This is a genomic window from Pseudoalteromonas sp. NEC-BIFX-2020_002 (assembly GCF_013002825.1).
Lineage (GTDB): Bacteria > Pseudomonadota > Gammaproteobacteria > Enterobacterales > Alteromonadaceae > Pseudoalteromonas > Pseudoalteromonas neustonica.
The window spans coordinates 1-104,426 of sequence record NZ_JABEPJ010000015.1; the positions used below are offsets into that span (position 1 = coordinate 1).

Sequence of the window (104,426 nt, forward strand, 5' to 3'; positions counted from 1 at the left end):
GTGACTACCCGGTAAAAAGGCTCGCTCAGTTTCAACATCAGGACGGATATCTATTTCGCAGGGTTGTTCATTAAATAGGTCATAAGTAACATGCAACTCAATTGCGGCAGGACTTATAGCAGTAAAACGACCAGCAAAAACCTGAGCTAGTTCATCATGTAGAGCAAATGAAGAGCCATCTTGTAATAACACGCGTTGTATTCCACGCTGGATAAAAAAGGGTTTATCCAGCGTGTTTAGAGTTAATTTAGACATCGCTTGAATAACGAGTTCACGGAGTAATTCAGTCAAGGCTGGTTTCGGATTTGGTTATGAAAAGGTTTATAACTGATTGTGCAATCAGTCTGCGTTTTAAGGTTTTGATGGATATCTGACAAGTTAGCATCTTGCAAGCAAGATAAGCTTTTAAATACGGCTTTGAGTAAAGAAACAATCGACAAACATCGATGGCGGACTTGAAACCCAGAGGTTTTTGCAAGCGCGATTAGGTGCTTTTCTGAGATGAGGGCTTTTAATTGATTTGAAACTTGGTTAATCTGCATGTGAACTCTGTTTTTAGTCATTTTTTTATTGGCGTAACTATTTGATCATTAAAAGAGTTCAACTTCAAGTTTCTTAAGATCCAACCTATGTTCTTAAGTTATCTAAAGCAGCAAGTATCAGTTGGGATTAAAAACGATTTAGACAAACGCACTATCTAAAAATAATCTCTGGTTATAAAATCCCACTAACAGCTAGATTTTAATTAAACGTCAAATGCTTACCCTCACTATCCCTTCCATTAATACGCGTGCGCTGCGGCTCATGCTGGCTTTAGTAACCTGCCAGTTACCATTATTGAGCGTGGCTTTTGCGCCCACTTTTAAGGTGCCTGAAGGGTGACCAAAGTTGACTTCACTTAATTGTCCGCCACCAGCGGCTAAATTAACTAACGTGCCTTTAATTGCGGCGGCTGTGCCAATAGCTACGGCTGCGGTGCCCATCATGGCATGATGCAGTTTACCCATCGACATAGCACGTACTAATAAATCTATATCATTGCTGTTAATTTCTTTGCTGCTTGATGCAATATACGTGAGTGGTTTATTTACAAATGCCACTTTTGGAGTGTGCTGACGTGCTGCCGCTTCACTAATATGGCTGATCAAGCCCATTTTTACTGCACCATGAGCGCGAATGGATTCAAGCTTTGCCAGTGCTTGGTCATCATTGTTAATATCCTCTTGCAGCTCGGTGCCGGTGTAACCGATATCTGTTGCGTTGACAAAAATAGTTGGGATGCCAGCGTTGATCATAGTCGCTTTAAGTACACCAAATTCAGGTACTTCAAGCTCATCAACCACATTGCCCGTTGGGAATAACGCACCGTCACCATCGGCAGGATCCATAAATTCTAGCTTTACTTCTGCGGCGGGAAACGTCACGCCATCAAGTTCAAAATCGCCAGTCTCTTGTACTTCACTGTTAGTTATTGGCACATGGACTAAAATGGTTTTTTTAATATTCGCTTGCCAAACACGTACTATGGCAACGCCATTGTCAGGAATACGACTTTTATCAACAAGACCATTACTAATTGCAAATGCACCTACGGCTGAAGTTAAATTACCGCAATTGCCGCTGAAATCAACAAAAGGCTTATCAATAGCTACTTGGCCAAATAAGTAATCAACATCGTGATCAGGCTGCTCACTTTTGCTTAAAATTACCGTTTTACTAGTGCTTGACGTTGCCCCGCCCATACCATCGGTTTGCTTAGCATAGGGATCGGGACTGCCGATAACGCGCAGTAATAAATCATCTCGCGCAGAGCCTGCCACTTGGGCAGCCTCCGGTAAGTCTGTAAGGTTAAAAAACACACCTTTACTGGTGCCACCGCGCATATAGGTAGCTGGCACTTTAATTTGTGGTTTGAATGTCATTACTGTTCCTTATGCGCTTTGTGTTGATTCTAAAAAGTCTTGCGCAAAGCGTTGTAACACACCCCCTGCGGCATAAATTGATAGCTCTTCTTGGGTGTCAATTCGGCACTTTGTTGGCACGTTGAGCACTTCGCCATCTGCGCGAGTTATGGTTAAATTAACCGTTGTACCAGGGGTTAGTTCACCTGTTACATCATAACTTTCACTGCCATCTAGTTTGAGGGTTTTACGAGTCGTGCCTGCTTTAAATTCAAGTGGTAATACGCCCATCCCTATTAAGTTAGTACGGTGAATGCGCTCAAAGCCTTCTGCAGCTATGACTTCAACACCCGCTAAGCGTACACCTTTTGCTGCCCAATCACGCGATGAACCTTGACCATAATCAGCCCCTGCAACGATGATCAACGGCTGTTTACGCGCCATGTACGTTTCGATTGCTTCCCACATACGAGTAACCGTGCCTTCTGGCTCAACACGAGCGAATGAACCTTGCTTTATCTCACCGTTTTCAATCACCATCTCGTTAAGCAATTTAGGGTTGGCAAAGGTCGCGCGCTGCGCTGTTAAGTGATCGCCTCGGTGTGTTGCGTACGAGTTAAAATCTTCTTCTGGTACGCCCATATGAGTGAGATATTCACCCGCCGCGCTGCGGGCCATAATTGCATTTGATGGTGATAAATGGTCCGTTGTTATGTTATCGCCAAGCACTGCTAAAGCGCGCATCCCTTTCATAGTCCGCTCACCTGCTAATGCACCTTCCCAATAAGGTGGGCGGCGAATATACGTACTTTGTGCGCGCCAGTCGTAAAGTGGGTCGTTATCTTCACCGTAATCAACGGTTAAATTAAACATGGGCTCGTACACTTTTTTAAACTGTTCTGGTTTTACACTCTGCTTAATAACGGCATCTATTTCTTCATCTGATGGCCAAATATCTTTAAGGGTAACGTCGTTACCGTGTTGATCTAGACCAAGTACATCTTTTTCAATATCAAAACGAATAGTTCCAGCAATGGCATAGGCCACCACTAACGGAGGAGACGCTAAAAATGCTTGTTTTGCATAAGGATGAATACGACCATCAAAATTACGATTACCCGAAAGTACTGCCGTGGCGTATAAATCACGGTCAATCACTTCTTGTTGAATAACCGGATCAAGCGCGCCACTCATGCCATTACACGTCGTACATGCAAAGCCAACAATACCAAAACCAAGCTGCTCAAGTTCTGACAATAATTTGGCGTCTTCAAGGTATGATTGCACCGCCTTTGAACCCGGCGCGAGTGAGGTTTTAACCCACGGTTTACGACTTAAACCTTTCGCGTTTGCGTTACGGGCAATTAAACCTGCGGCAATCACGTTACGTGGATTACTGGTATTAGTACAACTGGTGATAGCTGCAATAATACAGGCACCATCGGGCATTAAACCGACTTCGTTCTCGACTACACCTGAAATACCTTTTGCAGCCAAATCACGGGTAGAAACACGGCGATGTGGATTTGAAGGACCTGCAATATTACGCCCTACACTTGATAAATCAAAGGTTAGTACACGTTCGTACTGCGCTGTTTTTAGACTATCGCTCCAAAGCCCGGTAGTTTTAGCATAATTTTCAACAAGCGCAATTTGCTCTTCTTCACGCCCTGTTAAGCGCAAATAATCAATGGTCATTTGATCGATATAAAACATCGCAGCAGTGGCACCAAATTCTGGTGTCATATTTGAAATGGTTGCACGATCGCCTAATGTTAATGCGTCAGCACCTTCGCCATAAAACTCTAAATAAGTTGATACAACGCGTTGTTCGCGTAAAAATTCGGTGATAGCAAGTACGATATCCGTTGCAGTAATACCCGGTTGGCGCTTACCAGTGAGCTCAACACCTACGATGTCTGGCAGGCGCATATAAGAGGCGCGACCAAGCATCACACTTTCAGCTTCGAGACCACCAACACCGACTGCAATTACGCCAAGTGCATCGACATGTGGTGTGTGGCTATCTGTACCAACAAGGGTATCTGGAAAAGCAATACCATCGCGGTTTTGGATCACTGGCGACATTTTTTCAAGGTTGATTTGATGCATGATGCCGTTACCCGGTGGGATCACATCAATATTTTTAAAGGCCGTTTTTGTCCAGTTAATAAAATGGAAACGGTCATCGTTTCGTCTGTCTTCTATGGCGCGGTTTTTTTCAAATGCATCAGGATCAAAGCCTGCGTGTTCCACTGCCAATGAGTGATCTACAATTAACTGTGTTGGTACGACTGGATTTACTTTCGCCGGATCGCCGCCTTTTGCTGCAATGGCATCACGCAAGCCTGCTAAATCAACCAATGCGGTTTGCCCTAAAATATCGTGACATACTACGCGTGCTGGGTACCACGGAAAATCTAAATCTTGTTTACGCTCAATCAGCTGCGACAATGCTCCGGTTAGCATGTCTGGATCACAGCGGCGCACTAAATTCTCTGCTAATACACGTGATGTGTAAGGCAAGGTAGCGTATGCACCTGGCTTAATGTCATCAACGGCGGTTTCGACATCAAAGTAATCTACATTACTGTTTGGTAACGGTTTTCGATATTTGGTGTTATTAATAATGGTCATAATAAAAGTTCGCTAATAGGTGACGGTGGTTGCACACGTATAGTGTGTTTAAGGAAAGTGTGAAAAAGAAGAAGCCTTAAAAACTATGTACAATTAAAATGTGCAAAAAGAAAAGGTGAGCGCTTTAACACTCACCCTTTTGGTCTTAACGTGATTCGATTGGTGTATAACTGCGCGCATCTGGCCCAGTGTAATCGGCACTTGGGCGGATAATACGGTTGTTAGCACGTTGCTCTTTTACATGAGCAGTCCAACCAGTTACACGACTCATCACAAAAATAGGGGTAAATAACTTAGTTGGAATACCCATAAAGTGATAGGTCGATGCATGGAAAAAATCAGCGTTACAGAATAACTTTTTCTCACGCCACATGACTTCTTCACAGCGTACTGATACTGGATAAAGTACATTGTCGCCGACTTCAGCAGCTAGTTTTTCAGACCATTTTTTAATGATCACATTACGTGGATCAGACTCACGATAAATGGCATGACCAAAGCCCATGATTTTATCTTTACGCGCAAGCATGCCCATAATTTCTTGCTCTGCGTGATCGGCATCAGTAAGGCCTTCAATTAAATCCATTGCCGCTTCATTTGCGCCGCCGTGTAATGGACCGCGTAACGTACCAATTGCACCAGTTACACATGAATGAATATCAGATAGTGTTGATGCACAAACGCGACCGGTAAAGGTTGAGGCATTAAACTCATGCTCTGCATATAAAATCAGTGACACATTCATCACTTGTGCAAACAGTTCTGACGGTGCTTTATCATGTAGTAGTGTTAAAAAATGTGCGCCAACTGAGTCATCATCAGTGTGTGTTTCAATACGAACGCCATCATGGGTAAAGCGATACCAGTAGCAAATAATACTTGGGAATACGGCAACCATGCGATCAATTGCATCATTTGCTTCGTTAAAATCATTTTCCATTTCAAGATTACCCAGCATAGAGCAACCTGTACGCATTACATCCATTGGGTGAGCATCTTTTGGAATGTTTTCAAGCACGGTTTTAAGTGCCGCTGGCAAACCACGTAAGCTTTTTAATTTAGCTTTATATTCAGCAAGTTCTGAAGACGTTGGCAATTCGCCACGTGAAAGTAAAAACGACACTTCTTCAAATTGCGCTTTTTCAGCCAGCTCTGCGATATCGTAACCACAATACGTTAAACCTGATCCTGTTTGTCCTACTGTGCACAATGCTGTTTGACCTGCTACTTGACCACGTAAACCTGCACCACCTAATGCTTTATCGACCATGAGTATTCTCCTAAATTTTGTTGTTCTTATAATTGGGATTATTTATTTGCTGAAAAAAGATTATCAAGGGTATTTTCATACGTGTGATAATCTAAAAAGTCATAAAGTTCAGCACGGGTTTGCATGTTTTCAATTTGGCTTTGTTGCGAGCCTTCATTTAAAATAGCAGAGTACACATTAAGCGCCGCTTTATTCATCGCTCTAAATGCACTTAGTGGGTAAAGCACCATTTGAACGCCAACATCTGATAACTGCTCTTTAGTGTAAATAGGCGTTTGACCAAATTCAGTAATATTTGCCAAAACGGGTACGTTAATCGCTTTAGAAAATGCTTGATAATCAGCAAGGTCGTGGACTGCTTCAGCAAAAATTGCATCAGCACCCGCTTCAACACAGGCGGCTGCACGGTCAATTGCGGCATTTAAGCCTTCTTTTTGGAATGCATCGGTGCGCGCCATAATGTAAAAATCGCTGTCAGTTTTTGCATCAACGGCCGCTTTAATACGGTCAACCATTTCACCTTGAGAAACAATTTCTTTATTTGGGCGATGGCCGCAACGCTTTTGCGCAACTTGGTCTTCAATATGAAAACCTGCCGCACCTGCTTTGGTCATTTCTTTGACTGTGCGTGCAATATTAAATGCCCCGCCCCAACCGGTATCAGCATCAACAAGTAGCGGTAAATCGCTTGCACCAGTGATACGACGAATATCTTCAAGTACATTATCAAGGCTGGTCATACCTAAATCTGGCATACCATATGAGGCATTGGCAACACCTGCACCTGATAAGTAAATTGCTTGGTGGCCCATTTTTTCAGCCATCATTGCTGTGTACGCGTTAATTGTTCCTACCACTTGCAGTGGGTGGTTATTCGCTATCGCCTGTTTAAACTTTGATCCTGCTGACATTGCTGTCTCCTTTGAACGGTAGCTGCTCGAGGCAGACTCTATTTTTAAATTTTAACTATGACAATTTTGCTATTAGTTATTTATTGACTGCACTTTTTTGTGCAGCCAATAAATCAAATTTGTTTTGAACATTTGCTTGCGATGCACTGATGTGGCGTTTCATTAATAGCTCAGCTAATTCACCATCGTGGCTTTCAATCGCATTAATGATTGCTAAGTGCTCATCAAACGCTTTTGATACTCGCGGGCCAACCATGCCCATTTGCACACGATACATACGAATTAGCTGATAAAGCCCATTACTCAGTAGATGAATAAGATGCTCGTTTTTACTACCTTTAATAATGCGATAATGAAAATCCAAATCACCCGCTTCTTGATAGTACGACTCGCCCTCTTTTACTCGCTGAGTTTGTAGATGTTGATTAAGTAATTGTTTTAAGCTTTGCACTTCATCTGCTGCCATATTGTCGGCAGCTAATCGACAAGCTAAGCCTTCAAGGGCACTGCGCACTTCGTATACTTCTATCAAACGCTCTGCAGTAAGGGCCACCACGCGACAACCCACATTGGCTTTGCGCTCAACTAAATAGCAACTTTCAAGGCGGTTTAATGCTTCGCGTAATGTCGCACGACTTACCCCATAGCGCTTTGCCAGTTCAGGCTCTGAGATTTTGCTGCCTTGCTCTATCGTACCTTCGACAATTTCACGACGCATATCCACAAACACTTGATCGGAAGCTGTGGTAATAGGTGTTTTGCTAAAAGCGTCTTGCGTCATTTAATACTTCTCTAAGATTGTCGACAATTAATGACTACACTATGGTCTTTTGCTGAAAATGTGTCAAGCCTAAATCACCAAAAAGAGTGTTTAAAACCGACTATTGTCGACATAAAAATAGATAACTATATTTAAAAGCTCAAAATGCAAATAAAAAACCAGTAAATGTCGACAGGAATAACAACCATAAAATTTTATTTAAGGCGACCCTCAGTGCCAGTAATAATGATAGAATACACCTTTAAAATTCTCTGTGAGCTTAGTCTTGGACGCCAATACCTATATCCCCCAGCCTTTTATAGATGACGTAAACACCTATTTACCAGCGCACCTAACACTCGATGACTTTCTCAGTGCCTGTCGCAGACCCCTGCGCAAATCTGTACGCGTTAATACTCTAAAAATGTCAGTTGAGGATTTTAAGCTGGCAGCCAAAGAAAAAGGCTGGCAATTAACGGCGATCCCATGGTGTAGCGAAGGTTTTTGGTTAGTACGCCCTGAAAAAGAAGAGCAAGCATTAGCCCTAGGGAACACTGACTTACACCTAAGTGGTGCCATGTATGTTCAAGAAGCCAGCTCAATGCTGCCACCAATGGCACTCAAAGAGTCATTAATTGATGCAACACATGTGCTTGATATGGCATCAGCCCCAGGCTCTAAAACCTCACAACTTGCCGCACTAATGAATAACCAAGGTGTTTTGGTTGCTAATGAATTGTCGTCATCTCGCTTAAAAGTACTCAGCGCGACATTAAAACGCATGGGAGTGGGCAATTGTGCACTCTCACATTTTGATGGTGCTATTTTTGGTGATTACATGTATGAGTGCTTTGATAGTATTTTGCTTGATGCTCCCTGCTCAGGTGAAGGTACCGTTCGTAAAGATGCTGATGCACTAAAAAACTGGTCAATTGAATCAAATATTGATATTGCTAAAGTACAAAAAAACTTAATTAAAAGCGCCTTTTATGCGTTAAAACCCGGCGGCACTTTAGTGTACTCAACCTGTACTTTAACACCGCTAGAAAATCAGCAAGTGTGTGACTACTTGCTAAGCGAATTTCCAGAGCAGCTAGAAGTACACCCATTAGATGATTTATTTACCGGCGCAGAGCTCGCTACAACGTCTGAGGGTTACTTACACGTTTGGCCACAAACTTTCGACAGCGAAGGTTTTTTTATTGCCAAATTTAAAAAGCTGGGTAGCTGCGATAACCCTAATCAAAAAGTTAAAAAAGGCGCTTTCCCTTTTCAACCTTATGATAAAAAAGCAGCCTTGGCATTTAATAGCGAACTTAAAAAACAATTTGCTGTGCAACCTCTTTCTGGCAGCTTAATGCAACGCGATAAAGAATTGTGGTTATTTCCTGAGGAATTTGATGCCATTGAAAATAAAATAAAATACGCTCGCTTAGGTATACACCTTGGCATGATCCACAAAAATGGGGTTCGTCTTAATCATGAATTTGCCACTGTGTTTGGCGGACAATGTTCAAAAAACGTCTATGCGCTAACTAACGAACAAGCCAATGATTACTTTCAAGGTAAAGATATTCGTTTAACTGAACCAACGAGTACATTAGGAGAAGTAATACTAACGTTGTGCGGCTGCCCAATAGGATTAGGTAAATGGCAAAAGAATAAAATCAAAAATTCATTGCCACGAGATTTAGTGCAAAATACGCAATTAATTGTTTGGTAAGAAAAAATGTTAATAACAAAAACATAAAGTTTTATTTTTTACTTTATTTTAATACAAACCATTGTTTTAAAAGCAGTATAAAAATCACTCATTTTATTGTGTCTTTTTACATATGTTAACTACACTTAATATTACTTTCTACTTCTCCCTTAATGAATTTAGAAGGTGTTCCCAAGTTAGCGCAGGCTCGTCAAGAGCCACCCCTAAGCCCAGAACAATGCAGATTCGTTCTGGGCATTTTTTATCTAAAAGCAATAAAAGCGTAAAACTTTTTTAAACATGTAGTTTTCTATTGCCTTATGTGTGCTTTGTTGTTTTTATAGGTAAAAAGCTAACTCAAAGGAATTACTATGCCTAAGCCATTCACTTTCATCTCTATTGCTTATTTATTAACAAGCGCCTCCTGTTTTGCACAAGACTCAACAAAATACCTAGGTTTTACCTATCCAGACAAAGCACAAAATGCGGTGAGTATTACCTTCGATGATGCAAGAGAAAGTCAAGTCGATGTAGGCACTACCATACTCAATAAGCACAATGTAAAAGCGACTTTTTACGTATCCCCATTTAATGTTGAAAAGCGCCTTAAGAAATGGCAAAAAGCAGCTAAAGCTGGCCATGAAATCGCTAATCACACTAGCAGCCACGTTTGCACAGGTAATTTTGAGTGGCTTAGAAAACAAGGTTTATCACTTGAACAAACGACACTTGAGTGGTTAGAAAACGATATACTAAGTGCGCAACAATACCTCGCGAAGCTTTTAGACGTTACCCCGCGAGCATTTGCCTACCCTTGCGGGAACACCTTTGTTGGTCGCGGCATAAAGACCAAAAGCTACGTACCTTTAATTGCCAAACATTTTGATAGTGGCCGAACCTGGTTAGACGAGTCTGCTAATAATCCTAACTTTACTGACTTTGCACAACTAACGGGTCTGCGAATTGATGGTATGAGCTTTGATGAAGTCATTACTATGACTGAGCAATTACGTAACAATAATGCGTGGTTAATTTTAGCAGGCCACGATATTGGCGAAAAAAGCCAGTATTCAACGGATGCGAAAGTTTTAGAGCAGCTTATTATCTACTTTAAAGACCCAAAAAATGGCTACTGGCTCGATACGGTAAGTAATGTTGGCGATTATGTAAAAAAACAGCGTAAATCAATCGACTAATCATTCGTTAAATCAAATTCTGTGGTGCGATTATCGGGATGAAGTAACTGATAACGCGCCAACTTCCCTTGCTTTAAATCAATTAAGCTAATAGCAGAGTCGCTCACAAGGTACTTTTGTCCATCACCTATTGTTTGGTGTTTATCAACTTCCATATGCCAACGTTTCGTAAAGAAATTTAATGGGCTTTTCGGTGAATATAAAATTGAATCGAGCTTATCGAGTATATTAATTAATTTTCGCGGAAATTCATTTTTAATGCCACTGGCGGTAAGTTGCCAGATCCGATTCGGATGTTTGCCAAAGCGTTTTTGCACTGAAAAGCAAAACGAATAATGTACATCGCCTGATAATATCAGCGTTTCTTTTGGAGTGTCGTCGCGGCGAAAGGTATCGAGTAATTTTTTAGCTGAGCCTTCATGGGCCATCCAGTTTTCAACATCAACTAATAATGGCTGCCCACACATATTAAATAATGCTTGAATTGCCTCTATTGATTTAACCCCAAACACCGGCGCAGGTGAAACGATAATCACTTGCTCATACGTAAGTAAGCTTGCTTCAAGCTCCATGAGTCGTTCCCAATCAAGTAAGCCTGAGGGTTCATTAAAGTTTTGTTCATTACGCCAACGATGAGTACGAGTATCTAACACCACCACCTTTGGTACAGTGTTAAGCTCATAATGCCAATGGTTAAATTCCAGTATGGTTTTATCAAATGCTTTAAAGTGCCACTGTTTTTGCTCAGTCAAACTTGCTTTAAATTCATCGAGTAAAACAGCTGTTTTCTTACCTGCATCATTACCAAAGCCCTGGATTAACCAGTAACTGATCAAACCATTATTAATAATACGCCGACTTACTGGGTGTTGATAAATCAACTGCTCCCACCCTGCTGTTAAATTCCAATCATCGGTCACGTCGTGATCATCAAACATCATTAAAGTGGATACGTTTGCAAATAACACCTGCACATCTTTTAAACCTTCACTAAAGCCGACTAAGGCCTGCTTTTCGCTTTCAAATATCTGTTGGCATTTATTGCTTGATGCTTGATAAGTAATGGTATCTATACTGATATGCGCCCATACAATCGAACTAAAATTAAGCAGGTATAGCGCTATAAACTCTTCAAACGCAATTAAGTGATTGGCTGCTTTTAAACTTGAAAAATGCGGCTCATCTTTTTTGAGCCAATACCCTACGCCTATTTTACTGCGTTGCTGCCAAGGCACTTTAGGCAAAAATAGGTGCCGCTGATAGAGTTGGTCGGTTAATTTTTCAGGCAGTGCTATATCAAGGGGTTGTTCTTTATAAATACCGAGTAAATCAATCAGCCTATATATCGCAATTAGCATGGCGCCGGCAACGTCATCTGCGTAAACCTGATCGCCTGAGAGTAATAAAATATCAGCCCCCGCTTTGCTATTACTGCGATTTTGCTGTTGAAAATCATTCGCTGCAACTAAGCTGTCTTTTGCTGGATGATGCGGATTACGACATGAACCATGTAATATCTGCTCGAGTGTATGTGGAATTACAAACTCAGGGGTTGCCTTACCTTGGTAGCAAAAAACACTTAAATCCACCTCTGCAGAGTCGTTAAATAAGCGATAGCTTATCAATTTATCAATGGGGAGTGTGGCAACCACAGGCTTTATTATTACAAAATGCAAATAAAGATGAGCACCTAAAGCAACGCTATGATGCTCGCTGAAGGTGTCTATTTTATCAAACTCTATACGATACTGTGATGCCACAGACGTGGCAAATTGTATGCAAACTTCAGCAGCATCTGCGCGGCGCACCATCGGCCCCATTAATAAAAGAGGAAGTGATGCATCACTCATGCTTAATTATCCTTTGTTCACTAAATTAAATAATGAATAAAAATTATTTGTAGTGGCAGTCGCTAACTCTTTGTAGCTAATACCTTTTAAATCGGCAATGTAATAAGCAACATCTTGCACATAAGCAGGCTGATTGGTTTTGCCACGATAAGGCACTGGCGCTAAATACGGCGAATCTGTTTCAATCAACAATCTATCTAACGGTATTTGTTTAACTACGTCTTTAAGTTCTACTGCATTTTTAAATGTCACAATGCCAGAGATGGAAATATAAAAACCTAAATCAATGGCTTTTTTTGCCATATCCCAATCTTCTGTAAAGCAGTGTAATACGCCACCACATTTTTCTGCATTGTGTGCGCGCATCAGGTTGATAGTGTCTTCTCGGGCATCACGAGTGTGAATAATCAGCGGTTTTTGCAGCTCATTCGCTACTTCAATATGACCGACAAAACTTGCTTGTTGTACAGCATGCGTATCTTTCGCGTAATAATAATCAAGGCCGGTTTCACCAATAGCCACTACTTTTTCATGGCTCGCTAAATCTATTAAACGTTGTTTATCTAACGCATCTTTTTGATCTAGCGGGTGTACACCGCATGACGCTGATACATCACTGTAACCTTGAATTTTTTCCAACATAGATGGAAATTGATCAAGCGTTACACTGACACACAAAAAGTGTTCTACCTGTTTAGCCCTTGCACTATCAAGCACTTGGTCTAAGTTTAAATCGAGTTTATCAAAATCGAGACGGTCTAAATGGCAATGAGAATCTACAATCACGTTACTGCTTACTACATGGTATAAGTTGGATTACCAGAGTTTAACATAGTCCCTAGTAGTTTTTCGATCTTCGCATTAAGATTGGTTTTATCATCGATAAAACTAATCCCTATTCCTGGTGGGTTAGAACTTTGCGCGCCTTGGGGTGTGATCCACGCAACTTTCCCCGTAATGACATCATCTTCTAATGCATCAGGTAAGGTCACTTTTAATGCCAGTGAATGGCCCATTTCATAACGCATATTAGTGCGTACAAATAGCCCGCCGGTTTTTAAATACGGCATATAGCAACGGTATAATTCATCTAGATCATCTAAATCGACTAATAATTCTTGCACAATCAATCCTATTTATAGCTTTGGCGTAAACGATACGCTAATCGAGAAACAGCCAAAGGCAAATTCAATCCAAGTATCTGTGTGCTGTTTTGGACAAACTCCGCTAATGCGCTCTGCGCATTTTGATACGAGTCAAAATCCATTCCAGCAATGAGTTGTTGTTTTAATTGTTCACTTAAAAATAAACAAAATACCCGAACACGCTCTGTATCTTTACTAATGATATCAACCAACGCGGTGAAATTATGGCCTTGTTTAAGCTCAGTTGCAAACTTATAAAGTTTATCAATCATTTCCAGCTGTTCGTCTTGTTGCCAACGTTCAATGAGTAACGGCTGTTGAGTAAATAAAGAAAGCCATTCATAGGCAGGAATTTGTAACTGCGAAATCCACATTTTTGCTGCATTTACATCACTAACTTTTACTTGCGTTAGCGCACAGCGGCTTAAAATAGTCGCTGGCAGTTGTGTTGTCGCACTCGTGGTCAATAATAAAAACCGACGCGGACTTGGCTCTTCTAAGGTTTTTAACAGGGCATTTGCTGCTGCGGTGGTCATTTTATGACAGTCGTTAATAACAACCACTTTATTTGCATTTTGCGCCGCTGACTGATTCATAAAATCACTGACACTGCGAATATCATCTACACCAATACTTTGCCCATCAGCTTGCACTACATACTTGTCCGGGTGAGTCACAGCTTGATTGAGATGGCAGCTTTTGCAGTTTCCACAAGGCACTAAGTTATTAGCCGATGAACACAATAATGCATTCGCTAATTGTTCAACTAAGGCACGCTTACCCACACCTTGCTGGCCATTCAATAATTGTCCATGATGAAAGCGTCCTGCGTTAAAACTTGCTGCTAATTGTTGTTCAACATGACTAAGCCAAGGATAAATCATTTTAATGGTTACTTTTAATAAACTGATCTAGCACAGTGATAATATCTTGATGTACTAGTTCGATACTTTGCTGTGCATTTACGGTCTCAATGCTGTCGTCACACTTTGCTAATTCTAAATAGCGTGTGCGTGTACGTTCAAAAAAACTTAAGGCTTGTTGTTCTATACGGTCAAGCTCACCACGCCCTTTAGCACGAGCAAGGCCAATAGCAGGGTCAATATCCAAATAAATGGTTAAATCAGGTTTTAAACCTTTTAATACAATACTAGCAAGGGAATCCAAAGTGTTTGAAGCAATTTCACGCCCACCGCCCTGATACGCTTGCGATGATAAATCATGACGATCACCTAGTACCCATTGTCCTTTTGCCATCGCTGGACGTATAACATTGTGCAACAGTTGAGAACGAGCAGCATACATGAGCAAAAGCTCCGTCTCGCTGGCAATCTCTTCGTCGTGATTGTCTTTTACGATACTACGCAGTGCTTCAGCAATGGGGGTACCACCGGGCTCTCTTACATTGATAAAATCAACGCCATGCTGCGCTAAAAACTGTTGGCAAATTGCTATAGCGGTTGATTTTCCGGCGCCTTCTAAGCCTTCAATCACAATAAATTTTGCTGCTGTCATGGTTTCTCTTTTTTGTTTGAAAAAGCATTAGTAGGCTTTCTCGTTTTATATTTTTTAATCTATTTGTTTAACTGCTTTTGATAACGCAAGTAATCTTGTACCGCTTTATTATGCTCTTTTAGCGTTTTTGAAAATTGGTGGCTGCCATCACCTTTTGCCACAAAATACACAAACTCAGATTTTGGTGGATTAACCGCAGCAAAAATTGCAGGTTTTGATGGCATTGCAATAGGCGTTGGCGGTAAACCATTTATTTTATAGGTATTATACGGCGTATAAGTCGTTAAATCTTTGCGTTTAATATCGCCATCAAAATCAGCGCCTATGCCATAAATCACAGTGGGGTCCGTTTGCAAGCGCATTTTTGTGTTTAATCGGTTAGTAAACACAGATGCGATTAATGGCCGTTCGCTAGCAAGACCTGTTTCTTTTTCAATAATGGACGCCATGATTAATACTTCGTAAGCAGACTTTAAAGGTAAGTTAGGAGCTTTATTTTGCCACGCTTCATCAAGCACACTTTGCATTATCTTATGCGCACGCTTAAGCACCGAGCTGGCAGTATCATTAGCATGATAATGATAGGTATCAGGAAACAGCCACCCTTCTAAATGTTTATCTGAGCCTAAAACTTGCTGAGATAGCTCATCAAGTATTAAGTCATTACGAAGGTACTCTGCGTGGCTAATTGCTGCTAACACTTCGCGCAATGATTGCCCTTCAATAATTGTAAAACTAAAGCTGGCCTGCTTACCTTGGTTAATACGGCGAATATTATCTAAAACGGTGCCTGTATCAAGTTGATATAAGCCCGCTTTTAAATCAGTTAATGTTGGGTCCAATTTAGCGAGTACTTGATAACGAAAGCAATCTTTTAACCACTGTTTGGCCTGCCATTGTTGACATAGCTGGTTAAAACCCGTGCCTTTTTTCACTTCAAATAGCGTGTTTTGAGGCGTTTTTAATGGACTATTAATTGTCGTTTGCAACTGTTGGTAGCCAATACCAGTGACAAATAATGCCAATAATACGACCGTGATAATCACTTTTAACACGCTGACTCCTTGAGTAATAAATCTTCCAGTAAGGCTACACTGGTAGATAATTCATATTTTATATTATTGATCGCTGTCACAGGCACAATACCCATTAGGCTATTACAAATAAAAACAGCTTCCATTTGCTGTAATTCCTCAAGTGTCATATCAATAAATTGCACGGGTAATTTATCACACAGAGATTGCAGATAAACCCCCCGAATACCGCAGTTTTTCAAATTAGGACTAAAGACGCAGCCTTTATTAATGGCAACTATGTTTGCTGCGGAGGTTTCTATCACAAAATTATTATAATCTAACACGATCACATCATCACATGTTTGATGCGCCATGGCCTGTTTTATCATCACCTGCTCTAAGCGATTTAAGGTTTTTAAACCTGCAAATAAAGGTTGCAATGCTAATTGCACCGTGCTGATAGCTAATTTAATGCCTTGTTGTGCAAGCAAAGGATAACTGGCAGGAAAAGGTAGCTGCGATAGTATAATAAGTGACTGTGGTAGCTCAGGCAAACCATATCCTCGGCCACCACTGCCTCGCGTTACGACAATTTTTAGTACGCCCAGTGCTGTTGTGGCGATATAATCAGTAATCTCTGATTCCAGCTGCACAAAGTCTAATTCGCTAAAGCCTAATCGCATTGCGCATTCAATTAAACGCATTCGATGAAGTGGCCAATGGACCACTTGACCATCCTGCACTTTAGCGGTGGTAAAAAAGCCATCCCCATAATTAAAGCCGCGGTCTTGACTGCTTATCGTGGCTGATTGCTCTTTGGAGGCTTTTTTTATTATTTGAATTATTTTTTTAGGCATATTTTGCATATAAAAAAACCCAGTAACAACTGGGCTCTTCTTGGATATCGTTGTTAAAAAAGATTATACCTTTTTAAATAGCAACGAGCCATTAGTACCACCAAAACCAAATGAGTTACATAGCGCGTAATCAAGTTTCGCGTCACGAGCGGTGTGAGGAACATAGTCCAAATCACATCCTTCATCAGGGTTATCAAGGTTAATTGTTGGTGTTACTTTTTGATCTTGTAATGACAAAATTGTAATGATTGACTCAACAGACCCTGCTGCACCTAATAAATGGCCCATCATTGATTTAGATGAACTCACCATCACATCTTTTGCTGCGTTACCGAAGATTGATTTAACCGCTGAAGTCTCAGCTTTGTCGCCAGCATTAGTCGATGTGCCATGTGCGTTAATGTAACCCACTTGGTCAGCATTAATTTGCGCATCATTTAGCGCATTTTCCATCGCAAGAGCTGCACCTGCACCGTCTTCTGGTGGTGATGTCATATGGAATGCATCGCCGCTCATACCAAAACCAACTAACTCTGAGTAGATTTTAGCACCACGCGCTTTTGCATGTTCGTACTCTTCAAGTACGATCACACCTGCGCCATCGGAAAGTACAAAACCATCACGATCTTTATCCCACGGGCGCGATGCCGCTTGCGGATCGTCGTTACGGGTAGATAAAGCGCGTGCAGCATTAAAGCCACCCATACCAATTGGTGTTGACGCCTTCTCAGCGCCACCGGCTACCATGGCATCTGCATCGCCGTAGGCAATCATACGCGCCGCGTGACCGATGTTATGCAAACCCGTTGTACAGGCAGTAACAATTGAAATATTTGGACCACGTAGACCGTGCATAATCGATAAATGACCTGAGATCATATTGATGATGGTCGATGGTACGTAAAAAGGAGAAAGCTTACGTGGGCCACTGTTTAATAATTTTATGTGGTTCTCTTCAATCAGCGTTAAACCACCAATGCCTGAACCAACAGCAACACCAACGCGCGGTGCGTTCTGCTCTGTGATCACAAGGCCAGAATCTTGTATTGCTTGTACACCTGCCGCTATGCCGTACTGAATGAATAAATCCATTTTTTTAGCATCTTTCTTTGGCATGTAAGCCGATGCATCAAAATTATTCAGCAAACCTGCGAATTTGGTGCCAAAACTTGAAGTATCAAAATGCGTAATAGTTTGAATACCACTTTTGCCGTTTAACAAGTTTTGCCACGTTGACTCAACATCGTTACCTAGCGGTGTCAACATTCCTAAGCCAGTTACGACTACTCGACGTTTAGCCACGGTTTGCCTCCAATATGGGAATTATTATTTTTCTGGTGGGTGTAATAGATTAAGGGTAGCGAATGCTACCCTTAATTTGCGATTGATTACTCAGCGTGAGCTGTAACGTAATCGATTGCAGATTGTACTGTAGTGATCTTTTCAGCTTCTTCGTCTGGGATCTCAGTGTCAAACTCTTCTTCAAGAGCCATTACTAATTCAACAGTATCAAGTGAATCTGCGCCTAAGTCATCAACGAAAGAAGCTTCGTGCTTTACTTCTTCTTCTTTAACACCTAGTTGCTCAATGATGATTTTCTTTACGCGTTCTTGGATGTCGCTCATTCTTCTTTCCTTTATTAAAAACGCCAATGCGTTATTTTCAGATTGCGGCGTAGTTTACGGCGCATAATTCTGTGATTCAAGGATTTGCTGATAATTATTTATCTGGTCAAACCTCTTGAAGGTTATTTGGCTCTTTTATCGCTTATTTTCACAACGAATTCAAGTATGTTTAAAGCAAGTTCACAAAAAATTCAACATTTTTCGACAAACTCACCAAAAACTAAATAGGAACAAAGTTCCTTATACCATGTACATGGCACCATTTACATGCAAAGTTTCGCCTGAAACATAAGCAGCTGCATCAGATGCTAAATAACAGACTGCGGCTGCAATCTCATCTGGTTGACCTAATCGTCCAGCTGGAACATTAGCAAGCGTAGCTGCTTTTTGTTCATCTGTAAGCTCGTCTGTCATATCAGTTTGAATAAAACCAGGTGCAACAACGTTAACTGTAATACCACGAGAGGCCACTTCACGCGCTAATGACTTAGAAAAACCAATTACACCCGCTTTTGCTGCGGCATAATTAGCTTGCCCTGCATTACCCATCGTACCTACTACCGAGCCGATGTTAATAATACGACCATTCTTTTTCTTCATCATCGGACGTAATACCGCTTTTGACAAGCGAAAGATAGAGCTTAGATTAGTATCAATGATATCGTCCCACTCTGACTCTTTCATGCGCATAAGCAAATTATCGCGAGTAATACCGGCATTATTAACTAATACATCAATATCACCCAAATCCGCTTTTATCGCAGCAAGTGTCGCCTCAATCGATGCAGGATCAGTTACGTTTAATGCATAACCTTTACCGTTATCGCCTAAGTACTCGCTTATATTTGCAGCGCCCGACTCACTCGTTGCAGTACCCGCTACTTTAGCACCTTGCGCAATTAAAGTCGTTGCTATTGCTTTACCGATACCACGACTTGCGCCAGTAACTAGGACAACTTTGCCCTCTAGTGAAAATAAATTTGCCATTGTTATCCTACTCTTATTTTGCTTCGTCAATGGCTGATTGGCTATTAACCGAACCACATACCATTGCTTTATCAATACGCTTTGCAAGGCCTGTTAATACTTTACCAGGACCAAATTCGTAACTTTGGGTAATACCTTGCGCTACTAACGCTTGTACTGTCTCAGTCCAACGTACTGGGCTGTATAATTGACGCACCAATGCGTCTTTAATCGCATCTGCTGCGCTTGCAGCGGTTACATCAACGTTATTAATTACATCACACTTAGGTGTATTAAATGTTAAAGCCGCTAAATCCGTCGCTAATTTTTCTGCTGCAGGCTTCATAAGTTCACAATGTGATGGCACGCTTACAGATAAAGGCAATGCACGTTTGGCACCGGCTTCTTTACACGCCTGTGACGCTCTATCAACTGCGGCTTTATGGCCTGCAATCACAACTTGACCTGGTGAATTATAATTTACTGGCGATACAACCTCACCTTGTGCAGATGCTTCGCACGCAGTTTGGATTTCATCATCACCTAAACCAATAATTGCAGCCATAGAGCCGACGCCTGCAGGCACAGCTTCTTGCATGTATAAACCACGGTTTTCAACGAGCTTTACAGCTTCCCCTAAACTTAATACATCGGCACACACCAATGCTGAATATTCACCTAAGCTGTGACCAGCCATTGTTACTTCTGCATCTGAATTTGCTGATAACCATTGACGGTAAATAGCCACTGAGGCTGTTAATAGTGCAGGTTGAGTACGATGGGTTTGATTTAGTTCTTGTTCTGGTCCATTAAGTACTAATGCAGCCAAATCATAACCTAGTGCGTGTGATGCTTCTGCAAACGTTGCTTTTACTATATCCGATTGCTCTAAAAGTTCACTTAACATACCCACTGATTGTGAGCCTTGACCTGGAAAAACAAGTGCAATTTTTTGTGCCATACTTTGCTCTTTAAATTAAACAAATAAATAATTGTTTAAGTAAACGCCTGACAACAACATCTACTCGTCAGTCGCTACTTTTTAGTTGAATGTGTTTGCTCGAAAATAGCTGCAATTTTTTCAGGAAGTTGACGCTCAACTTCTTTAGCAGCTTCGTCGATAGCAGCATGAAATGCTTTAGCGGAGGCATTTCCATGGCTTTTTACGACAATACCGCGCAATCCTACCAGAGAAGCGCCGTTATACTGGTCGGGGTTCACCCTTTTATAGAGTTTTTTTATTACTGGGCGTAGCAAAAAGGCTAAGCATTTATAGAAAAAGTGCTTGCGCAGTGCTTTAGTAAGCTTAAACATAATGAGTTTTGCAATCCCTTCGCACGTTTTTAAAGCGACATTGCCCACAAAACCTTCGCAAACTATAACGTCTGATTTACCAGTAAATATATCACTGCCTTCGCTATAACCGGTATAATTTATATACTTACATTGCTGCATAAGCTCTGCAGCTTGCTTAATATCTTCATGGCCTTTAATCGCTTCAGAGCCAATATTTAATAAACTGACTTTAGGATTATCACAACCAAGCGCTTGCCCTGCGACCACCGACCCCATAATGCCAAACTGATACAAGGTTTGCGCATCACAATGCACATTGGCGCCTAAATCAAGTAAGTAAACAGGGTTTTTACGCTCCGTTGGTACTGCTGAAATTAATGCTGGGCGCTTTACACCTGGAAGCATTTTCAGTACATAGTGAGCCATGAATAATAGTGCACCGGTGTTTCCGGCACTCACACACGCCTGTGCTTCACCTGATTTAACTAAATCAAGGGCAACGCGCATTGAGGAATCTTTTTTTGCTCGCACAGCAGAAGACGGTTCACAGCTATTGGTGACAACTTCAGTGCAATGACGAATAATTAAACGAGGATGGGAAAGAGAATCAAGCGATTCGAGTTCTTTAGATATTACTTGTTCGTTACCACATAAGATTAAACTTAAGTTGGCATTGGCATTTACCGCGTTAACGGCTGCGGGGATAGATGAACGGGGGCCATAATCGCCCCCCATCATATCTAACGCAATGGTTAGATTGGTCAGCATAAAAGCAATCTCTTATTTAGAAATTACTTGAACGCCTTTGTAGTAACCATCTGCAGTCACATGGTGACGACGATGAGTCTCACCAGATGTTTGGTCTACAGTTAAAGTTGGACCACTGATCGCATCGTGTGAACGGCGCATGCCGCGTCTTGCACGAGACTTTTTGCTTTTTTGTACAGCCATAGTCTTCTCCTAAGAATCTTTCTTAAGTTGTTTCAAAATATCAAATGGATTAGGTTTATCATCTTCCGCCTTTAAAACACCAAAGCTGGCAGGCTTTGCTGAATAACTGCATGAAGCTTCGTTGTGGGTAGCAACTAATGGAACTGCTAAAATTAGTTCGTCTTCGATTAACTCAAAAACGTTAATTTCACCATTTTCATCAAGCGCTACTTCATCGTAGTCTTCTGGAAAAATATCTGACTCTGTATCCTCTCCAATTGGGGAATAAACAAAGTCTTGAACCAAATCCAACCCTAAATTACCATTACAACGTTGACAAGTGACAGTAACGTGTGTGGACAAATTGCCTCTAATCACAGCGAAACCTTGATCGTCGTTTTTGCAATGAATTTTTACCGCTATTTCACCTACTTCTTCCTGCACAACTTCCCGTAAACGGGTAAGTTTTTCAAGCGGTACAATGCCGTCATACTTTAAACGGTGTTGAGCTGCTTTGCCTGGATGAAGAGTGATGGGAATTTTCACCTTTTGCATAGGGGCTGCATCATATAGATAGTTACTTGGTTAGTCAAAGTAAAAAACCATTTTTAACTGGTTTTTCGTGATTCATTTCTTTGTTTTACTTACGGATCTGATTTATCCTAACTCAATCTGATTTTCATTAGGAAAACAATCCATGAAGCACCCTCTCATTTTAGCCTCAAGTTCACCCTTTCGTCAGTCTTTATTGCAAAAATTTAATCTACCATTTGATACTTTTTCACCTGATGTTGACGAAACCCCTCACGTAAACGAAACACCGATTGCGCTTGTTTCTCGATTAAGTGAGCTCAAAGCCCGCGCTGCAACAGGCCTTTTTAAAGCGGGTTTAGTCATTGGTTCTGATCAAGTTGCAATATTTGACCAGCAAATTTTGGGTAAACCCCACAATAAAGAAAACGCAATAAAGCAACTGAGCCTATTTAGCGGTAATACAGTCACTTTTTTAACTGGCTTGTGCGTATACGACATTCTTTCAAACACAACAAAAACACGCGTCGAACCCTTTGATGTCACGTTCAAAAGCCTTTCGCATGAGCAAATAAGCGCTTATTGCGATGCTGAACAACCTTACAATTGTGCTGGCAGCTTTAAAAGTGAAGGCTTAGGTATTTGTTTATTTGAGAAACTCAATGGCGATGATCCAAACAGTTTGATTGGGTTACCATTGATCAAACTCAGCCAATTATTGACTGAGTTTGGGGTTGATGTATTAAGTAATCAAGCCTAACGATCAAGTAAGAGCGCACCTAATTGCTGATACGAATCAACCGTAGCAATTGGCGCAAACTCTTGCAGCTGTTGGGCGTTGTGTACGCCCATCGTCACACCTAGGCGGTCAATATTGGCTGCTTTCGCCATGGCCATGTCGATTTTAGTGTCACCAACCATTAACGCATCAAGAGCACTCATATTGAGCTCATCAAGTAATTGTAATAGCATATCAGGCGCTGGTTTTGACAATGCATCATCGCTGGTGCGCGTTGCAACAAAATAATTCCTAAGCTTTGTTTCATCGAGTAAACGCTCAAGCCCAGCACGGCTTTTCCCGGTTGCAACAGCTAACAACACACCACTATTTTTTAATGCAGCTAAAGTTTGCTCAACACCTTCGAATAAAGGGGTTGGCGTTACATCTACATATTTATATTGATGTTTATAGCCTGCGATCAAGTCAGCATATAAATCTGCATCGTTAGGAAATAAAGTAGCCACAGCCTGTTCAAGTGATAAGCCTATAATATTGGCGGTTGCTTCGTCACTCGGAGCAACTAAGCCACATAATATCGCAGATTGATGCATGCAGTTTACTATTTTTGTCACTGAATCCATCACTGTGCCATCCCAATCAAATATCACTAATTTATAGGATTTCACGATTTGGCTGCACGTAATGTTTTAATACAATTAACAAGTGCTTTATCAAGTGGTGCTTCAACACGCATGGTGGTTTCGTTTTTAGGGTGATAAAAACTCAAGTCATGTGCATGCAAAAATAACCGCCCTAAACCAATTTTACGCATCGCTGCATCAAATGCTTGGTTACCGTATTTGTCATCGCAAGCAATAGCATGCCCACGGCACTGAGTGTGAACACGAATTTGGTGCGTACGACCAGTAACGGGTGATGCCTGCACCAGTGAGCATTCATCAAAACGTTCTAATACTTTAAAGCGTGTATGAGATGGCTTACCTTCGGTGTTATTAACACGAACAACACGCTCACCCGATTGCAAGGTGTTCTTCAACAGCCCTTCGGTAACGTTTTTATCTTTTGAATCCCATTGCCCATCAACCAATGCCCAATAGTTTTTTTCCATGGTTTTTTCACGTAACTGTTCATGAAGACTGGTCAGGACAGAGCGACGTTTAGAAATCAATAAGCAACCTGATGTATCCCGATCTAACCGATGCACAAGCTCTAAGCTTCGCTCTTCAGGGCGTAGAACACGCAACGCTTCAATAAGCCCATAACTTAAACCGCTGCCACCGTGCACAGCCATGCCTGAAGGTTTATTAATTACAATAAGATACTTGTCTTCAAATAAAATAGCGTCTTCAAGCTTAGTTACTACATCTAAATTTTTTGGCACAAACTCTTCACGCTCAGCGATTTTAATTGGCGGGATACGCACAATATCGTCAAGTTGAAGTTTGTAAACAGGTTTGATACGTTTTTTGTTCACACGCACCTCACCTTTTCGAAGGATTCGGTAAACAGCGCTTTTAGGCACCCCTTTTAAGTGGGTAATAAGAAAGTTATCAATCCGTTGACCTAAATGGTCTTCGGTAATCGTGACGAAAGATACTTGTAAGCCGGTTTTTTCTGACATTGCCTAATCACTGATTTAAGTAAAAATAATTTAGTTGCTAACACGGTTATAATAATGGGATAATCGCTAGCGCAAATATAAATTTGCACATAACAACGGTGCTTTTTAACACATTAATACATTCGTGATGCACATTCTGGGTAATTGATCATACAGATCCGAGTTAAGTTTTCCAAAGCTTTTATACATACCTAGTTTGCACGTGCGTTCAATTAACTCCGATGCGCGTAATATATCGCTAGTTAAGTTTGACCACGATGTGTTTTTTAATGTTGATAAAAAAAGCAATGAACAAATAATTTGTCTGATCGTGACGGCGTACGATACGCCGTTCAGCAGATGCATTGTAAATCGTACAAGTTAATTTAATACATGGTCGACTCTGGGCAGAACTCAAATAGATAACTGTAAAAACAGTCATTTGTTTTCCCCCTATTTAGAATCTAATAACGTGACAACACGTTATTGTCAGCCAGCACCATAAAGATACTTAAACGGATACAGAGCAAAGCTCCCCCACAGATCCAGTCGTGAGATTGTATAAAAAGAAGCGATGGGAGCAACTGAACAGGCGAAAAGTTTCGTCATGTCAGAGACATAACACAGTAGAGTAACAATATGAAACGTATGCTAATCAATGCGACGCAGCAAGAAGAAATGCGCGTAGCACTGGTTGATGGCCAGCGCCTGTATGATTTAGATATCGAAAGCCCGGGTCACGAACAAAAAAAAGCCAATATTTATAAAGGCAAAATCACACGTATAGAACCGTCACTAGAAGCCGCTTTTGTTGAGTATGGCGCTGATCGTCACGGATTCCTCCCTTTAAAAGAAATTGCTCGCACTTACTTCCCGACAGGTTATACCTTTCACGGTCGTCCGAACATACGTGACGTGATCAAAGAAGGTCAAGAAGTCATTGTTCAAGTAGATAAAGAAGAGCGCGGACAAAAAGGCGCAGCTCTTACTACGTTTATTAGTGTTGCTGGTAGCTATTTAGTGCTTATGCCAAACAACCCACGTGCTGGCGGTATTTCTCGTCGTATCGAAGGTGATGAGCGTACAGAACTTAAAGAAGCATTAAGCCGTTTAGAACTGCCTAAAGGTATGGGTTTAATCGTGCGTACTGCAGGTGTTGGCAAATCATTTGAAGAGCTTAACTACGACTTAAAAGCGCTATTAGTACATTGGGATGCGATTCAACAAGCGTCTGATGGCGGTAAAGCTCCGTTCCTAATTCATCAAGAAAGCAACGTGATTTTCCGTGCTATTCGCGATTACTTACGTCGTGATATCGGTGAAATACTGATTGATAAAGCCCGAGTATTTGAAGAAGCAAAAGCGCATATAGAGCGTTTTCGCCCTGACTTCATGAGCCGTGTAAAACTTTATCAAGGTGAAGTCCCACTGTTTACTCATTATCAAATCGAAAGCCAAATTGAGTCAGCATTTCAACGTGAAGTTCGCCTGCCTTCTGGCGGTTCAATTGTAATTGATCCAACTGAAGCACTTACCTCTATCGATATCAATTCATCAAAAGCCACTAAAGGCGGTGATATCGAAGAAACAGCGCTTAACACCAACTTAGAAGCTGCTGACGAAATTGCTCGCCAATTGCGTTTACGTGACTTAGGTGGCTTAATCGTTATCGATTTCATCGACATGACACCACCACGTCATCAACGTGAAGTAGAAAACCGCTTAAAAGATGCTGTACGTCCAGATCGTGCCCGTGTACAAATTGGTAAGATCTCACGTTTTGGCTTACTAGAAATGTCGCGTCAGCGCTTGCGCCCTTCATTAGGTGAAGCAAGCCAAGGTCCATGCCCACGCTGTAGTGGCCAAGGTACTATTCGTTCAAACGAGTCGATTGCATTATCAATCCTACGTTTAATCGAAGAAGAAGCGATTAAAGACAATACGTCACAAGTTAACGCACAAGTGCCTGTTGCTGTTGCCGCTTATTTGTTAAATGAGCAACGTCGTAGCGTACATCGCATTGAAAAACGTCATAATTGCGATGTTGTGATTATTCCTAATCAACACATGGAAACGCCTCATTACGAAGTTATGCGCTTACGTAAAGACGAAACCATCGAGACTGTAAGCTATGAGCAAGTGATTGCTCCTGAGCAAGAAGTATTTGAAACATCAAAAACACCAACAGCGGTAGTACGTGAGGAGCCAGTTTTAAAAGGTGTGGTAATGCCTTCGACACCGGCCCCGCAAGCTGTTGAAAAGCCAGCTCCAACGCAAACAGCCAGTCAGCCAGCTGCAGAGCAAGTTAGCTTGCTGACAACTATTAGCAACTGGTTCAAATCGTTATTCGCTGATTCATCTGAGAAGAAAGAAGAAACAAAGAAACAAGAACAGCAAACTGCACAGAGTAACCGCAATAACCGCAATCGTAACAATGATGGTGATACTCGTCGTCGAAACAATCAACGTCGTCGTAACAACAACTCACGTAATAAGCCGGTTAATGAGCGTTCAACAGAAGAAGCTGTTGTTGTTAAAAACGATAATGCATCAACAAGTACTGAGCAGCAGGAAAGAAACGATAATCGTAATAAACGTCGTCGCAATCCTAACTCGCGTAAACGTAATGAAACTCGTAATGACGATAAAAAAGAAGTGGCAGTTGCAGCAGCAACTACACCTGAAGTAAAAGATGTTACAGTTGAAACTACTGAACAAAAACCAAAAGTTCGCCGTCAACGTCGTAACATACGTAAAAAGGTACGCTTACAAGCTGAAGATAGCCAAGTTGTTGCAACTGATGATCAACAGCAAGCTGTTGCTGATGAAAAACCGACTCAGACCCCGACAAAAACTGAAGACGTTGTTGTAGAAAAAGCACCGATTGTTGAAACACCTGCACAAGACATTGAACAGGTAGTTGTGAATGAACAAGATGCTGCCTCTGCAGATGAAGAGCAAGGCCAAACACGTACACGTTCACGCCGCTCACCTCGCCATTTACGTGCCGCAGGCCAACGTCGTCGTCGTCCTGAAGGTGAAGAAGCTACTCAAACACAAAATACACAACCGCCAGCGTTTATTCCAGTTGCAGATCAAGCCGCAGCCGAATATGAAGCGGAGTTAAAAGCAAAAGAAAATGCGATTACTGAAGCGAATGAATCTGCTCCTGAAGTAGTTAAAGCAGCACCTGTTGTCGCAGAGCCTACTCCTGAAGTTGTTGATGAAACACCTGTGGTTGCTGAGTCTACTTCTGCTGTAGTTGAAGAAACACCTGTGGTTGCTGAGTCTACTCCTGCAGTAGTTGAAGAAACACCTGTGGTTACTGAGCCGACTCCTGAAGTGGTTGAAGAAACACCTGTAGTTACTGAGCCGACTCCTGCAGTAGTTGAAGAAACACCTGTGGTTGCTGAGCCAACTCCTGCTGTAGTTGAAGAAACATCTGTGGTTACTGAGCCTACTCCTGCAGTAGTTGAAGAAACATCTGTGGTTACTGAGCCGACTCCTGCAGTAGTTGAAGAAACACCAGTTGTTACTGAGCCTGCTCCTGCAGTAGTTGAAGAAACACCTGTTGTTACTGAGCCTACTCCTGCTGTAGTTGAAGAAACACCTGTTGTTACTGAGCCTACTCCTGCTGTAGTTGAAGAAACACCTGTTGTTACTGAGCCTACTCCTGTAGTAGTTGAAGAAACACCTGTTGTTACTGAGCCTACTCCAGTAGTTGAAAAAGCACCAACACAAACTGTTTCTAACACTAAAACAGTGATCACAACTGGAAAAGCAAGTGCGCCAATGGCACAACCTACACCAGTCGCTGATAGCGATGTTGTTCATACGCCTAAGGCAATGGCACATGATAAGCGTGAAGCGATTCCAGATAGTGGCTTGCGTGCCGGTTCATTAAAGCCAGCTGGTCGTGCTAGTGCTGCAATGACTAAAACATTGAGTGTTAATTAACATATCTAGTTTAGCTTAAAGCACACTAAAAACCGCGTTAACTCATAGAGTTAATGCGGTTTTTGCTATTTAATTACATCAAATAAGCATCTAAACAAACATTCACGTTAATAAAAGATTACAAACTCCCGCTACTCATTAACAAGTACATTAACTACTATCGAAAAGCTCAATATATCAGTTAGTTTTTACACACTAATAAAGTACAGACATGTAATATTTCTGTAGGTAATTAGCAATAAATTGACGTTAATATCATTTTCGAAGGAAAGTAAAATTATGAAAGTACAAAAGTTTGCACTAACAAAACTCGCCATAGCTTTTGGTCTAACAGCAAGCTTGGCAGGTTGTTTTAGTGATAATGACATAAAAACACCAACACAAAAAGTTCAAACACCACCGATTGCCGTTGAAGCGCAAGCGGGTTCATTTACAGTACTGGTAACTGACGCTGTCAATTCCGCACTTGCTGATACAATTGAAGCTACAATCACTTTCAAAAGTGAAGATAAGCTATTAACAACAGCAGGCGATGAATTAACAGACGCAGATAAAAAATCAACGGCTAGTTCATTTGGTTTCACAGTCTCCGAAATTCCAGAAACAGGTGTTACTTATGAATTCACAGTAACAGCAACTGGCTACTTATCTAATACAGTTTCATTAACTTTAGACTCACAGACAACATCTACCGCTCAACAAGTACGATTAACACCGCGTAACTTAGCTGCAAACGAAAACGTTGCCATCGTAGCTGCAACAAAAACGCTAGCTGAAACAGCTGGCGAAGGCGTTCAAGCTACATATACTGCTGATGACGGCCTTACTTTAACTGGCGCTGAAAAAATCACACTGACTCAGGAACTATCTGATGCACAAAAAGATAGAGCCGTAGGTGGTGTATCAGTTTCTCTAAAAAATGGCACTAAATTCCTCGATAAAGAGGGTACAGCCCTAGCATCTGCACCATCGCTTACTGTGGGCTATTTCGCTAATGAAGCAACGGGTCATACAGAAGATGAAACTATTGAGACCTCATCTCTGGATGCTTTCCCTGGCGGTTTAAACCTTACTTTAGCAGGTGAACAAGGTGACGATGCAGAAGTTGGATCATTCACTTCTGGTGGATTTGTAGCTATTGAATTAACTGATGATGCTGGTAACAAAGTTAAAACGTTTGGTAATGATGCTGATAACAAACCTATTACACTCGAAGTAGCCATGAAGCTTGATAAAAATACAGCTAACCCATGTGCTGTAGTTTATGATGGAGAGATTGAAAATATCGCCGCTTTTGCAGAAGTAAATGGTTTCAAAGATGGTGTTTGTACTCTCAACGAAGCAACTAAAGTAATGGTTGAACCTAAGCACATTTTCCCAGTATGGAGCTATGAAGAAACAACCGGCCAATGGTCGTTTGAAAGTTATGGCCTTGTATCAGGTGACCGTGCCGATACAACAACCACATTTGATGTTGCTGTAGAGGTAAGTCACTTATCTTATTGGAACTTAGATTACTTTACTCGTGCAATTTCTGCGGATAAATGTCCTGGCCGTCGCTTAGACTTCAACATTGTTGATGCTGATGGAAACCCAGCGACTCAATACGCTGATGTCCTTGTAGATGCAAATGGCTATCGCCAAAAAATAGGAGCTTTTAACCGTCGTGATTTGTCGAAAGGCACCTTTTTAAACCCACCGGCTTTTGCTGTAGACCTACAAATGATTGGTGATGTAACCGTTGATGGTGTAATGACTCGCTCAAACATCATTGATGGTATCGTTGGCGAAGCTAACGATGATGGTATAGTAACTAAGCTTGAATTTGATAATTTATGTGATTTAAACGGTAAAACAATTAAATTAACAACTCAACCTGCAGCCCAAATAACTCAAAAAGTAACTGCACAATTGGTATGTACGGCCGATGAGGATGCTGATGTAGCTGCTGAGCCCGTACCAACCCCCACTGTTGTTCAGTTATTCAAAGGTAATCAATTCTTACAAACACTTTATCCTAATGGCATGTTTGAAGTGTCGCTTGACGCTGGTGAAGCTTATACAATGAAGTATAAAGATCCCGAAGCAAATACTTGGTTAACGAAAGATGTTACAGCAAGTACAACCGCTGTGACTTTAGACATTGAACGTGCTTGCCCAGTCACAGAGCAACCTGTAACTGGAACCACTGGTGGTTCATAATAGGTCCTATATATCAAGATGCAGAATTCAGCGTTCCACAGGGGCTCAATATCAAGGCGTTACTTTGCAATAATGGTCGTCCCTTTTAAGAAGTAACAACGTTGAGAGTAAGCGTCTGTGACACGCCCAGAAGGTTGGTTTAAAAGCGATTTATACTGCGTTATTGATTTTAACAAGGGAGCAGCCATTATTTGCAATCAATGCCTTGCCTAAATCGCTTTTAGCTCCAACGACGCTCGCATCTTAAGCTGGCTTGAGTATAAGTAAACAGAACCAAAGCCGCTTATTAGCGGCTTTTATATTACAAATTATATTAAGTTCATCATTAACTCATAATGAAATTATAAAAATATTGTCGCGTAAATTCACTTTGTGTTTGCTGGAGATACTCTGCTGGAGAGCTTAAACAATAGTAATATAATTAAATCAATACGTTAATAAGTATCTCAACACACGCTCAAATTAGATAATTAACTTTCACTCGCTAATTTGTACGCCTCATATTTTTCACATTCGAGTTCTGCTATATTTTTATCATAAATAGATTGAGACATATCAGATTTCAATGTTAACTCCTTGCATCGCTGTTCTAACTCTCCAACCTTTGGAATCGTTGGATCGATATTATGAAGTAAGATATGTTTATCAATTTGCCCTCCCCTAGATTGCATTTGACGCTGGATATCTTGAGCAACCATTTGCTGCTTAAGTTTTGCTTCATTGTGCATTTGTTCACTCATTTTGTGATAATCAACGACTACTTTTCTTTCAACCAATTTGTTATAACAAACCAACAACACAAATATAGCCAGTAAAAAATAAATAATCCCTTTCATATTAATAATTTCCCCTTGACAGAATAATGGGTTTTCTAGCCTAATACATCACTATAATAAAATACTCATTCGAGTCAATTCACAAGGAGGTTTTATGCGTAATAACCTGATAAAATTTAAGTTGCTTATTGGTTCTGTATTATTTTCAGTGTCCGTTTGTGCACAACAAGTTTACAGCTGGGTCGATAAGAATGGTGTTCGTCATTTTTCTGATGTTCCTACGAGTCAAAGTGCGGAAGTAGTCGAGGGTATTGAGTCAACCCCCACTCCAAAAGCAAAGAATAAAAATGAAAACCAATCTCATGGCTCTGAAGAAGAACATGAAGAGTATACCCCCGGTGCTGAAGTTCCCATAAAAGGCTCGGGCACAATACTCAGTTGCAATAAGTCTATCTCATATCATGGTAATTATTATCAAGGTAGTTCTTCCTATACGATGAATAAACAGTACACTACAAAAAAAAATGCGATGAATGTTTTAAAGACGCACGAAAATAGTAAGGATAGATTAAAAAAAGAGAACGAGAGGTTAAACGCTCATCTTGAAAAACAACAAGCTCATTATAATAAAAATAAAAGTAACTCGATAAAATATGCCATTGAAAATACAATGGACCAAATTGCTGAAAACAACTGTGAAATACAGGTCCATTTACGTTATATGGAACTCACGCAAGAAAAAATAAATTCATTATAAAAACCAAGGAATGATATGACCAAACTTATACTCACTATGCTACTTTTATCAAGCTTTGTCACACAAGCAAAAGTGTATATGTGCGAAGATGAACAAGGGAATGTGTCATATACCGACATTCCTTGTAAGAAAAGTGCATCAACCGTTGCCCAAAAAAATGAAAGTGCTTCTCAAAGCCCAATAGTTAACGAGATCCCTAAAGAGATTAATACTGTCAAAGATGCTTTGAATTATATTGGCTTGAACCAATTAGTACTTTTGAATTTAGATTTAATTGAGCAGCAATATATCATCCCGCAAGGTAGTTTTAATTACGAGTACTCTTTTTTAGCCCCCAGTAAATATCAATATTCAAATGTTCCTATCCATAATGTGAGTGCAAGATTTATAAATGGCATGGGTGAAATTGTTTATCAAGGGAAAATGTACGCAAGAAATTTTTCATCTACGCCTGACAACAATGGTTTTTTCAACGCCACTTTTTCTGATATCAATAAACGAATGATGGAAATGGGACTAGAAGATCAGACTGAAAACACGCTTCGCTATGGAAAAGGCAACTGGAGGTGGAATCATCGTAATTTTGCCTGTCATGCTCAATCAGACTTTAGGCCAAGAAGTTCTGTAATTGGGTTAAAAATTACGTGCAAAACACAAAAGTAATATTACTGTGAAGTTCATAGAAAATTAACAGTAAGTACAACTCAAACAAAGAATAAAGCCGCGTCAGATCTCGCGGCTTTATTTGTAACTCTGTTTTAAGCTTACTCTTTCTCATTTTCCATAAAGCGCTGTAACTGATCTTTTAAGTTAGGCGGAATGCCTTTGATAACCAACGTATCAGTAGCGTCGTTATACATAACGCGTTCACCTAAATGCTTACGTTCAAAGCTAATGCTTACACCACCACCAAGACCTGAAAACTTAACCATACTTGTCACTGTTTTCTTGTCAACTGGAAATGACTCTTCTAAATCATAACTTTGCTCTTTACAAAAGCTTTCAAACGGGTTGTCGTCACCTTTAGTCAAGGTTGCGGATAATTCGCTGACATTCGCGTCTTCACCTGTGGTGACACAATCATTACAATAATCGAAAACTTGTTTTCGCAAGTCGTCTTTTTCAGACTTATCAAATTGTTGCTCTGATAGGTAATCTTCAACTGCACTGAGCATCACTTGACTTTGCTGCTTAGGATCAATGCCTTCTTCACAGCCTAAAAAGTCTAAAAAGAAGTCGGCTACTTTACGCCCAGCTCGCCCTTTAATAAACGAAATATAACGATTATCTTCAGCTTGAGTATCCCATGCAGTTAAATCAATACGTGCAGCAAGTTGCATGCGAGATATATCTAAATGACGTGATGAGGCTAAATCAAGTTCAGAGGTAATTGAATAGTGCTCTTTAATGTTGATCATCGCAATCAACATATAATCCGTTGCGACGTATTGGTAATGACAAAAAATTAAATAGCCGGTTTCGTTAAACGCATACTTATTTAATTCTTCTTTTAATACAGTAGTTGCTTGCTCTGTCATGTGCCAAAAGCCAAGTTCGTCATTACGATAACTTTGCATTGCAGATGCAACCACACTATTTTTATCTCCGCTAAATGCACAATAACCTTTACCAGGTTTACCGTTATATGCGTGATGCAGTTGCTCGATGAATACAGCGACTTTTTCATTCACTGCCATTTCGTCATTGCGCAAATGAATTTGCGTATCGTCGTCTTTTTTGTCTACATAATGAACGACTAACTTTTTAACATCTATTGCCATCTTTGTTTTTCACGCCTCTGGTGTTAAAATATGAGAATATAACTCTTTTATTGAACCAACTGATGCCAATCTTATCAAAATATTCTAATGATGAAGTAGAACAAATCGTCGATCAACTCATTGATGTGTTAACTAAACACAATGCGCCGGTTGATTTAAGTCTTATGTGTTTAGGAAATTCTATCACGCATATCTTAAAAGAGCATGTACCAACAGGGAAAAGACAAGCCGTTGCGGATAACTTTGCGAAAGCACTTGCGCAATCGGTTAAATAAACTTTATGAATTTATCGCAGCACAATCAGTTTTCGTCTAAAGCGAGTCAATTATTAAGTTGGGGCCATTGGTTCACCTTCGCTAATATTGGTTTAGTTTTGCTTATTAGTTTAAGTTACTTATTTGCCGACTCGCCACCGACAACTGCAATCGGGTATGTTTATATGCTAGTTACTTGGCTTAGCCACACTAGCTTTATTACCTTTATTGCCTTTGTGCTGACGATTTTTCCGTTAAGCCTTATATTCCCCTACCCTCGGCATATTCGTGGAATGGCCGCCATTCTTGCAACCTGCGGAGCATCACTACTTACGCTTGACGCTTACGTATATTTTAATTTAGGTTATCACTTAAGTAGTTCAGCATTGCCTGAAATTGTGACTTTATTATGGCATAGATTAACCAGCAGCCCGGGGTTAACCAGTTTACTTGCTGGCGGGATTGTCATACTTATTTTTGCATTTCAATTACTTGCAAGTAACTATACTTGGCATCATTTAGCACGTTTAAAACAGTATAAGTTCGCACGATACGCCAGCTCATTTTTATTAGTATGTTTTGCTATGAGCCACAGTATTCATATTTGGGCTGATGCTAATTTAAAATTTGATATCACCAAGCAAGACAACGTGTTGCCGCTATCTTATCCAACCACGGCTAAAAGTTTATTAGCAAAGAATGATTTATTAGATATTGAAAGCTACAAGCAGGCACACAATGTTAAACTCACATCGCAAAATATTAATTATAGTGCCCCTTCACCACTAACCCGATGCGAAAATTTTACGCCCGCAACCATTGATATCTTAGTATTTAGCTCTACAGCAAATCTAAATGATTTTGCTAAGCAGCATACAGACTTATATAAAACAGAGCAGTTTTTACAAGCTGTTGATCATCAAGATGCACTTTTTAGTCTAATTTATGGCCTGCCTGCTTATTATAAAGCAGTACTTATGGACGAGCAGAATCTTCCTGTGTGGCAAACACAACGTCGTAGCCTTTCGGTCACTGGATTTGAAGATTTCACATATATAAATGGAGCTAAAACAAATGGTGCTGCAATCCGTATCGTAAATGCAGATGCACAGACCACAGTTCGTGATAATAACACCCATATTTTCGCTTTTAGTTTAGCGACTGATAACAATAGTGTTGTTAGTGTCTCTACTTTATATAGCTCAGATAAAAAAGTCACTCGAGCTGATGGCCTAATCCAACCAAGCGATCTCATTGCTACCAGTGTAGGCCAATACTTAAAGTGCCCTAATGTTACAAAACAAAGCATGCTGGGCGTTAATTTATATAGTAAAAAAGATGATATCGGTGTTAATTATTCACAAGGTGTCTTCATTGCGTACAAAAAAGATCGCATTACTTTGATTGATTCTGAGGGTAATTATAAAAATATATCTGCTGCACAAGGCTTTTCAATTGAGCAAAGTTTAGATATCCCATTTTTAGTACATAGTATTAAAAAGCTAAGAACATTTACGCATTAGCCTACACAACAGCCCTTATAGATGTCTATTAGGGCTTGAGCATTTAATTTGCGATTTGCCCTAGTTAGGTTATAGTTTTTATTATTACCTGACTAAGGAAGGTTAAAAGTAATGAAATCACCCGCAATTTTTTTTATTTTCTTTATCGTTCTTTTCACATCAAGCCTAATAGCTAATGATACTCATTACTATAAATGCATCACGGATAAAGTAACGACCTTCAGTCAATTCCCATGCAGTGGACAAGCAACCCAGCATAAAGTCACAACGGCTAACGTAGCAGACTCATCCAAAATTGATCATACTAAATCCCTCAATGCACTTGAGCGCGAACAAATAGTACGCAACCTCCATAGCGAGATCCGCAGCGTAAAACATACACTTGCAATTTTAAGCCGTAAACGCGATACCGCTGAATATAATCAGCAAGAACGCCTAACACGCCTGATGAGTGATGATGATAAAAAGCACACTGCAAAAGACATTAAAAAGCAGATCAAACGAATCGATAAAACCTACGCAAAAAAGAAAAAATCAACAGAAAAAAAACTGGCTGCATTAGAAAAAAAGTTAAAACGTTATGAATAAGCTATTGGGTTTTACTAATATTTAGCATACTCTTAACATCAGTAGAGCATATACTCTACACCGTATTCTAGGAGTAGCCATATGTGCGCGCACGAGATTGCCGAATTCATTTTAAAAGGCTTTAAAAAGCACTATTTATTATTTCAAAAAATTACAGCACAAGCCCCGCTTGCCTTTGCGCATAAAGACTGGTCTAAAATGCACGAAATTAGTCGTTTGCGGATCAGTTATTACGATGACCGAGTAAATGAAACAACGCAACAACTCAAAGACGAGTACCTAACAACACAACTTGATGAATCGCTATGGCTTGCAACAAAGCAGCACTATCAACAGTTCTTGCTTTTTCACCCACAGGCAGAATTAGCTGAAACATTTTACAACTCTGTTTTTTGTCGATTATCTCATCGTCGTTATTTTAATAATAATTTCATTTTTGTTAAAGCCACACTCGCTGATGCCCCTGCGTTACCAATTGAAGCAGAGTATCGTAGTTATTTTCCTGTTATTGATGGCTTAAAACCCACGATCCGTAAAATTATTGAGCAATTTGACTTTAAAGCCTCTTTTAATGACTTAGAACGCGATATTCGCTTACTTGTTAAAGCATTTTATAAACAAGCGCCAGATACACACCACAGTGCATGGCAAATGCGTTTTGATATATTACAAACTCCCTTTTATCGTAATAAAGCCGCCTACATTGTAGGCCGTGTTGTTTCGCAAAGCGGTGTGCAGCCTTTTATTATTGCCGTTCTTCACCATGAAGATAAAGGTTTATATTTAGACGCCCTACTCACTAAATCATCACAAATGCGGGTTATTTTTGGTTTTGCCCGTGCTTATTTTATGGTTGAAACCCATGCGCCCTCTGCATTAGTCCGTTTTTTAAATCAGCTAATGCCGAATAAAACCCTTGCTGAACTGTACAACGCGATTGGTTTTCACAAGCAAGGAAAAACCGAGTTTTACCGTGAATTTTTAACGCACCTAGAGCGCTCAAACGACGATTTTATTATCGCCCCAGGCACACCGGGAATGGTGATGATGGTATTCACGCAACCTTCTTTTGGCTACGTGTTCAAAATAATTAAAGACAAATTTGGTGAGAGTAAGCCTTTTGGTCGTGACACTGTTCTAAAACGCTACCAATTAGTTAAAAGCCATGACCGAGTCGGCCGGATGGCTGACACCATAGAGTATTCTAACGTCGTATTCCCACTGGCACGCTTTAACGCTACATTATTAACACAGTTAAAGGCAACAATAGGGTCATCAATGGTGATTGAGGGGGATTTGTTGATTATAAAACACCTCTATATAGAGCGAAGAATGACACCGCTGAACTTATTTCTAGAAAGTGCCAACGAAGAAGATGCACGTACTGCCATTATCGAGTACGGGCAAGCGTTGAAAGAGATGATTGCGGTAAATATTTTCCCTGGCGACATGCTTTTGAAAAATTTTGGGGTCAGTAATCACAAGCGAATCATTTTTTACGATTACGATGAAGTCCAATATCTTACTGATATGAATTTTCGAGCCTTACCTAAACCAAAAACCTACGATGATTACTTAACTAACGAACAAAGTTACTCTGTGGCACCCCAAGATGTATTCCCAGAGCAATTATGCACCTTTGTAATGCCAAACCCTTGTTATAAAGCGATTTTTACGAAAATGCATCCTGAATTACTCGATGTCGAATTTTGGCAACAAGCGCAAAAAAATGTTAAAAATGGCCTTGTTAGCCACATTTATCCATACCCTAGCTCACAGCGTTTTATCCATAGTTGGTAAACGAAAGGACACACAATGAACATCAGCAAAATAGACTTAAATTTACTTGTTTATTTGGATACGTTATTACGCGAATGTAATGTTACGCGTGCCGCAAACCAACTGAGCATCACACAGCCTGCAATGAGCAATGGCCTAAAACGCTTACGTAACTTATTTAACGACCCCATTTTAGTTCGCACAAGTGATGGTATGGTACCCACAGAGCGAGCGCTTGAATTACAGCCAGTGATCCGCGGTATATTAATGACACTCGAAGAGACACTTGCTCCTAACCGCGAGTTTGAAGCCAGCCAAAGTAAACGCGTGTTTCGTATTATGGCTAGTGATTACGCAGCCAGTACACTTGCGCCTAAGCTACTCAGTAAGCTGCATACAGAAGCACCTGACACCACTTTAGACATTTTGACTCCAAGCGATGTAACCTTTCATGATGTTGAAAATGGTAAGGTCGATATGGCGATCAATCGTTTTGAAAATTTACCGCAATCGTTTCATCATAAACGTATATGGAAAGATAGCTTTTGTTGTTTAGTTAAGGCTGACAACCCGATAATTGAAAGTTTTAGTCTAGATAGTTATTTAAAAGCACGGCATATTTGGGTAAGTAAAACAGGCTTTGGTGTGGGTGTTGGCATGGATCCTAAAGATGTGCAAAAACTGGGCTGGGTAGATGAAGCACTCGCCCACTTTGGTAAGCATCGTAACATTGCCACTTTTACACGTAATTACCATGTCGCAATTCATTTAGCAAAAGAGCAAAACTTAGTCGCTACATTACCCTCAAAGGCCGCCAATATTTATTTAGATGACCCAGGTTTAAAGATCCTCGATCCTCCTTTCCCAATTCCACCTTTTGAGTTAGATATGATCTGGAGCCCGTTACTGCACAGAGACGCAAGTCATATTTGGTTAAGGCAAAAAGTAGCTGAAGTTGCTGATGAGTTAAAGTAACAGTCTTACATACTCCTGTGTAAAATTTGCTTACGTCTATTTCTAAGTGAGTCTGAGAAATTAAAATAACGCTTTAAAATCAAACGTATAACACAAACAAAATAATGGAATGACCATTGCTTTAAGTTAATTGAACTTTAATATTCATTTAACTTAAAGAGGTCAACATTATGAATACCCATCAAGGAACAGAAGTAAATCATATCACTGACATTATCCAAGTAATGAACAGCGGCATCGATTTTTATGAAAAAGCTCAGGAGAAAGTTCAAGATCCTGCCATAGGTGCACTTTTTCAACGTATGATCGACGCACGTAAAGTGAGCATTGAAAGCTTACAACCTTACGCTATTAATGAACAAGGTGAACGAGAAGATGGCTCCTCTTTTGCTGTTGAAGCTCGCCGTGCTTACACCGCGCTTATTACTAAGTTCAGCTCAAATAACGACCAAACCTACGTTAAAGAGCTAGAAGAAGTAGAAGACAAAACACTCGAAGAAATAAAGTCAGCCATGCAAAAACCACAGCCACATGATTGCGAAGCTGCATTATCAAAAGTACTGTTAACAATGCAAAGCTGCCATACAGAAATGAGCCGTATGCAAAAGCATTAATCAAACTTGTTATACAAAGCCCAGTGTTCACGCTGGGCTTTTTTATGCCCGCATAAAATTAACTTTTATAACAATGCAACGCAAAGAATTAATAAAAATAAAATATTTATTTAACCACAGCTCATTTTCACTCTACTAGTCTTACTAATAGGTACCTAATACCGCTGTGGCGCCGCAGCATTTATTTAAACTTAATAAATATAATAAGGTTCCATTATGAGAAATAAACAACATGTAAAACAAAATAACGCCGAGGCAGATATGACGCCCATGCTTGATATTGTGTTTATATTATTAATTTTTTTTATTGTTACAACTTCATTTGTTAAACCCGTAGGTATTGAGTTACAACGCCCTGTAGATAACCCTCAAATAGATAAGCAATCTAAAAATGCGCGCTTCACCATTGACCAAAGTAATGCGGTATATTTTTCCGGACGGTTAATTGATTTAGACCAAGTTGCAACTAATCTCGCCATGTTCGCAGCCAAATATGAAATTACTACCGTACAAATTGCCGCGAACGAAAACAGTACACATCAAACATTAGTGACCGTAATGAATAATATTAAAGACTATAATAATTACCCTATAGCACTCACCTCCCACTAAAAACTATAAAAGGGCCTTTCGGCCCTTTTTCATAAATAAATCTTTTCGTCACATGTTTGTAAAGATAGCCGTTTATTATTAGCTTTAACAAGACTGGTCTAGACCAGATATTTTAAACTTGAGGCTGAACTAATAATGAAACGACATGCAATAGCAACGGCAATATTACTAAGTACCAGTGCATTACTTGTTACCCATAATACAGTTGCTCAAAACGCAACATTTGTAGGTACAATTAAAGATAACAAAACACATTTATCAGGTGCGTTAATTAGCATTGTAGGCACTGATAAAAGTACGGTTACCAACTATCAAGGCCAATTTGAACTACCTAAGCTTGATGCGGGTAGTTATCAATTAAAAGTATCTTACTTAGGGTATCAACCTTATTTAATTGATATAAATATTGCAGAAGATGAGGTAAAAAAACTAAAACCAATCACCCTCTTCGCAGTAACAAACGATAATGCTATTGAAGAAATTATTGCCGTAGGACACATTCAACGTGGTGAAATGGCCGCTGCAAATAACCAAAAAAATGCTAAAAGCATTAAAAATATTATTTCTGCAGATGGGATTGGTAAACTCCCCGACCGAAATGCTGCTGAGGCTGTGCAACGTATCCCAGGTGTATCAATTGAGCGAGATCAAGGCGAAGGTCGCTTTGTTGCCGTTCGCGGTTTACCAGCACAGTGGAGCTCTGCAAGTATAAATGGCGATCGTTTACCTACCGCCGAGGAAGAAACCACCAGCCGCGCCACTGCATTTGACTTTTTCCCTAGTGAACTCATCGAGTTTGTCGAAGTATCTAAAGCGCTTACACCTGATATTGAAGGCGATGCGATTGGCGGCAACGTAAACTTTGTAACCAAAAAAGCACCCGATGATTTTGTATTTAATACCAATCTTGCTATTGGCCAAAATGAATTAGCTGATGGTACAAATTACTCCGCTAATGTGCTTTACGGAGACAGACTCCTTGATGACAAGTTAGGGTTCTTAATTAATGCGACCGCTTGGCAACGAGATTGGGCTACTGATAACTATGAACCTCGTCGTGGTAATGACGGCTTAGGTATTTATCGATTAGAGCTACGTGATTACACGGGTACACGCGAAACCTATGGCCTCAATGGTGCTATTGAATATCAGCTCGAACAAGGAACGTTAAGTGCTACAGCTATGTATGGCACACTAATAGATGATGAAACGCATTATAAACACCGCATGCGTTTTGATAAAAACCGCGCAGAAGTACAACATATTCGAAATGAATTAATTACTGAAATGACCGGTTTCGAGATTGCCGGTGAGCACTACTTCGGTTACGACAAAACCCTCTCATGGAAACTCTCTAGTTACGAAAACGAGTTTCGTTATGGTGATACACCTAATACCGATGACAACAGCTATTTTGTCGTGCGATTTGATCAAAAAGATGTCGGCTATCAAGGGCTAGAAGACCGTGGAACGGGTAAAAATTATGCCTATAACACGGTTGATAACGGCAGCGATCCTTGGAATGCAATCAGTAATCACTTACCCAATGGGTTTTCATTCGATCCCAGTAAAGCAAAGCTCTCTTGGGTAGAGCTTTATAAAGTATTCGTTAACGAAAAAGATAAAATTGTCGCCAGCACAGATTTTGAATGGCAACTAGACAGCGATTTAATATTAAAAGTAGGTGCTAAATATCGTGATAAAGAACGCGTAGCGCGTTTTAGTGATGAGTTTTACGCATGGGATGAAGCTCAGTATGGCGTAGCACCTACATTAAGTGACTTTAGTTTGTCAGACCAACCAGGCAGAAATGACTACTTAAATGAGCTAAATGTTGACTATCAAAGTCAATTTTCGCAGGTTGCCGCAACTGATGCTTTGGCACAATTTTGGAATAAAAATAAAGAAAAATTTGTACTTGATAAGAGTGAGTCTGCTTTAATCGAAAATGGCGGTGCACTTGGTCGTAATTTTGATGTGAGTGAACAGCACGCATCGTTATACGCAATGGCAACTTATACCTTCAATAGCCAGTGGGAAATGTTAGGTGGATTACGATTAACACAAACCGATACGAAAGTTGACGGTTACCTGTATTTAGCTGACGAGGATAAAGTCATCCCTAGCAGCGCAAGTAACGATTATCTCTCTGTGTTACCAGCATTGCACCTTACCTATCATTTTGATGAGCAAACAAACTATCGCTTAGCGTTAACTCGCTCATTTTCTCGTCCTGATTTTGGCTCCCTTACCCCTGGCGCAACTTATTTAGAAGCAGAAAACGAACTTGTTACTGGTAATCCAGAGCTTGATCCTACTTATTCAAATAATCTCGACTTTATGGCTGAGTACTTTTTTGAAAGAGTCGGTTTAATTTCTGCGGGGGTGTTCTACAAAGATATCAGCGACCCTATTTTTCAAAGTAGTTCAATGGGTAAGTTTGGCAACAAAAGTAGCGTCAATATTATTCGCCCAGAAAATGGGGATAGCGCGTGGCTTGCTGGAGTTGAAATGGCTTTTAATCGTGACTTAGCCTTTATTAATCCTGCTTTGGAAAGTGTGGGCGTTATGGTCAATGCTACATTTATGGATTCACAAATGAGCATCCCAGGCAGAGCCGACAAGGTCGCGATTTCACGCCAAGCCGATAATTTATATAACTTTACCTTGTACTACGATGATTCATTTTTTGCTGCGCGAATTGCGCTTAACTATAAAGGCGAATATATCGAAGAGCATGGCAGCAACTCACAGTCTGATAGCTATTATGGCGATAACACCAGTGTTGATTTTACTACGTCATATCAGCTTAACGATAATGCATTAGTCTATTTAGAGTTAAACAATCTAACTAACGAGCCACTTAAATATTACTTAGGCGATGAGAGTCGCCCTTTGCAAGTCGAATATTACGGTGTGCGTGGCATGATTGGCATTAATTACCAATTCTGATCACTTCTATGTTGTGCGGGGCTATGCCCCGCAAAGGACTGCTTTATGTTTACTCAACCACAATGGCTAAAACGTGCTCACGGTATTGGCTTTGTTTTATTCGCCGCCAGCTCTGCGTTTATGACTTACTTTTGTATGTACGCTTTTCGAAAGCCCTTTACTGCAAATAGTTATACCGAGTTTGACGATCCGAGCTGGCAAGTCAGCTTTAAAATAGCTTTAATTCTTTCACAAGTTTTAGGCTATCTATGCGCTAAGTTTATTGGCGTTAAGGTCATTGCAGAAATGCGTCACCAACAACGCGGTCTAGCGATCATTGCCATGATCGCGGGTGCCGAATTATCGCTGATTTTATTTGCCATCACACCGGTTGGTTTTAATATTGTCTGGCTGTTTTTTAACGGTTTATCGCTTGGCATGATTTGGGGAATTGTGTTTAGTTTTTTAGAAGGCAGGCGCACCTCTGAAATTCTTGGTGCGGTGCTCAGTGTTACCTTTATTCTCGCCTCTGGTTTAGTCAGAAGTGTTGGCAAATGGCTAATTGACACTTTAAATGTACCTGAACTGTGGATGCCTGCTGCAACCGGCGCGCTTTTTTTGCCGATACTATTACTGAGTGTTAAATGTTTAACATTATTGCCCGATCCAACCTTGGCAGATCAGCAAGCCCGTCAACAGCGCTTACCTATGGATGCCAAAGCACGCTGGCAGTTTTTTAAACGTTATTGGTTTGGTATCAGCGCTTTGATATTGAGCTTTTTACTCTTTACAGGCTTTCGTGATTTTCGTGACAACTTTGCGGCAGAAATATGGCAAGCACTGGGGTACGGGCAAGAGCCTGCTATTTTTGCTTATGCGGGGATCCGTATGGCACTCATCGTACTAATCGCTTTGGGCGCAATGGTACTGGTGAAAAATAATAAAACCGCATTTTACGTTAATCATGCATTTATATTATTTGGTGCTTGCTTACTTATAAGCAGCACTTTGGCTTTTGAAAGCCAATTACTTAGCGCCAAAGCTTGGATGGTGTTACTCGGTGCAGGCCTTTATATTAGCTACATTCCCTATAACTGCTTCTTATTTGATCGAATGATTTCTGCCGTTGGTTCAACAGCTAACGCAGGGTTTTTAATATATCTAGCCGACTCTGCTGGCTATTTAGGCTCTGTGGGCATTTTACTCTATCGTACCTTTGTAATGCCTGAAATCAGTTGGCTGAACTTCTTTATTACGGCCAGTTATTGGGTCGGCACTGTGGCTGGGTTTTTAGTTCTGTGCTCGTTAAGTTACTTTTCAATTCGTTTATCTACACAAAAAGCACCTTCGCCAACATTGGCCTCTATAAATATTTAAGGAACATTATGACAAAGTTAGAAGCACTCATTTTAGATTGGGCCGGCACGGTTGTTGATCATGGCTCAGTTGCTCCAACCACCATTTTTGTTGAAGCATTTAAAACCGCGTTTAATTTCGAAATCAGTTTACAAGAAGCGCGCATTCCAATGGGTATGGGTAAATGGGATCACATCGCAACATTAGGATCACTTGCTGATATTAAAGCGCGTTGGCAAACACAGTTTGGTGCGCCTATGAGTAATGACCAAATTGATCATATTTACGAGACTTTTATGCCATTACAAAAAGCCAAAGTCGCTGAGCGAGCAATGCCAATCGCAGGGGTATTACCGGTGTTAAATCGCTTAAAGCAACAAGGTTTGAAAATAGGCAGTTGCTCAGGTTATCCTCGCCAAGTTATGGATATATTAGAAGTTGCGGCGGCTGAATATGGTTATAAACCCGATCACAGCGTGGGCAGCGATGAATTATCAGCAGGATCTCGCCCAGGTCCTTGGATGGCCCTTGAAAATGTAAATGTATTGGGGATCAGCAATGTCGCACATTGCGTTAAAGTCGACGACTCAGCACCTGGTATTGCAGAAGGCTTAAACGCCGGAATGTGGACAGTCGGCGTTGCATTAACAGGCAATGCAGTGGGCCTAACAGAGTCACAATGGCAAGCATGTTCACAAACCGAACAAGATGAACTTACTCGTACAGCCTACCAACAACTTTATTACAGTGGCGCACATTACGTGATTGATTCACTCGCTGATATTGAGCCTATTCTTATGCAAATTGAAGCAAGACTTGCACGTGGAGAGCGCCCTTAATGACATATCAACCTTTTTGGTTTGATAGCGCTATAAATGAGGAGGCCGCTGCGCCTTTTCATTTATTACCCCAAGGGCACCACACTGATGTGTGCATTATTGGTGGCGGGTTCACCGGCCTTTGGACTGCAATTAATATTAAACAACAACATCCTACAAAAAAAGTAACCATTATTGAGCAAGGATTATGCGGCCAAGGCGCATCTGGGCGAAATGGCGGCGCAATGCTAACCTGGTCAACAAAGCTTCCTAGCCTAATTAAGCTCGTTGGTTTAGATAACGCGCTATTTTTAGTTAAGCAATCTGAACTAGCCGTGCATGAAATAAGCGCATTCACAAAAGAACAAGGTATTGACTGTGACTGCAGAATCGACGGATGTTTTTATACCGCCTCTAACCGTGCACAACTGGGCTTGCTTGATAACGCTCTGGATTGTTTAGAGCAGTTTAAACTCAATTCTTGGCAGAAGTGCACTGCTGAGCAACTGTTACAAACAGGCTCAAAACAAAATTTGCATGCTCATTTTTCTGCTAATGGCGGCAGTATCCAACCAGCAAAATTAGTCAGAGGGCTTAAGCGTGTTGCCCAACGAATGGGGGTTGATGTTATTGAGCATTGTCGTTATATACAGCATCATGACCATGAGCCAATAAATGTCACCACCAATCAAGGGGCGTTAGTTTGTAATACCCTTATCTTTGCTGTTAATGCGTGGCTACCCACTTTACAAAACCAGTTTTCTCGCTCTGTAGTCTTGGTTTCAAGTGACATGATCATCACCAAACCAATACCTGATGTACTCGAGCAACTCAAGTTAAATCATGGTAGTGCAATTATTGATTCTCGTACTTTTGTTAACTATTACCGCAGCACCTCAGATGGGCGTTTAATGCTTGGCAAAGGTGGAAATTTTTTCAGTTATGGCAATAAAGTACATCCCAAATTTGATCAGCCAAGTCACTATAAAAAATTACTTAATAGCTCATTGGCTCATTTTTTCAAAGGGCATGAACTGCCTATCGAACGCACATGGACTGGGCCATCTGACAGAAGTGCCACTGGCTTTCCTTTTTTCGGGCATTTAAACGCACATCCGCAAGTGCTTTATGCTGGTGGTTATTCTGGTAATGGTATTGTTCAATCTTATTTAGGCGCAAAAATACTCTCAGCTATGGTGCTTAATAATAATCCACAATGGCAACACTGCGGATTAGTAAATCAGCCGCTTAAGCAATTCCCAATAGAGCCTATTCGTACCGCTGGCGCCTATATTGTGCGTAATGCTATTCGCCGTAAAGAGTTGGCTGAAGATTTAAACTTGCAACCGCATAAAATAGACTGCTACTTAGCTAAACTCAGCGGTAGTGCAGCAAAAGTTGACATGCAATCACTCAGGTAATATACAATGTCTAAACAAGATTTTCCTGCCATTGCTTCAACAGTAGCAGAAATTAGTTTTTTATATCTCACTTACGGGAATATTCACTACGATGAAGCCTGTTCGCAGTTTGCTCACGGTGCACAATGTGCCTCATTAGCGCAACGCCAAGGTCACAAGGATGATATTGTGATTGCCGCATTTTTACATGATATTGGCCACTTAATTGCACAGCACCAGCAAAAATCAGATATGAATCAACAAGGCTATATTCATCATAGCCAGCTTGGAGCTGATTTTTTAAAAGCTCACAATTTTAGTCATGCAGTGGTCCGGATGGTGCAATATCATGTGCAGGCCAAGCGTTATTTGGTGTCAACTTCAAAGTGCTATCGTGCTTTACTGTCAACCGCAAGTCGAAAAACACTACAGCAACAAGGAGATGGATTAACAAAACATCAGCAACAGGTTTTTGAAAACCAACCTGACTTTGAAGATTTACTTACATTACGTCATCTCGATGATGCAGGTAAAGATCCAGATATGGTTACATCAGCTCTGTCATACTGGTTACAAAAAATTGAGCTGCACTTACAGCACGTTAGTGCATACGCAAAAAAATTTAACCTAGAAAGATAAACTGCCCCTAAACTAAGCTGGCAAATAATTAACCTGAATTTTGGTTAAGATATTTATTAACATACTGATTTAATAATATAAACTGAATGCTATAAGCGTTAACAGTGGTCGTTTGAGATGGGTTAATTATTCACACCTCAAGTCAATGAACGGTAAACATAAAACTATGCTTTTATTTCAAGAAATTCGCAATTATATCCTCGCCCTACTCCAGCAAGACGAAATTGCCACGGGCAGTAAGCTGCCATCAGAGCGGGCTTTACAAGAGCACTTCAACTCTACACGTATCACTGTGCGTGAGGCATTGATCCGATTAGAAGCAGAAGGATTAATTTATAGTCAAAAACGAAAAGGCTGGTTTGTCACTCCACATAAACTAAAATGGCATCCCGCAACAAAAGTTAACTTCTACGAACTTGCTAAGCAGCAAGGCTTCACAGCACAAACACGTTTAGTGAGTGCGAACAAAATTGATAATATTAATTTTACCGATATTTTTAGCGCACAGAGCCTATATCATCTGCAGCGAGTGCGTAGCTTAGACAATCGTGCAGTCATGTTTGAAGACATTTTTTGTGATGCGCAGCGCTTTGACGGTCTTAATAAGCATTCGTTAAATAGCTCAATTACCGAGATCATGGCCAAACAGTATGCAACAAATGTAGTAAAAGAACAGAGCATTATTAGCGTAACGGTGCTTCCTGACGATGTCTGCGATATGCTTGAAAAAAACAGTGGTACACCATGCTTAAAAGTAGTGCGTCAGCGTTTTGATGAGCAAGAAAAATTGGTTGATCATAATATTGAATATTGGTTACACAATGCGATTGAAATGATTGTCGAAGGCCAATAAAGCGATACGTCTAATATCGCTTTTATAGCTCAATTTATACTGTATCTTGCCAATAAAGATTACTTGCAACGGCGTCAATCAAACGATGCATATCGGCTGCAAATACATGGCCAATGTTACCAACACGAAAGCAATCCGCATCTGACACTTTACCAGGGTAAATCACAAACCCTTGATTTTTTAGTGTATTATAAAACGTTTTAAAATCGTAACCCTGTCCTGTTGGTGATAAAAACGAAGTAATAATCGGTGAATGCACTGACGTATTTAATAAAGGAGAAAAACCAAGCTTTTTCATTCCCGCGACAAGAATATGCTGATTTTCCTTGTAACGTTTATAACGCTCTGTGATCCCTCCCTCCTCTTCAAGTTCGACTAATGCCTGATAAAAAGCCCGTACAACATGAGTTGGTGAAGTAAAACGCCACTTACCATTGTTTTTCTCCATACAGTGCCACTGTGCAAAGAGATCTAAAGAAAGGGAACGTGAAACGCCTTCACTTTGCGCTATAATGTGCTGTTTGCAAACCACAAAACCAAAACCTGGTACACCTTGAATACATTTGTTTGCCGAGCTAATCATCACATCAACATGCCAATCGGCCAAATCGAAAGGGATCCCGCCAAAACTGCTCATTGCATCTAAAACAAACACCTTGTTATACGTTTTGGCCAACTGTCCCACTGCTTCGGCTGGATTTAACATACCCGTGGTTGTTTCGCAGTGAACCATCGCTATATGCGTAATATCAGAGTCGTTTAGTAAAACAGCTTCAATATCAGTTACATTTGGTAGTTGGGTTTCGGTGTAATTGATAATGTGTGTATTAATATTCAAATAGGTAGCAATTTCGCCTATTCGCTCACCATACGCCCCATTATTAATAACCAATAATTTATCACTGCTTTTTATTAAACTGCCAAGAGCAGACTCCACACTCGCTGTCCCGCTGCCTTGCATTAGCACACTGGTGTAACCTGGATGTGCAGTAGCAAGTGCCACCAGCTTAGCTCGGATTGCTTGAACTACACCTTGGTTATATTCATCATCCCACGTACACCAATCCTTTAGCATCGCTTTTTTTACTGTATCAGAGGTGCTTAGCGGCCCTGGGGTTAGTAGTAAATAATCATTCATTGTAATTTCCAACTCAATCTGGTCTAGTCCAGATAGTATTGAAGATTTTATCTTTAAAAAACAGTGAATTTTTTATGACAGATCAAAGCGAAAAAAGGGCCTTTCAGCCCTTTGAATATTAAATAACAATAGGAAAGTTATTTATTAAAAACGGTATTCTGCGCCGATATAATAATAAGCACCATTAAAGCCAAATGGAGCCGAACGGCGTGAATACTCAAATACACCAGGGCTACTAACAATAGTATTACCATTTGCATCGACAATGGTGCCTAAACGTGAATTACCTATTTTGTTTTTGTCAGGATAGACATCAAACAAATTGTTAGCACCAATGTTGACTGATAGGTCTTCTGTAACAAAGTAATTCACTTTAATATCAGTCAAAATTTCTGCTGAATACGTTTGGCTTCCACCATCTTTAACCGTGTATTCACCAAAACGATTAAGCGATAAATTAACCGTCCAATCATCGCGTTGATAAAGCGCACTTAAGTTAATCCGGTCCTCTGGTTGCCATTCTTCAATGATTGAAATTTCTTGATCTGAGAATACATCTTCAACCGGCACTGTTTCTAAACCTGAACCTGCTGGTGTAAATAACGATACAACATCAGTTTTAGTAAAGTTAGCAGCAAGTGTAAAATCAAGTGTTCCGCCTAAACCTTCTGTATTCCATGTTGCTACAAAATCGATACCACGCGTTTCAGTATCAGCGCCATTTAAGAAAAACTGGCCCGCACCTGCACCAGAGCTAACTAGTGCGGCATCTAAGCTAGAAGAAAGCCCTTTGCCTAAACGATTACTGATAACAATACGATCGTCAATATCTATCGAGTAGTAATCAACCGTCACATTAATGTTATCTGTTACGTTATACACAATACCTAAACTGCGATTTTGAGATTTTTCTTCTGTCAGTTTTGGAATACCTAAACTTTGCGCAAGTGTTGAATCATTTCTGAATGTCCCCACTTCTTCAGCAACTAATGTACCATTAGGCCCAACAACAAACTGCGTACTAATATTATTAAAGTATAACTGCTGCATAGACGGCGCTCTAAAGCCTGAGCTCAACGCACCACGAAGTGAGATATCATCAGTTACTGACCAGTTACCTGCCAGTTTAAAGTTAACAGTATCACCAAAGCCTTTGTAGTTATCGTAGCGAAGTGCGCCCGATAAAATTACATCGTCTATCACATACGCTTCTGCGTCTATATAGAATGAAATTACATCACGCGACTCATCAACAGATGACGCTGGAGATGAACCACCAAACCCTTGTGTGCCACCAGATGCGTTTTCACTCCCTACACCACCACTTAACCCGTTGTAAATACTTACCCCGTTATTTGTATCGTAATCGCGGTATGCGTATTCATTACCTTCTAAAATGCGGTATTCATCAGTACGAATTTCGGCGCCCATTGCAAATGAGTAATCATCAAAATCTTGCGTAAAATCAAGATTGATTGTTTGAAGTGATAACTCCATACCATAGGCATAGGCCTCGCGTGGGATAGTCGCTCGTATGTCAGCAGCACTTAAACCTTGGTCATAACGTAAAAAGTTTGCGTAAGATGCATTAATTGTGTCACTCGTCGTGTAACCAATGCTGTTTTCACCGTAGGTATAGGATAAATCTAAGCTTGCGTCGTTATCAAACTGTGTTTTATAGCCGAAGTTATACGAAATATCGTCGATAGTCGTATTAATTTTTGGTAAGAAACCTAACGGTATTGTCGCATCGTTATCTTGCAATACTGGATTACCACCGGCATTTGCATTATGACGGAAAAACGCAGCCGATTCGTTATCACGCGTTGAGTAAGTAATAAAACCATAAAGCTCGCCATCGCCAAGTTCATACCCGGTATTGACAGTTAAACCAAATTGTTGTGAATCAGCATCACCAATTCGAAAGGTATTACGATCCGCTGTTAACTCGCGTGGATCACCAGCCAATAAAGTACCGTCACTTAGCTCTGTACAACCATAAAATTGGCAAGAGCCATGTAAACCAGCACGGTTAGTCGGGGCGCGATCTCTGTAATTAAGAGTCACGTTTACATACCCTTCATCACCTAATGCAAACCCTTTATTAAAATCAAGATTGACGGTTTCGCCATCCCCTTCAGAATATTGACCATAATTAATGGCCGCTTTACCACCATCATCGGCATCTTTTAAAACAATATTAATTACACCCGCGATTGCATCAGAGCCATATTGTGCGGCCGCACCATCACGTAAGACTTCAATACGTTTAATCGCTGAAGCTGGGATCGCATTCATATCTGTACCCGCAGTTCCACGCCCCACTGAAGTGTTGATGTGAATAATACTCGCTTGATGGCGACGCTTACCATTGATCAGGACGAGTGTTTGGTCTGGGCCTAAACCACGCAATGTCGCAGGGCGTAATGCATCGGTACCATCACTAATTGACGAGCTTGAAAAGTTAAATGAAGGGGCAATAGACTGTAACATACGGCCAACTTCGGTTTGGCCTGTGTTTTCAAGCGCTTCGGCACTTAAAATATCAACTGGAACAGGTAAATCTTCAACTGAACGGCCCGCTACACGGCTGCCGACAATGGCAATTTTTTCGATGTTTTCTTTTGCTGTTTCTTCTTGTGCATTAACGGCTTGGCTGTTAACTGCCATTAAAAGTGGTAATACAGCTGCACTGACCCCTGAAAGCTTCATCATGTTGTTATCATTCCTGTTGATTTGTTTGAGTTTTATACTCAGTAAACCATTTTGATCAACAACCGCATCGAGCTCAGTATTTTGCAACATTGTATTTAATGCATCTAACTGAGTGTAATAACCAAATACTGATTGGGCTTGGTACTGCTTTGCCAGTTCAAATGAAAAAACCACGGTTTGTTCTGTCTGTTTTGCAAAGTCAATCAGTGCTAGATCTGCTCGCTGCGCTTTTATATCAAATTGCACCATCTGTGACTGGACAGTATTTGCGTGTACATTGAAACTCAATGCTATCGATGCAAATACTGATAGACCACAATGGGTGTATGTTTGGTTACTGCGCAACTTATACAAACAGTTGAGGAAGAAAAATCCGCTACGTAATTTTATTTTTTTATTGATTATTTTTTTACTTTTTAGTTTTACCATCGTAACTTACAACACTTTATTTAAACAAGTAAGTAGGCATGCTTAGCTGTTATTGCTATGTTTTAGGCTAACAATATGTTCACCTAATCGTTCATGATCAATGGCTAAATTTAATTTAAGGCTATCAAGTAAACCAGCAATATCACCCGCTTTAAAAACACCTGCAACTTTAAGTGAAGCTAACGCTGGATCCGTTAGTTCAAAGCGCGTAGCAGTGTAACGACTTACTTCTTGCAGCGCTTCGCTCAGGGGTTCTCCATTAAAAATTAGCATACCATGTTGCCATGCTAAATCTCGCTGAACATCATCTTGTGTTAATTGTTTAATCGGCTTAGTGATACTTTCTTTTATTAATGCTTTTTCACCTGAGATCACAATACTGGCATTAATATTTTTTACTTCAAGTGTGTCGTTACTTGCATCTTGTAATTGCACAAAGTGCTCTGCATTTACTTCAACCGCAGGGTCTGTGATCATCACTTTGCCTTCAGTTACAACCAACTCTAAATCAGAAGCTGCATTGCGTTGTACATTAAAGACAGTCCCTAATGCTGTAAACGATTTATCACCCGCCATGACACTAAAAGGTCGTGATGCATCTTTTGCCACATTAAAACGCCCTTCACCGCGCGTTAAAATCAATTGTCGGCGATTTTGTGTGTAGGCCACTTCTAATAAACTATTGGTATTGAGCTGAACAATCGTGCTATCGGGCAACACATACGTTGCTTGCTCACCCACTTTAGTGCGATAAATTTTGCTATATTTAGCCTGCTCTTGTGGAGCGCTAGGCCAATGCTCAATGCCGATAAACATAAAACTGGCAACCAACATAGCAGCAAAGATACTCGCAGCCACAGAAAAACTAAAACGCGGTGCACTGTGCTGTGAAGGCACTTGTTTATTAGGAAACAGACTACTCAATTCATTCAATACACTCAACTCATCCCACAATTGGGCAAGCTCAAATACAGCGTCTTGGTGTGCTTTACTTTCCTTTACCCATACTTGGAATGCGGCACGTTCAGTATCCGACAAACCACGATCCATAGCACTTATCCAGCGGCTTGCTTTGGCTTGAATTGCGTCTTTTGATGAAAATTGATGAATATTACTCATTTTCCTACCCTCCTGGTAGGGGTGTCTTTATCGGCGACAGACTCTGAAGGATGTTCTTGCTGCTGCATGTATTGCATTGCTTTTAGTAACCCTTTGGCAATGTGCTTTTCAACAGTACTTTCACTTAAATTCATTTGCGCAGCAATTTCTTTTTGGCTCATGCCATAGACTTTTTTTAATATAAAACATTTACGTACTGGTTGACTTAATTGCTCTGTTGCTCTGCAAAAAAGTAAGAATCGCTCTTTAGATGTAACTTCATCTTCTAACTGCATCGATGATAAATTTTGCTGATAATCATCACTGCTATCAAGAGAATCATTATATTGGTTATCCCATTTCGCAATGTGATTAAGCGCCAAATTTTTTGCCGTTTTTAGCATATAACTGTGAGTATATTTTATATCTTGCTTTAAATCGGCTTCATAACTTTTAACAAAGGTTTCTTGTACGATATCTTCAACATCGTCAGGTAGTACTATTCGTGATACAAATCGTCGTAGTTGTGCAGACAATTCAATAAATGTAGTCGTTACTTTTGTTCCTCGCGTCATCCTTAACTGCCCCTTGTTAATATGAATACGCTAAGACTACGAGTTTTAGCGCCAATTACAAGGTTAATTGTTAAATTGTCGTTATTATGGGTGCAAAAAAGTAACAAATTAAATACAATCGCTTTAATCAGAGCGTTATTATTCAAATATCGACTTCATAAAAGCATAGAAAACTTCTGTTTTTTGCGTTGTTAAACTATTTTGCGGTTTTAAAAACCATACAGGTGCATCATCGTCAGCCAAAATACCGGGTAACACTTCTACTAATGCACCACTTTGTAACTCTTCTGCGATAGCTAATTTTGACTTTATGGCAATGCCATGTCCAGCAATCGCGGCTTGTGTCATATTGTCAGAATTAGAAATCGTAAACCGTGTTTTGGCATTCAAATTTACAATTTCCTGTTGTTCATTTAGTAACTTTAATTGACGCTGCCAAGGTAAACAGACCCAATAATGATTGACTAACTTCGAAAAACTAGTAGGCATGCCGTGCTTTTCTACATAGCTTGGTGCTACACATAGAATACGCCGATTATTTACTACTTTGCGCGAAAGTAACCCTGAATCATTCAGTTTTCCAACTCGGATAGCAATATCCTGAGCATCATCAACAACATTTACGAAGTTATCAGAAATTAAAAAATCTAACTGTAAATCAGGGTAACGTTCTTCAAACTCGCTTAATTTGGGCATTACAAACTTCGAAAAGACCCAAGGAGGCATAGTCACCCTGAGCAAACCGCTAACAGAAGAACCTCGAGCACCGATACTATGTTCCGCATCATGTAACGCTTCCAAGATGGTGCCGATACGATGGTAAAATATCTTCCCTTCTGGGGATAAACGCATACGGCGACTATCTCTAAATATTAAAACCGTCGACAATTCTCGCTCAAGCTTAGCCAACCGATGGCTCACTGTTGCAGGCGAAAGCCCTTGTGCACTTGCCCCAGCTAACACACCTTTATTTTCCACAATCGCTATAAATGTTTCTAAATCACTAATGCTGTACATAACCAACCCTTTTAAAGCGTTTGAATTTTTCGAATTAAGCTTTCGTTTTTACAGTGTTTATTTAATTAAACCAAACACTATACTCGCTTATATTAAATGATAAACAGGAAAACTAATCATGACTTTAAAAGCACAAATAGACGACTACAACCTAGCCAAAATTGCTAAAGTGCCTAGCGACATTCTCGCGCTTATGGATGCTACCACTGAAGATTTAATTGCACAGCATATTGAATTTAATGCCTTAAAACTAAACCAGTCAATAAATGATTTTACGTTAAATAATCACCTTAATGAACCCGTCACTCTATCTACGCTATTAGAGCAAGGCCCCGTCATTATTAATTTTTATCGCGGTGGCTGGTGCCCGTACTGTAATTTAGAACTTAAAGCCCTCAACGAGATGCTTCCTGAGTTTAAAGCCGTAAATGCTCAGCTGATTGCGATATCGCCACAGCTCCCTGATGCATCATTATCAACTTTTGAAAAGAATGAATTAGCCTTTAATGTACTCTCTGATACGAGTAACAAAGTTGCTAGGCAATTAGGTTTAGTGTTTACATTAGATGAGCGATTAAAACCTATTTATGCACAATTTGGTTTAGATATCCCTGCTGCCAATGGAGACAATAGCTATCAACTCCCTCTACCTGCCACCTATATCATTAACCAAAAAGGTCATGTGATTTATGCTTTTGTTAATAGTGATTACACATTACGCGCAGAGCCCTGTGCTATTTTAAATGCACTACAACAGGACTGTTAATATTATGGTGTTGTTTAAACAACTTAAAACGCTAACATTAAGCTTACTTGTAGCTTGTCAATTTATAGGAGGCGATCTTATGGCAGCTGAAAAGACATTAGCGCAACCAAAAGTAATTATTTTTGATGTAAATGAAACCCTGCTCGATCTTGAATCTATGCGAACATCTATTGGGGCTGCGTTGGGCGGGCGAGAAGACTTACTACCATTATGGTTTTCAACTATGTTGCATCACTCTTTGGTAAGTACGGCAATTGGTGACTATCAAGACTTTGGAAAAATTGGTGTGGCATCGCTGCTAATGGTTGCGCAAAATAACGCGATTAAACTCAATGTTGAGCAAGCAAAAACAGCGATTGTTACACCACTACTGAGTCTTCCGGCTCACTCGGATGTAAAAGCAGCACTGCAAATACTCAAAGATCGTGGTTATAAATTAGTTAGCTTAACTAATTCATCAAATAACGGGGTTAAAACACAATTTGAAAGTGCCGGTCTAACTGATTTTTTTCAAGCCCGTTACAGCATTGAAGATATTAAAATCTATAAACCTGACTTGCGTGCTTATCAATGGGCGTTACAAAAATTACAGGTAAAACCTGAAGAAGCACTAATGGTAGCCGCGCACGGATGGGATGTTGCGGGCGCAAAAGCAGCAGGCTTACAAACGGCATTTATAGCACGCCCTGGTAAAGCACTTTATCCGCTTGCAAAAACACCTGACTACAAGGTGAATGATTTAACTGAGTTAGTAGCGTTACTTAAATAATAACGTCAGTCTTTAATTAATCCTAGGGCAATCAGTTGATACCCAGCATCAAGTTTTTACTTTTCAAGCTTGATGCCACTGATAAAAAAGCGCGATGTTAAATCCACAAGCTGCTCTAAGCGCGCTTCATCTAAAGCGGGCTTCCATTTAATCACTTGCTCCCAATACGCCATTTTTTTTAAACCACCATAAAAAAATGCAGCGGCAATATCAGCAGGTACATCATTAAGTACACCCGCGCTTTGAGCTTGTTCAAACCACGTTAGTAGGCCTTTTTCACAGTCTAAAAACTTTACTTCAAGGCGAGCTGCTTGCTCTTTATCTCGCATAGATTCAATAATCACAATACGTGACAATGTTAGGTAATCTTCATCATTGCCCAAAGATAAACAGAGCTTTGCCAAATCTTTTAACTGATCATAAATTGGTATGTCTTTTAAGTATTGGTAACTCTGTAATTGTGCAATGCGTGCTAAAAGTAATGATACAACTTCATCAAATAGTGCTTGCTTGTTTGCATAGTGCTTATAAAGCGTACGCTTAGATACAGTGGCTTTTTTAGCGATGGCTTCCATCGTAGTACCCGCTAACCCACGGCGCGCAAATTCATGTATCGCAGCACATAGCACATCATTTTGTTTGTTATTACTCGATTCCATAATGCCCCCAATATCAATACAAACATTGTAGCATTATTTTTTGTATTTGAATGCTAAGAGTAAAAAAGTAAACGCAAGTGTATACCTATTAAAAATTAAGGTATACACTTGCGTTTACTTAAGCTGAATAAAAGTAATTTGTCTTTACATGCTGGTCATAAAACCAGCTAAATGCCATACTCAGGCAGCTTAATACATGCTTAAAATATTATACTTAACAATTGGAACTGTGGAGTAAACATGCGTCAGTCTTTCGCACTATCAAAATTGTCTCTTTCTTTCTTTTTATTTGCCTCAACAGCCTTACTTTTACAAGGTTGCAGTGAAGCCCCACAAACACCGCAAGCGGCTATGCAACCAGCCTCTGTAGCAACCGTGATTGCCGCAACTGAAGATGCGCCTTTTACAATTGAATTACCTGCAACACTTTCTGGCTCAAAAGAAGTTGAAGTAAGAGCACGCGTAACCGGTATTTTAGAATCACGTAACTTTGACGAAGGTCAAACAGTGACAAAAGGCCGTTCCTTATTCACCGTTGATTTAGAACCTTATCAATTAGCGCTAGAACGTGCCCAAGCCGCCTTTGACGGCGCAAAAGCATCACTCGTTCAAGCACAAAGAGATGTAAAGCGATTAGGTAAACTGCGCGCTGAAAAATCTGTTTCACAACGTGATTATGATAACGCCAGCTCGACTACAGACATCGCGAAAACTAATTTAGCAGCCGCTAAAGTTGCGTTAAAAGAAGCACAATTAAATCTCGAGTATGCGCAAGTTAAAGCGCCTGTTGCAGGTGTTATGGGCCGTGAATTTGTCTCTGAAGGCACTTATGTTTCAGGTCCTGATTTACTGCTAACGCAAATAACCCAGCTTGATCCTATCCGTTTACGTTTTGGTATTTCGGAGCGTGAACAATTGCAAATGCGCCAAGATGAAGCTAACGGTTCACTAACATTGCCACAAAGCGGTCATTGGCAAACTAGCATTAAACTGCAAGATGGCTCTATATATAGCAAAAGTGGCCTAGTTAACTTCTCTGATGTACGCATTAACCCAAATACGGGCACCAGTGAACTACAAGCTATTATACCCAACCCTGATTTTAAACTTCGTCCGGGTCAATTTGTTCGCGTGAGTTTAAAAGGTGCAGTGCGTAAAAATGCGTTTGTTGTGCCACAGCGCGCGGTACTTGATAACGGTATGGGGAAATTTGTCTACGTTGTAGCTAAAGGTGAGCAAGGTGGCACTATTGCCCGACCTGCGCCTGTTGTTGTTGGTGAGTGGGTGCAAAAGCCAGCAAATGCTGGTGATAAAAACTTTTGGTTAATTAAATCAGGCATTAACGCAGGGGATGAAATAATTGTCGATGGTATGGCACGTATCTTCTTCCCTGGCATGCCGGTAGCCGTTAACAATGCAACAAACAGCGTAAGCGCAGAATAGGCGCAGGGAGTATTATGTTTTCTCGTTATTTTATAGACAGACCTATTTTTGCATTTGTTATTTCAATTGTTATTGTATTGGCTGGCTTAGCTGCAATGCGCAGTTTACCCATCGCACAATACCCTGAAATAGCCCCTCCTGTTGTGCAAGTAACTGCAGCTTATCCGGGTGCATCTGCTGAGGTGCTTGAACAAACCGTTGCAGCGCCTATTGAGAATGCGATCACTGGTGTTGAAGGCATGATGTACATGGCTTCTACATCAACCAGCTCAGGCGCAACCACGATTGAGGTAACCTTCGAAATTGGTACCGATATTGACCAAGCGGCTGTGAACGTCAATAACCGCGTTAAGCAAGTTGAAGCGCGCCTACCTGAAGAAACGCGTCGTCAAGGTGTGGTTGTTCAAAAAGGCTCATCAAGCTTCTTGCAAGTTCATGCCTTTTATTCTCCCGATGAAAGCCGCAGCAGCTTGTGGACCTCAAATTACGTTACCCTCAATATTTTAGATCGTATTAAACGTATACCTGGAACCACCAGCGTACAAATATTTGGTGCGAAAGATTACGCTATGCGTATTTGGTTACGCCCAGATGTAATGAGTCAATTAGGTGTTACCGTTGAAGAAATAGCAGGTGCTATTCGCTCACAAAATTCACAATACGCTGCGGGTAAAATTGGCGCTACGCCAACCTCCCAATCAGCCCAAGAACTGGTTTATAGTGTTACCGCACAAGGGCGTTTGTCTGAGCCAAGCCAATTTGAAGAGATTATCATTCGTTCAAATTTAGATGGCAGTAGTTTACGTTTAAAAGATATTGCACGTGTTGAATTAGGGTCAAAAGATTACAATTTCAGCGGTACTATTAACGGTAAAGAAGCCGTACTTTTAGGTATATTTTTACAACCTGGTGCAAATGCACTTGATGTAGCTGAAGAAGTAAATGGTGTACTAGCAGAAATTAAACAACAATTCCCTGTCGGTCTTGCGCATTTAAACTCTTACGACACCACTCGCTTTGTTGAAGTGTCTATTCGTGAAGTTGTGATCACGCTTATTGAAGCAATGATATTGGTTTTCTTGGTCGTGTATCTGTTTTTACAAAATTGGCGCGCGACGTTAATTCCAACATTAGCTGTACCAGTGTCTTTATTAGGTACTTTTGCTGGTATGTACATGCTTGGTTATTCTATTAACTCACTCACTCTGTTTGGTATGGTGCTGTCCATTGGTATTGTTGTTGACGATGCCATTGTTGTACTGGAAAATGTCGAACGGATTATGCATGAAGAGCATGTCAGCGCCCACGAAGCTGCCATAAAAGCAATGAAAGAAGTATCAGGTCCGGTCGTCGCGATTGTACTCGTACTTTGCTCTGTATTTGTGCCCATAGCCTTTTTAGGTGGCTTAACCGGTGAGTTATTCCGCCAGTTTGCGATTACCATCTCAATTGCAGTGAGTTTATCTGGTGTCGTCGCATTGACCATGACTCCCGCGTTATGTGTACTTATTTTAAAACAAGAACATAAACAAACAGCCTCCTTCTTTTTATGGTTTAACCGTATTTTTACTAAAATAACCAGTAAATATGTTGGCGCGGTTGGCTATATGGTTCGCCGTGGCGCATTAGGTTTATTATTAATGATTGGCATGGTGTCTATTACTATTGGACTTTGGAAAAATACCCCTGGTTCTTTAGTCCCTGATGAAGATCAAGGTTATTACATCTCCGCTATTTTCTTACCTGATGGTTCATCGCTTGAACGCACTGAGGAAGTAGTAAAAGAAGTAATTGCAGCAGTGCAATCAAACCCAGCCAATGAAAACGTGGTTGCTTTTACAGGCTTTGACTTTATTGGTGGCGGTTATAAAAATAGTGCCGCGACCTTGTTTGTTACCCAAAAACATTGGGATGAACGCGAGATAGATACAAAAAGCCTCGTCAATGAGCTGTTTATGAAAACTGCACATATTAACGAAGCCTTAGTACTTGCATTTAATCCCCCTGCTATTTTTGGTTTAGGTAGTACCGGTGGTTTTGAGTTTTATATTCAAAACAAAGGTGCTGGTGGCCCCGAGAAACTACAACAAGCCATGGGGATGATGATGGCTGAAGCACAAAAGAGTCCTGTTTTAAGTGGCTTGCAAACGCTTTGGCGTCCTAATGCCCCGCAGCTAAAAGTAAATGTTGACCGCGAACAAGCACGTGCAATGGGTATTGAAATTGATGATGCCTTTATTGCCCTTGCCGGCACGCTGGGCACTTACTATGTCAATGACTTTAACAAGTTTGGTCGTGCATGGCAGGTATTGATGTCTGCTGAAGCTGAGTTTAGGATGAAGCCCGATGACATTGGCCGTATTTATGTTAAAAACAACCAAGGAACCATGGTGCCAATGTCTGCATTTACAAATGTCGATTTTAGCCGCGGGCCTGAGAGCCTTAACCGCTACAACAATTTACCGGCGGTAAAACTGCTCGGTAATGCAGCTCCCGGTTATAGCTCTGGTCAAGCAATTGCTGAAGTGGAACGCATCGCAAAAGCCGTGTTACCACCTGATATGACCTACGATTGGACAGGCTCTGCATTCCAAGAAAAACGAAGTTCTGGCACTACAGGTATCGCACTTGGCCTGGCTGTTATTATGGTGTTTTTAATTCTTGCGGCTTTATACGAGCGCTGGTCGTTACCATTATCAGTTATGCTTGCACTACCATTTGGTACATTTGGCGCACTGGTGTCAATTTGGTTAGTCGGCATGACAAACGATGTTTACTTTCAAATTGGCTTAGTAACACTCCTTGGCCTGGCCAGTAAGAATGCCATATTAATTGTTGAATATGCCCTTATGAAGCACCAACAAGGCTGGAGTGCCAGCGCCGCAGCACTTGAAGCAGCACGCTTGCGTTTTAGGCCAATAATTATGACATCATTAGCGTTTATTTTAGGTGTTGTTCCATTGGTACTTAGCTCTGGCGCAGGAGCTGGTGCACGTCATAGCGTTGGTACAGGCGTGATGGGTGGCATGATGGCCGCCACTTTCTTAGCCGTGTTTTTTGTACCATTATTCTTTTACTGGCTAACAGATCGTAAGCTAAGTGAAAAACGTTCTCGCACTGAGCTAGCGGATGAAATAGCCCTGCATCATAAGCGTGAAAATGTAGATACACCTGAAAGTAATTTATAATTAATAGCGATTAAAAATATAAGGGCAAACAGTAGTTTGCCCTTTTTTATGGGTGTCAGATAACTAGCAATTTCTTCTCGCGAGCGCTACTATACCCAAACCACCTCAAAATGCGAGTTTCAGTTGGAATTAAAAGCGATTTAGGCAAGGCATTGATTATAAGTAATAGTAGTTCTATTGTTAAAATCAATAACGCAGTATAAATCGCTTTTAAACCAACCCGGTGGGCGTTTCACAGGCACTTACTATCAGCGTTGTTACTTCTTAAAAGGGATGGCCATTCTTGCAAAGTAACGCCTTGATAATAAGCCCCTGTGAAACGCTGAATTCTGCATCTTGAGGTGGCTTGGGTATATAATAGTCCGTGCGTCGAGGAGCCTTAATATGAACAATGAAAAACTAACTGAGTTTGAGCAATATTTTCAAATTGATGAAAGTAACCGTGTAAATCTATTTGCAGTTGACCCTCATGCGGTTCCCAAAACTCTCGCACAACTCGAAGCTGATATTCCCCCATTATTTAAGCTTGCCAATGAAGTCAGTGAATTAGAGTTAAGTTCATTACGGCCACTGCGTAACTTAGGCGATATAGCACAAGAACTTGCCGTATTTTTACAAGCACAATCGCGTAAAATAGACCTAATAATGAGCCATATATTGGCATCTGAACAGCCCGAAGATAATTCAATGTACTGCGATAGTTATGGCGGTGGCGGTGTTAAATTCACCTCAGATAGCGTGTATTCATTAGGTCACACATTTCGCACAAAATTGTTTTTACAGCATGAAGCATCTGCCGTTTATTGTTATACCGAAGTCGTTGCGATTGAAAAGCAAGATGACGATCAATATCAATATACGCTGCTATTTATTGCCATTCGTGATTCAGATCAAGAACTCGTTGTTCGCGCTACTTTACATGCACAAACGCGACAGCTCAAAAAACGCCAACAACAGCAAGCGCTCGATACGCCTTTAGATGGATCATTCCAAAACGATAAAAGCACAAACACACCAACAAAACCTGAACATTAACCATGAAAAAGCTGACTTCTTCGGCCGAAATGCTAAACTAGCAACACCTTTGTTTGTTTATTAAATCCATGAACTTTAGACTTTTACCCGAATGGGCCGAGCAAGACGCTGTCATGCTAACATGGCCTCATCAAGCCACTGATTGGCGTGATAATTTAACCGCTGTTGAGCCCGTATATGTACAGCTTTGCCAACATATATGTAACGTTCAACAGTTAGTGATCGTCGCGCACGATGACACACTTAAAACACATATAACGCAATTATTGCTTACCAATGATGTTGATTTAAGTCGCGTGCATTTTGTAGTGACTCCATGTAATGATACATGGGCACGCGATCATGGACCTTTGACCTGCGCATCGCTTGATAACCCCGCAGAACTAACAATAAACGACTTCACGTTTAATGGCTGGGGTAACAAGTTTGAAAGCACATTGGATAATCAAATTAATGCAGTGCTTGTCAAACAACTCGCTCATTCCAATAATCAATATCAAGCCATTGATTTAGTACTTGAAGGTGGGGGTATTGAAATAAATGAACACGGTACATTGCTCACCACACGCGAGTGTTTACTCAACCAAAATCGTAACCCGTCACTGAGCACTGATGATATTGAGCACGTTTTGCGTACTCAGCTGGGTGCAAACGACTTTTTATGGGTAGACCATGGTTACTTAGCCGGTGATGACACCGACAGTCACATTGATACTCTCGTGCGCTTTGCACCTAACAATACCCTTGTCTATGTAAAATGTGACGACAACAATGACGAGCATTACAGCGCCCTAGATGCGATGGAAAAACAGCTTGAAAGCTTTACAACTCACACAGGCAAACCATACACATTAATTGATTTGCCATGGCCTAAAGCTGTATTTAACGCTGACAATGATAGGCTCCCTGCAACCTATGCGAATTATTTAATCATTAACAATGCCGTGCTTGTACCGACGTATAATGACAGCAATGACGCATTAGCCCTTGAACGTATACAAAGCGCCTACCCTAGTCATAAAATTATTAGTGTGAATTGTTTACCAATCATTGCACAATTTGGCAGTTTACATTGTATTACCATGCAATTACCGCGTGGATTTTTAGCCGGAGACCCTAAGTGAATAGCCCTGATAAGTTAACGGTTGCCCTAGTGCAACAAACAAATAGTGATAATGCCGACGAAAACATGGCAAAATCAATCGCAGGTATTCGCGATGCCGCAAGCCAAGGCGCGCAATTAGTGGTGCTTCAAGAACTCCATCGCAGTCTTTATTTTTGCCAAACTGAAGACGTTGATGTATTTGATTTAGCTGAAACAATACCTGGCCCTAGCAGTAATACTTTAGGCCAACTTGCTAAAGAACTTGGCATTGTTATTGTCGCGTCACTTTTTGAAAAACGTGCAACAGGGCTTTATCATAATACAGCCGCCGTACTTGAAAAAGACGGCACTATTGCGGGCAAATACCGTAAAATGCACATTCCTGACGACCCAGGCTTTTACGAAAAATTTTACTTCACACCAGGTGATCTTGGTTTTGAACCAATTCAAACCTCGGTTGGTAAACTTGGCGTGTTAGTATGTTGGGATCAATGGTTTCCTGAAGCCGCACGCTTAATGGCTATGGCCGGTGCTGAGCTACTAATTTACCCAACAGCTATTGGCTGGGATCCGCGTGATGACAAAGGCGAACAAGCTCGCCAAAAAGATGCTTGGGTGATCTCTCAACGTGCGCATGCCGTAGCAAACGGGGTCCCTGTGATCAGTTGTAATCGTGTTGGCCATGAAAATGACCCGAGTGCTCAAAGTAACGGTATTCAATTTTGGGGGAATTCATTTATTGCGGGCCCTCAAGGTGAGCTACTCTCTGAGGCTAATACAACTGATGAGCAAATTTTAGTAATCGAACTTGATCAAAAACGCTCAGAAAACGTAAGACGTATATGGCCGTATTTACGGGATCGTCGAATCGATCATTACCAAGACTTAACTAGAATCTATCGCGACTAAAATAGTGACCTTGCGAGGTCAAATAAAGGAGTAATAAATGGCGTTTGCGCAATGGGCAGCCTTGCCTTGGGTAAAATCTCAAAAAGATAAAATTCAATGGGGGCAACTCACCGGTAGCGGATTAAGTATTGCTATCGCTCAAGGGGTTCAGCAACAAGACGGTTTGGTATTAATCGTCACACCTGACACGCCCAGTGCCTTGCGCTTAGAAACTGAATTAGAGTACTTATTACCAAATCATCCGGTCATGGTGTTTCCTGATTGGGAAACTCTTCCTTATGATCATTTTTCGCCACACCAAGATATTATCTCAGCGCGCCTAGCAACATTAAATACGCTCAAAAAAGAACAACAAAGTGTATTAATTGTGCCGGTTTCAACCCTAATGCTACGCACTGCTCCTGCATCATTTATTTATGGCTCCACTATAAACTTTAAAGTGGGTGATATTTTAGATACCCATAGCTTGCGCAATAACTTAGAGCAAGCTGGTTATTTACATGTGCAACAAGTAATGGAACACGGTGAGTATGCAATTCGAGGCTCTATTGTTGATTTATACCCAATGGGTAGCCCGCATCCTTTTAGGCTTGACTTTTTTGATGATGAGCTTGATTCAATTCGCTTATTTGACGTTGAAAGCCAACGCTCTGACGATAAAGTAGAAAAAATAGAGTTACTGCCTGCCCATGAGTTTCCAACAAACGAAGCTGATATAGAGCGTTTTCGTATTAATTACCGCTCAAAATTTGGAGCTAGCTCTGAGCAAGACTCAGTCTATATGCAAGTCACTAAAGGAAACTGGCCGGCAGGTATTGAATATTACATGCCGCTATTTTTTGATCAATTAGCCACTATTTTTGAATACCTCCCTGATACAACGACGGTAATGCAATTAGGGGATGTTGAACATGCCGCGGATAATTTTTGGCATGACGTAAATGTCCGATATGAAAACCGTCGTGTTGATCCGCTGCGCCCACTACTTGAACCTGTCAGCTTATATCAACCCATTAATGAGCTGTTTTCAAATTTAGGTAACTTTGCCCGCATTAAACTCTCGCAGGCTAAGCTACCTACCAAAGCGGGTAATAAAAACTTAGCCACATTAGAACTCCCTGCAATCCGTATTGACCATAAGCTACATGAGCCCTATCACGCATTTATTGACTACGTCAGTACACAGAAAAAACAAAAAGGCCGTGTTTTACTCTCTGTTGAATCGGATGGTCGCCGTGAGTCATTACTGGCAATACTAAAACCGAGTGGATTAAAGTTAAAAGAATTTAATACGTTTGATGAATTTACAGCAAGTAACAGTGATGTTGGCTTAATTGTAAGCCCACTTGAACAAAGTGTTGTGCTAAGCAGTAAACCACCGCTGACTATTATTACTGAACAAGAATTACTCGGCATAAAAGTATCGCAACGACGTCGTCGAAAGCATAAATACGAAGCAAGCCAAGATGCACTAATACGTAATTTAGCTGAGTTAAAAGTAGGCCAGCCTATTGTTCACCTTGATCATGGTGTTGGCCGCTACCAAGGGCTACAAACCATTGACGCCGCAGGTCTAGTCACTGAATTTGTCACTATCACCTACTCGGGTGAAGCAAAACTCTACGTCCCAGTGTCAGCACTGCATATGCTAAGCCGCTACTCTGGCGGTGAAGAAGCAAGCGCCCCACTTCATAAACTTGGATCTGATGCATGGGACAAAGCTAAAAAGCGTGCAGCTGAAAAAGTGCGTGATGTTGCAGCTGAGCTATTAGATATTTATGCGCAGCGCCAAGCTAAGCCAGGAAATGCATTCGCTCTTGATGGCGCAGCTTATCGTGCGTTTAGTGATGGCTTCCCGTTTGAAGAAACAGACGATCAGCGCAGTGCCATTGAAGCGGTACTCGGTGATATGCAAAGTAAACAAGCGATGGATCGACTAGTATGTGGCGATGTTGGCTTTGGTAAAACCGAAGTCGCTATGAGGGCTGCATTTGTCGCTATTAATGATGATAAGCAAGTCGCGGTGCTTGTACCGACCACTTTACTTGCCCAACAGCATTATGAAAATTTTAAAGACCGTTTCGCTGATTTTCCAATTGAAGTGGGCGTTTTGTCTCGCTTTAATTCTCCAAAAGAACAAAAAGACACACTTGAAAGAATGGCCAATGGCAAGCTAGATATCGTGATTGGAACGCATAAACTGATCCAACAAGATATCATTTTTAAAGATTTAGGCTTATTAATTGTTGATGAAGAGCATCGCTTTGGTGTTCGCCAAAAAGAAAAAATTAAATCACTACGTGCTGATGTAGATATATTAACGCTGACGGCCACTCCAATTCCCAGAACATTAAATATGGCCATGAGTGGTATGCGAGACTTATCAATTATCGCCACACCACCTGCTAAACGCCTTGCGGTTAAAACTTTTGTGCGCCAACGTGACGCCGAATTGATACGCGAAGCCATACTACGAGAGATTAAACGCGGTGGCCAAGTTTACTTTTTACACAATAACGTAGATACCATCGACCGCGTTGCTGAAGAGATCAGCGAATGGGTACCAGAGGCAAGTGTTGCCTCTGCTCATGGGCAAATGCGCGAACGTGATTTAGAGCAATTGATGAGTGAATTTTATCATCAAAAATATAACGTGCTCGTGTGTACGACCATTATTGAAACCGGCATTGATATCCCGACCGCAAACACGATTATTATGGATCGTGCTGATAAACTTGGCTTAGCGCAGCTTCACCAATTGCGCGGTCGCGTTGGACGTAGCCATCATCAAGCATACGCTTATTTACTAACAGGTAACCCTAAAGCGCTGTCTAAAGATGCTGTAAAGCGCCTAGAAGCCATTGAGTCACTAGAAGATTTAGGCGCAGGTTTTGCGCTGGCAACTCACGATTTAGAGATCCGCGGCGCGGGTGAGCTACTTGGCGATGATCAATCAGGGCAAATGCACACCATTGGTTTTAACCTATACATGGAAATGCTTGAGCAAGCCGTCAAGTCACTGCGTGATGGCAAAGAGCCAACACTTGATAACTTATTACAACAACAAAGCGAAGTGGATTTAAAATTAGCAGCACTGTTACCTGATGATTATATTCACGATGTAAATGCACGATTGGGCATGTACAAACGCGTTGCCAGCTGTGCTAATGTAGATGATATGGATGAATTACAGGTTGAATTAATTGACCGTTTTGGTTTATTGCCTGATGCGGCTAAAAACTTATTCAGCCTTCAACAACTTAAGCTAAAAGCCAGCGAACTGGGAATTAAAAAAATTGAGGCAAACCCTAAAGGAGGTTATTTTGAGTTCAGCCAAGATACAAAGGTTAATCCTAGCTTCATTATAGGTTTGATACAAAGTGCGCCTAAGGTGTACAAAATGGATGGCGCAAATAAATTGCGTTTTGCGATCAATGAGGCAAGTGCCCGTGAGCGTTTAAAAATGGTCACTGCAATGATTGCAGATTTCTCTAAAAAGGTTAGCCATTAATGTTGTTTAAAAAGTCCCTATTATTGTTGTGTTGTGTATTTAGTAGCACTGCATTTGCTGAACGCTGGTTTGAAGTGGAAGTGCTGATTTTTAAGCAACGCCCTGCCCCCTACATGCAAGAAGATTTCAGCTTAGATAAAGACCCGATAAAAAAATCTAATAATCTTGATTTACTGACACCTATTTATGAAGAGCAAGCCAAACAAGATTGTATTAATGGTGATAGTCGTTTTAACTCAGCCTCTTTTACTGATTCATTAATAAGCGTTAGTCGTTCAAACTTGTGTGATGAGAGTATTGATTACCTAAGTAGCTACAACGTACTGCCTTTAAGCCCTTTAGCGCCTGTAAGAGATGACATGAAGCAAACGTACCTGTTAGCGCCTGAACAATTAAAATTCATACCCCAACAGCAATCACTTGTTCGTAAAGGATTGAAACCGCTATTGCATACGGGCTGGCGTTTTAAAGGTGCAAGTAAATCACGATCTGAACACATTTCGTTATTTGGCGGGCAACTGATACCAGCCCCCTATATAGCTAAAACAGCGAACTACCAAAGTGATGATTTTATTAATCAAGTTAGCTTCAATTCTTCATTACCTACCACAGAAGAAAAAGCCAGCGATAGCTGGGAGCTAGAAGGGGTTTTTAATATTTACCTTCGTCATTATCTTTTCATTAACGCAAATTTCGACATCAATGAAGCATTACCAACAGGCGATATTCAGCGTGCTCGTTTTTCACAATTTAAGCGTGTAATTAGCAATGAAGTTCATTATTTTGACCACCCGAAAATGGGCATGATAGTACAAATTAGAAAGTTCAAACACTAAATAAAGGAAGTTAAAAAATGAAAAAATTATTAATAGTTGCTGCCATTTTAACGTTGTCGGCTTGTTCAAAAATCAATTTAGAAAATTACGAAAAAATTGAAATTGGTATGAATAAAACTGACGTTGAAGCAATATTGGGGGCAGCTGAAAAATGTGTTGAAAAAACGCTACACACTAACTGCACATGGGGCGGTGGTGATAAAAAGATTGAGATCACTTTAGTCTCTGATCGCGTCTCGTTATATAGTAAAACAGGCCTAGAAAAATAATAGCCTCACCAGATGGTAACTGATCACCATCTGGTTTTTATAGCCAAGCCACTGATCAAAGAAAATAGAATAACAGCTTCACTCAGCTCAACGAGAAAATTATTTTTCACTGTAAATCAGCTCTATATTTACAATTTTACTTCTATTTAAAGTGATTTTATAGCGCTGATGCGTTACTTTATCAGCACTGCTATAAACGACTACCAAGTTTAGCTGATAGCGACGCTCCACACTTTGTTTAGATATTTTATTATTTTCAACATTATACAGCTTACCTTCACCTTTTTTTAAATAACGAGCAAAAGGTGCCAAGTTAAATTGCAGTGTTTGCTGCAAACTATCATAACCGGGTAAAAACTCTTTGGCATTAACTCGCGTTTCACTGGCAAAATGTAACCATTGCGCGGCTTGTTTGTTCTGTTGTCGTCGTTTTGAAAATATATTCCTCACTTGCTGCGGAATATGTTTAAAGCGAGTGTATTCAAGCCAAATATATTGTGTTGAAATTTTATCTTTCGTAACACTGTTATTAAATTGAAAGCGCCACTTCGGCCGTCCTTTTACAATTGCTCGCCAAATAACCCGGGTTATATCTTCTTTAAATATTTCACGCATACCGTAAATAGCACCAAGAATAATAATCAATGTTGCTGTTACTTCTGTAAAAGTGCTGCGCGCATTAAGTACAACCAACATGACTAAGGCCATTATAACTGCCGTCACGCTGCCTTTTACTAACCGCTTTAAATAACTATTTAAATGACGAGTTTGTCTTGTTAATACGACGCCATGCTCAATTAAACGCTGTAACAAACGCATTTTATTAGTAATACGGTTAGCATCTTTAAGTGTTGAATCTGAGTTGTACTGCTGCTCTTGGCGGTATGTTTGTTCAAACTTACAAAAATTCAGCAAATCAGTGCGTTCTTTTGCGTGATCGCTACTTCGTGGGCCTTCATCCAGTAACCTTAAAAATGACTGTTCAATTTGCCAACTCAAATAATTATCGGCATTAGTGTAAAATGAAATTAGCTTTTCATCTTCTGGGGTATAACGGCGCAATTTTTTTAGTAAGCTTTGGCTTTGTTCACACAGCTCAATGGCCCGTTGATAAAACTCATCAAGTTCTTCTATTTTAAGCGCTTCTTTGATATCCGTTTCAATAGCTAATCTGACTTGATAACAATAAAGATTAAGGTTCTGCCGATAATCTTGCTGTTCACCTTTATTTTTACTGACAAAACGGCTTCGTACTAAAGGTAGGTGAATATTATTGGCGTTATACGCTAAATAAGATTTAAAGTGGTTATTGAAGTAAGACTCTTCGGTTAAGGTTTGTGGGTTAATACCCATTTCGTTTGGGATAGAGAAATACAAATCAATGCGTTGCTCAGAACGAGGACTGAGCTCAGGTTCGATAATAAAGGATAAGTTTTCATCCTGCTTTAACAATCAGTTCTCCTATTAAATATGAGATAACCTAAATTTAAGTTACAGACATTAGTTTACTGCTGCCCTTGGATTTGTTCAACAAAAAAGGCCTAGTAAAACTAGGGCGTGTTGACCTTTGTGGATTGAAATTTGTTCAATCTAGGGGCGATTTAATCGCGGCGCGAGGTTTGTAACCTAGCAGGCTAAGTAAAAACCGAGCAACAAAGAGTCAATCGCCCCTAGGAAGAACCCTTTGGGCAGCGCATGTTTGGCATTTATACTGCGTTATCACCTATTTATGGGGAACAACCACACACCATAGGCTCTGCCTTGCCTAAATACCAAACATACTGCTGCAAAATCAATCACGAAAGGTCAACACGCCCTAGGCCTTAAAAGTAATTTAATCTAAGTGTCGGTTACTTAGAACTTAATGCTCATGCTTGCAAAGAAACGACGGCCTAATACATCATACGTATACGGGTCCGTATTTGAATCATTATTACCAGAGTAATATGGAGGCTGCTTATCAAATAGGTTATTGATACCCGCAGTCAATGCGACTGTTTCATTAATTAGGTAAGAGCCGCTCACATCATGATAAACAACACTCGGTGTTGTTGGCGCGTAGCATGTATCTTCCTTACCTATACACTTAAAACTGTCCATACCTGAAATATAACGCGCTTTATATTGAGCGTCCCAACTATCTCCAGCAACTTTAAGGCTAAGATTAGATTTGATTTCTGCATAGCCACCTGAGCCAGAAGTGATCACACCAGCGTATTCAACTGGGTCTCCAGTCACTTGTTTAACATATTCATCAAGGTAAGTTGTGTCTAATCCTGCGCGCCAATTAAGACCCGCTGCCTCAAAGTTATATGCCAAATTCAAATCATACCCTGAGGTTTTTTCAGAGCCTATATTCTGTATTTTGTTATTAAATTTGATGCGTCCTGTTGCATCAATAGAAATACCTGCTGATTGGCACAGTGGCGTTGTCGCGTTAGCCGCATTATTTAAGCATTGATCAACTATATACTGACTATCGACCTTTGTAATTGCATTTTCAATATCAATATCAAAGTAATCAACCGTCATTGAGAAACCATCAAACCACTGTGGTTCATAAACAAGGCCAACCGTTAATGTATCTGCTTCTTCAGGGGTTAACGCTGAATTACCACCAACCGTTACTTCTGCTTGTTTTTGCGCGCCAGGGTAATCTACTTGATCAAATGATGGAGAATTACCTGAGTAAAGTTCATTGACTGTCGGTGCACGAAAAGCGGTAGACACAACACTACGTAGCATTAATTCATCATTTGCTTTCCACGTTAGGCCTAATTTCCATGTTTCATCTGAACCAAAGGTACTGTAATCAAATGCGCGAATAGCTGCACTTAACTCAACATGCTCAGCAAATGGTTTATCAGCAAGTAATGGAATTGCAAGCTCAAGATAAGCCTCATTGACATCAAAGCCACCAGAAGTCGCTTCAACACGCGGATCATTAGCCAAACCTTGTGCCGTTAATGAGTCTGGGGTAAACCATGCTTTTTCTTGGCGGCGCTCTACACCAGCCGCAAATGCTGCATAACCCGCAGGCAGTTCTAGCAACTCACCACTAACAGCTGCGGCTAGAATAAATAACTGACTCCCACCATTATTTACTTCAGTGTAAACATTTTTGCGGAAATTGTCTGAAACCCACGCCTGTTGATCAAGTGGATTAAATGTACCTGCGTCAATTTGATCACCAATTGCGCCCATGTTATGTAGATTACTTAGCTTATCAACCGAGTCATTGCGGCCAAAGTTAGCCGACACATCCCATGCATAATTTCCAATTAGACCTTCAGCACCGATCACAGCACGTACTGTATCTACTGATTGCTCAAAATAACGTTCACCCGTGTCTGACATACGGCGACCATATGAGATTTTATCACCGTACTTATAGTTCATTTCTTGCGTTACGTAGTTACCATCCGCATCTTTATCAAGGTAACCATCACCATCAAGGTCAACTCGTTGATCGTAGCTTTGATTAAGCATTGAATCGCCCATTGCCTGCGTATATTCAAAATCAAACCAGACAGGCTGCGGCGCCATTTGTTGCTCTGACCAGCGTTTAGTATACGTAAACTCAGTAAATAAGCTGGTATCGTCAGATAGTTCGTATGTTGCTATACCTGTTAAGTTTAAACGCTCCATTGGCGTATAAAGGTAACTTGTTGGTGAGTAATTATAGCTGTCTTCATTGGTGTAACGGTGGTAATCACCGCCACGGCCAGTTACTCCGTCATCATCAATTAGTGAAACTTGTGTATCTTCACCTTTTGCATTTACCGTTGTGCCTTTTTCACCGTTACCATTCCATATATGGCCACCTTCATTGTAGGCAGAACCTGTACAGAATAAACCGTCAACGCCTTCATCTATTGGGCACTTAGAAAAATTACGATCTGCTTGAGATGCTTTGCCACGATCTGTGTACTGCATACCAATCACGATATTACCTTTATCAAAACTGCTACCGACTGTGAAGTCGATTGAATTCTCAGATGCATCACCCTCACCTGTAATTGCAGTATTTGCGTTTAATTCAAGGCCTTCAAAATCATCTTTTAAAATAATATTTACAACACCCGCGACCGCATCACTGCCGTAAACAGCAGATGCGCCATCTTTTAACACTTCAACTTGCTTGATCATTGATACGGGAATGGTATTTAAATCAACAGTTGATGCAGCGCCAGTCCCTGAATTGATCATACGACGACCATTAACTAGTACCAATGTTCGTTGCGCGCCTAAACCACGTAGATCAATACGAGCGTTACCACCAGAGCCATTATTAACCCCAGGGTTTGTCATTGCTCCGCCTGTTGCGGTCATTTTTTGTAACACGCTATCGATACTTGTTGCACCCATAGCTTGTATATCATCGGCGCTGATCAACGTTATTGGGCTTGCGCTTTCCATATCTGAGCGTTTAATGCGTGAACCTGTGACTTGAATTTTTTCTATAGCTTGAACTTCATCAGCAGCTACAACTTCAATGCTGGTGAACATAGGAATAGCCGTTATAACAGCTAAGCTAATTATTGATTTTTTCATGTAATACCCTACTTGTTGGAAAAATACCTAATTTAGGCAGCGCTCGTTTTATTTAAGAATGTCGAGATAGCGCAGCGCAACTTAGGGGGATTTAACTGAACGAAAACTGAATGAAAAAACAAGGGGCTTTAATTCTGTTTTACAGTTCCCTAAACCAGGGAATAAGGTGAATGAATGTTTCATTGTTAATTAATTAAAACAATTAAAAAACAATTAATTAAAAAATAAGAATGCATTTAAACTACGAATGAAATTAATAACGATAAATTTGTAATTAACTGTAATTACTTGTGAAAATATCCAAAAAAGCTAAATTTACAACTTAATTACACCATTTTATAAAAACCGCAAAATGGACTTTTTTTACTAACGAATTCGATGGCTAAACAACGACGATTAAGTTCATTATCCGTCAACAAATACTCACCCCACCCAAGATAGAAGCGCCGTTGGAGTAAAAAAGGTTGTATGTAAGATAGTGGTTGCAAGTAATTCTACTATCAGAATCAGTCCTTTATAAAAATAACGCCTAAGAATATAGATTAAGGATCTGTTGACCTTTCAAGGTTAAATTTGTAAAGGTCAACAGACCCTTAATAATGAGAGAATAGAATGATCAGAATGCACACTCTACACGTAATGAAATATGACTAACCGAGGGGATATACCCTTGCTGCTTATGTAGTGAATAGGTATTCAAATAATTGAATCTAGAAATTAATAGATTACTGTAAAATAATAATAAACAGACTCTATCTGATTTTTTTGGTTTTTGAGCTCAAGTATCAGTTTCCAGGTCATGTTTCGTTCTGAACAAATACCGACCATTGCATTTGCAGTCAACACATTATCTTGTAATTTAAACTGCAGCGGAATGTAACCCATATACATAGTCACACCTTCAAGTTTCGCGCTGTGGATAATATTACCGTCGCTAAGGGAGACATTAATTTTAAAGGGAGTTTCAGGAGAAATAAGGTGCTCACTTAACCATATTTTAGCTTTTTTTGGGTATGTGCAAGCTTGATTAGGCTGACATTGTGAGTTTGTTGCTATTTCATCTTTATTTGCTGTGATCGGATCGCAGGCAATTAATAAGGTAAGTGTAAAAATAAACACTATAATATGCTTAATTGACATTGTAATCCTTGAGCAAAGTAAAGGGCGATACTAATAATTCCCCTATTAAAATACAAGTTTAGTGAAACGATCAGAGTCAATTACTAAGAAAGTGTGTCAAAAAGTAAACAACTACATGATAAAAATTGATTGATGTCATAATTTTATGCAATTGACCTATCTTTTTTAGGCCAAAAAATTTATCATTTCCCCGCAAAATAAGGGTTTCGCGAGTTTGTTTTCTGAAGCAGTCATGGCATTGAGGGTTTTAGGTAACATACTTGTGAAGTAATAGTAGGCCCCACTTTTTAAAGTGGGTAATTCATTTCTAAACGCATTTATTGCAGCGGAAGCCAGAAAATGAGCCAAACAGTAGCATCACAAACTGAGTATAACTATAAAGTTGTACGCCAATTCGCTATTATGACAGTGATTTGGGGCATCGTTGGCATGAGTGTTGGGGTTCTGATTGCTGCCCAATTAGCTTGGCCAGCACTTAACTTCGATACACCATGGTTAACATACTCTCGACTACGTCCGTTACACACGAACGCAGTAATTTTCGCATTTGGTACAAGCGCACTTTTTGCGACATCATATTATGTCGTACAACGTACTTGTCAAACGCGCCTTTTCTCAGATAAATTAGCCGCCTTTTCATTTTGGGGTTGGCAGTTAATTATCGTGCTTGCGGTCATCACATTACCACTAGGTATTACAAGTTCTAAAGAGTATGCGGAACTAGAATGGCCGATTGACATTTTAATCACCGTTGTTTGGATTGTTTACGCCATCGTGTTTTTTGGCACGTTAATTAAGCGTAAAGTATCGCACATCTACGTTGCTAACTGGTTTTATGCTGGTTTTATAATCACTGTTGCTGTATTGCATATTGTAAATAGTATGGCTGTTCCAGTGTCATTAACTAAATCATATTCCATCTATGCAGGCGCCGTAGATGCAATGGTTCAGTGGTGGTATGGTCACAATGCTGTTGGCTTCCTTCTAACTGCTGGTTTCTTAGGTATGATGTACTACTTTGTACCAAAACAAGCTGGTCGTCCGGTGTACTCTTATCGCTTATCAGTTGTTCACTTTTGGGCTCTAATTTCTTTATACATCTGGGCTGGTCCTCACCACTTACACTACACCGCGCTGCCAGATTGGACGCAAAGTTTAGGTATGGTTATGTCCATCATCTTATTTGTTCCTTCATGGGGCGGTATGATAAATGGCATAATGACTCTATCAGGTGCATGGCATAAATTACGTACTGACCCAGTACTTCGTTTCTTAGTTGTTTCATTGTCTTTCTATGGTATGTCTACCTTTGAGGGCCCAATGATGGCGATTAAATCTGTAAATGCTCTGTCTCATTACACTGACTGGACCGTAGGTCACGTACACTCTGGTGCGTTAGGTTGGGTTGCAATGATATCTATTGGTGCTATTTATCACCTTATCCCTGCTCTATTCTCGCAAGGACGTATGTATAGCGTGAAACTAGTTAATACCCATTTCTGGTTACATACTGTAGGTGTTGTTTTATACATCGTTGCAATGTGGATTTCAGGTGTAATGCAAGGTCTAATGTGGCGTGCAGTAAATTCTGACGGTACATTAATGTATAGCTTTGTCCAATCGCTACAAGCGTCACACCCTTTCTATGTTATGCGCTTTGTAGGCGGTGTATTCATCGTAGCGGGCATGCTAGTTATGGCTTATAACGTTTACCGTACAATTGCAGCGAAGAATGATTCGTTGAAATTAGACGCGCAAGCACAATTAGCATAACGGAGTGAGATGATGAGCAATAAAAAATCACAAAATAAGCATGAAATAGTTGAAAAGAACGTTGGCCTGATGGCTATCTTAACTGTGTTTGCAATCAGCTTTGGTGCATTAGTAGAGATTACTCCACTGATGTTCCAGGACGACACAACGAAGCCTGTTGATGGACTTCGTCCATTAAACGCGCTTGAGATGGAAGGTCGCGATATCTATGTACGTGAAGGTTGTTATAACTGTCACTCACAAATGATTCGCCCTTTTCGTGATGAAGTTGAGCGTTATGGTCATTACTCTGTAGCTGGTGAGTCAGTATGGGATCACCCATTTCAGTGGGGTTCAAAGCGAACTGGTCCTGATCTTGCCCGTGTAGGTAAACGTTACTCAGACGATTGGCATTATGCTCACTTAATGGACCCACGTGCTGTGGTACCTGAATCGAATATGCCAGGATACCCTTGGTTAGATGAGAATCGCGTTGATACTAGCTTGACTCTTAAAAAACTTAAAATTTTCCGTGACACATTTGCTATTAACCCAGAAAACCCGGCACACCCAGGTTTAGGGTACGGTAGTGATGAGGAACTAATAGCAGACGTTGCCAAAGTTGATGCAATGAATAACAACAAGGGTGCGACAGAAATGCAAGCCCTTATTGCTTATTTGCAACAGCTTGGCACGCACTTGAAGTAATTAATTATGGATTACGGAACATACAGAGGCGTTTTAACTCTGATAATTTTAGTATTATTTATTGTTATTGTTGTGTGGGCATTCAGCAAGCGTAGCAAAACACGCTTTGACAGTGCTGCTAATGCCATTTTCGAAGATGAAAAAGAGCATAACAAAACAATCTCTAACGAGGAAAAGGGGTCTGAGAAATGACTAGCTTTTGGAGTATATGGGTTATTGTATTAACCCTTGCGTGCCTATTTATTATTTTTGGCCTACTAGTGTGGAACTTAAAGAACTACGCTGGGGTTGAAGAGGGTGAAAGCTGTGGGCATGAGTTTGATGGGATTGAAGAACTAAACAACCCACTGCCTAAGTGGTGGACTTACATGTTCTTTGCGACATTTGCATGGTCAGTATACTACCTTGCCGCTTACCCAGGTTTAGGTAATTGGGAAGGCGTATTTAAATGGACTAGTTCTAACCAAGGTATTACTTCTTTAGAAGAGTCTAAAAAGGCAACTGAAGATGCACTAGCTAACGGTCAGCGAGTTCAATTAGATCAAGAATTTGTTGATGCAGATAAACGTTTTGGCCCTATATTTGAAGGCTATGCTAGCCAAGATATCGAAATGCTTGTTAAAGACGACAAAGCACTTGAAATTGGTCAACGCTTATACGCTCAGAACTGTTCGCAGTGTCACGGTTCAGATGCTCGTGGTGGTCACGGCTTCCCTGACCTAACGGATAAAGATTGGTTATACGGCGGCACGCCTGACAAAATTAAAGAGACACTACTTTATGGTCGTGTTGCTGCAATGCCACCATGGGGTGCTGCTTTAGGCGAACAAGGCGTTAAAGAAATGACCGCGCATGTTTTAAGCTTATCAGGTCGTACTGTTAACCAAAAAGATGCGAAAGCAGGTGAAGCTAAGTTTGCCATGTGTGCTGCATGTCATGGTGTTGATGGTAAAGGTTCTGTTGCCCATAACTTACCATTTGGTGCTCCTAACTTAACAGATAACATCTGGTTATATGGTGGTTCTCAACGTGCTGTTGAAGAAACATTAAATAACGGCCGTGCTGGTGTAATGCCTGCGTGGAAAGACATTTTAGGTGAAGACAAAGTTCATCTATTAACGGCTTATGTTTACAGTTTATCGCAAGATAAATAAGCAAAACGTTAATTAAATGTTTAAATATTAATCTTTTAATTCAATAGATTAATTAAGATCAAAAAAGCCTCCATCTGGAGGCTTTTTTTTAGTCTTTTTAATTCAAATCCTATAAAATACCTACACCGTAAACAAATTAAGCTTACTTATGAACCCTACTCCTTGGTATAAAAATTTCTGGCCTTGGTTCTTAATCTTTTTCCCAGCAATTACTATCATTGGCTGCATATCATTATTTATTACGGCAATTGGGAATGGCCCCGATATGGTCGTCGATGATTATTATAAAAAAGGTAAAGCGATTAATTTAGAACTGAGTAAATTTGATAAAGCAAAGGCTTTATACTTGCATGGTGAACTTGGTGTTGAAGCAGATAAAGTAAGTTTTAAATTTACCAAGGGTGACACAAGCAATATTCACTCTTTAAAGTTATCATTTTATCATAGAACAATCCAAGCTCATGATTTTGATATACACCTGACGCCCAACGCAAAAGGTGAATTCACAGCCATTATTCCTAGTTTTGTAAATGGAACATACACGGTATTTATCGAGCCCGTTGATGGTAGCTGGAAACTAAAAGAAAACATTACTTTGCCAAGTGAACAAAGTATTTCTATAAGCCCTGAATATAAGTAGTCCAAGTATTATGTCTAATAATTGCTTTCATTGCCTTGAAAGTGTGCCTTCAGGCTTTAGCGCTACCGTTAATATTGATGGTAGCGAACAACCAATGTGCTGCATTGGCTGCCAAACAGTAGCCGAGACAATAGTCAGTCAAGGTATGACTGACTATTATAAATTTAGGACTGTTCGAGCAGGTAAAGTTCAGCAGCTCGTTCCAGAGCAATTGGCCTTCATCACCAGTTATGATAACCCCGATATTCAAGACGAATTTATATCTCAGACTAATGATATTAGTGAGGTATTACTAACTGTTGAAGGGATTACGTGCGCAGCTTGTGCGTGGCTAATTGAAAAACAATTATTAAATATACCGGCGATTAAACGAGTCGATGTAAATACATCAACTAATCGCGCTATGATCCAATGGGACAAAGAACGTACTCCACTAAGTGAATTAATCAAATCATTAATGGAAATTGGCTATAAAGCCTACCCTTTTCAAGCTGATATAGAAGCAAGTCAAAAACAGTTAGTTGCTAAAGCCTATATACGCCGATTAGGTGTCGCTGGTTTGATGACAATGCAAGTGATGATGTTTGCATTTGCAATGTACTTCGGTATGTTTTCAGGCATGGAAGAAAATTTTGAGCAATATTTTCGCTGGATCAGCCTAATCCTTGCCTCCCCTGTTATTTTATATAGTGCGTTACCCTTTTTAACTAATGCGATTAATGGCCTTAAAGCAAAACAATTAAATATGGATTTGCCCGTATCATTAGCAATATTTGGTGCTTATATTGCCAGTAGTTACGCCACAGTTATGCAAGTCGGTGAAGTATACTTTGAATCTATTTGCATGTTTACCTTCTTACTTTTACTCGGTAAATATCTAGAGTTTCGCGCTCGTCTCAAAGCAAGTGAATTTACTGCGAACTTACAAAAACTATTACCTTTAACCGCTCGCACGTTAGAAAAAGACGACCAAGAACATATAATTGCGGCTAAAAAATTAAAGCTAAATGATCGCGTGTTAATAAAGCCTGGTGAAACCATTCCAGCCGATGGCGTTATCTGCTCGGGCACCACAACGGTTGACGAATCCATGATGACGGGAGAGCATTTACCTGTTAAAAAATACATTGACCATCAAGTATTTGCTGGCACTGTAAATCATGATGGTGTGATCACAATTGAAATAAACAAGATAGGCCAAAATACCTTACTTAACCAAATCATTAAACTACAACACAGCGCACTCGCCACACGCCCTAAGTTAGTTGAAATAACAGATAAAGTTGCGCAGTGGTTTGTCGCTTGTTTATTAGTTTTTGCTTCATTAACAGCCATTGGTTGGTATCAAGTTGACCCCGCACATGCGTTTTGGATCACTATTGCTGTGCTTGTCGCAACATGTCCTTGTGCGTTGAGTTTAGCTATTCCAACCGCATTGACCTGTGCAGTCGCAACGTTAACTCGCAAAGGGATACTGATAAAACAAGCTCATGTACTTGAAACATTACCACAATTAACACGTGTTGCATTTGATAAAACAGGCACATTAACTCAAGGGCGTTTCAGTATAGACTCTGTTGATTTATTGGTTGATAGTATCTCTAAACAACAAGTATTGGCTCTTGCTGCCCAACTTGAAAGCTATTCAGAGCACCCTATCGCGACAGCATTTAATAAGTACACACCTGAGCAGCGCCATTTATATGATATTAATGTGCACCCAGGGCTTGGTATTTCTGGTCACGATGATAATCATCATTACGCTATCGGTAAGAGTGGCTGGTTCGATAACAGTAAATGTAATGCACAAGCAACTTTTTATGTTGATAAACAGCCTGTCGCAAATTTTTACTTTATTGATGAAGTAAAAGACAATGCAGCACCCTTAATCGCCTCTTTGCAAGCTCAAGGCTTAACATGCCATATGTTAACAGGGGATGCATCGAGTGCGGGGCAACAGATTGCTCAAAGGTTAAAGTTGGATAGTTTCAAAGTAGGTTGTCTGCCTCAAGATAAACAAAGTGAAGTTGAACTTTGGTCAAAGCAAAATGAAATTGTTGCTATGGTCGGCGACGGCGTAAACGACAGTCCTGTCTTTAACAGCGCTCACTTGTCAATTGCAATGGATACAGGTGCTGATATTTCAAAAAATACAGCTGACGTAGTTTTACTTAACAGTGACTTAGCCGCAATTGAGCATTTGCTTATCGTATCTAAAAAAACACGGCGGATAATTAAACAAAACTTAGCACTGTCGTTGCTTTATAATGGTTCTATCCTGCCACTTGCAGCATTGGGCTTAGTAGCGCCTTGGATGGCAGTGATTGGTATGTCCACAAGTTCCATTATTGTGATCTGTAACTCCCTGAGGTTATTAAAGTTATGAGTATAATTTATATCCTAATTCCAATTGCTATATTATTCGTTATGATCGCAATTGGTGTTTTTTTCTGGGCTGTCCGTGGCGAACAGTTTTCTGATTTAAATAAACAAGGCCATAGTATCTTGTTTGAAGATGATAAAGAACAACATAACAAAAGTAATGATTGACCCTCTATTTATTAGTGCATTTGTGATGGGTCTCATTGGTAGTGGCCACTGCATAGCTATGTGCGGTGGTATTGCCAGCTCTTTACAGCTTGCAACTGATAAAACAAAACCAATCTACTTTTCAATCGCCTACAACCTTGGTCGAGCTGCCAGTTACATGGCCGCAGGTGCACTTGTAGCGGGTTTAAGCAGCCATTTCGCGAATCAAAGCCATTGGCTTTCTCTTGCTTTGGCATTTTTAAGTGGACTTTTTATGATTTTAGTTGGCCTTTACGTAATGCGTTTAGGTGCAAGTTTGAAATGGCTAGAATCGCTCGGAAAAATAATGGTATGGCAGCATATTGTTAAACTAAATAAATTTTTAATGCCTATTAACTCATTTCCTAAAGCCCTAGGTTACGGCGCATTATGGGGATGGTTACCGTGTGGCTTAGTGTATTCTGCATTAACTTGGGCGATGACCGGCAATAGCGCATTTGAAGGCGCGCTGGTTATGCTATTTTTTGCTCTAGGCACCTTCCCTGCGATGCTCAGTATAGGTATGGGCGCACAAGCATTGCATAAGCTACTTAATCACCCTTGGGCGCGGATAACGATGGGCAGCCTACTGATTTGGTATGGCGTTTATCTACTTATTATTGCAACTGACAAGCTAGTGCATTAATCTAAAGGGACTAGTGCGCCGACATTTTATGGATATAACAGATGAATTTATCACACAATAAAGCAAAGACTAACTGCACGATTAGCTGTAACAATTGCAGTATCAGTCAATTATGCTTACCTTTTACACTCAATGGTCAAGAAATGGATAAACTTGATGAAATCATCGAACGTAAAAAACCACTGCACAAAGGCGACTTTTTATTTGAATCAGGTGCGCGTTTAAATGCCATTTTTGCTGTTCGTTCAGGTTCATTTAAGTCATATACTTTATCTGAGCAAGGCGATGAACAAATAACAGGATTTCACTTAGCCGGTGATTTAGTTGGTTTTGATGCTATCAATAAAATGGCCCACCAAAGCTTTTCGCAAGCACTAGAAACTTCAATGGTATGCGAAATTCCATTTGATACATTAGATGAACTGTCAGGTAAATTGCCTAAACTACGTCAACAAATTATGCGTTTAATGAGCAATGAAATTAACTATGATCAAGAAATGTTGTTGCTACTAAATAAAAAGTCTGCTGAAGAACGTTTAGCTAGTTTTATTTATAATTTATCAAATCGTTTTGGTGAGCGTGGCTTTTCGCGTAAAGAGTTTCGCTTTACGATGACAAGAGGTGAAATTGGTAATTATCTAGGTCTTACTGTCGAAACAATTAGCCGACTGTTAAGCCGCTTTCAAAAAGCAGACCTAATAAAAGTTGAGGGTAAGTTCATTACAATCCTCGATAGTGATGGATTACGTGATGCCGCAGCTATCCACCCGAAATAAACCTTGATCTAGCACAACATAAAGTATGCTGTTACTTTAACTACTCGCTATTTACGTTACACTCTAATGAGTCTGAAATGTAAATTATATCCTTCGATAGGTATACAGTAGTTAAGGAACAGCTCATGAACACCCTCAAACGCATACTTGCCGTTATTGACCCAACCGTTGATTCTCAGCATGGTTTATCTCGCTCTATTGATTTAGCCAAAAAGTCTGGTGCCGTTATCACTGCTTTTATGAGCATTTACGACTTTTCATATGAAATGACAACTATGCTCTCTGGCGATGAGCGCGAAGCAATGCGTAATGCCGTGGTTAAAGATCGCCAAGCATGGCTTGATGAAATTTTAGCCCAATACCCTGACATTAAAATACAAAGTAAAGTTGTTTGGCATAATCGCTCTTATGAAGCCATTATAGATACAGTGATCAGCGAGCAATTTGATATCGTCATTAAAGGCACGCATAAACATGACACTCTTAAATCTGTTATTTTTACCCCAACCGACTGGCACTTGATCCGAAAATGCCCAGCACCTGTGTTACTCGTAAAAGAACATGCGTGGCCAGAGAACGGGAATATTCTTGCAGCCGTAAACGCAATTAGTGAGAATGAACAGCATCTTGCACTTAACAACCGAATTATTAAAGATGCCCAATTTTTATGTGAACTTGCTAACGCAAAATTAAGCCTTGTGAATGCTTATCCAGCAACGCCTGTAAACATTGCGATCGAAATACCTGAGTTCAACCCAAGCGTATATAACGAATCAGTCAAAAAGCATCATATAGAATCCACACATACGCTGGCTAGCAAACATAATATTTCACACCAAGCGTGTGCCATTGAGGAAGGCTTACCCGAAGATGTTATTCCTGATGTTGCTGCGCGTTTAAATAGCGAATTAGTGGTTATTGGTACTGTAGGGCGCACTGGGTTAAGCGCTGCATTAGTGGGAAATACAGCCGAGCATGTAATCGATAGCCTCGATTGCGATGTATTAGCGCTTAAACCCGATGGCTACGTCAGCCCATTAACAAAAAATTAAGCTATAAATATGTTTTGAGCATTGCTGCTTTCGGCGTATAATGCGCCCCTTATTTTTACGCATAGTTCACAAGGGGGCGTAATGTCGCATTCTGTTCAAGCCAAAGCTCAACACAGCTTATCTAAGTTACAAAAACGCTTACGTCGTCAAACCGGTCAAGCGGTTATGGACTTCAATATGATTGAAGAAGGCGACCGTATCATGGTCTGCCTATCTGGTGGCAAAGATAGTTACACCCTACTTGATATGCTTAAACATCTCCAACGTGTTGCACCAATCAAGTTCGAGCTGTTTGTTATTAACCTTGATCAAAAGCAACCAGGGTTTCCTGAACATGTGTTACCTGAGTACTTAGATACTCAAGATATAGAATATAAGATTGTTGAAGAAGATACCTACAGCATCGTCACTGATATTATTCCTGAAGGCAAAACCACCTGCTCTTTATGTTCGCGTTTACGCCGTGGTATTTTATACCGCACTGCAAACGAAATGGGCGCTACCAAAATAGCGTTAGGCCATCACCGTGACGACATGATTGAAACACTGTTCTTAAACATGTTCTACGGCGGAAAACTTAAAAGTATGCCAGCTAAATTAATGAGCGATAACGGCGAGCACATGGTTATTCGTCCGCTAGCTTATTGTAAAGAAACTGATATAGAACAATACGCCATCAGTCAAGCATACCCTATCATTCCATGTAATTTGTGTGGTTCGCAAGAAAACTTACAACGTAAACATACCAAAGCAATGCTAGCTCAGTGGGATATAGAGCACCCAGGGCGTGTTGAAAGTATTTTTACTGCGATGCAAAATGTCACCCCATCGCACTTAGCGGATAATAAATTATTTGATTTTAAGAATTTAAAAACGGGTGAAGTGATTGACGGTGGGGATATCGCATTAGATAAACCTGAGATCCCAAAACAGCCTTCACAAGACTCGCAGCAAGATACTGCCGAAGTCGTTACTATTAACCTTAGTTAATAGTCATAATACTAAAAACCGCAGCTTATTCGCTGCGGTTTTTATTTATTTTAAGGCATATCTAGCAAAGTTTGGCTTTTTTCATCCAATTTAGTTTGATAATCCTCATGTGTTAAACCTAGTAATTGCGGCAATGTCACCGCAATACAAATAGAGGATAACGTCCCTACTAATATCCCTGTAAATAGTGCAATTGCAAAACCTTCTAATGGCGCTCCCGCTAATAGCCATACGCTTGCAACTGTCGCCAGTGTCGTTCCTGAGGTGATCAAAGTACGCGTTAAGGTGCTTTTAATTGACTCGTTAATAACAGTATTAACACTGGTTTTTTGCATTTTTGTATCTAAGCGTAACAATTCACGCACCCTATCAGCCACAATAATTGAATCATTTAATGAATAACCAATAATGGCTAACAAGCTTGCTAATACCGTTAAATTAAAATCAAGTTGCAGCCATGCAAAAATACCCACTACGACAATTACATCATGCATTAAGGCAACCACCGCGCCCAATGCTAAACGCCACTCAAACCGCAGTGCCAAATAAATCATGACCGCAACCATTGCACAGAACAACGCTAAAAGACCTTCATCAAATAACTCGTCACCAACTTGCGAGCCTAAATAAGACGATGACACAACCTGAACACCTAACGTATCGTCTTGCGTTAATGATTCTAGCCATGGCGTATTGCTTGCCTGCGCTGATTCTCTTAATTGAAAATGTTGGTTAGATTGCGCACTTAAAGTAAACTCATCGGGGTGGTAATGGCTTAGCTTCTGCGCCATTTGAGCTTCACTCATCGCTATTGATGTCGTAAATTCAGTTAAATAACCACCTGTAAAATCAAGACCAAAATTGAGCCCTTTTGTCGCAATACCCGTCACTGAAAAAATAATAAGTAAAATGCTAAATACTAAACCCGATAAGCGTAAGGTGGTGCCCGTTTTTATTTTAGAGTAAGTTTTTTTCATGCCTGTGCTCCTGTTTTGCTCGTTAATTTAAGATACACAGCTTGGCTTAACGCCTTTGAAACATAAACACCTGTAAATACACTCGTGATCAGACCAAGCGCAAGCGTGATCGCAAAGCCTTTAATCGGCCCGTAACCAATGCTAAATAAAATAATTGCAGTGATCATGGTCGTAATATTGGCATCAAAAATAGTTGTAAATGCTTGCTGATAACCCTGCTCTATCGCTTGATATGGTGCACGCCCTTTACGACGCTCTTCTTTAATACGTTCAAAAATAATCACATTCGTATCTACAGCCATACCAATGGTCAGTACTAAACCCGCGATCCCAGGCAAGGTCAACACAACCCCTGGTAACAGTGACATTAAGCCAACCAAAGCTGTTAAATTAAGCACCAGTGCGACATTAGCCACCAGCCCTAAGCCACGATACCAAATAGCCATAAAAGCAAGTGTGATCCCCATTCCCAGCATCAGCGCAGCTAAACCATTCGTGATGTTTTCAGCGCCAAGACTTGGCCCAATCGTTTGTTCTTGCACAATTGTGACAGGCGCAGTTAATGAACCTGCACGTAGTAACAATGCTAAGTCTTGCGCTGCTTGTGGGCTTTGCATATTAGTAATACTGAATTGACGACTTAAATGCTGAGCAATATTTGCCACATTTATCACTTCGCTTTTTTTGACCACCTCACCCTGCGCATTTTTATAATATTCAGAATACACAGTGGCCATTGGCTTACCGATATTGCGTTTTGAAAACGCTGACATCGCCTCCCCACCTTGGTTATCTAAGCTCAATTGCACCAAAGGTTTCCCCCATTCATCTCGCCCAGAGTGAGCATTATTAATATGCTGGCCTGAAAAAATAACAATGGGATCTAAATTAATCGTCCCGCCATTTTGTAAATCAAAGGTTTTACCGCCGATCTCTTTTAGCTGATAAAAATCAAGAGATGCCGTAGCGCCAATAATTCGCTTAGCTTCTGCAGGATCTTGCACACCAGGTAATTCAATCCTAATGCGCTGCTTGCCTTGGCGTTGTGTGAGTGCTTCGGTGATACCAAGCTCCTCAATGCGCCCTCTAAGCGTTGTTAATGTTTGACTCATAACCTCTTTATTAAAAGTGCTACTTCCTTGTTCACTAAAACTAAACGCCACTGTGGTCATACTTCCTTGTGTTTGCTTAGTTGCAACTAAGCGCTGAAAACGTTTTAGTACTTGCGCTTGTACGCCAATCAAGCTCTCTTTTGCACTGCGTAAAGCATGTAGCTCAAAACCTTGTTCGTTTTTTTGCACTCGAACACCCCGTGCTTTTTCATCACGAATAATGCTTTTTGTTTGCTCGTAAGCGCTATCTAGCTGCTCTTGTTGCGCTTTTACTAAATCCACATCCAAAACAAACAATACACCTCCGTTTAAATCTAGGCCTAACTTTATCGGTTCTAAACCAAGCTGTTGTAACCAAGCAGGGCTTGTTTGATGAGTTACTATTTTTACATCAAAATAAGGATATTCACTTTTCAATGCCTGCTGCGCTGCCGCACTTTTGGTAGGCACTTGCAGCAACACATTAATAGAGGATGAATCCGATTTTGACCCCAAGGTGGATTGATCAACCATAAAGTTATGCTGATTTAAAAAGTCGATGACTGATTTTTGTGAAGGTATATTCTTAATTAACTGCGACTGACTCTCAATAGAGATATTAAGCCATGACTTAGAGGGGTATAAATTTGGTAACGCACTAACAGCTAATAATAGTAGTGCAATGAACATTGCTACATAGCTAATTTTAAAACGCTGTAATAGCGGTTTCTTTAATGATTTTTTTAACATAATTCGTCCTTTAAACCGGCGCGCGCACCGATTTCACGCCATGCAGGCGCATTAATTTATTTGTTGTTCAAACTGAAAAATTATAAAGAAAAATTAAATATGGTAGGTACGCGTTGCACTATATTGTAAATTAGCGTCTTTCCAGCCGCTTATACGTGACTTTTTGCCTTCATAAACAATAAACCAAGGAGATATAATGGGTGGCTCAAGGGGGCGTAAATAAAGCTCACGCGCAAGACTTGGGGCAAAAAATTCAAATATAGTTTCATAGTTTGGTTCAACTTGACGTTGATATAAAAACAAAGATGAGTTATTTGCCGTTAAACGAGGCTGTAAAGCTTTAAAACCTAAATCTTCAGGCTGTTTTTTAACGCTATTTTTTACAAATGCAGATTTTGAAACAGATAGGTAGGAGTTTATAATACTATCTGGTGTATTATCTAACACAGACAGCACGTTAACATTATTCTTTTGCACAACATCGTTATTACCGTCAACAGCATTTGCCTGCACACTAAATAGCGCAGCAAATAAAATTAAAGCAGTGATAAATAAGCGAAGTTGAGTCATTTTTTAATCTAAAGTAAGTTACCCCACTATTATTGGGTGTCTATTAGTAAGATTCAATAGCTCTATTTAACTTTCAAGGGAAAATCATGCGCGGTATGGGCAAACGTACGCAAACGAGTAAACATCCAGATGCAATGAACCTAAAACAAAGCATTCTTACATTGTGGCCATACCTTGTGGTATTTAAAGGCCGTGTAACACTTGCTGCATTAGCTTTGATTGCCGCAAAAGGTGCAACTTTACTTATGCCATGGGCGCTGAAAGAAATAATCGACAGCGTAGATGCTAACCTACAAGACATTATGCTAGTGCCAGTCGCATTACTATTACTGTACGGTGGGCTGCGCTTTGCAAGCGTATTTTTTGGTGAAGTACGCGATGCCTTGTTTGGCCGCGTCACTGAGCATGCCATGCGTCATATTGGTTTAAAAGTATTTAAGCACCTGCACTCATTAGAGCTGGCATTTCATCTTGATAGACAAACTGGCGGTATAAGCCGTGACATTGAACGCGGTACCAGCGGGTTGAGTTTCTTAATGCGATTTTTAATGTTTAATATTATACCTACGCTATTTGAAATTCTGATAGTCGCGGTTATTTTTGCTACTTTATTTTCGCCTTGGTTTGCGTTAGTCACCTTACTCGCAGTTGCACTTTACATCACTTTTACAGTGGTCGTTACACAATGGCGAAACCGCTTTATTCGTGAAGCTAATCAAGCAGATAACAACAGCAATACCCGTGCCATAGACAGCTTACTAAATTACGAAACGGTAAAATATTTTAATAACGAAGAATATGAAGCCTCAACATACGACACTTTTTTAGCTCGTTGGGAACAAGCACGATTAAAAAACCGCTTATCGTTACTTGCGCTTAATTCTGGCCAAGCCTTGATCATCGCCGCAGCTATCACGGTACTCATGTGGCTAGGCGCGTTAGAGGTCGTCACTGGCACACTAACAATTGGTGAATTAGTGATGATCAACGCCTACATGATCCAACTATTTTTACCTCTGAACTTTTTAGGGTTTGTGTACAGAGAAATACGCCGCGCCCTCACTGATCTTGAAAACATGCTAGGGCTATTAACACGTAAACCAAGCATTAATGATGGTCCTGGAGCAGAACCTTTAACATTAACACAAGGCGCTATTCGCTTTGAAAATGTTAAGTTTCATTATGACAGCGATCGGCCAATTTTGAATGAGTTGAGTTTTAACGTGCCAGCAGGAAGTAAAGTCGCCGTTGTCGGTGCCAGTGGCGCAGGTAAAAGTACCCTTGCTCGCCTGCTCTATCGTTTTTATGAACTCAACAGCGGCGCAATCTATATTGATGAACAGCCCATCCATAAGGTAACACTGGCAAGCCTAAGACAAGCCATTGCTATTGTGCCCCAAGATACCGTGTTATTTAACACCACTATTGTAGAAAACATTGCATACGGTCGCCCAGATGCCAGCGCAGATGAAATAAACAAAGCAATTGATATGGCCCATTTAAGGGCGTTTATTAACAGCCTAGATAAAGGTGACCAAACGCTTGTAGGTGAACGTGGATTAAAGGTATCAGGCGGTGAAAAGCAGCGTATCGCAATCGCACGGGCTATTTTAAAAAAATCCCCTATTTTAATTTTTGACGAGGCAACATCTGCTTTAGATTCACACTCAGAGCAAGCCATACTCAGTGCAATGCGTGAAGTAGCCAGTGAACATACAAGTATTGTCATTGCTCATAGACTATCCACTATCACGGATGCTGACACCATAATCGTGCTCAAAGCAGGCCAAGTCATCGAGCAAGGCAAGCATGATGACTTACTCGCCCTGCAAGGTGAATATGCCCGCATGTGGGAATTACAGCAAAAACAATCAGACAATGCATAAAAGGCTGGTTATTTTATCGTGCGCAGAGGTGATTCGCCTCAAAAAAATTGTCTGGTTGTTAGTATTCCTTAACAATCAAAATAGACACAAATTTACGTATTAATAAAGTTAACGTTCAGGGGAACAACACAATGAAGAAGAACCTAATAGCAGCGGCATTAGCTGCCACCTTTATTACAGGCTGCTCAACGCCTGAGACAACAAAACAAGAGCAACAAATAGTTGCTGCTACAACAAAAGCAGAGCTAGGTAGCTTTGGTGTTGATTTATCAGCACGTAATGAAGCAGTTAAACCTGGTGATGATTTTTTTATGTACGCCAGCGGTACATGGTACGACAACTACAGCATGCCTGCTGATAAAACTCGTTATGGTGCATTCTCTGCACTTGCTGATCGCAGTGAAGAACGCGTTAAAACAATCATCGAAGAAATCGCAGCACGCAAAGATTTAAATGCTGAAGAGAAATTAGTTGCTGATTTCTACAATGCATATATGGATACAGACACTCTGAACAAACTCGGCGTAACACCGATAAAACCACTATTAACAGAGATCAACGCTGTATCATCAACGAATGACCTGACTGAGCTATTTGGTAAATCGTGGCTTACTGGCGTAAAAGCTCCGTTAGGTGGCGGTATGTGGTTTAACCGTTTAGATCCTAACAAATATGAAATGTCTTTAGGTGCTGGCGGTTTAGGCCTACCGGATCGTTCGTTCTACCTTGAAGATTCAGAGCGCTTTGTTAAAACGCGCGCAGCGTATGTCGCACACATTGCTGACATGTTGAAATTTGCTGACGTAAACAACGCAACCTCTCGTGCTCAAGCAATTCTTGCGCTTGAAACTAAAATTGCACAAGGTCACTGGCCTCGCGAGAAACGTCGTAACCGCGATATTACATTAAACCAAATCGACCGCGCTGAACTTACTAAAGCGTACCCTGGTTTTAACTGGGATTTATATTTTGCACAAACTGGGTATAAAGTACCGCAGTTAAATGTATCTCAACCAGAGCCAATTAAAGCCATGATTGACTTGATCAATCAAGAAGACCTAGCAGTATGGAAAGATTATTTAACGTATCACGCCCTAAGCGGTAATGCTGATTTACTCTCTGAAGATATTTTTAATACTAACTTTGCATTTTACGGTAAAGAACTAAGCGGACAACAAGAGCCTCGCCCACGTTGGAAGCGTGCTATCAGCCAAATGTCGAGCACTAACTCGCTTGGATTTGCTATTGGTAAAGTCTATGTAGCACGTTATTTCCCTGAATCTTCAAAGCAACAAATGTCAGAGCTTGTTGAAAATTTACGCACGGCATTGGGTGAGCGCATTGATAACCTAGACTGGATGGGTGCACAAACCAAAGTTAATGCACGTGCAAAATTAGCCGCCTTTGTACCAAAAATTGGTTACCCTGACGTATGGCAATCGTTTGACGGCTTAAGCATTAGCGATAACGATTTGATTGGCAACATTAAAAACATGCGTGAGTTTTTTCAAGCCGAAAGTGTTGCAAAAGAACTTAAGAAAACAGACCGCAACCGTTGGGGCATGACACCCCAACGTGTTAATGCTTATTACAACAGTTCATTTAATGAAATTGTATTCCCAGCAGCCATTTTACAACCACCATTTTTCGATCCAAATGCAGACGCCGCGGTAAACTACGGCGGTATTGGTGCAGTTATCGGCCATGAAATGGGCCATGGCTTTGATGACCAAGGTTCAAAATCTGATGAAAATGGTGTGCAACGTAACTGGTGGACAGACGCTGATCGCGCCGCTTTTGACGCTAAAGCAGACCAACTTGCCGCACAATACAGTCAATACGAACCTATTCCTGGAAACTTTGTAAACGGGCGAAATAGCTTAGGTGAAAACATTGGTGATGTGGGCGGTTTAGCCATGGCATATCACGCCTACAAACTTAGCCTAAACGGCAAAGAAGCGCCTATTATTGATGGTCTAACAGGTGATCAACGCTTCTTTCTTGCATGGGCACAAGTATGGAAAGAAAAACGCACCGAACAAAGTATGTTAAACCAACTACGTGGTGGCACACATGCACCAGGTCGCTTTAGAGCCCAAGCACCGCGTAACCACGACGCATGGTACAAAGCATTTAATGTACAACCAGGTGACGCTTTGTATTTACCTGAAGACCAACGTGTCCGCATTTGGTAATTAAAAGATCTTTATAATATAACCCGCAAGCGCGGGTTATATTTTTTTAGTCCCTTAATCAAACAACTTCCCCACCTCAAGCTATTTTAATTGCCACTGATTTCTGTATTTCCAAGCGACTAGGGTATAGAATACCGCACAACAAAATTTATACTTTCAAAAACATATTTAAGGCGAAACGCAGATGGGAAGAGCTTACCAAAACAAAAAAGATTCAATGGCTAAAACTGCGGGTGCTAAAACTAAAGTTTACTCAAAGTACGGTAAAGAAATTTATATTTGTGCTAAAAATGGCGGTACTGATCCTGATGGCAACTTATCACTACGTCGTTTAATTGAACGCGCTAAAAAAGATCAAGTACCTGCGCACGTTATTGACCGCGCAATCGATAAAGCCAAAGGCGGCGGCGGTGAAGATTACTCAGCAACACGTTACGAAGGCTATGGCCCGGGTAACTGTATGATTATTGTTGATTGCTTAACCGATAACAACAAACGTACTTTTGCTGACGTACGTGTATGCTTTACTAAAGCCAATGCTAAAATTGGCGCACAAAACTCGGTTTCTCATTTATTTGATCACCTTGCAATTTTTGTATTTGACGGTGATGACGACGAAGCCGTGCTTGAAGCGTTAATGATGGCAGACGTTGATGTTACTGACGTAGAAGTTGAAGCAGGTAAAGTGACTGTTTTTGCACCGCACACAGAATACAATAATACCCGCACTGCCCTAGAAGAAATGGGTATTACTGAGTTTGACGAAGATTTAATCTCTTTTGTTCCACAAATTGAAGCGCCGATTGAAGGTGAAGATGTTGAAGTAATGGAGCGCTTTTTAGCTATGCTAGAAGATTGTGACGACGTACAAAACGTATATCACAACGCACAGTTTTAATTTTATTGAATAAAATGATTACTAAGGCCAACTAAATTGGCCTTTTTATTTTTTAATTACAAATGGATGTGCATTTTGAATACCCTAGAAGATCTTCGCGCTGGTAAATTAGCTGGTGCAACACGTCTACAACTAGTTGAAGAGTTAACCACATTTCCAGACGAAATTTTCACCCTTGCCGATACCCTCGAAGTACTCGATTTATCAAACAATAACTTAGCTGACTTACCTGATGAATTTGCTAGCCTCGTAAAACTAAAACGCGTGTTTTTATCATTTAATCAGTTTAAACATATTCCGGCAGTATTAGCTAAATGCCCTTCGCTTATTATGATTGCGTTTAAAGGCAATCAAATAACTGAATTTGCAGAGCATAGTTTGCCAACCTCAACCCAGTGGTTAATATTAACTGACAACCATATTGAACAGTTACCTGAGTCTTTTGGCGAACTTACGCAGCTTCGTAAACTGGCTCTGGCAGGTAATCGACTAACAACCTTGCCATGCAGTATGCAACACTGCAAAAGCCTTGAGCTGGTGCGCTTATCAGCCAATAACTTAACCCATATTGATGACTGGTTATTTGAATTACCAAAACTCACATGGCTTGCATTTGCAGGTAACGACTTTAATAAAGCCCAAAGTTTACAGCAAGTATCACTCACTGAAGCTCAGCTTGAAGCGTTTTCTTTAGTTGAACAAATTGGTGAAGGCGCTTCAGGCATAATTCATTTAGCTAAATGGCAAAACAATAATGTCGCGTTAAAGCTATTTAAAGGCGCGATCACGAGTGATGGCTACCCGCTTGACGAAGTTAGTTGCTGTTTACAAGCCGGCGAGCACAATAATCTTATAAACGTACTTGCTTATATCAATAACCCACTGCAACTTGGCTTGGTTATGGAGTTGATCAGTAAAGATTATCAAAATCTTGGTTTACCACCATCACTTGAAACCTGCACCCGCGATACTTTTGCCAAAAACACTGACTTTAGTGCAAATGAAATTACCTTAATTGCACAGCAGATGATCCATACACTTGCCCATTTACATGCTAACAACATAAGTCATGGCGATGTATACGCGCATAATATTATGGTAAACGCAGACCATAACGTGCTTTTTGGCGATTTTGGTGCCGCAACAAATTTGACGACATTAACCGGCTATCAACGTAAGCAAATGCAGCTTATTGAAGTAAGAGCGATTGGCTGTTTGATAGATGATTTACTTAATGTATGCAATGAAGTAAGTGCAAGGGTCGATCACTTAGTGATAATTGCGCAGCAGTCTATGAATACAGATATTACAAAGCGATTAACACTTACAGCGCTTACTGAAAAACTATAACAATTATACACGGCTTACTTAACGTGTAAGCCGTGTATTATGTTCAAATATCTGGCTTTAGCTAAATCATGAATTATACCAATCAGAGCGAGAACGAGCCCTCACAAAGTGTCTATCACAATAAACAATAAGTGAGCCTTCCATTTTAATACGCTAGTTTAAAATATTTTGACTAAACCACCTCAAGATACAGGATTAAACGTTATTGATTTTAATTCCAACGACGCTCTCATCTTGATATTGCTGGGTATATACTTAACGCGATAAAAACTTCAACATAGCGCGATTTACTTGTTCAGCCTGATCAACCGTTAAAAAGTGCCCCGCATTTTTTATTTGCTTGGTGTGTCCCTGCACCAGTATTTTCTTCGCCCGCTCAAGGCTATCATTGTTGTTCATCATATCATTATCACCGATTAAAACTAATGTCGGTAAAGTAATCTGTTGCAACTGCTGATCCGAAAATGGTCGTAGTTCGGTTATCAAAGCCGGAACAGGATCATCCTCAAGTGCTGCTACATATTGATCTAAATAAATTGGGTTAATCATATGTGGCCGGCTTGACACACTTTGTAAGCTCTCTTGCACTTCATTGCGATCTGGATTGATAGTAAAAAAAATGCTCGCCAGCAAGTCGCCACTTAATTCTATCCAACCAAAGGTTTGCGCAGGACTTAGTAGCACCAAGCGCTGAATACGCGACTTTTCCCGGGTAGATTCAGCTAGAGTAATGGCGACCGCTTGCCAACCACCACGAGATGCACCTACCAAATGCAAAGAACTCAACTGCAAACGGTCAAATAACTCTTGATACCAACTTACCACCTGATCCATATCGCTAATATCTGCACTTGCACGTGACCCGCCAGAGCCGAGCAGATCATCAATTGCATAAACGCGATAGTGTTCTGCCAGCGCGGCAATATTAGGGTACCACATGGCTGAATTGGCGTGCATACCGTGCAACAGAACCAACGGCTCAGCATCAGCGGGACCTGCTACAATAACCCGAGCTTGACCAAGAGAAGTCGGTACACTCAACTCACGATAAGCGATTGGCCACAAGCTAAGCGCACGTTGATAAAGTTCAGCATTAGACAACTGACTGGCCGATTGTTGTTGTAACTTAACATTCTCAGCGTGACGATCTGGCAATAAATACGCCGCTTCAGCCGAGGTTACCTCAACTTTGTCATCAAACCAATCACAGCCCCCCAGAATGACCAGCACAGTCAATATTACTAATGCCCTTATCAGGCTAATCACCTGCATACTTATTGTCATTTTAACTCCTATGAATCATGTCTTATCTAACACAGAAATAGCTTGAATTAAACCTTTGAAATTTATCATGGTTAATAATTTTCTGTAACTGTGTGAACTGTTTTACTATGGTTAAGATAAGCACAATAATTATCATCATGGACTAAGAGGTGATGCGAATTTTCCACCACTTTGGCCTGTGTGACTTATACGAATGTGCATGTGGTTTAAGCCCAGCCCTATTATTCGAATCATGCTTGTTATATTCAACTTTCGAAGAACTCTCGTATCTCTTTAACCAATGCTTCTGGTTTTTCTTCGATGACCAAATGTCCAGACTCAGGAACTATAACTAACTTAGAGTCTTTAATTTTACTATGAAGCACGTGAGCTTGTTCAACAGGGATCCATTGGTCCTCTTCACCCCACAGAATTAATGTAGGTACATCAAAGCTAGATAACTTATCTTGAAATTCATCCGTATACATTGAATTTGCTTGAGCTATTTGCCTATAAAAAGCTTTCTTACCTTCATCTCCAGACCAAGGGCGGAGAATACCGTCAATTGCTTCCTGAGATAATGGCTGATATGACGCTGTTTTTATATATGCTTGAACGATTGCTGAATGAATGAAATCAGGTACTCCTGCAAAGGCTGCTTCATGCTTTTCAATATGTTTAAAAAATGGAGAGCCCCAAGGAGATAATGCAACTGGATCAATTACGACTATCTTTTTGTACTTTCGTTGATTCAGCAAGTAGTTTCTCAGTACTGTCGTACCCCCGAAATCATGCCCCACAATATAAGGTAACTTTAACTGCCAATGATCTATTAATGAATCTAATAGTTGATTTTGTACTTTTAAAGATACATCCGCATCACCTTTATCTGATTCACCATAACCAAGTAAATCAAAGTAATAGACTGTGTAGTCGCTTGAAAGTGCCTGAATCAAGTGCCTAAGGTTGAAAGATGACCAAGGCGTACCATGAACTAAAACAAGAGGCTCTCCTTTTCCTTCAATCCCATATTTCACTTTTCGACCTTGATACTCGAAAGTATAAGGTAAACTCCAAATGTCCATCGTATCTCCTTGAATATGACGCCGCAATATACGGCAAATTTTGCTGGGCTGATTTTTGCCCGCGCAGCAGATTCCCGAATTCATTATGCAAGGACAAAACAAATTAGACAGCCACTCTAATTGAAGCAACAAAGCTATTCCACTAAATTTACTTTTTAGGTTATGAATTTACCTTTTATTACTGGGCTGCTTTCATTTCGTTATTAGTACTCTTAAGCCTAAATTACGCGCATGGAAAGACTGTATAGTTGCAGTTTTAACTTTTTATTGAGGACTTGGTTTGTTAAATTGCATTTACTTCTCTTCTTTTAAACTTTGCATATAAGAAATTAAGTAATTCAATCACAAAAATACACACCATAATTTTTGTGCCTAATTGAAATGCATGAACTACACCCCAGCCACACCAATCATTGTTATATAGAGCCGATTGATACTTCGCAAATGGGAAGTACATGCTTGTTGAAGTTATAAGTAGCGGTACCCAAATTTTATTCTTGTTTGTTATCGCACGTAAAATTATCGCTAGAATGAGTAAGCCCACCATTAGATAAGTTTGATCTAAAGATTGAGATTTTATCAATTCGTAATCTTCCTTACTTGTGCCGCCAAAACAAGCATGGGCACTTGGTACAAAGAGCAGTAGGAATGATAGATATTTCAATTTGGCCTCATTTGCAATTTAACGAGCCTGTAGAATAACTCGTTTTAAATTTATTTTTATTGATGCATCAACCATAGCCGAGTTCCTATTTTGGTTCAATCAAAACAAATTAGACAGCCACTCTAATTGAGCCAACATCACTATTCCACTAAATTTACTTTTTAGGTTATGAATTTACTTTTTATTAATGGGTTGCTTTCATTTCACCCATTAAATAAGTTATTAGTACTCTTAAGCCTAAATTACGCGCATAAAAATAACTGCATAATTGCAGTTTTAACTTTTTACTGAGGACTTTTAACTTTATGCCAGCAGCTTTTCGCTGTTACTGACGTTGCTACGCCGTTTTCTGCTCAAGTGTTCACTGTAACTCTCTTGTGAGGTCGTCCTACCTACTGCGCCATGAAATACGCGCGTAAATTGTGTCGTGAGTTTTAACCAGTTTTCTGGGGAGATATTGACTCTTTCTAGTAAAGGTAAATGTGTGCTTTCAATATACCCGCGCTTTCCTTCTCGTATACAACGCCCTGTTAATTCAATCAGTTCAAGGTAAGATTTAAGTTCAAACGGCAGGCCTTTTGGCATGATTTGACGTGACATGCCTGAAAATCTTAATAGTTGCTTTGGTTGCTGCCTTCTGTTGCGCTTTCTAATCGTTTTTGCACACTCGTATGTGATGACTCTTCTGGCGTGTTTGCCATTTTGGCCCTGATAGGGTTTAAATCAACGTATGCCATACAGGCTGCTAATGATGCTTCATTAAGAAGCGCTTATGACTGCTTTTTATTTTAAAGAAAGGACCTTCCCACAAAGTTGTAAGGAACAACTTTGAACGCCTTAGGCGGCCCGAAGGGTGAGCGCCATGGACGGCAGCGAATAAAATCGGCCGGTGCAGTTATCTTCTTTATTCGCTTTACGAGCAATGTCTTCATTTAATAGCCGCATAAACCAGCTAATACTTGATAGCCGTTCACGGTATTGGTTTACTGTTTGATTAAAAAAGATAAGTTCAGTTTTACTTAGCTTCTCACCTTGTATGTATCTTTGCGTAAGTACGGTGCCTTTACACAGCTTGTGCCAACGAATAACAATCGCTTTATCATTTAGCCGATTCGCTTTTTTATCATCAACATACAACACTAGGTGCGTGTACTTCAGGCGTCCTGCCTTTCGCCCTTCGGGCCAGCTGCGCTGTTGTTAAATGTTCCTGACATTTTGCTGGTTGCTCATAACAGCATACTCACACACATCAATACAAAATACCTTGCCTAGACTCAGTAGTTTCTCTTCAACCCACCCTCTGCGGTGCTCATAAGACTTCCCTGTAAAACGGTCTTCCCCGCACAAGAAAATTCGGGTTTGTTTTTTGTTTATTTCCTCATTCATTTTCAAATTTCGTCTCTCGTTATTGGTCAAATATTAGCTAAAAATAAAAGAAAGCTTGCCTTTATGTAACCTTTAGGTACCATTGATACCTAAAGGTTACATTTGGTGTATTTAGGTATCACGTGTAACCTTAAACGCAGTCAACACAATACGACATTAATTCGTCGCCAACAGAAAAGGGATATACACAAAGATGGAAAAATCACTATAAGTACCACCAGAAACGGAACAACAATATTTAGCAATTACCGGGAGAATCAGTATTGTACTAGCGCTCTTCCTTTTAGCTCAGGTGTTTTTAACAGTAATTAGTGAAAAAAACTCAGTTATCTATTGGCTATTAGATGTAATTGTATTTGTGAGTATTATTTATTGTATTGTGTTAGTTCTTAAATCGATGAAATTTGCAAAAAATATATCGAGTCTAGGTTACTGGGCGCTGAAATTTAACGACGAGTATGTGGATTATGTCAGTTCGTTCAGCTTGCGTGCTACCTGTCACATTATGGTAGTAGGCGGAATTTTCCTCGCTTATAGTGGCGACAGCAAGTGGTTTATAGAATTTATAGCTCCCTTTGGGCTTACGGATATGCTTCAAGTATTACTTGGCTTGGCAGCAGCCACGCATGGTGTGTTAATTTTGTGGAAACTACGTGAGGAAGGTCTTGATGAATGAAGATTTAGACAACCATCTTCACAAACTTAGATTGCAGCATAAAATTTCTCAGCAAGAGTTAGCAGATGCCATAGGCGTTTCTAGAAAAACCATCAGTACAGTAGAAACCGGGCGTTTTACACCATCGGTGGTAATTGCACTCAGAATTTCGGCTTATTTTGCTGTTTCAGTCGAGCAAATATTTACTTTGAGATAAATTTCTGGCTCGGGAGCTTTTGAAGATGTATTCAACGACGTTTGAGAACAACAAATTATAGGCTTTTGATAAAAAGGGTCTATACACATAATGACTCCCTAATGTCTATTGCCTAAATTAGCCCAACGAATGCTGGGCTATTTAAGTATGGTAACAAACAGCTACAGGTTTTCTACAAATAGCTTATAGATTCTACGATATTAAGTTATCCATGAACTTGGCTGCACGCAGAATGAGATTATATCGGATAGATTAGTATTGTATTTATCTGCGCTCTACTTGGCACAATGTAACTCATTGGGTGTCTAGCAAACTATGGGCAGTCCACTTATCAACTAACAGTAGATTTAGATCATTGGATCCGCCGTAGGATAAGAATGTGCTACTGGCGGCAATGGCGCTCTCTATTAAGGAATAGCCCGTACCAAAGTACGCAGTTTAATGAAATTGGGTGTTAGCGAGCGACTCGCCATAGCCTGTGGTATCACCAGTACCAAAAGTAGGCGCTTGGAAGCGAAGGCCCTTGTAGAAGCTCAAAACAAAAGGAATTAACATTGCATTAGGCAATGATTACTTAGCGTCACAAGGTTTAGTGTCATTGAAAGATGTTTGGATCAATATTCATTACGGGAGATGAACCGCCCATTGCGCTTCCTGTTAATAAAAAGCGCATGATGGGTGGTGTGGGGGCTGGAGGTTAGAGACCTCCGGCTACCCGATTAGCTGTTGATTAGTATAAACGCATCGTTTTCATAGTAATGCATAACAGCACTTAAAAGCTCATTCTGACTATAATCAGGCTTTTGCTCAAGTAAATTACTTTTAATACTTTGAAGATCAGCCACACTAAGAAAGCTTTTATACCCTTTAGCCACAGGATAAATTGGCTCATCGTCGTCATCTCGTTCTTCTTCCGCATCATCATCGATTATAAGAATCAGTGACGACATGCAGATTGAGTTATCAGGATATATATATGCATATAGATTCCATTCGAAAGAGTCAATTTCACTCATAACATTTTCAAGATTTGATTCTAATCGCAAAATACCACCCTAGTAAAAACAGCTAACGCCTGCATAACACGTTTATTACTATGCAAATATACTTGATATTGACGCCTTAAAACGAGAAACACCCGGCAAACTGAGATTGCCGAGTGCAATAAATCGTGTTGATGAGATTGTTAACTGCGCTTCAAATTAATAATGATAGCGACAGGAAATTATTGTCAAATGTGCATCATTAACGGCATAAACTAATCGGTTGGTATCATCAATTCTACGTGACCAAAAACCTGCAAAATTTTCTTTCAATGGCTCAGGTTTACCAATACCTTCGAAGGGAGAACGCTTCGCATCAGTAATTAATTTATTGATGCGTTTCAGCGTTTTCTTATCCTGACCTTGCCAATACAAGTAATCATCCCAAGCATCGTCAGTCCAAGCTAACATTCGACTCATTCAAGTAAGCCTCTTTCCGTAATTTGACCGGTATTGTATTGAGCAATTGATTTGTTTAGATGAGCAGCATTAGCTGGAGAACGAGATAAATAAATCGTTTCCATTAAGCTATTATAATAATCCATAGACATTACAACTGCATCTTCAGAATCTCGACGAGTGATAACTGTGCAGTCCGCATCATTAACTACGCCATCAAGAACAGATTTAAGACCATTTCGAGCTTCAGTAAAAGAAACTATACGCATAATTACCTCTTTGTTGAGTTGTACTTAATATTGAACAAGTCTAACTCATTAAAACTGAAATGTACAATATATTGCACAGGTAACAAAGAAGCAGTTAACGAGGCTGTAGAATAACTCTAACAGCCAAATTCAATTAAAAAACGAGCTCCTATAATTAACTCTAAGCGCTTTTAAAGCACTAAGCAATGCATTTAGGATCCAAAAAACTGGCTGTTTTTCTTAAAAAAGAGTAATTCTGCAGCCACAACGCCGCAAACACGCGGCCAATACCGGAACTTTGATTTTGTGCGAATATCTTCTCGCACAAAACGAAGTGGAGAGTATTGGATCGCAGTGCTTTGCCTTGTTAGAGCTTTGTGCTTGATAGTAATGCATTGATATATTTAACCATTTTTATGCCGGGATAATCTAGATAGCTATCGTCTTTCGGGGAAACACCTCTTTTGTACTTAGGGTATGCTCTACGATAGTAGCAATCCCAGTAGCTATATACCCTCTGCCTTGTTTGTTCGTAGTGAAGGGGATTCTCCGATATATATCTGACAAGATTGTCTTTGTTAATTTTTTCACGGTTTTGGTAAATAACCTCAATGATCTCAACTACATATTCACCTAACAGCTGAAGTATATAGGGCGCTGTGAATGAGTTGTTTGAAGTGACAAATTGCCTTAAGCACTTTTCTCTTACAAATCCATCGTGGTGACGAGAAAACACACAATATATAACTTCTTGTTGTTTTGGGGTCAATTTAGCCAGACGCCCAAGCTGACCTTCGTCCGTATAAATTCTTGTTGGAATAGTTAGAGTGTTCTTTTCAAATTGAATATCAAATGGCATATATGATTCATGCATTGAGCTAAGATAAATTTCGCTTTCAATAAATTTTAAGTCTTTAGCCAGACCGATAGGAAATCTATCCGACAGCTTCTCAATATGCATGATCGTGAGCTCTAACGAGCCTGTAGAATAACTCGTTTTTAATTTATTTTTATTGATGCTTCAACCATAGCTGAGTTCCTATTTTGGTTCAATCGGTTACTTCGATTTTACGTAAATATAAAAAAGAGGATTTGGTGTTGTTTTAATGGACGTTTTGGAAGGTATGGCAGGTGTTTTAGTGGCTTTATTGAGGTTAAAAGGCTTTACCCATTCTTAATGCATCGTGTTTTGTAGCTTTTCTATATTATGAACAAGGCAATACAGTTGCCATTGCGCATTCACTTTCGTTTGTCCGCGTAAGGTCAATTTGTTCATGCCTTTATTGACTGTAATATTCCGCTGTTTATTTAGAGGAAAGCAGGCTCTATACAGCCTAGTCGTTTGCCATTCCTTCAATAAAAAGCTGCCGTCGCCCCATTGGACTGTCTATTTTAACTTTCATTTTGTCGATATAGCTTAGCTTTTTACGTGATTCATCATTTTTAAACTGTACTTGCCGTCCTGTTTTTATTGGTGGCTTTCGCATGCATTGCTGTTGCAGTGGGCATACTTTGCAATCTTTTAAGTAACCGCAGAATCGCGTGTATTCTTGATTGTGACTCTTTACATTAACCCCGCTTCGCCACATACCATTGCCTGCGGGGCAGAGGCAGGTTTGGGTTGTTTCATCATAATGAAAGTCCTCTGAGGTAAATAACCGTGGCTTGCCTTTACTGCGTTTTAGTCGGCGTTTTTCTTGCTCTGTTTCATACGTTTGACTGTCTTTAAACAGCGGGTTTCGTTTTCTAAATTGGTTATCCGCAATATAAGTATCAAAGCCACTTTTCGCCATGTATTCAAGGTTTACTTCGCTGTTAAAACCACTGTCTGCGGTAAATTTGATTGTGTGTTTGTCTGCGGATTTATCTGTGTTCAGTTTATCTAACTGCTGTTTTAATTGTTTAACCGCTGGCTGTAAGGTTTGTTGCTCACCCACTGAGCCCCATGCCTGTGCTTGCAGTATAACTTGGTGCTTGTCGTCATTTATTGCTATCCCGTTGTAGCCTTGAATTGTGCCTTTCGAGGTGGTCATTTTCGCGCT

Annotated in this window: 90 protein-coding genes and 3 pseudogenes; 48 read left to right on the forward strand and 45 right to left on the reverse strand. The window is 40.3% G+C overall.

Going from position 1 to position 104,426, the window contains the following annotated elements:
- From HJP15_RS15800 to HJP15_RS15825, 6 genes and pseudogenes are all read right to left on the reverse strand, one after another.
- A pseudogene (locus HJP15_RS15800) lies at nt 1-291 on the reverse strand (IS4 family transposase); the annotation flags it as partial.
- A 461-nt stretch (nt 292-752) separates the two neighbouring features.
- Nucleotides 753-1,922 (reverse strand): 2-methylaconitate cis-trans isomerase PrpF, encoded by a 1,170-nt coding sequence (prpF, locus tag HJP15_RS15805; protein ID WP_169326305.1) that lies wholly within the window; start codon nt 1,920-1,922, stop codon nt 753-755.
- A 9-nt stretch (nt 1,923-1,931) separates the two neighbouring features.
- On the reverse strand, nt 1,932-4,538 hold the full coding sequence (gene acnD, locus HJP15_RS15810; protein ID WP_170174117.1) for a Fe/S-dependent 2-methylisocitrate dehydratase AcnD: 2,607 nt from the start codon (nt 4,536-4,538) through the stop codon (nt 1,932-1,934).
- Nucleotides 4,539-4,683: 145 nt separating this feature from the next.
- Nucleotides 4,684-5,808 carry a bifunctional 2-methylcitrate synthase/citrate synthase gene (gene prpC / locus HJP15_RS15815; RefSeq protein WP_170174118.1) on the reverse strand — a complete coding sequence of 375 codons (1,125 nt, stop codon included), beginning with the start codon at nt 5,806-5,808 and terminating at the stop codon, nt 4,684-4,686.
- 38 nt (nt 5,809-5,846) lie between these two features.
- Nucleotides 5,847-6,719: a methylisocitrate lyase gene (prpB, locus tag HJP15_RS15820; RefSeq protein WP_054203572.1), complete on the reverse strand. Its 873-nt coding sequence runs from the start codon at nt 6,717-6,719 to the stop codon at nt 5,847-5,849.
- 76 nt (nt 6,720-6,795) lie between these two features.
- Complete coding sequence (locus HJP15_RS15825; RefSeq protein WP_054453418.1) at nt 6,796-7,500, reverse strand: GntR family transcriptional regulator; 705 nt, start codon at nt 7,498-7,500, stop codon at nt 6,796-6,798.
- Nucleotides 7,501-7,765: 265 nt separating this feature from the next.
- Here HJP15_RS15825 and rsmF point away from each other — a divergent pair, with 265 nt between their 5' ends.
- Nucleotides 7,766-9,202: a 16S rRNA (cytosine(1407)-C(5))-methyltransferase RsmF gene (rsmF, locus tag HJP15_RS15830; protein ID WP_170174154.1), complete on the forward strand. Its 1,437-nt coding sequence runs from the start codon at nt 7,766-7,768 to the stop codon at nt 9,200-9,202.
- Between the two features lie 350 nt (nt 9,203-9,552).
- A complete protein-coding gene (locus tag HJP15_RS15835) occupies nt 9,553-10,377 on the forward strand; it encodes a polysaccharide deacetylase family protein (RefSeq protein ID WP_170174119.1) in 825 nt (274 codons plus the stop codon).
- On the opposite strand, the gene HJP15_RS15840 is transcribed toward HJP15_RS15835, so the two are convergent.
- From HJP15_RS15840 to yceD, 14 genes are all read right to left on the reverse strand, one after another.
- Nucleotides 10,374-12,227, reverse strand: coding sequence for a metallophosphoesterase family protein (locus HJP15_RS15840; protein WP_170174120.1), 1,854 nt, complete (start codon nt 12,225-12,227; stop codon nt 10,374-10,376). The two genes, HJP15_RS15835 and HJP15_RS15840, sit on opposite strands and share 4 nt — an antisense overlap.
- Before the next feature lie 6 nt (nt 12,228-12,233).
- Nucleotides 12,234-13,013: a TatD family hydrolase gene (locus HJP15_RS15845; protein WP_054203567.1), complete on the reverse strand. Its 780-nt coding sequence runs from the start codon at nt 13,011-13,013 to the stop codon at nt 12,234-12,236.
- A gap of 11 nt (nt 13,014-13,024) precedes the next feature.
- Complete coding sequence (locus HJP15_RS15850; RefSeq protein WP_054203566.1) at nt 13,025-13,351, reverse strand: PilZ domain-containing protein; 327 nt, start codon at nt 13,349-13,351, stop codon at nt 13,025-13,027.
- A gap of 8 nt (nt 13,352-13,359) precedes the next feature.
- The gene (gene holB, locus HJP15_RS15855; RefSeq protein WP_054203565.1) at nt 13,360-14,256 is read right to left on the reverse strand and encodes a DNA polymerase III subunit delta'; all 897 of its coding nucleotides are present in this window, start codon (nt 14,254-14,256) and stop codon (nt 13,360-13,362) included.
- A gap of 1 nt (nt 14,257) precedes the next feature.
- The gene (gene tmk, locus HJP15_RS15860; RefSeq protein ID WP_170174121.1) at nt 14,258-14,887 is read right to left on the reverse strand and encodes a dTMP kinase; all 630 of its coding nucleotides are present in this window, start codon (nt 14,885-14,887) and stop codon (nt 14,258-14,260) included.
- A gap of 59 nt (nt 14,888-14,946) precedes the next feature.
- On the reverse strand, nt 14,947-15,942 hold the full coding sequence (gene mltG / locus HJP15_RS15865) for an endolytic transglycosylase MltG (RefSeq protein ID WP_054203563.1): 996 nt from the start codon (nt 15,940-15,942) through the stop codon (nt 14,947-14,949).
- A complete protein-coding gene (gene pabC / locus HJP15_RS15870; RefSeq protein WP_170174155.1) occupies nt 15,936-16,760 on the reverse strand; it encodes an aminodeoxychorismate lyase in 825 nt (274 codons plus the stop codon). The genes mltG and pabC overlap by 7 nt, the downstream gene beginning before the upstream one ends.
- A gap of 63 nt (nt 16,761-16,823) precedes the next feature.
- Complete coding sequence (fabF, locus tag HJP15_RS15875) at nt 16,824-18,062, reverse strand: beta-ketoacyl-ACP synthase II (RefSeq protein WP_054203562.1); 1,239 nt, start codon at nt 18,060-18,062, stop codon at nt 16,824-16,826.
- 86 nt (nt 18,063-18,148) lie between these two features.
- Entirely contained in the window at nt 18,149-18,385 is a 237-nt protein-coding gene (gene acpP / locus HJP15_RS15880; RefSeq protein ID WP_054203561.1) for an acyl carrier protein, read from the reverse strand.
- Nucleotides 18,386-18,625: 240 nt separating this feature from the next.
- Complete coding sequence (gene fabG, locus HJP15_RS15885; protein ID WP_054453416.1) at nt 18,626-19,372, reverse strand: 3-oxoacyl-ACP reductase FabG; 747 nt, start codon at nt 19,370-19,372, stop codon at nt 18,626-18,628.
- 13 nt (nt 19,373-19,385) lie between these two features.
- A complete protein-coding gene (fabD, locus tag HJP15_RS15890) occupies nt 19,386-20,312 on the reverse strand; it encodes an ACP S-malonyltransferase (protein WP_054203559.1) in 927 nt (308 codons plus the stop codon).
- A 74-nt stretch (nt 20,313-20,386) separates the two neighbouring features.
- Complete coding sequence (gene plsX, locus HJP15_RS15895; protein WP_054203558.1) at nt 20,387-21,415, reverse strand: phosphate acyltransferase PlsX; 1,029 nt, start codon at nt 21,413-21,415, stop codon at nt 20,387-20,389.
- A 12-nt stretch (nt 21,416-21,427) separates the two neighbouring features.
- Nucleotides 21,428-21,598, reverse strand: a complete 171-nt coding sequence (rpmF, locus tag HJP15_RS15900; RefSeq protein ID WP_002962381.1) for a 50S ribosomal protein L32 — start codon at nt 21,596-21,598, stop codon at nt 21,428-21,430.
- Between the two features lie 9 nt (nt 21,599-21,607).
- Entirely contained in the window at nt 21,608-22,132 is a 525-nt protein-coding gene (yceD, locus tag HJP15_RS15905) for a 23S rRNA accumulation protein YceD (protein ID WP_054203557.1), read from the reverse strand.
- A 142-nt stretch (nt 22,133-22,274) separates the two neighbouring features.
- On the opposite strand from yceD, the gene HJP15_RS15910 reads away from it, so the two are divergent.
- A complete protein-coding gene (locus tag HJP15_RS15910; RefSeq protein ID WP_054203556.1) occupies nt 22,275-22,868 on the forward strand; it encodes a Maf family protein in 594 nt (197 codons plus the stop codon).
- Here the strand turns inward: HJP15_RS15910 and HJP15_RS15915 are convergent.
- Nucleotides 22,865-23,515: an HAD-IA family hydrolase gene (locus HJP15_RS15915; RefSeq protein WP_054453414.1), complete on the reverse strand. Its 651-nt coding sequence runs from the start codon at nt 23,513-23,515 to the stop codon at nt 22,865-22,867. The genes HJP15_RS15910 and HJP15_RS15915 overlap by 4 nt on opposite strands.
- Nucleotides 23,512-24,471 (reverse strand): 23S rRNA pseudouridine(955/2504/2580) synthase RluC, encoded by a 960-nt coding sequence (gene rluC / locus HJP15_RS15920; protein ID WP_054203554.1) that lies wholly within the window; start codon nt 24,469-24,471, stop codon nt 23,512-23,514. The genes HJP15_RS15915 and rluC overlap by 4 nt, the downstream gene beginning before the upstream one ends.
- Nucleotides 24,472-25,089: 618 nt before the next feature.
- On the opposite strand from rluC, the gene rne reads away from it, so the two are divergent.
- Nucleotides 25,090-28,407 (forward strand): ribonuclease E, encoded by a 3,318-nt coding sequence (gene rne / locus HJP15_RS15925; RefSeq protein WP_170174122.1) that lies wholly within the window; start codon nt 25,090-25,092, stop codon nt 28,405-28,407.
- A gap of 279 nt (nt 28,408-28,686) precedes the next feature.
- Entirely contained in the window at nt 28,687-30,609 is a 1,923-nt protein-coding gene (locus tag HJP15_RS15930; RefSeq protein WP_170174123.1) for a hypothetical protein, read from the forward strand.
- Nucleotides 30,610-31,079: 470 nt separating this feature from the next.
- Here HJP15_RS15930 and HJP15_RS15935 read toward each other — a convergent pair whose 3' ends face one another.
- Nucleotides 31,080-31,445: a hypothetical protein gene (locus tag HJP15_RS15935; RefSeq protein WP_054453408.1), complete on the reverse strand. Its 366-nt coding sequence runs from the start codon at nt 31,443-31,445 to the stop codon at nt 31,080-31,082.
- 94 nt (nt 31,446-31,539) lie between these two features.
- Between HJP15_RS15935 and HJP15_RS15940 the strand changes: the two genes are divergently transcribed.
- Together HJP15_RS15940 and HJP15_RS15945 are read left to right on the forward strand one after the other, a co-directional pair.
- Nucleotides 31,540-32,142 carry a DUF4124 domain-containing protein gene (locus tag HJP15_RS15940; RefSeq protein ID WP_170174124.1) on the forward strand — a complete coding sequence of 201 codons (603 nt, stop codon included), beginning with the start codon at nt 31,540-31,542 and terminating at the stop codon, nt 32,140-32,142.
- A 15-nt stretch (nt 32,143-32,157) separates the two neighbouring features.
- Nucleotides 32,158-32,805: a DUF4124 domain-containing protein gene (locus HJP15_RS15945; RefSeq protein WP_054203549.1), complete on the forward strand. Its 648-nt coding sequence runs from the start codon at nt 32,158-32,160 to the stop codon at nt 32,803-32,805.
- 101 nt (nt 32,806-32,906) lie between these two features.
- On the opposite strand, the gene yejK is transcribed toward HJP15_RS15945, so the two are convergent.
- On the reverse strand, nt 32,907-33,923 hold the full coding sequence (yejK, locus tag HJP15_RS15950; RefSeq protein ID WP_054203548.1) for a nucleoid-associated protein YejK: 1,017 nt from the start codon (nt 33,921-33,923) through the stop codon (nt 32,907-32,909).
- 62 nt (nt 33,924-33,985) lie between these two features.
- On the opposite strand from yejK, the gene HJP15_RS15955 reads away from it, so the two are divergent.
- The 13 genes from HJP15_RS15955 (at nt 33,986) to HJP15_RS16015 (ending at nt 48,265) form a co-directional block, all read left to right on the forward strand.
- Entirely contained in the window at nt 33,986-34,198 is a 213-nt protein-coding gene (locus HJP15_RS15955; protein WP_016707302.1) for a YejL family protein, read from the forward strand.
- A 5-nt stretch (nt 34,199-34,203) separates the two neighbouring features.
- A complete protein-coding gene (locus HJP15_RS15960) occupies nt 34,204-35,700 on the forward strand; it encodes a DUF3413 domain-containing protein (RefSeq protein ID WP_170174125.1) in 1,497 nt (498 codons plus the stop codon).
- Nucleotides 35,701-35,811: 111 nt separating this feature from the next.
- A complete protein-coding gene (locus tag HJP15_RS15965) occupies nt 35,812-36,288 on the forward strand; it encodes a hypothetical protein (RefSeq protein WP_054203546.1) in 477 nt (158 codons plus the stop codon).
- A gap of 81 nt (nt 36,289-36,369) precedes the next feature.
- Nucleotides 36,370-38,088, forward strand: coding sequence for a bifunctional isocitrate dehydrogenase kinase/phosphatase (gene aceK, locus HJP15_RS15970; RefSeq protein ID WP_170174126.1), 1,719 nt, complete (start codon nt 36,370-36,372; stop codon nt 38,086-38,088).
- Nucleotides 38,089-38,103: 15 nt separating this feature from the next.
- Nucleotides 38,104-39,042, forward strand: a complete 939-nt coding sequence (locus HJP15_RS15975; protein WP_054203544.1) for a LysR family transcriptional regulator — start codon at nt 38,104-38,106, stop codon at nt 39,040-39,042.
- Nucleotides 39,043-39,212: 170 nt separating this feature from the next.
- Nucleotides 39,213-39,656 (forward strand): ferritin-like domain-containing protein, encoded by a 444-nt coding sequence (locus HJP15_RS15980; RefSeq protein WP_054203543.1) that lies wholly within the window; start codon nt 39,213-39,215, stop codon nt 39,654-39,656.
- Nucleotides 39,657-39,872: 216 nt separating this feature from the next.
- The gene (locus tag HJP15_RS15985) at nt 39,873-40,268 is read left to right on the forward strand and encodes an ExbD/TolR family protein (RefSeq protein ID WP_054203542.1); all 396 of its coding nucleotides are present in this window, start codon (nt 39,873-39,875) and stop codon (nt 40,266-40,268) included.
- Nucleotides 40,269-40,403: 135 nt separating this feature from the next.
- Nucleotides 40,404-43,220, forward strand: a complete 2,817-nt coding sequence (locus HJP15_RS15990; protein WP_170174127.1) for a TonB-dependent receptor — start codon at nt 40,404-40,406, stop codon at nt 43,218-43,220.
- Nucleotides 43,221-43,265: 45 nt separating this feature from the next.
- Entirely contained in the window at nt 43,266-44,576 is a 1,311-nt protein-coding gene (locus HJP15_RS15995; RefSeq protein ID WP_170174128.1) for a DUF5690 family protein, read from the forward strand.
- 8 nt (nt 44,577-44,584) lie between these two features.
- Entirely contained in the window at nt 44,585-45,394 is an 810-nt protein-coding gene (phnX, locus tag HJP15_RS16000; RefSeq protein WP_054203539.1) for a phosphonoacetaldehyde hydrolase, read from the forward strand.
- Nucleotides 45,394-46,794, forward strand: a complete 1,401-nt coding sequence (locus HJP15_RS16005) for an FAD-dependent oxidoreductase (RefSeq protein WP_170174129.1) — start codon at nt 45,394-45,396, stop codon at nt 46,792-46,794. Before phnX ends, HJP15_RS16005 begins: the two co-directional genes overlap by 1 nt.
- Nucleotides 46,795-46,800: 6 nt before the next feature.
- The gene (locus HJP15_RS16010; protein ID WP_170174130.1) at nt 46,801-47,412 is read left to right on the forward strand and encodes an HD domain-containing protein; all 612 of its coding nucleotides are present in this window, start codon (nt 46,801-46,803) and stop codon (nt 47,410-47,412) included.
- Nucleotides 47,413-47,578: 166 nt separating this feature from the next.
- Nucleotides 47,579-48,265, forward strand: coding sequence for a GntR family transcriptional regulator (locus HJP15_RS16015; RefSeq protein WP_170174131.1), 687 nt, complete (start codon nt 47,579-47,581; stop codon nt 48,263-48,265).
- A 34-nt stretch (nt 48,266-48,299) separates the two neighbouring features.
- Here the strand turns inward: HJP15_RS16015 and phnW are convergent, their stop codons facing one another.
- The 5 genes from phnW to HJP15_RS16040 form a co-directional block, all read right to left on the reverse strand.
- On the reverse strand, nt 48,300-49,403 hold the full coding sequence (phnW, locus tag HJP15_RS16020) for a 2-aminoethylphosphonate--pyruvate transaminase (protein ID WP_170174132.1): 1,104 nt from the start codon (nt 49,401-49,403) through the stop codon (nt 48,300-48,302).
- Nucleotides 49,404-49,547: 144 nt separating this feature from the next.
- On the reverse strand, nt 49,548-52,547 hold the full coding sequence (locus tag HJP15_RS16025; RefSeq protein ID WP_249365881.1) for a TonB-dependent receptor plug domain-containing protein: 3,000 nt from the start codon (nt 52,545-52,547) through the stop codon (nt 49,548-49,550).
- Nucleotides 52,548-52,589: 42 nt separating this feature from the next.
- Nucleotides 52,590-53,666 carry a FecR family protein gene (locus tag HJP15_RS16030; RefSeq protein ID WP_054453390.1) on the reverse strand — a complete coding sequence of 359 codons (1,077 nt, stop codon included), beginning with the start codon at nt 53,664-53,666 and terminating at the stop codon, nt 52,590-52,592.
- Nucleotides 53,663-54,220, reverse strand: coding sequence for a sigma-70 family RNA polymerase sigma factor (locus HJP15_RS16035; protein ID WP_170174133.1), 558 nt, complete (start codon nt 54,218-54,220; stop codon nt 53,663-53,665). The genes HJP15_RS16030 and HJP15_RS16035 overlap by 4 nt, the downstream gene beginning before the upstream one ends.
- A 138-nt stretch (nt 54,221-54,358) precedes the next feature.
- On the reverse strand, nt 54,359-55,237 hold the full coding sequence (locus tag HJP15_RS16040; protein WP_054453388.1) for a LysR family transcriptional regulator: 879 nt from the start codon (nt 55,235-55,237) through the stop codon (nt 54,359-54,361).
- 118 nt (nt 55,238-55,355) lie between these two features.
- Here HJP15_RS16040 and HJP15_RS16045 point away from each other — a divergent pair, with 118 nt between their 5' ends.
- Together HJP15_RS16045 and HJP15_RS16050 are read left to right on the forward strand one after the other, a co-directional pair.
- Entirely contained in the window at nt 55,356-56,003 is a 648-nt protein-coding gene (locus HJP15_RS16045) for a peroxiredoxin-like family protein (RefSeq protein ID WP_054203532.1), read from the forward strand.
- A 4-nt stretch (nt 56,004-56,007) separates the two neighbouring features.
- On the forward strand, nt 56,008-56,772 hold the full coding sequence (locus HJP15_RS16050; RefSeq protein WP_170174134.1) for a haloacid dehalogenase type II: 765 nt from the start codon (nt 56,008-56,010) through the stop codon (nt 56,770-56,772).
- 56 nt (nt 56,773-56,828) lie between these two features.
- Here the strand turns inward: HJP15_RS16050 and HJP15_RS16055 are convergent, their stop codons facing one another.
- The gene (locus tag HJP15_RS16055) at nt 56,829-57,431 is read right to left on the reverse strand and encodes a TetR/AcrR family transcriptional regulator (protein ID WP_054203530.1); all 603 of its coding nucleotides are present in this window, start codon (nt 57,429-57,431) and stop codon (nt 56,829-56,831) included.
- Between the two features lie 240 nt (nt 57,432-57,671).
- Between HJP15_RS16055 and HJP15_RS16060 the strand changes: the two genes are divergently transcribed.
- The 8 genes from HJP15_RS16060 (at nt 57,672) to HJP15_RS16095 (ending at nt 69,727) form a co-directional block, all read left to right on the forward strand.
- Nucleotides 57,672-58,874, forward strand: coding sequence for an efflux RND transporter periplasmic adaptor subunit (locus HJP15_RS16060; RefSeq protein WP_054203529.1), 1,203 nt, complete (start codon nt 57,672-57,674; stop codon nt 58,872-58,874).
- Nucleotides 58,875-58,888: 14 nt separating this feature from the next.
- On the forward strand, nt 58,889-62,062 hold the full coding sequence (locus HJP15_RS16065; protein ID WP_170174135.1) for an efflux RND transporter permease subunit: 3,174 nt from the start codon (nt 58,889-58,891) through the stop codon (nt 62,060-62,062).
- 384 nt (nt 62,063-62,446) lie between these two features.
- Nucleotides 62,447-63,097, forward strand: coding sequence for a PilZ domain-containing protein (locus HJP15_RS16070; RefSeq protein WP_170174136.1), 651 nt, complete (start codon nt 62,447-62,449; stop codon nt 63,095-63,097).
- 68 nt (nt 63,098-63,165) lie between these two features.
- Entirely contained in the window at nt 63,166-64,221 is a 1,056-nt protein-coding gene (locus tag HJP15_RS16075) for an agmatine deiminase family protein (RefSeq protein WP_170174137.1), read from the forward strand.
- Complete coding sequence (locus HJP15_RS16080; RefSeq protein WP_170174138.1) at nt 64,218-65,111, forward strand: nitrilase-related carbon-nitrogen hydrolase; 894 nt, start codon at nt 64,218-64,220, stop codon at nt 65,109-65,111. The genes HJP15_RS16075 and HJP15_RS16080 overlap by 4 nt, the downstream gene beginning before the upstream one ends.
- A gap of 37 nt (nt 65,112-65,148) precedes the next feature.
- Entirely contained in the window at nt 65,149-68,622 is a 3,474-nt protein-coding gene (gene mfd, locus HJP15_RS16085) for a transcription-repair coupling factor (RefSeq protein WP_054203524.1), read from the forward strand.
- A complete protein-coding gene (locus HJP15_RS16090; protein ID WP_170174139.1) occupies nt 68,622-69,458 on the forward strand; it encodes a peptidoglycan binding protein CsiV in 837 nt (278 codons plus the stop codon). The genes mfd and HJP15_RS16090 overlap by 1 nt, the downstream gene beginning before the upstream one ends.
- 17 nt (nt 69,459-69,475) lie before the next feature.
- Entirely contained in the window at nt 69,476-69,727 is a 252-nt protein-coding gene (locus HJP15_RS16095) for a hypothetical protein (protein ID WP_064435487.1), read from the forward strand.
- Between the two features lie 99 nt (nt 69,728-69,826).
- Here HJP15_RS16095 and HJP15_RS16100 read toward each other — a convergent pair whose 3' ends face one another.
- From HJP15_RS16100 to HJP15_RS16110, 3 genes are all read right to left on the reverse strand, one after another.
- Nucleotides 69,827-71,179: a hypothetical protein gene (locus tag HJP15_RS16100; protein ID WP_054203521.1), complete on the reverse strand. Its 1,353-nt coding sequence runs from the start codon at nt 71,177-71,179 to the stop codon at nt 69,827-69,829.
- 402 nt (nt 71,180-71,581) lie between these two features.
- On the reverse strand, nt 71,582-74,281 hold the full coding sequence (locus HJP15_RS16105; RefSeq protein ID WP_170174140.1) for a TonB-dependent receptor: 2,700 nt from the start codon (nt 74,279-74,281) through the stop codon (nt 71,582-71,584).
- Between the two features lie 717 nt (nt 74,282-74,998).
- Complete coding sequence (locus HJP15_RS16110; RefSeq protein ID WP_054203519.1) at nt 74,999-75,421, reverse strand: hypothetical protein; 423 nt, start codon at nt 75,419-75,421, stop codon at nt 74,999-75,001.
- 339 nt (nt 75,422-75,760) lie between these two features.
- Here HJP15_RS16110 and ccoN point away from each other — a divergent pair, with 339 nt between their 5' ends.
- The 11 genes from ccoN to ttcA all read left to right on the forward strand — a co-directional run bounded on the left by ccoN (nt 75,761) and on the right by ttcA (nt 85,707).
- On the forward strand, nt 75,761-77,194 hold the full coding sequence (ccoN, locus tag HJP15_RS16115) for a cytochrome-c oxidase, cbb3-type subunit I (RefSeq protein WP_054203518.1): 1,434 nt from the start codon (nt 75,761-75,763) through the stop codon (nt 77,192-77,194).
- A gap of 12 nt (nt 77,195-77,206) precedes the next feature.
- Nucleotides 77,207-77,881 carry a cytochrome-c oxidase, cbb3-type subunit II gene (ccoO, locus tag HJP15_RS16120; protein ID WP_054203517.1) on the forward strand — a complete coding sequence of 225 codons (675 nt, stop codon included), beginning with the start codon at nt 77,207-77,209 and terminating at the stop codon, nt 77,879-77,881.
- Between the two features lie 6 nt (nt 77,882-77,887).
- Nucleotides 77,888-78,073, forward strand: coding sequence for a cbb3-type cytochrome oxidase subunit 3 (locus HJP15_RS16125; RefSeq protein WP_054203516.1), 186 nt, complete (start codon nt 77,888-77,890; stop codon nt 78,071-78,073).
- Nucleotides 78,070-79,035, forward strand: coding sequence for a cytochrome-c oxidase, cbb3-type subunit III (gene ccoP / locus HJP15_RS16130; RefSeq protein WP_054203515.1), 966 nt, complete (start codon nt 78,070-78,072; stop codon nt 79,033-79,035). The genes HJP15_RS16125 and ccoP overlap by 4 nt, the downstream gene beginning before the upstream one ends.
- 148 nt (nt 79,036-79,183) lie before the next feature.
- Nucleotides 79,184-79,675: a FixH family protein gene (locus HJP15_RS16135; RefSeq protein WP_170174141.1), complete on the forward strand. Its 492-nt coding sequence runs from the start codon at nt 79,184-79,186 to the stop codon at nt 79,673-79,675.
- A gap of 10 nt (nt 79,676-79,685) precedes the next feature.
- Nucleotides 79,686-82,061 carry a heavy metal translocating P-type ATPase gene (locus tag HJP15_RS16140; RefSeq protein ID WP_170174142.1) on the forward strand — a complete coding sequence of 792 codons (2,376 nt, stop codon included), beginning with the start codon at nt 79,686-79,688 and terminating at the stop codon, nt 82,059-82,061.
- The gene (ccoS, locus tag HJP15_RS16145) at nt 82,058-82,225 is read left to right on the forward strand and encodes a cbb3-type cytochrome oxidase assembly protein CcoS (RefSeq protein ID WP_054203512.1); all 168 of its coding nucleotides are present in this window, start codon (nt 82,058-82,060) and stop codon (nt 82,223-82,225) included. The genes HJP15_RS16140 and ccoS overlap by 4 nt, the downstream gene beginning before the upstream one ends.
- On the forward strand, nt 82,218-82,889 hold the full coding sequence (locus tag HJP15_RS16150; protein WP_170174143.1) for a sulfite exporter TauE/SafE family protein: 672 nt from the start codon (nt 82,218-82,220) through the stop codon (nt 82,887-82,889). The genes ccoS and HJP15_RS16150 overlap by 8 nt, the downstream gene beginning before the upstream one ends.
- 41 nt (nt 82,890-82,930) lie before the next feature.
- Nucleotides 82,931-83,665 carry an FNR family transcription factor gene (locus HJP15_RS16155; RefSeq protein ID WP_054203510.1) on the forward strand — a complete coding sequence of 245 codons (735 nt, stop codon included), beginning with the start codon at nt 82,931-82,933 and terminating at the stop codon, nt 83,663-83,665.
- Nucleotides 83,666-83,790: 125 nt separating this feature from the next.
- Nucleotides 83,791-84,717, forward strand: a complete 927-nt coding sequence (gene uspE, locus HJP15_RS16160; RefSeq protein WP_054453367.1) for a universal stress protein UspE — start codon at nt 83,791-83,793, stop codon at nt 84,715-84,717.
- Nucleotides 84,718-84,798: 81 nt separating this feature from the next.
- On the forward strand, nt 84,799-85,707 hold the full coding sequence (gene ttcA / locus HJP15_RS16165; protein WP_170174144.1) for a tRNA 2-thiocytidine(32) synthetase TtcA: 909 nt from the start codon (nt 84,799-84,801) through the stop codon (nt 85,705-85,707).
- Between the two features lie 50 nt (nt 85,708-85,757).
- Here the strand turns inward: ttcA and secF are convergent, their stop codons facing one another.
- The 3 genes from secF to HJP15_RS16180 form a co-directional block, all read right to left on the reverse strand.
- The gene (gene secF / locus HJP15_RS16170) at nt 85,758-86,684 is read right to left on the reverse strand and encodes a protein translocase subunit SecF (protein WP_170174145.1); all 927 of its coding nucleotides are present in this window, start codon (nt 86,682-86,684) and stop codon (nt 85,758-85,760) included.
- Nucleotides 86,681-88,525, reverse strand: coding sequence for a protein translocase subunit SecD (gene secD / locus HJP15_RS16175; protein ID WP_170174146.1), 1,845 nt, complete (start codon nt 88,523-88,525; stop codon nt 86,681-86,683). The genes secF and secD overlap by 4 nt, the downstream gene beginning before the upstream one ends.
- A gap of 93 nt (nt 88,526-88,618) precedes the next feature.
- Nucleotides 88,619-89,095, reverse strand: coding sequence for a hypothetical protein (locus tag HJP15_RS16180; RefSeq protein WP_054203505.1), 477 nt, complete (start codon nt 89,093-89,095; stop codon nt 88,619-88,621).
- A 134-nt stretch (nt 89,096-89,229) separates the two neighbouring features.
- On the opposite strand from HJP15_RS16180, the gene HJP15_RS16185 reads away from it, so the two are divergent.
- The 4 genes from HJP15_RS16185 (at nt 89,230) to HJP15_RS16200 (ending at nt 95,424) form a co-directional block, all read left to right on the forward strand.
- Nucleotides 89,230-90,981, forward strand: coding sequence for an ABCB family ABC transporter ATP-binding protein/permease (locus tag HJP15_RS16185; RefSeq protein WP_054203677.1), 1,752 nt, complete (start codon nt 89,230-89,232; stop codon nt 90,979-90,981).
- A gap of 131 nt (nt 90,982-91,112) precedes the next feature.
- A complete protein-coding gene (locus HJP15_RS16190; RefSeq protein ID WP_170174147.1) occupies nt 91,113-93,176 on the forward strand; it encodes a M13 family metallopeptidase in 2,064 nt (687 codons plus the stop codon).
- Between the two features lie 184 nt (nt 93,177-93,360).
- A complete protein-coding gene (locus HJP15_RS16195; protein WP_054203503.1) occupies nt 93,361-94,074 on the forward strand; it encodes a YebC/PmpR family DNA-binding transcriptional regulator in 714 nt (237 codons plus the stop codon).
- A gap of 75 nt (nt 94,075-94,149) precedes the next feature.
- On the forward strand, nt 94,150-95,424 hold the full coding sequence (locus HJP15_RS16200; protein WP_170174148.1) for a leucine-rich repeat domain-containing protein: 1,275 nt from the start codon (nt 94,150-94,152) through the stop codon (nt 95,422-95,424).
- A 255-nt stretch (nt 95,425-95,679) separates the two neighbouring features.
- Here the strand turns inward: HJP15_RS16200 and HJP15_RS16205 are convergent, their stop codons facing one another.
- The 4 genes and pseudogenes from HJP15_RS16205 to HJP15_RS16220 form a co-directional block, all read right to left on the reverse strand.
- A complete protein-coding gene (locus HJP15_RS16205; RefSeq protein ID WP_170174149.1) occupies nt 95,680-96,708 on the reverse strand; it encodes an alpha/beta fold hydrolase in 1,029 nt (342 codons plus the stop codon).
- Between the two features lie 245 nt (nt 96,709-96,953).
- Nucleotides 96,954-97,772 (reverse strand): alpha/beta fold hydrolase, encoded by an 819-nt coding sequence (locus tag HJP15_RS16210; protein ID WP_054203500.1) that lies wholly within the window; start codon nt 97,770-97,772, stop codon nt 96,954-96,956.
- Nucleotides 97,773-98,055: 283 nt separating this feature from the next.
- Entirely contained in the window at nt 98,056-98,436 is a 381-nt protein-coding gene (locus HJP15_RS16215; RefSeq protein ID WP_170174150.1) for a hypothetical protein, read from the reverse strand.
- A gap of 303 nt (nt 98,437-98,739) precedes the next feature.
- Nucleotides 98,740-99,822: pseudogene (locus tag HJP15_RS16220) on the reverse strand (transposase).
- A 292-nt stretch (nt 99,823-100,114) separates the two neighbouring features.
- Between HJP15_RS16220 and HJP15_RS16225 the strand changes: the two are divergent.
- From HJP15_RS16225 to HJP15_RS21980, 3 genes are all read left to right on the forward strand, one after another.
- Nucleotides 100,115-100,498: a hypothetical protein gene (locus HJP15_RS16225; protein ID WP_249365882.1), complete on the forward strand. Its 384-nt coding sequence runs from the start codon at nt 100,115-100,117 to the stop codon at nt 100,496-100,498.
- Nucleotides 100,491-100,694 carry a helix-turn-helix transcriptional regulator gene (locus tag HJP15_RS16230; protein WP_054203496.1) on the forward strand — a complete coding sequence of 68 codons (204 nt, stop codon included), beginning with the start codon at nt 100,491-100,493 and terminating at the stop codon, nt 100,692-100,694. The genes HJP15_RS16225 and HJP15_RS16230 overlap by 8 nt, the downstream gene beginning before the upstream one ends.
- A 359-nt stretch (nt 100,695-101,053) precedes the next feature.
- On the forward strand, nt 101,054-101,152 hold the full coding sequence (locus HJP15_RS21980) for a hypothetical protein (protein WP_349304636.1): 99 nt from the start codon (nt 101,054-101,056) through the stop codon (nt 101,150-101,152).
- Between the two features lie 261 nt (nt 101,153-101,413).
- Here HJP15_RS21980 and HJP15_RS16240 read toward each other — a convergent pair whose 3' ends face one another.
- The 5 genes and pseudogenes from HJP15_RS16240 to HJP15_RS22215 form a co-directional block, all read right to left on the reverse strand.
- On the reverse strand, nt 101,414-101,740 hold the full coding sequence (locus HJP15_RS16240; RefSeq protein WP_170174151.1) for a DUF7716 domain-containing protein: 327 nt from the start codon (nt 101,738-101,740) through the stop codon (nt 101,414-101,416).
- Between the two features lie 156 nt (nt 101,741-101,896).
- Complete coding sequence (locus tag HJP15_RS16245; protein WP_170174152.1) at nt 101,897-102,157, reverse strand: Txe/YoeB family addiction module toxin; 261 nt, start codon at nt 102,155-102,157, stop codon at nt 101,897-101,899.
- Nucleotides 102,154-102,405: a type II toxin-antitoxin system Phd/YefM family antitoxin gene (locus HJP15_RS16250; protein ID WP_054203493.1), complete on the reverse strand. Its 252-nt coding sequence runs from the start codon at nt 102,403-102,405 to the stop codon at nt 102,154-102,156. The genes HJP15_RS16245 and HJP15_RS16250 overlap by 4 nt, the downstream gene beginning before the upstream one ends.
- 346 nt (nt 102,406-102,751) lie before the next feature.
- Nucleotides 102,752-103,345 (reverse strand): hypothetical protein, encoded by a 594-nt coding sequence (locus HJP15_RS16255; protein ID WP_170174153.1) that lies wholly within the window; start codon nt 103,343-103,345, stop codon nt 102,752-102,754.
- Nucleotides 103,346-103,558: 213 nt separating this feature from the next.
- Nucleotides 103,559-104,426 (reverse strand): annotated as a pseudogene (locus tag HJP15_RS22215) (transposase); the annotation flags it as partial.

Coding starts and splice junctions, on each gene's coding strand:
- rluC (WP_054203554.1), bottom strand. CDS start 24,471: ATGTCAGAAAAAACCGGCTTACAAGTATCTTTCGTCACGATTACCGAA.
- HJP15_RS15990 (WP_170174127.1), top strand. CDS start 40,404: ATGAAACGACATGCAATAGCAACGGCAATATTACTAAGTACCAGTGCA.
- HJP15_RS16035 (WP_170174133.1), bottom strand. CDS start 54,220: ATGACGCGAGGAACAAAAGTAACGACTACATTTATTGAATTGTCTGCA.
- secD (WP_170174146.1), bottom strand. CDS start 88,525: ATGTTAAAAAAATCATTAAAGAAACCGCTATTACAGCGTTTTAAAATT.
- HJP15_RS15930 (WP_170174123.1), top strand. CDS start 28,687: ATGAAAGTACAAAAGTTTGCACTAACAAAACTCGCCATAGCTTTTGGT.
- HJP15_RS16205 (WP_170174149.1), bottom strand. CDS start 96,708: ATGACAATAAGTATGCAGGTGATTAGCCTGATAAGGGCATTAGTAATA.
- HJP15_RS15965 (WP_054203546.1), top strand. CDS start 35,812: ATGAAATCACCCGCAATTTTTTTTATTTTCTTTATCGTTCTTTTCACA.
- HJP15_RS16030 (WP_054453390.1), bottom strand. CDS start 53,666: ATGAGTAATATTCATCAATTTTCATCAAAAGACGCAATTCAAGCCAAA.
- HJP15_RS16125 (WP_054203516.1), top strand. CDS start 77,888: ATGGATTACGGAACATACAGAGGCGTTTTAACTCTGATAATTTTAGTA.
- HJP15_RS15980 (WP_054203543.1), top strand. CDS start 39,213: ATGAATACCCATCAAGGAACAGAAGTAAATCATATCACTGACATTATC.
- rne (WP_170174122.1), top strand. CDS start 25,090: ATGAAACGTATGCTAATCAATGCGACGCAGCAAGAAGAAATGCGCGTA.
- HJP15_RS16050 (WP_170174134.1), top strand. CDS start 56,008: ATGGTGTTGTTTAAACAACTTAAAACGCTAACATTAAGCTTACTTGTA.
- plsX (WP_054203558.1), bottom strand. CDS start 21,415: ATGCTGACCAATCTAACCATTGCGTTAGATATGATGGGGGGCGATTAT.
- HJP15_RS16095 (WP_064435487.1), top strand. CDS start 69,476: ATGAAAAAATTATTAATAGTTGCTGCCATTTTAACGTTGTCGGCTTGT.
- HJP15_RS16075 (WP_170174137.1), top strand. CDS start 63,166: ATGAACTTTAGACTTTTACCCGAATGGGCCGAGCAAGACGCTGTCATG.
- rpmF (WP_002962381.1), bottom strand. CDS start 21,598: ATGGCTGTACAAAAAAGCAAAAAGTCTCGTGCAAGACGCGGCATGCGC.
- HJP15_RS16060 (WP_054203529.1), top strand. CDS start 57,672: ATGCGTCAGTCTTTCGCACTATCAAAATTGTCTCTTTCTTTCTTTTTA.
- HJP15_RS15935 (WP_054453408.1), bottom strand. CDS start 31,445: ATGAAAGGGATTATTTATTTTTTACTGGCTATATTTGTGTTGTTGGTT.
- HJP15_RS15975 (WP_054203544.1), top strand. CDS start 38,104: ATGAACATCAGCAAAATAGACTTAAATTTACTTGTTTATTTGGATACG.
- HJP15_RS16070 (WP_170174136.1), top strand. CDS start 62,447: ATGAACAATGAAAAACTAACTGAGTTTGAGCAATATTTTCAAATTGAT.
- HJP15_RS15955 (WP_016707302.1), top strand. CDS start 33,986: ATGCCAATCTTATCAAAATATTCTAATGATGAAGTAGAACAAATCGTC.
- HJP15_RS16190 (WP_170174147.1), top strand. CDS start 91,113: ATGAAGAAGAACCTAATAGCAGCGGCATTAGCTGCCACCTTTATTACA.
- phnW (WP_170174132.1), bottom strand. CDS start 49,403: ATGAATGATTATTTACTACTAACCCCAGGGCCGCTAAGCACCTCTGAT.
- HJP15_RS16105 (WP_170174140.1), bottom strand. CDS start 74,281: ATGAAAAAATCAATAATTAGCTTAGCTGTTATAACGGCTATTCCTATG.
- HJP15_RS15945 (WP_054203549.1), top strand. CDS start 32,158: ATGACCAAACTTATACTCACTATGCTACTTTTATCAAGCTTTGTCACA.
- prpC (WP_170174118.1), bottom strand. CDS start 5,808: ATGGTCGATAAAGCATTAGGTGGTGCAGGTTTACGTGGTCAAGTAGCA.
- HJP15_RS16180 (WP_054203505.1), bottom strand. CDS start 89,095: ATGACTCAACTTCGCTTATTTATCACTGCTTTAATTTTATTTGCTGCG.
- acnD (WP_170174117.1), bottom strand. CDS start 4,538: ATGACCATTATTAATAACACCAAATATCGAAAACCGTTACCAAACAGT.
- fabG (WP_054453416.1), bottom strand. CDS start 19,372: ATGGCAAATTTATTTTCACTAGAGGGCAAAGTTGTCCTAGTTACTGGC.
- uspE (WP_054453367.1), top strand. CDS start 83,791: ATGAACACCCTCAAACGCATACTTGCCGTTATTGACCCAACCGTTGAT.
- ccoS (WP_054203512.1), top strand. CDS start 82,058: ATGAGTATAATTTATATCCTAATTCCAATTGCTATATTATTCGTTATG.
- HJP15_RS16005 (WP_170174129.1), top strand. CDS start 45,394: ATGACATATCAACCTTTTTGGTTTGATAGCGCTATAAATGAGGAGGCC.
- HJP15_RS16150 (WP_170174143.1), top strand. CDS start 82,218: ATGATTGACCCTCTATTTATTAGTGCATTTGTGATGGGTCTCATTGGT.
- HJP15_RS16025 (WP_249365881.1), bottom strand. CDS start 52,547: ATGGTAAAACTAAAAAGTAAAAAAATAATCAATAAAAAAATAAAATTA.
- HJP15_RS16140 (WP_170174142.1), top strand. CDS start 79,686: ATGTCTAATAATTGCTTTCATTGCCTTGAAAGTGTGCCTTCAGGCTTT.
- prpB (WP_054203572.1), bottom strand. CDS start 6,719: ATGTCAGCAGGATCAAAGTTTAAACAGGCGATAGCGAATAACCACCCA.
- acpP (WP_054203561.1), bottom strand. CDS start 18,385: ATGAGCGACATCCAAGAACGCGTAAAGAAAATCATCATTGAGCAACTA.
- HJP15_RS16010 (WP_170174130.1), top strand. CDS start 46,801: ATGTCTAAACAAGATTTTCCTGCCATTGCTTCAACAGTAGCAGAAATT.
- HJP15_RS16090 (WP_170174139.1), top strand. CDS start 68,622: ATGTTGTTTAAAAAGTCCCTATTATTGTTGTGTTGTGTATTTAGTAGC.
- HJP15_RS16055 (WP_054203530.1), bottom strand. CDS start 57,431: ATGGAATCGAGTAATAACAAACAAAATGATGTGCTATGTGCTGCGATA.
- ttcA (WP_170174144.1), top strand. CDS start 84,799: ATGTCGCATTCTGTTCAAGCCAAAGCTCAACACAGCTTATCTAAGTTA.
- aceK (WP_170174126.1), top strand. CDS start 36,370: ATGTGCGCGCACGAGATTGCCGAATTCATTTTAAAAGGCTTTAAAAAG.
- HJP15_RS15985 (WP_054203542.1), top strand. CDS start 39,873: ATGAGAAATAAACAACATGTAAAACAAAATAACGCCGAGGCAGATATG.
- yejK (WP_054203548.1), bottom strand. CDS start 33,923: ATGGCAATAGATGTTAAAAAGTTAGTCGTTCATTATGTAGACAAAAAA.
- phnX (WP_054203539.1), top strand. CDS start 44,585: ATGACAAAGTTAGAAGCACTCATTTTAGATTGGGCCGGCACGGTTGTT.
- HJP15_RS15825 (WP_054453418.1), bottom strand. CDS start 7,500: ATGACGCAAGACGCTTTTAGCAAAACACCTATTACCACAGCTTCCGAT.
- holB (WP_054203565.1), bottom strand. CDS start 14,256: ATGATTTATCCTTGGCTTAGTCATGTTGAACAACAATTAGCAGCAAGT.
- fabD (WP_054203559.1), bottom strand. CDS start 20,312: ATGGCACAAAAAATTGCACTTGTTTTTCCAGGTCAAGGCTCACAATCA.
- ccoO (WP_054203517.1), top strand. CDS start 77,207: ATGAGCAATAAAAAATCACAAAATAAGCATGAAATAGTTGAAAAGAAC.
- HJP15_RS16045 (WP_054203532.1), top strand. CDS start 55,356: ATGACTTTAAAAGCACAAATAGACGACTACAACCTAGCCAAAATTGCT.
- prpF (WP_169326305.1), bottom strand. CDS start 1,922: ATGACATTCAAACCACAAATTAAAGTGCCAGCTACCTATATGCGCGGT.
- HJP15_RS16015 (WP_170174131.1), top strand. CDS start 47,579: ATGCTTTTATTTCAAGAAATTCGCAATTATATCCTCGCCCTACTCCAG.
- HJP15_RS15910 (WP_054203556.1), top strand. CDS start 22,275: ATGAAGCACCCTCTCATTTTAGCCTCAAGTTCACCCTTTCGTCAGTCT.
- mfd (WP_054203524.1), top strand. CDS start 65,149: ATGGCGTTTGCGCAATGGGCAGCCTTGCCTTGGGTAAAATCTCAAAAA.
- HJP15_RS15835 (WP_170174119.1), top strand. CDS start 9,553: ATGCCTAAGCCATTCACTTTCATCTCTATTGCTTATTTATTAACAAGC.
- secF (WP_170174145.1), bottom strand. CDS start 86,684: ATGAAAAAAACTTACTCTAAAATAAAAACGGGCACCACCTTACGCTTA.
- HJP15_RS16065 (WP_170174135.1), top strand. CDS start 58,889: ATGTTTTCTCGTTATTTTATAGACAGACCTATTTTTGCATTTGTTATT.
- HJP15_RS16250 (WP_054203493.1), bottom strand. CDS start 102,405: ATGCGTATAGTTTCTTTTACTGAAGCTCGAAATGGTCTTAAATCTGTT.
- HJP15_RS15840 (WP_170174120.1), bottom strand. CDS start 12,227: ATGAGTGATGCATCACTTCCTCTTTTATTAATGGGGCCGATGGTGCGC.
- HJP15_RS15940 (WP_170174124.1), top strand. CDS start 31,540: ATGCGTAATAACCTGATAAAATTTAAGTTGCTTATTGGTTCTGTATTA.
- HJP15_RS16210 (WP_054203500.1), bottom strand. CDS start 97,772: ATGGACATTTGGAGTTTACCTTATACTTTCGAGTATCAAGGTCGAAAA.
- ccoP (WP_054203515.1), top strand. CDS start 78,070: ATGACTAGCTTTTGGAGTATATGGGTTATTGTATTAACCCTTGCGTGC.
- HJP15_RS15995 (WP_170174128.1), top strand. CDS start 43,266: ATGTTTACTCAACCACAATGGCTAAAACGTGCTCACGGTATTGGCTTT.
- HJP15_RS16185 (WP_054203677.1), top strand. CDS start 89,230: ATGAACCTAAAACAAAGCATTCTTACATTGTGGCCATACCTTGTGGTA.
- HJP15_RS16195 (WP_054203503.1), top strand. CDS start 93,361: ATGGGAAGAGCTTACCAAAACAAAAAAGATTCAATGGCTAAAACTGCG.
- HJP15_RS16135 (WP_170174141.1), top strand. CDS start 79,184: ATGAACCCTACTCCTTGGTATAAAAATTTCTGGCCTTGGTTCTTAATC.
- HJP15_RS15960 (WP_170174125.1), top strand. CDS start 34,204: ATGAATTTATCGCAGCACAATCAGTTTTCGTCTAAAGCGAGTCAATTA.
- HJP15_RS16245 (WP_170174152.1), bottom strand. CDS start 102,157: ATGAGTCGAATGTTAGCTTGGACTGACGATGCTTGGGATGATTACTTG.
- HJP15_RS16155 (WP_054203510.1), top strand. CDS start 82,931: ATGAATTTATCACACAATAAAGCAAAGACTAACTGCACGATTAGCTGT.
- HJP15_RS16110 (WP_054203519.1), bottom strand. CDS start 75,421: ATGTCAATTAAGCATATTATAGTGTTTATTTTTACACTTACCTTATTA.
- ccoN (WP_054203518.1), top strand. CDS start 75,761: ATGAGCCAAACAGTAGCATCACAAACTGAGTATAACTATAAAGTTGTA.
- tmk (WP_170174121.1), bottom strand. CDS start 14,887: ATGACAGCAGCAAAATTTATTGTGATTGAAGGCTTAGAAGGCGCCGGA.
- HJP15_RS16040 (WP_054453388.1), bottom strand. CDS start 55,237: ATGTACAGCATTAGTGATTTAGAAACATTTATAGCGATTGTGGAAAAT.
- yceD (WP_054203557.1), bottom strand. CDS start 22,132: ATGCAAAAGGTGAAAATTCCCATCACTCTTCATCCAGGCAAAGCAGCT.
- pabC (WP_170174155.1), bottom strand. CDS start 16,760: ATGCCTAAAAAAATAATTCAAATAATAAAAAAAGCCTCCAAAGAGCAA.
- HJP15_RS16230 (WP_054203496.1), top strand. CDS start 100,491: ATGAATGAAGATTTAGACAACCATCTTCACAAACTTAGATTGCAGCAT.
- HJP15_RS16255 (WP_170174153.1), bottom strand. CDS start 103,345: ATGCATATTGAGAAGCTGTCGGATAGATTTCCTATCGGTCTGGCTAAA.